The following is a 115,343-nucleotide window of genomic DNA, read 5'->3' as shown; positions in this document are numbered from 1 at the left end:
CAGCAGCCGGGCGGCCAGCGGGTCGCGCACCCGCTCGGCGGCCAGCCGTCGGGCCAGGTCCAGGGGCTCCTCGCCCCGCTCGACCAGCAGCCCCAGGAGCCGCCGGCGGGTGCGGCGGGTGACGTCCGGTGGCGTGGCACCCAGCAGCAGCTGGGCCACCAGCGGGACGACCGCGCCGCTGGGCAGCAGCAGGCCACTGGCCCGCGCGGCGGTGACCAGCTCCGCCGCGTGGCCGGGCAGCACGTCGAGCACCCCGCCGAGCACCTCGTCCTCCAGGGGCGCGCCGGCGGCCACGGCGTGCAGCAGCGCGCGGGTCTCCTCGTCGACCGTGGCGAGCTGGGCGCTGACCCGGTCGGCGACCTCCTCCGGGACGGCGGAGCCCGCCGCCCCGCCGCGGGGGATGCCGCGGCGGGCGAGGGCGCGCAGCACCGGGTGGACCAGGGCGGGCAGCCCGCCGGTATGACCCAGGACGGTGTCGACCAGGTCCGGCGTCGCCGCCTCGCCGAGCTGCTCGCGCGCCCAGCCCCGGACCACGGCGCGGTCGGCGTGACCGAGCACGACGGTGCGTCGTTCGGCCCCGAGCTCCGGGAGCAGGGCGGTCAGCGGCGCCGGGCGGGGCCACGGCCGGTAGGCGAGCGCGATCCGTGCGCCGGGAGCGCCCACCAGCGCGGCGAGCCCGGCCGCGGCGGGCCCGGACAGCCGGTGCGCGTCGTCGACGACCACGGCGAACTCCGCGGGCAGGGCGGTGGGATCCGCGGGGACGCCGTCGAGGACGACCAGCCCGGCCCGCCGCCAGGCCGTGGTCAGTTCACCCAGCAGGTGGGTCTTCCCCGTGCCGCCGGGTCCCTGCACGGTCACCGCGGCCGGGCACTCCCCGGGGGCACCGGCGAGCTCCCGCACGGTCGTGGTCGCGGCGGGCAGGGTGCCCGTCGCGCAGATGTCGGCGATCACAGCAGTTCCGTGGCGGACGCCGGCCCGGGGAGGGGCTCGGGCTCCGGCGCGGGGGCCGGCGGCGTCGTGGGGGGCGGTGCCGGGGTCGTCTGCTCGGGCTCCGCCGCCGGGGTCGTCGGGTCCGGGGAGGTGGTCGGGTCGGCCGGGGGAGTCGTCGGCTCCGACGGGGGGGTGGTTGGGTCCGGCGGAGTGGTGACCGGGGGGGTCGTGGGCTCCGGGGCGGGGGTGGTCGGCTGCGGCGCCGTCGTCCCGGGGGGCGTGCTGCCGGGCGCGGGGGTGCCCGGGGCCGTGGTGCCGGGACGTGTCGTGCCCGGGGCCGCGCTGCCGGAACTCGTCGTGCCGGAACTCGTCGTGCCGGGGTCCGTCGTGCCGGGGACCGTCCCCGGCGGGACGACGCCGCTCGCCGGCCGGGAACCGGTGGTCCCCGGGGCGGAGGAGGTGGCGCCGGCGGACACCCCGCCGCTGCGGGCCGCGGTGGTGATCGCCGCGGCCAGGCTGGTCCGGGGCTGGGTGCCTGCGGCACCCCCACCGGTGCCGCCTCCCGCTGTCCCGGCGCGGCTGCCGGGCGTGGTCGCCGGCTGTGCCGCGGTGCCGGCCGGGGCCGTGCCGCCGACTCCGGCGGTGCCGGTGGCGATCACCTGGCCGCCGTCGCGCCCGGCGGTCTGCTCGGCGCCCTGGGTGGCAGCGGGGTCGGAGGCCAGGACGGCGGCGAGGGTCGGCGGTACGACGAGCAGCCCGAGGAGGGCGCCGCCCACCACGGCTCCGCGGCGCGCCCGCGAGCTCCGGCGCGGCCGGGTGGTCCCGCCGGGCCGGCGGGACGACGAGCCCCGCTCGGCCGGTGGCCGGCGGTCGGCCCGGGGAGCCGGGACGTCCCCCGAGGGGGCGGTACCCGCGGGGACCACTCCGGTGGAGGCCGGCGCGGCCGGCGGGGGGACGGCGGCCAGCAACTCCTCGGCCACGAGCGCGTCGGCGGCGAGGGCGGCCGCGCCGAGCGCCGCGGTGAGCGCCGGCTCGGGGCAGACGACCAGCGGCCGGTCCAGCTCGCCGGAGAGGATCTCCGCGACCAGCGGGACCCGCACGCCACCCCCGGCCAGCACGACGGCGTCGAGGTCGGCCGGCTCGAGGCCCGCGGCGGCGACGGCGTCCGCGACGGCGGTCAGCGACTCCTGCACGGGACCGGTGAGGGCCTCGTCGAGCTCCTCGCGGGTGAGCCGGACCGGTCCGTCCGGCAGCCCCGCGGCCACGTCGACGGTGGTCCGCGCCGACAGCGCCTCCTTGGCCGCGGTGCAGGCGGCGCGCAGCGCGTGCCCGCCGGCGATCGGCGTCGCGCCGGAGGCGAGCACGTGGGCGAGGACCACGTCGTCGACGTCGCGCCCGCCCCAGGCCCGGGGCTCCGGGGGGAGGCCCCGGTGGCCCAGGGGCTCCTCGGCCGTGGGGCCGACGACGGCGGTGTCCAGGGTGCTCGCGCCGAGGTCGTACACGGCGACGGTGGGCTCCGGCGCGAGGTCGCCGGTGACCACGTGGTGGTGGACGGCGGCCACCGCGCTGGAGACGAGGGAGAAGCGGGGGACACCGGCTGCCTCCAGCGCGCGGGCGAACACCGCGCGGCGGTGCCGGCCCCAGGACGGCGGCACGGTGACGACCGTCCACGCGTCCGGCCGCCCCTCCTGCCGGGCGGCCGCCTCCCGGACCCGCTGCACGGCCCCGGCGGCGAGGTCGGCGGCGGCCACGGGCCGCTGACCGGCGTAGACGGGTTCCGGCGCGCCGACCCGGGCCATGACGTGGGACACGGTCACCGCCTCGGGGGTCGGCGTCAGCGTGACCCCGCCGTCCGGCCCGACGGCCACGCCGGCGGGCAGGGTCGGTCCCTGACCACCGAAGCGCACCGGCTCCGCCGCCGCCTGCCCCGTCCCGTCCTTGGCACACACCGCCGCCGAGATCGTCCCGTCGCCGATGTCGATGCCCAGCCCGTACTCGTCGTCGCGCACAGGTGCCCCCTGGTTCGCCATCACCTTCCCGGGTTCCCGCATCGGGGCCACCCGGTCAGCCGAACGTATGACCCGGTCACCCCATCTGTCCCACGCGAACCGCCTGTCGGACGGCTGCGGACGGTAAGTGGAGGGCGACACCCCGCAGCCCCTAACGCGGAGTCAGCACGCACCCCCCAATCGGGTGATGTGACCTGGGGGAGAACCCCCGATGCCGGGGGTGGCGGGCGGCGGTTGGACTGCGGTCGCCAGCCGGCCGAGAACGCGGACGGCTCGAGACCCAGGAGTGCCAGCCATGTCGACTCTCGCGAGCACGCTGCTCGACTTCATCCTCGACCTCTTCCGCGACCCGGAGAAGGCCGCCGCCTACGAGGCCGACCCGCAGTCCGCGCTCGACGAGGCCGGCCTCACCGACGTCTCCCCCGCCGACGTCGCGGACCTGATGCCGATGGTCGCCGACTACTCCACCGTGGGCGGCTGGAGCGGCGGGCGCGGCGACTCCTGCGACGACGACGACCGTTCCTCCCTGGTCGCCGGCGCATCCCACCGGCCGTCGCGGGACGGGGACGACGACGACCGCGGCTCCCACCGCCCGGTGCACGACCGGGACGACGACCGCGACGACGACCGGGACGACGACGGTCCGGGCCACGGCGGGCACCACGGCGGCCACCACGCGCCGGCCGCGGGTCAGGAGACGGTGGTCATCACCCACCTGCAGAGCATCCAGTACACCAACCACGAGACCCACGTGTCGGTCGATGCCTCGCACAGCATCTGGGTGAGCGGCGACGCGCAGGCCATCTTCGGCGACGTCGAGGGCGACGTCTCGCAGATCGACAACTCCGGCGGGGTCTACGTCGGCGACGACCTCGAGCTCGAGGACTCCGAGCTCGTGGTCGACCACAGCGACAACTCGGTGGAGGACTCCTACAACGAGAGCACCGACGTCTCCGGCAACGGCAACGCGGTGGGCACGGGCAACGACGTCGACACCGAGATCGAGACCGACATCGACGTCGAGAACTCGGGCAACACCCAGCACGGCGACGGCAACGTCTCCGGCAACGGCAGCCACGCCGACAACTCCACGAACACCGACGTGGACGTCGAGGACTCGTTCAACGAGGACAACTCGGACAACTCCACGAACACCGACGTGGCCGTCGAGGACTCGTTCAACGAGGACAACTCGGACAACTCGGACAACTCCACGAACACCGACGTGGACGTCGAGATCGAGGACTCCTTCCAGGACAACTCGGACAACTCGACCAACACCGACCTGGACGTCGAGATCGAGGACTCCTTCCAGGACAACTCCGACGACGACGGCTTCGACGTCGACGACTCGGGCAACGACAACTCCTCCACCGACAACTCGGTCTCGGTCGAGGACTCGTTCACCGTGGAGGACTCCTTCCAGGACAACTCCAGCTCCGAGGACGAGCTGGTCGTCGTCGACGACTCCTCCGTCGACGACGTGACGGTCTGAGCTCCACTCCCCGCAACCGGCCCGGGTGTCCCACGGGGGACACCCGGGCCGGGTCGCGCCCGCACACCGCCCCGGGTGGTAAGACCGGGACCCAGGAGGTGGCCGTGGTCACGTCAGCACACGTGGTCGACCGGGCGATGGCGCTCGCAGAGGTCTGCGAGCGGCCGGACCTGCACCGGCGGCTGATCCAGGCGCGGGCGCGCTCCGCGGCCCCGGGCGTGCGCGTCCTGGTCGTGGGCGAGCCCAAGCAGGGCAAGAGCTCGCTGGTCAACGCCCTGGTCGGGGCGCCGGTCTGCCCGGTGGCCGACGACGTCGCCACCGTCGTCCCCACCGTGGTGCGGGCGGGGGAGCAGCCGAGCGCGACGCTCGTCGTCACGACCGGGGGCGAGCCGGGCGGGCCGGCTGCCGACGACGTGCCCACCGAGCGGGTGCCGGTGCCGATCGAGCAGGTGGCGGCGCGGGTGACCGGAGCGGGCGCCGAGCGACTGGTGCAGGCCGAGGTCGAGCTGCCGCGGCAGCTGCTCGCCGGCGGCCTGGAGCTGGTCGACACCGCGGGGGTCGGCGGCGTGGGCGCGGCCCGCGCGCTGCGCACGGTCGACCTGCTGCCCAGCGCGGACGCCGTCGTGCTCGTCACCGACGCCAGCCAGGAGTTCACCGCCCCGGAGATGGCCTTCCTGGAGCAGGCGCGGGCGCTGTGCCCGACGGTCATCTGCGTCCTCACCAAGACCGACGCCTGCCCCGACTGGCGGACGATCGCCGACCTCGACCGCGCCCACCTCGCCGGCCGCGGCATCGAGGCGCCGCTGTTCTGCGTCTCCTCCGCGCTGGCCCAGCTCGCCGTGCAGCACCGCGACCGCGAGCTGCACGAGGAGTCGGGGATCGCCGAGCTGGTCACGCACCTGCGCCGCGAGGTGGTCGACCGCGCCGAGACGCTGGCCCGGCGGTCGCTGGTGCACGACCTGGCGGCGGTCACCGAGCACCTGTCCCTCGCCGTGCGCTCGGAGCTGGCCGGCCTGCAGGACCCGGCCGGCCGCGAGGAGCTGGTGCGGGGCCTGGAGGAGGCCAAGGCGGCCGCCGACGACCTGCGCCGGCGCTCCGCCCGGTGGCAGCAGGTGCTCGGCGACGGCGTCACCGACCTGCTCAGCGACATCGACTTCGACCTGCGCGACCGCTCCCGGGTGGTCACGCGGGAGGCCGAGGAGGCGATCGACGCCCGGGACCCCGGCCCGGTGTGGGGCGAGCTGGCCGAGTGGCTGGACCGCCGGATCGCCGCCGCGGTCGCCGACAGCTACGTCTGGGCCGAGCAGCGTTCGGAGTGGCTGGCCGAGCGGGTGATCGAGCAGTTCGCCCGGGACGGCGGCGCCGCCGTCCCGGCCCTCTCCGTCGGTGCCGCCGGTGACGCCCTGGAGAGCCTGGTCGACCTGCCGGAGATCGACGACGGCGCCATGACCCTGCGGGAGCGGACCCTCATCGGCCTGCGCGGCTCCTACACCGGCGTGCTGATGACCGGCCTGGTGACCAGCCTGGCCGGGATGGCGATCATCAACCCGGTGTCGCTCGCCGCCGGCGTCCTGCTGGGCCGCAAGGCCTACAACGACGACAAGAAGCAGCGCATCGCGCGCCGGCAGTCCGAGGCGAAGGCGGTGGTCCGCCGGCACCTCGACGAGGTGGTCTTCCAGGTGGGCAAGCAGCTCAAGGACCGACTGCGCACCGTCCAGCGCACGCTGCGCGACCTCATCACCGACACCGCGGAGGAGATGTCGCGCTCGCTGGCCGACGCCGTGGCCGCCGCCCAGCGGTCGACCAAGGAGGCCACCGCCGAGCGGGACGCCCGCATCCGGTCGCTGCGGCTGCGGCTGGAGCAGCTGGACCGCCTCGCCGCCGACGTCCGGCAGCTGAGCCGGGTCGCGGTGCCGTCGGCATGAGCCCGGTCGAGACGGCCGGCAGCGGCACCGTCCTGGACGACGTCCGCGGGCTGCTGGACGACGCGGTCGAGCGGTACCGCGACCTCCCGGCGGTGGCCGCGCGGCTGGCCGCCCAGCGCCGGCGGCTGGACGAGCCGCTGCGGCTGGCGCTGGTCGGGCGGGTCAAGTCGGGGAAGTCCACGCTGCTCAACGCCCTGGTGGGGGCACGGATCGCACCCACCGACGCCGGCGAGTGCACCCGGGTCGTCACCCTCTACCGGCACGGCGCCACACCCCGGGTGCAGCTGCACGGCACCGACGGCGGGGGGCGGGCCCTGCCGGTCCGACGGGCCGACGGCGGCCTGCACCTCGACCTCGGGGGCACCCCGCCGGAGGAGGTCGAGCACCTGGTCGTGGAGTGGCCGGCCACCGACCTGCTGCCGGCGACGGTGGTCGACACCCCGGGGATCTCCTCGCTGTCGACCGGCACCAGCGCGCGCACCCGCACCTTCCTGGAGGGGGAGGAGGGGCGCTCGGGCGCGGACGCCGTCGTCTTCCTCACCCGGCAGCTCCAGCCGGAGGACGTCGCCGTCCTCGCCGGCTTCCAGGCCGACTCCGGCGCCGGGGGCGCGCACACCACCACGATCACCGTGCTCTCCCGCGCCGACGAGGTGGGCTCGGGCCGGCTGGACGCCCTGCACGCCGCGGGCGCGGTGGCCCGGCGGATGTCGCAGGACCCCGCGGTGCAGGCGGTCAGCTCGGCCGTGGTGCCGGTCGCCGGGCTGCTGGCGCTGGCCGGGCGCACGCTGCGCCACGGGGACTTCGTCGCGCTGCGCACCCTGGCCGGCGCCGACCAGCAGCAGGTCGCGGGGATGCTGCTGACCGCCGACCGGTTCACCCGGCCCGAGGTACCGGTGCCGCTCGCGCGCGACGTCCGGGTCTCGCTGCTGGAGCGGCTCGGCCTGTTCGGGATCCGGCTCTCGCTGACCCTCATCCGGGCCGGTGTCGCCGACGCCTCCACCCTCGCCGACGAGCTGCTCCGCCGCAGCGGGCTCACCGAGCTGCAGCGGCTGCTGCGCGTGCACTTCACGGCCCGGGGCGACCAGCTCAAGGCCGGGACGGCGCTGCGCCTGCTGGCCGGGGTGCTGGCCGAGCACCCGGTCGAGGGGGCCGAGGAGCTGCGCGCCGGTGTCGAGCGGGCCCGGCTGGCCGCGCGGGAGCTGGACGAGCTGGAGCTGCTGGCCCGGTCCCGGGCGGCCGGCAGCCCCCTGCCGGAACCCCTGCGCCCCGACGCGGAGCGGCTGCTCGGTGCCGAGGGCACCACCCCGGCGGCGCGGCTGGGGCTGCCGGAGGACGCCGACGCCGCCGAACTGCGCGGTGCGGCCCGGGCGGCGCTGGACCGGTGGCGGGCGGCCGCCGACGCCCCCCTCGCGACCCGGGCGACCGCCGATGCGGCCGCGGTCGTCGTCCGCTCCTGCGAGGCGCTGCTCGCCGAGTCGGACGGCTGGCGCGCCGGGTCGCCGGCGGGCGGGGCAGGCGGGTGCTCGGGCGCCGGTGACCCGGCGGCCGGCGGCTCAGCGGCCGGCGGTGCCCACGGTCCCGGCGGTCCCGGCGCGGTCGCTGCGGGAGGAGGCGCGGGACGAGCGGGTGAGCAGCGGCAGCAGGGCGAGGACGAACAGGCCGCCGGCGGCCAGTAGGGCCATCCGGTCCACGTCGGCGTCCCCGGCGACCAGGCTCTGTGCCACGTCCAGGACGACCAGCGCCGGCAGGATCGTCGCCAGCAGCGCCCAGCGCGCCCAGGAGCGGCCCCGCAGCAGCAGGAGGACCCACACCAGGGACAGCAGGACCACGAGCGTCACGCCGCCGGTGACCACGGCGATCGTGGCGCTCACCCCGTCGGCGACGACCCCGGCCGGGGCCGCCGGGTCGTCGGCGGTCGCGGTGGCCACCAGCCGGTTCCGCAGAGCGGTGGAGTCCAGCAGCGCGGCCACCACGCCGGTGAGGGCCGCCAGGCAGCCGGCGCACCACAGCGCCACGGTGGCCTGCACGCCGGCGGGGCGGGGCGGGGTCCGGCGGCCGAGCGGCGGCGGCGCGATGTCGCTGGTGGTCGCGGGGCGCGGCGGCGGGGACTGCTGGACGACGTTGCCGGTCATCACCACGCGCCGTGGCGAGGGGAGGCGGGTCTCCGCCGTCCCGGCCGGGGCGGTCCACCGGCTGCCGACACCTCCTGCGGTGCCCTGCTCCCCGTGTGGCCGCGCCAGCTCCGTCACGTGTCCCCCTACCGACGACGATGTCTGGCGGAGCCTGTCATCGTCGTCGTCACGGACCGCAGCGTTCCGCGCCGCAGCGGTACGGACGCTCTCGTGTCGACACCTGGAGCAGCGTCGCCACTGCGGTCAGTGAGCAAGGACAGCGCTGCCCTCACGACTCGCGAGCTCGCGGGAGGACGCCTCAGCGGGCCCGCCGGCGCGCGAGCCGGGTCACCGCCCGGTGAAGTGGGGCGCGCGCTTCTCCAGGAACGCCTCGACCGCCTCGCGGTGGTCGGTGGTCTGCCCCAGCTCCTTCTGCAGCCGGGCCTCCAGCGCGAGGGTGTCCTCGAGGGAGTCGGTGGCCGCGGTGGCGAGCACGGTCTTCAGCGCCCGGTAGGCGGCGGTGGGGCCGGCGGCCAGCCGGGTGGCCAGCGCCTGCGCCTCGGGCAGCACCTGCTCCGGCGCGACGACGCGGTGCACGAGGCCCCACATCGCGGCGGTCTCGGCGGGGAAGGCGTCCGGGAGCAGCAGGATCTCCGCCGCCCGCGACCCGCCGACGCAGTGCACCAGCCGTGAGGCCAGAGCGGAGTCGCTGGACAGTCCGATGCCGGCGAAGGCGGTGGTGAACTTGGCGCCGGCGGCGGCGATCCGCAGGTCCCCGGCGAGCGCGATGCCCAGGCCTGCCCCGGCGCAGGCCCCGTTGACGGCGGCCACGACCGGCACCCGCAGCGCCGCCAGCGCCAGGATCAGCGGGTTGTACTCCTCCTCGACCACCGACAGCGACTCGGCGGCGTCCCCCCGGAGGGCCTCGACGTGCTGGGCGAGGTCCTGTCCGACGCAGAACGCCCGGCCGGTGCCGGTGAGCACGACCGCCCGCACCGTCTCGTCGGCGCCCACCTCGCGGACGACGTCGAGCAGCTCACGGCGGGACTGGTGCGTGAGCCCGGCCCGCAGCATGGTGATCGTGGCGACGCCGCCGGCGTCCTCGCGGGTCACGGTCTCGGGCATCGGCGCCCCACCTCGTCTCTGGTCGATGAGCCTGCACGGCGTGGCACGGCACGGCACGGCGAGATCGGCGATCTCGGCGGCTCCCGGGGTCGGAAGCGTACGAGATCGCCGATCTCGCCGAGGGTGGATCAGGTCGGCCGGGTGGTGGCCTCCCGGTCGCGCAGCTCGCGGCGGAGGATCTTCCCGGTGACCGTCTTGGGCAGCTCGTCGATGATCTCGACCTGCCTCGGGTACTTGTAGGCGGCCATGCGTTCCTTGCAGTGCGCGATGAGCTCCTCCGCCGTCACCGCGGAGCCCGCCTTGACGCTGACGAACGCCTTGACGGTCTCCCCGCGCTTCTCGTCGGCCACGCCGACGACCGCGGACTCGCGTACCGCCGGGTGCTCGGCCAGGACGTCCTCGACCTCCCGGGGCCAGACCTTGTACCCGGAGGCGTTGATCATGTCCTTCTTGCGGTCGACGATGAAGACCCAGCCCTCGGGGCTCATGAAGCCGACGTCGCCGCTCTTGAGCGCTCCTCCGGGCAGGTTGGCCGCCGTCTCCTCCGGTTTGCCCCAGTAGCCGGCGACGACCTGCGGCCCCTCGGCGACGATCTCGCCGACCTCGCCCAGCGGCACGTCCCGCCCGTCGTCGTCCTGGATGCGCACGATGGTGTTCGGCGCCGGCACCCCGACCGACAGCGCCCCGGACGTCGGGTCTACCGGCGACGGGGCGCCGAACGGGGTGACCGTCATCGGCGAGGTGGTCTCGGTCAGCCCGTAGGCGTTGTGCACCGGGGTGCCCGTGGCCGTCAGGAACGCCTTCGCGGCCGTCGGTGAGATCGCCGCGCCCCCGGAGTACACGGACGTGAACGAGGCGAAGTGGTCCCGGGTGAAGCCCGGCGCGTTGAGCAGCGCGTTCAGCGCGGTGATGGCGCCGATGGTGAACGTCGGCCGGTGCTCGAGGAGGGCGTCGAGGACCACCTGCGGCTCGAACCGGTAGGCGAGGACGAGGGGCGCCGGGACGAGCATGCTCACCGCGATGTGCCCGATGAGCCCCGTGATGTGGAACAGCGGGGCGATGCCGAAGATCGCGCCGTCCCGCCCGGCCCGCGTCCAGTCCCGGTACACCTGCGCGGTGAACACCACGTTCCGGTGGGTGTTCATCGCGCCCTTCGGCACGCCGGTCGTCCCGGAGGTGTAGGTCAGGAACGCGACGTCGTCCGGCCGGAGCCGGACCGGCGGCGGGGTCTGCCCGCGGTGCTGATCGACGAACTCCAGGAGGTCGGTCGTGCCCTCGTGGCGCTGCCGACGGGACCCGGCGAAGAGCCGCTGGTCGTCGCGGGTCTGGAAGTCCAGCTCGCTGGTGGTGAGGACCAGGCGCACGTCCGTGTCGGGGACCACCTCCCGCGCGACCTCGTCGTAGAGCCCCTCCAGCGAGACCAGCACCGTGGCCCCGGAGTCCGCCAGCAGGTAGGACAGCTCCCGCTTCCGGCTCATCGGGTTGATCGAGACCATGACGCCGCCGGCCTTCCAGGTCGCCACCATCGCGATGACGAACTGGGGCACGTTCTGCAGGTAGACGGCCAGGCGGTCGCCGGCGGCGAACCCGTTGGCCAGCAGCCCGGCGGCCAGCGCGTCGCTGAGCTCGTCGAGTTCCTGGCGGGAGACGGTCCCGTCGAAGTACTTCAGCGCGTCGCCGCCGGGGTCCCGGGCGAGCCCGGCGCGGAACATCTCGAGTGCGTTGTCGAACTCGATCTCGTAGTCGGCCGGCTGACCCTCCTCGTAGAGGGCCAGCCAGGGTCGGTCGGTGTAGCCGCTCATCGGGGGCTCACTTGATGGCGAGCGGGTTGACCGGGGAGCCGGTCGCCCGGTGCACCTTCAGGGGGGCGGCCGCGTACAGGAACGTGTACTGCCGGTCCGCCGCGCAGTCCTCACCCAGCTGCTCCAGGTCGCAGATCTCGGTGAGGGTGACCCCGAGGTTGCGCATGAGGGCGCAGTGCAGCGGCAGGGCGGTGCCGTTGTTGGGGTCGTAGGTGACCTCGTTGGCGATGGTGTCGGTGACCAGGTTGGGGATCTCCATGTCCTGGAACCACTGCACCAGCTCGCGGCTGTAGACCAGGCCGGGCTCGTTGAAGCCCTCGTAGAACGCGTCGCCCTGCTCGTGGAACAGCTGCAGGAAGTTCGTCCGGATGACGAGGATGTCGTGCTTCTCGATCCGGGTGCCCTGGGCCTCGGCGCAGGCCATGAGGTCCTCGTGGCTGAACGTCTCGCCCTTGTCCAGGGTCGGCTTCCCGCGGAAGCGGGCCATGTCGAGCAGGATGCCGCGGCCGACGACGCCACGCTGGGCGATCGCCTCGACGCTGGCCTTCTCCAGGCCGCCGACCGTCGTCCGGGCGTCATAGCCGTTCCAGATCTGTCCGCCGTACCAGACGTGGCCCAGGGCGTCGTACTGCGTGGAGCCCTGCAGGAAGGCGTTGATCTTGTCGTCGGCGTAGTGCAGGCCGCCGGGGAACTGCGGGGCGTCGGGGGAGTCCCACGAGGACTCGTCGAGGATCATCGTCCGCTCGGCCGGTGAGCGCCCCGGCCACACCGGGTCGCCCTTCGGGTCCCCGATCAGCCGCTGCAGGGGGAAGACCTTGCCCTGCTTGACGTGCCCGATGCCCCGCATGACCTCCTCGGCCGTGAGGTAGTTCAGCGAGCCGACCTCGTCGTCCGGGCCCCACTTGCCCCAGTTGGTGGGTGCGTCGGCCAGGACCTCGGTCATGTCCGGGGCGGTGGCGGGTGGGGTGGGGGCCTTCTCCTCGGCCTGTTCCGCGGCGTTGGTCATGGGGACCGTCCTCTCGTCGATGAGCGGTGTCCGGCGGCCCGGGGCGAGCGCCGGGGAGTGTCCACCGTCACAGTCGGCCGTTGCGTCTGGCAAGCACCCGGCGCACCGGAGTGGTCCGGGTGCAACGTCGGCGCAACGCGACGGCGGTCCCGGGGCGGGGGACCTCCGGGCCGCGACGCCGGGACCGATGCCCGATCCGGTCGCCGCACCCATGGGTAAGGTGAGCCTCACCTACGGCGCCGCCGGAGGGACGTCCGCTCAGCAGATGGGTCCCCGCATGGGCCAGGCATTCCTCGCCAGCTACCTGATCGGCCTCCGCGAGGGGCTGGAGGCCACCCTCGTGGTGAGCATCCTCGTCGCCTACCTCGTCCGGTCCGGACGCCGCCGCCAGCTGCTGCCGCTGTGGGCCGGCGTCGCCGTCGCCGTCGCGCTGTCGGTGCTCTTCGGTGCGCTGCTCACCTACACCGGGACCACGCTGCTGGCCGACTATCGCAGCCGGGAGCTGTTCGAGGCGATCACCTCCGTGCTGGCCGTCGCGCTGGTCACCTGGATGGTGTTCTGGATGCGGCGGACCGCCCGCCGGCTCGAGGGTGAGCTGACCGGCCAGCTGGAGCACGCCCTGGGCCTGGGCGCGCTGGCCGTCGCCGGCGTCGCGTTCCTGTCCGTCGTCCGCGAGGGCCTGGAGACGACGCTGCTCTTCTACGCCGCGGCCCAGGGCGCCACGACCACCGCGACGCCGCTGGTCGCGATCACCGCCGGCGTGCTCACCGCCGTCCTCGTCGGGGTCGGGCTGTACGCCGGCGCGATCCGGGTGGACCTGTCCCGGTTCTTCACCATCAGCGGCGTCCTGCTGGTCTTCGTGGCCGCCGGCATCCTCAAGTACGGCGTCCACGACTTCCAGGAAGCCGGCGTGCTGCCGGGGTTGGACGTGCTCACCTTCGACGTCTCCGGCGTGCTGGACCCGAACAGCTGGTACGGCGCCGCGCTGGCCGGGATGTTCAACATCACCGCGGCGCCCACCGTCCTGGAGACGGTCGCCTACGTCGCCTACCTCGTGCCGGTGCTGGTCGCCTTCCTGTGGCCGGCCCGCCGGCAGCACACCCCGTCGTCCACCGGCGCCGTGCCGGCGGAGGCCCGCCCGACCCCGTCGTCGAACCCGGAGGACGCCCAGCATGTCCGCGCGTAGCCGCCGCACCCCCGTCCTCGCCGCCGGCCTCCTCGCGGCCCTGACCACCGCCGCCTGTGGTGGTGACCCCGGCACGGGCGAGGGGGCCTCGGGCGGCGCGGCCGCCGACACGGTCACCGTCGCCGCCTCCGACGACGCCTGCCAGGTGGCCGAGTCCGAGCTGGCTGCGGGCACGCACTCGTTCGCCGTCACCAACGACGGGAGCCAGGTCACCGAGTTCTACGTCTACGCCGAGGGCGACCGCGTGATGGGCGAGGTGGAGAACATCGCGCCCGGGGTGACCCGCGAGCTGCTCGTCGAGCTGCCGGCCGGGGACTACGAGACCGCCTGCAAGCCCGGCATGGTCGGCGACGGCCTCCGCAACGCGCTCACCGTCACCGGTGAGGCCGCGCAGCTGTCGGAGGACGAGACCCTCGCCCAGGCGGCCACCGACTACCAGCGGTACGTGCGCAGCCAGACCGCCGCCCTCACCGAGCAGACCGCCGCGTTCGTCGACGCCGTCAAGGCCGGCGACGTCGAGGGGGCCAAGGCGCTGTTCCCCGTCGCCCGCACCTACTGGGAGCGCATCGAGCCGGTCGCGGAGGTCTTCGGGGACCTCGACCCGCGCATCGACGGCCGCGAGGGTGACCAGGCCGAGGGGGAGGACTTCACCGGCTACCACCGCATCGAGCAGGCGCTGTGGGTCGGCGGGACCACCGCGGACATGGCGCCCTACGCCGACCAGCTGCTGGCCGACGTCCAGGAGGTGGTGAGCCTGGCCGACCAGACCACCCTCGACCCGCTGCAGCTGGCCAACGGGGCCAAGGCGCTGCTCGACGAGATCGCCACCGGCAAGATCACCGGCGAGGAGGACCGCTACTCGCACACCGACCTGTGGGACTTCGCCGCCAACCTGGAGGGTTCCGAGGCCGCCGTCCAGGCCCTGCGCCCGTACCTGGAGGAGGCCGACCCGGAGCTGGTCGCCGAGATCGACGAGCGCTTCGCGGCCACCGAGGCGGAGCTGGAACAGTACCGATCGGGTGACGGTTGGCTCCTCTACGACCAGCTCACCCAGGAGCAGCTGCGCGGCCTCAGCGACAGCGTGACCGCGCTCACCGAGTCCGTCAGCCGGGTCGCCGCGGTCGTCGCCGACCGCTGACCGGCACCCGCGGTCGTGCCCGACCGCCCACCCGCAGTGAGAGGGACATGAGCGAACCGACCTCCCCCGCCGGGGGCCTGTCCCGGCGCCGCCTGTTCGGCCTGGTGGGGGCCGGCACGGCGGGGGTCCTCGCGGCCGGCGCCGCCGGCGGCGCGCTCGGCCGGGCGACGGTCGCGGGGGCACCCGCCTCCGACCCGGCGGACGACGTCGTCGAGTTCACCGGTCGGCACCAGGCCGGGATCGTCACGCCGGCGCAGGACCGCCTGCACTTCGTCGCGCTCGACGTCACCACCGACTCCCGGGAGGAGCTGGTCGCGATGCTCCAGGCGTGGACCGCGGCCGCCCGCCGGATGACCGCTGGGCAGGACGCCGGGCCGCTGGGTGCCGTGGGCGGGGAGCAGTTCGCCCCGCCGGACGACACGGGGGAGGCGCTGGGCCTGTCCGCCTCGCGGCTCACGCTCACGGTCGGGTTCGGTCCGACGCTGTTCACCGCCGACGGTCGCGACCGGTTCGGCCTGGCCGACCGCCGTCCCGAGCCGCTGGCCGAGCTGCCGTCCTTCGCCAACGAGACGATCGACCCGGCGATCAGCGGCGGCGACCTGTGCATCCAGGCCTGCGCCGACGACCCGCAGGTGGCCGTGCACGCGGTGCGCAACCTGGTCCGCATCGGCGCCGGGGTGGTGACCGTCCGCTGGTCGCAGCTCGGGTTCGGCCGGACGTCGTCCACCACGACCGCGCAGGCGACCCCGCGCAACCTGATGGGGTTCAAGGACGGCACCGACAACCTCAAGGCCGAGAACGCCGGCGCGCTCGACCGGTTCGTGTGGGTGGCCGACGGCGACAGCGGGTCCGACTGGCTGGCCGGGGGCTCGTACCTGGTCACCCGGCGGATCCGGATGCACATCGAGGTGTGGGACAGCTCGACGCTCGACGAGCAGGAGCAGACCATCGGTCGCACCAAGGGGGCCGGGGCCCCGCTGGGGCAGCGGGAGGAGTTCGACCCGGTCGGCTTCACCGCCCGGGTGGACGGCGGCTTCGCGATCCCCGAGACCTCGCACGTCTTCCTCGCCCATCCCACCAACTCCGGGACGGCGATCCTGCGTCGCGGCTACAGCTTCGTGGACGGCTCCGACGGCCTCGGCCGCCTCGACGCCGGGCTGTTCTTCATCGCCTTCCAGCGGGATCCCGAGACCGGGTTCGTGCAGATCCAGCGCAACCTGCGGCTGGACACCCTCAACGAGTACATCCGGCACACCTCCTCGGCGGTCTTCGCCTGCCCGCCGGGGGTCCGGGACGACGCCGACTGGTGGGGGCGCGCCCTGTTCGAGGTGTGACCACACCGTGACGAACCGTCCCCACCAGTTCCCCGCTGACCTGGGATGATGGACCCCGGACGGCTCGCGCCCAGACCGTTCGGCAGCCCCCGTCCTCGGCCGACAGCGACACGCCCGGGATGCGGTCGGCGGCCGGACGCATGTGTAGTCGCAGGCGGCGCGGGACATCCAGACCTGGGGGACGCCGGCGCCCCCGGGCCGAGGACCGGCAGTCGGGCAGGCGAGGGGTGAGCCACGGTGGTGGAGCCGGGTCGGCGGGCTCTCGGGGACCGCTACGAGCTCGCCCAGCTGATCGCGGCCGGTGGCATGGGCCAGGTGTGGCGGGGCGTGGACGCCCTGCTGGGTCGCCCGGTCGCGGTGAAGGTGCTGCGCAGCGAGTACACCGGCGACCCCACCTTCCGGGCCCGGTTCCGCGCCGAGGCCCAGCACGCCGCCGCGCTGAGCCACCCCCACATCGCCGCCGTCTTCGACTACGGCGAGGCTGAGGCCGCCGACGGCAGCGGCGAGACCCTGGCGTTCCTCGTCATGGAGCTGGTGGAGGGCGAGCCGCTGTCGGCGGTGCTGCGGCGGGAGGGCCGCCTCGACGCGGCGGTCACGCTGTCGGTGCTGCAGCAGACCGCCTCCGCGCTGGCCGAGGCGCACCGGGTCGGCCTCGTGCACCGCGACGTCAAGCCGGGCAACATCCTCGTCCGCGACGACGGCAGCGTGAAGATCACCGACTTCGGCATCGCCTGGTCGGCCGGGAGCGTGCCGCTCACCCGCACCGGCCAGGTCATCGGCACGCCCCAGTACCTCTCGCCCGAGGTCGCCGAGGGCCACCACGCCACCCCCGCCAGCGACGTCTACGCGCTCGGCCTGGTCGGCTACGAGTGCCTCACCGGCCATCCGGCCTTCGACGGCGACAACGCCGTCACCATCGCCCTCAAGCAGGTGCGGGAGGACCCCGCACCGCTGTCCGAGGACCTCCCCGGCGGGATCCGCACGCTCATCCGGCGCTCGCTGTGCAAGAACCCGTCCGCTCGCATCCCCGACGGCGCCGCGTTCGTCGCCGCCGTCGAAGACGTCCGCGCCGGCCGCCCGCAGCCCGAGCCTCCGCCCACGTGCGCCCTCCCCATCCCGCCGCCGCCCCCGTCCACCGGTGAGCGGCCGGCCGTGCCCGCCGGGCTGCCGTCCCCGCGCGACGGCAGCCCCGCGGTGCCCCGGACCAGCAGTCCGGCGGCGCCGCGGCGGCGCGGGGCGGCCGCCTTGCTCGTGCCGCTGCTGACCCTGCTGCTGGGGGCCGGCACCGCGGGCGCGGTCTTCGTCGCCGTCTCCGAGGACGACAGCCGGACGCCGGTCGTGGCCGCGCAGACCGACGACGCCGGGATCGTGCTCGACGCCGCGGACTACGTGGGCCGCCGCGTCGACGAGGTGGCGCTCAACCTCTCCGCGCTGGGGCTGCTCGTCTCGCGCCAGGAGGAGGTCACCGCCGACGCCGTCCCGGGCCTGGTCACCGCGCTGGACCCCGCCGGGGTGCCGCTGTCGGCGGGTGACGAGGTCGTCGTCGTCTTCGCCGTCGCGCCCCAGACCTCACGGGCGCCGGGCCGCGGGTCGGCGGTCGTCAACAGTGGTGGGGGCGAGCGCGCCGCCGCGCCGCCGGTCCAGCCGGAGCCGGCGGAGGTCCCGACGACGACCGCGCCCACCACGACCCCGGCGCCGGAGCCGACGAGCCCCTCGCAGTTGCCGGGGGGCACCCCGACGCCGACGCCCACCCCGACGACGACCGCACCCACCACCACCGCGCCGTCGACGGCCACCGGCTCACCGTCCACCTCCACCTCCACCTCCACCTCCACCTCCACCGTGTCCGCGTCGACGTCCCCCTCCTCCCCCCACCACGACGACGACTGACCGCCTGCGCCGCGGACCGGAGGTCGTGACCTGGGCCGGAGGTCCGAGGCCCGCCGGGATGTCCGCCTCCGCAGCCGGTGGCAGGCTGGCCCGGGGGCGCGGACGACAGGGGGTACGGGTGGTCGAGCCGGAGCGGCGCACGCTCGGCGGCCGCTACGTGCTCGAGGGCCTGCTGGCCACCGGTGGTATGGGCCAGGTCTGGCGGGCCCGCGACCTGCTGCTGGACCGCGCCGTGGCGGTCAAGGTGCTGCGCAGCGAGTACACCGGCGACCCCACCTTCCTCGCCCGCTTCCGGGCGGAGGCGCAGCTCACCGCCCGGCTCGTGCACCCGCACATCGCCGCGCTGCACGACTACGGCGAGGGCACGGCGACCGACGGCGAGCCGCTGGCCTACCTGGTCATGGAACTGGTCGAGGGTGAGTCGCTGGCGGCGCTGCTGGCCCGGGAGGGCCGGCTGACCGCGGAGCGCACGCTCGACGTCGTCGGCCGGACCGCCGACGCCCTCGCCGCGGCGCATGCCGCCGGGGTCGTGCACCGCGACGTCAAGCCGGGCAACGTGCTGCTGGGCGAGGACGGGGCGGTGAAGATCACCGACTTCGGCGTCGCGTGGTCGGCCTCCAGCGTCCCGCTCACCCGCACCGGCCAGGTGGTCGGCACCGCCCACTACCTCGCCCCGGAGCAGGCCGCCGGCGGCCGGGCCTGCCCCGCCAGCGACGTCTACGCGCTGGGCATGATCGCCTACGAGTGCCTCGCCGGCCGTCGCGCCTTCGACGGCGACAACCCGGTGCAGATCGCCGTGGCCCAGCTGCGCGACGAGCCCGACCCGCTGCCCGACGACGTCCCGGCGCCGGTGCGCACGCTCGTCGCCCACGCGCTGGTCAAGGAGCCGGAGCGGCGCTTCCCGGACGGCGCCGCGTTCCGGGCCGCGGTCGACGACGTCCTGGCCGGCCGGCCGCTGCCCCCCGCCCCGCCACCCAGCGCGACGCTCCCGCCCACCACGGCGTTCCGGGGGGCCGCCGGCGCGGCCTCCCGCCGGCGCCGGTTCCTGGTCCCGGTGGCCGCGCGGCGCCGGCGCCGGGGCCGCGGTCGGGTTGCTCGAGGTCACCGGCGGGAACGCCGGGGTGCCGGTCGCCGTCGTCGACGAGGGGACCGGTTCCAGCGCGCCGCCGGGCGACGACGTCGTCGTGGTGACCGCCGCGCCGTACCTGGGCCGGCCGGTGGACGAGGTGGAGCGGGAGCTCGCGGCGCTGGGGCTGCGCCTGCAGCGGGCGCCGCTCGAGCGGGCCGACGTCCCGGCCGGGCTGGTCACCGGGGTCGGGCCGGTGGGGGCGCTGGCGCGCGGCGACCTCGTGACGCTCACCGTGGCGACGGCCCCACCGGTGGTGGCCGTGCCCCCCTCCCCGGAGCCGGCCGCGCCCGCGGCGCCGGCCGAGGGCGGTGGTGCCGGGCCGGTCGAGGAGGCGCCGGCCGCGACGGCGGGTCCGGGATCCGGGGCTCCGTCCCGCGGGGACCCCGGTGCCCCGAGCGCCGGTGATGTCGCCGCGGGGGCCGCCGCGGACGGGGACGGCGGGGACGGCGGGGACGGCGGCAGCGGGGACGGCGGGGACTCCGGCGGTGGGGCCGCGGAGGACGACCCCGACGACGCCGACAGGGGCGGGACGGCCCCGGGCAAAGGCCACGGGCGCGGCGACGGCGGCGGCGGGAACGGCGACGGCGACAACGGGAAGGGCAACGGGAAGGGCAACGGGAACGGCAACGGCGGGAACGGGAACGGTCGCGGGAACCGCTGACGCCGCCGGCACCAGCGGGGACCGGCGGCGCCCGGGCGGACGGGCGGGAGGTGCCGTCAGTCGCGACGGGTGGGGGCGGCGGTCCAGAGCGCCGCGCCGAGGGCGGCCAGCGCGGCGGTGAGCAGGAACCCGCGGTCGCTGTCGGCCCGCGGGAGCACCACGAGCACCCAGAAGACCGCCAGCCCGGTCAGCCCGCCCGCGGCCGCCCGCCACGCGGTGCCAGGACGCAGCCGGGTGCCCAGCAGGCGGGCGGCCGACGGCAGCAGCCCGAGCAGGGTGGCGAGCGTCGCGAAGACCGACCAGAGCGGCACCGTCGTCCAGAAGGACTCCGCGCCGAACGGCAGGGCCAGGCCCAGCTCGAGCAGCAGCAGGCTCACGACGGTCAGGCCGGCGCCGGCGAGCGCGGCCCGCTGCGCGGCGGTGCGCGGCGTCCGCGGCGCCTTGGTCGGTGCGGGCGGCGGGGGTGTCCCCACGCCGGGCAGGCCGGGGACGAAGTCGACCGGGCCGGTCGGCTGCACGGGCGGCTCGCTCCCCGGTCCGGGCGCGGTGGGCTGGTCCTCGATCCGGGGCAGGTGCTGCGTGCCGGTCGCCGTGGCGCCGGCCACCGGGATCTCCTGCGTGCCGGGGACGTCCGGCGTGGCGACGGGCTGGGGGCTGGTCGTCGGGTGGCTCACGGTTCTCCTCGCTCGCGGGCCGGTCGCGCGGGGGCGGACCAGTTCGTCCTCGGACGGTAACGGCGGCCACGGCGCGTCCCGGGGAGCGACGCGGCGGTCCGGCGCACCGGGCGCGGCGGGTCGGGAGCGTCACTAGGGTCGGCCGGGTGGGTGTGCGCGCAGGGATCGTCGTGACCGGCACCGAGGTGCTCACCGGCCGGGTGACCGACCGCAACGGCCCCTGGCTGGCCGAGCAGTTGCGGCTCCTGGGCGTGGACGTCGGCGGTGTCCTCGTGGTGGGCGACCGCCCCGACGACCTGCGGGCCGCCCTGCGCTTCCTGTCCACCGAGGACGTCGTCATCACCACCGGCGGGCTCGGGCCCACGGCCGACGACCTGACCGCGGAGATCGTGGGCGACGTCCAGGGCCGGCCGGTCGAGCTCGATGCCGAGCTGGAGCGGCACGTCGCCGGCATCATCGAGCGCCTCATGCGCGGGCGCGGGTTGCGCGCCGACCCGGAGGCCACCGCCGCCGGCGTCCGGAAGCAGGCGATGGTCCCGGCCGGTGCGACGGTGCTGCCCCCGGTGGGGACGGCGCCCGGCCTCGTCGTCCCGCCGCCTGAAGGGGGCACCGGGCCGGTCGTCGTCGTCCTGCCCGGGCCGCCGTCCGAGCTGCAGGGCATGTGGCCGGCCGCCCTCGCCGACGAGCAGGTGCAGCGGGCGCTGGCCGGGCGCAGCGAGCTCCGGCAGGAGACGGTGCGGCTGTGGGGGACGCTGGAGTCGGAGCTGGCCGCCACGCTCCGCGGGTACGAGCTGCCCGGGCTGGAGGTCACCACCTGCCTGCGGGACGGCGAGCTGGAGATCGTCACGCGGTACGGGCCGGAGGCCCAGCCGGAGTACGACCGGCTGCTGGGCGTGCTCCGGGAGGCGCACGGAGAGCACCTGTTCTCGACCGGGCCGACGGTGGACGACCTGGTCGCAGGGGCGCTCGCCGACCACGGGCTGACCGTCGCCACCGCCGAGTCGTGCACCAGTGGGCTGCTCGTGGCGCGGCTGACCGAGCGGCCGGGGTCCTCGGCGTGGGTCCTCGGCGGGGTGGCGTCCTACGCGAACTCGGCGAAGGAGGCGCTGGTCGGCGTCCCGGGGGAGGTGCTCGCCGAGTTCGGCGCGGTCAGCACCCAGGTGGCGGCCGCGCTGGCCGAGGGGGCGCGGGAGCGCTTCGGTGCTGACGTCGGCATCGGCATCACCGGGATCGCCGGCCCGGGTGGCGGGACGCCGGACAAACCGGTCGGCACCGTGCACCTGTGCGTGGTCGGGCCGGACGGGCGGCAGCCGCGGTCGGTGGTGCTGCCCGGCTCCCGGTCGGCGGTGCGCCAGCGCTCGGTCACCCTCGCGATGCACATGCTCCGGCAGTTGCTGCTCGGGGGCCCGCCCGCGTGACCACGCTGACCCTGCACGCGACGGGGCCGGAGCCGCCCGGCGAGGTGTGGGAGCGCTACGCCGTGCCGGCGCGCTGGCCGGAGTGGGCACCGCAGATCACCGGCGTCGACCTGCCTGTCGGGCGGCTGGCGGCGGGCGTGCGGGGCCGGGTGCACGCGCCCCTGGGAGTGGCGCTGCCCTTCGTCGTCGACTCGGTCGACGAGGCGGCCCGCCGGTGGTCGTGGACGGTGGCGGCGGGTCCGGTGCGGCTACGGCTCCTGCACTGGGTGGCCGACGGTCCAGACGGCGGCAGCACCACCGGGCTGCGGGTCCGCGGTCCGGCGCCCCTGGTGCTGGGCTACGCGCCCCTGGCGCGGTGGGCGCTCGGCCGGCTGGTCCACCCGCTGCGCTGAGGCCTGCCGCGGTCCGGGCCGTGCGGCGGCATGTGCCCACCGGGGACGCGACGCTCGCCGCGCGGCCGGCCCCGGCTGTGTCTCGTGTCCCGTGATGACCGCGCGGCCCGACCCGGCCGGTTCAGTGGCTCGGTGCTCGACGGTCGCCAGAGCCCACGTCGGACGGTGCCCATCTGGAACGGCATCAACTGCGCTGTGTGCCGTCCTTGCCGTACCGCGGCCGGCCTCGCGGTGTACCGCGTGCCCGGCGACGGCGGAGCGGGTCCGGTCGGGGGGTGCCGGACCGAGACGTTCGGTGGCCGAGCGGGCGCAGGCGACCGTTCCGGAGCGCGTGGCGTCGACCGCGTTCCACGTGGAACCGAGCCGTCGTACGGTCCGCGCATGGGCGTCACGCACGAGGTCACGAACCAGGTCCCTCCACTGGCCGGGCACGACCCGATCGCCGGGGACGCAGCCCTGGCCGAGGCCTGCCGGCGGCACGCCGGCCAGGACGCGCTCGACTCGCTCAAGGCCATCGGTGCGCTGGCCGGCAGCGAGCAGGCCCAGGACTGGGGGCGGCTGGCCAACGAGAACCCACCCCGCCTCCGGTCCCACGACCGCTACGGCCACCGTGTCGACGAGGTCGAGTTCCACCCCGCCTGGCACGAGCTCATGCGCACCGCGTTCGAGCACGGCCTCGGCGGCGCTCCGTGGGCCGCTGCGCCGTCCGACCACCCCACCGCTGTGTCGTCCGCCCACCCCACCGCTGCGCCGTCCGCCCACCCCGCCGCTGCGCCGTCCGCCCACCCCACCGCCCCGGCGGCGGCGGGGGAGCACCCGCACGTCCGCCGTGCCGTCGGATACCTCGGCTGGACGCAGGTCGAGATGGGCCACGCCTGCCCGGTGACGATGACCTACGCCGTCGTCCCGGCCCTGCGGGCCGCCCCGGAGCTGGCCGCCCGATACGAGCCGGGCCTGACCGCACCGGCCTACGAGTTCGGCCTCGTCGACCCGGCCGGCAAGCGTGGCCTCGTCGCCGGCATGGGCATGACCGAGAAGCAGGGCGGCTCCGACGTCCGGACCAACACCACGCGCGCCGTCCCCCAGCCGGACGGGACGTACGCGCTGACCGGCCACAAGTGGTTCACCTCCGCCCCGATGAGCGACCTGTTCCTCGTGCTCGCCCAGCTCGACGAGGGCGTCTCCTGCTTCCTGGTCCCGCGGGTCCTGCCCGACGGCACCCGCAACGTCTTCCGGCTGCAGCGCCTCAAGGACAAGCTGGGCGACCGCTCCAACGCCTCGAGCGAGGTCGAGTTCGAGGGGACGACGGCGGAGCTGGTGGGGGAGCCCGGTCGCGGCGTCCCCACGATCATCGAGATGGTCAACATGACGCGGCTGGACTGCACCCTCGGGTCGGCCGCCACGGTGCGGGCCGCGCTCACCCAGGCGATCCACCACGCACGCCACCGGCGCGCGTTCGGCGCCCTCCTGGCCGACCAGCCGCTGATGCAGAACGTGCTCGCCGACCTCGCCGTGGAGAGTGAGGCCGCCACCGCGCTCGCCGTCCGGCTCGCCGCCGCCGTCGACGCGGGGGAGTCCGCGTTCCTCCGGCTGGCCGGCGCGGCCGCCAAGTACTGGGTCTGCAAGCGCACCCCGGCTGCGGTCGCCGAGGCGCTGGAGGTGCTCGGCGGCAACGGCTACGTCGAGGAGTCCGGGCTGCCCCGGCTCTACCGCCAGGCGCCGCTGAACTCCATCTGGGAGGGCTCCGGCAACGTCATCGCCCTCGACGTCCTCCGGGCCCTCGGCCGCTCCTCGGAGGCCCTCGCCGCGGTCCGCGCGGAGCTGGACCTCGCTCGCGGAGCCGACCGCCGGTACGACGCCGCGGTGGCCCGACTCTCGGCGGAGCTCGCCGATCCGGCGGACCTCCCGGTGCGCGCCCGCCGCGTCGCCGGCCTGCTGGCGCTGTGCCTGCAGGGCTCGCTGCTGCTCCGCTGGGCCCCGCCGGAGACCGCCGACGCCTTCTGCGCCACGCGCCTGGGCGGGAACTGGAGCCCGGTGCTCGGCACGCTGCCCGCCGGGACCCCGCTGGCCGCGATCGTGGATCGCGCCGCCGTCTCACCTGTCTGAATCCCAACCGTGTGGTTACCCTCGGTGTTGCGTCGGCCGACGCTGAGCTGTCGGGGATGGTGGGCGGCGTGGTCCTGGAGGAGAAGGGCCGACGTGTGCCCCAGGGGGAAGAGGAAGCGGGCAGGGTGCACCGACACGTCCACGCGGGGCCGGTGGCCGACCCCCTGTCCACCGTGCCCGACGCCGTCTACCGCCTCGACGCCGAGGGCCGCTTCACCTACGTGAACGCCGCCGCCGCGGCGCTGCTCGACCGGCCGGTGCACGACCTGGTCGGCCAGGACTCCCTCGAGTGCTTCCCCGAGGCGCGCGGCACCGTCCTCGAGGAGCGGTACCGGGCGGCGCTGGCCGACGGCGGAACCCGAACCGTGACGTTCTTCTACCGCCCGCGCGACCGCTGGTACGAAGCCCGGGTGTTCCCCGGGTCCGCCGGCCTCACCGTCTTCCTGCGGGACGTCGACGAGGAACACCGCGCGCAGGCGGCGCGCACCGAGGAGATCGCGCAGCTGACCGCCGTCCTCGACGGGCTGCCCTCGCCCACGGTGCTGCTCGACGCCAACGGGCGGATCGTGTCGGCCAACCGGCGGTGGCTGGCGGCGTCGGAGATCGTGCGGCGCGCCGGCTACCGGGCGGCCGCGGTCGGCGACGACTACCTCGAGGTCTTCGCGCTGAGCGTCGAGGGCGAGGACCGGGAGGCGATCGTCCGCGGCGTCGGCGAGCTGCTCGCCGGCGGTCCCGGCGTGGCCGACCGGGCGTTCACCCGCGACTACGCGCACGCCCTGGGGTCCGAGCACTCCTGGTTCCGGATCCAGGCGGCGCGGGTGGAGCCCTCCGGGCGCGTGGTCGTCACACACATCGACATCACCGAGCGGGTCCGGAACCAGCAGGCCCTGGCGTGGCAGGCCAACCACGACGACCTCACCGGGCTGCCGAACCGCTCGCGCCTGCTGGAGCTGATCGGCGATGCGCTGGCCGAGCCGGACGGCCGGGCCGCGCTGCTCTTCCTCGACCTCGACGGGTTCAAGACCGTCAACGACTCCCTCGGTCACGCGGTCGGCGACGAGCTGCTGCGGCAGGTCGGCGCCCGCCTGGCCGAGCAGGTGCGCCCGGGCGACAGCGTGGGCCGGCTCGGCGGCGACCAGTTCCTGGTGCTCGCCCGCGACTGCGACACCTCCGAGGCCGCCGCGTTGGCCTTCCGGCTCCAGACGTCGTTCACCCGGCCGTTCCAGGCCGCCGGCATCTCGGTGCCGCTGTCGGTCAGCATCGGCGTCGCCGCCGCCCAGCCCGGAGTCCGGCAGGCCCACCAGTTGCTCAGCGACGCCGACACGGCGGCCTACGCCGCGAAGGGCGCCGGCCGCGACCGCATCCACCTGTTCTCCCCCGGGCTGCGGGACGCCGCCCGGTGGCGGCTGGAGGTGGCCAACCGGCTCCGGGACGGCGCGGTGGACCAGTTCGTCGTCCACTACCAACCCGTGGTCCGGGTCGACACCGGCGAGGTCGACGGGGTGGAGGCGCTGCTGCGCTGGCAGCACCCCGACCGGGGCCTGCTGTCCCCGGACGCCTTCCTCTCCGTCGCCGAGGAGACCGGCCAGCTCATCCCGATCACCCGCTGGCTGCTGGGGGAGACCACCCGGCAGGCCGCGCAGTGGGCCGCCGACGGGCTGCCGCTGCGCATGTCGGTGAACATCAGCGCCCGGCACTTCTCCGCGGAGACGCTGGTCCGCGACGTCCGCGTGGCGCTGCACGACTCCGGGCTCCCGGCGGAGTGGCTCGTGCTCGAGCTCACCGAGACCAGCGTCGCGGAGGACCCGACCCGCGCCGAGGACCAGCTGTCGGTGCTGCGCAACTCCGGCGTCCGGGTGGCCATCGACGACTTCGGGACCGGCTGGTCGTCCCTCGCCCAGCTGCTGGCCCTGCCGATCGGCACGCTCAAGATCGACCGTTCGCTGCTCACCGCCGCCGCGCGGCTGGCCGCCGGCGGCTCGGGACCCGTGCTCGCCGCGATCGTCTCCCTCGCCCGCACCCTCGGCATCCGGTCGGTGGCCGAGGGCGTGGAGACCGCCGAGCACCTGCAGATGGTCCGCGACGCAGGCTGCGACCTCGCCCAGGGCTACCTCCTGGGCCGCCCGATGCCGGCCGGTGAGGTCCCGCGCTGGGCGTCCCGGGTGCGGGCCGCCGGCGGTGACTCGTGCGCCCTGGCCCTGCAGGGCCAGAGCTGCTGAGCCGCCCCGTGCCAGCACCGAGGGGAGCCGGGGACGGCCGGCCGGGGACCGGTCCCCGGCTGCGTCGCCGCGGACGCCGGGCCACCGCCCCGGCCGGACCCCCGCGCCCGGTGGCACCCCCGCCGGAGACGCCGCCCCGCCCGGGAACCGGGCCGCTGACCGACGTCCCGCCGCCGGACGCGGTCTCCCCCGATGGGGCACCGCCGTCGGACGCCCCGTCGCCGGTGCCGTCCGTGACCCGGCAGACTGCCCCCGTGACCGACCTGGACCTCGCGGACGACCCGGCAGCCGACGCCGCCCCGTCGCAGGGGCGCTCCCGCCCGGCGCTGGACCTGCTCATCTGGGACGCGCCCAACATCGACATGACCCTGTCGACGGTGATCGGCGCCCGTCCCACCGCGGCGTCCCGGCCCCGGTTCGACGCCATCGCGGCGTGGTTCGTCGAGGGCGCCGGTGATCCGGGTGCGCCCGACGCCCCCGAGGTCGAGGCCTGCGTCTTCGCCAACATCCCGCCGGTCGTGGGCTCGCTGCAGCGCTGGGTGGAGGCGCTGCGCAACTTCGGGTTCGCCGTCTTCGCCCGGCCCAAGACCCAGCCCGACGACGACATCGACCAGGACATGCTCGACCACATCGCGGTCCGGCAGCACAGCCACCGGCTGCGCCGGCTCGTGGTCTTCTCCGGCGACGGCCGCAACTTCGCCGAGCCGCTGGAGGAGCTGGCGCGGACCGGCACCCAGGTCGTCGTGGTCGCGTTCAGCGAGGTCGCCGGCTACGCCATCGGGTCGGACCTGCTGGAGTTCATCGACATCGAGGACGTGCCGGGGGCGTTCACCGAGCCGCTGGACCGCGTGCGCCTCGACGCGCTGCCGCCCGACGGCGCCTGGCTGCGGCCCACCCGCAGCCTGCGCGAGTTCGTCGCCGGCTTCCTGCGCCGCAACGGCTGACCGGTGCAGGACGAGGAGTCCGGGCCGGTCCTCGCCGAGGAGCTGCTCGTCCCCGGCGAGACCTGCTGGCGGGTCGAGCGTGCCGACCGGTACGCGGTGTTCGTCGACGCCGCCGACTACTTCGCCGCGCTCAAGGGTGCGGTGTTGCGCGCCGAGCGGCGGGTGCTGTTCATCGGCTGGGACTTCGACCCGCGGATCCGCCTGGACCCCCGCCGCACCGGCCGCCGGAGCCGCGACCGGCTGGACCAGGTGCTGGCCGACGCCGTGCGGGGCAACCCGGAGCTGGAGATCGGCGTCCTGCAGTGGGACCTGGGCATGTTCGTGGCCCTCGCCCGGGGTCTGGCGCCCATCGTGCTGCTCAACCGGCGCACCCCCGATCGGCTGACGATGACCGTCGACACCCACCACCCGGTCGGCGGCGCCCACCACCAGAAGATCGTCGTCATCGACGACTGTCTGGCCTTCGCCGGCGGCATCGACGTCACCGCCGACCGGTGGGACACCCCTGAGCACCGCGACCGGCACCGGCACCGGCGCCGTCCCCGCACGCACCAGGACCGCGGCCCCTGGCACGACGTGACGAGCCTGGTGTCCGGTCCGGCGGCGCAGGCCATCGGCGACCTCGCCCGCGAGCGGTGGGAGAGCGGCACGGGACGAGCCCTGGAGCCGGTGACCGACGCCCAGCTGTGCTGGCCGCCGGAGGTGGAGCCGTTCCTGACCGACGTCGACATCGCCATCTCCCGGACCCGCCCCGAGCACGGCGGGAAGTCCCTGGTGCACGAGATCGAGCTGCTGTGGCTGGCGGCTGTCGCGGCGGCCCGGCGGACGGTCTACATCGAGAGCCAGTACTTCGCCAACCGCCGTATCGCCGAGGCGATCGCCGACCGGCTGCGGGAGGACGACGGCCCGGAGGTCGTCGTCGTCAACCCGCAGTCGGCCTGGGGGTGGCTGGAGACCAAGGCTATGGACACCGCCCGCGCCAAGCTGCTCGCCCTCGTCCAGGACGCCGACGTCCACGGCCGGTTCCGGATCTACTTCCCCGTCACCGCGGGTCGGCGTCCGATCTACGTGCACGCGAAGGTGCTCGTCGTCGACGACCGGCTGCTGCGGATCGGTTCCGCGAACCTGAACAACCGCTCGATGGGCCTGGACACCGAGTGCGACCTGTCGATCGAGGCCCCCGCCGGGGACCCGCGGCGCGAGGAGCTGGCCGCGGCCGTGACCAGCCTCCGCGACCGCCTGCTCGGCGAGCACCTGGACGTGCCCCCGGAGGCCGTGGCGGCGGAGGTGGCCCGGTGCGGCGGCTCGCTGTTGCAGGCGGTGGAACGGCTGCGCCGGCCGCAGGGACGCTCGCTGGCGCCGGTGGTGCCACCGGAGCTGAGCCCGCTGGACCGGGTGCTCGCCGACACCGAGCTGCTGGACGCCGAGCGGACGCCGAACCGGTGGCGCCGGGTCCGCCGCAGCGCCCGGGCGACCCGGCGCCGCTGAGGCGCCCACGGGCCTCCCCCCGAGGGGGTGCGACCCCGCCGGCCGCGGCATGGTCCCGTGTCGGGGCGGTTACCGTCTGTCGGCGGGTCCGTGGGACGGGACCGCCGCGAAACGGCAGTGGAAGGGAACCATGAGCACCCCCGGTGTGGACCACCCGATGCAGGACGGCGAGGCCGAGATCAGCACGGCCGCGCGGAGCCTGTCGGTCAGCGCCCGGGTCGAGGTCGCCGGCTCCACCCTCGTGGTGGTCCGCCCGTCCGCGAGCGAGTTCGTCGAGCAGTGCGTGGTCCGGGTCGGCGAGCAGGTGTCCCTGTTCTGGATGGGCCCCGAGGGCGGCCGGTCCTTCCTGGCCGACGTCACGACCGTCGAGCGCGGCGCGGTCCCGCGCTGGCACCTGCAGGTCACCACGCCGGCCGAGGAGTCCCAGCGCCGGGCGGCGGTGCGCGCCCGCGTCCCGATCCCGGTCCTCGCCGCCGTCAACGGGGTGGACCTCGAGGGCGAGACGCTGGACCTCAGCGAGGCCGGGTGTCGCGTCGTGCTGGACGTCTACGGCAACCCGCCCCTGCCCGGCAGCCGCATCCGCGTGTCGCTGGAGCTGGAGGACGGGGCGCTCGTCACCACGGCCGAGGTCGCGCGCCAGCAGACCCGGGCCTCCTGCTGGCAGCTCTCGCTGCGCTTCCTCGACCTCCCCGAGAAGGAGCAGGACCGGCTGCGCCGGCGGGTGTTCCGGGCGCTGCGCGAGGAACGCGCCCGCCAGTCGCAGGCGCTCTTCGACTAACAACCGCCCCGCCGGGATAGACCCGGGGGGTGACCCTCCCCGCGCGGCTGCCCGAGGCCCTCGCCGCCCTGCGGGACGCCGTTGCCGCCGCTCCCCTCGGGCTGGCCACCCCCGCCGCCGGACCCGCGCGCCGCGCCGCGCGCAGCGTGGTCGAGCAGGTCGACGACTACCTGCTCCCGCGGCTGCGCGACCTCGACGCCCCGCTGCTGACCGTGGTCGGCGGCTCCACCGGCGCCGGCAAGTCCACCCTGGTCAACAGCCTGGTCGGCGCCCCGGTCACCACCGCCGGCGTCCTGCGACCCACCACGCGGGCTCCCGTGCTCGTCTGCGCCCGTGCCGACACCGCCGCGTTCTCCGGCGACCGGGTGCTGCCCGGCCTGGCCCGGGTGACCGGCGGTGCCGGCGGTCCCGGCACCCTGCAGCTCGTGCCGAGCGACGACGTCCCGCCCGGCCTGGCCGTGCTCGACGCCCCGGACGTCGACTCGGTGGTGGAGTCCAACCGGGAGCTCGCCGCGCAGCTGCTGGCCGCCGCGGACCTGTGGGTCTTCGTGACCACCGCCGCCCGCTACGCCGACGCGGTCCCCTGGGACCTGCTGCGGACGGCGCAGGAACGCGGCACCGCGCTGGCCGTCGTGCTCGACCGGGTGCCGCCGGAGGCGGCCCGGGAGGTCGCCGACGACCTCGCCGGGATGCTGCAGCGAGCCGGCCTCGCGAGCGCCCGGCTGTTCGTCGTGGAGGAGCGTCCGCTGACCGCCGGCCTCCTGCCCGAGGACCAGGTGGCGCCGCTGCGGCAGTGGCTGCACACCCTCGCCGCCGACCAGGAGGAGCGGGCCGCCGTCGTCCGGCAGACCCTCACCGGCGCGCTGGCCAGCCTGGCCGACCGGGTGGCCGGCGTCGCGGCCGCGATCGAGGAGCAGGCAACCACGGCGGCCGCCCTGCGCGGCGCCGCGGCGGCCGCCTACACCGCCGCCTACGACGGCATCGACGAGGGGGTGCGCAGCGGCAGCCTGCTGCGCGGCGAGGTCCTGGCCCGCTGGCAGGAGTTCATCGGCACCGGGGAGTGGATGCGCTCCCTGCAGAGCTCCATCGGCCGGCTCCGTGACCGGGTGACCGCCGCGCTGACCGGGCGGCCCACGCCGGCCGACGACCTCGCCGGCGCCCTGGAGTCCAGCGTGGAGACGTTGCTGCGCACGGAAGCCGACCGCGCCGCCGAGCGCACGGTCACCGCCTGGCGCGCGCTCCCGGGCGGGCCGGCCCTGCTGGCGGCCACCGACGAGGACCTCGAGCGGGCGTCGGCGGACTTCACGGAGGCCGCCGCGGCGCAGGTCCGGGACTGGCAGGGCCACGTCCTGGACCTGGTACGCGACGAGGGCGCCGACAAGCGCACGCGGGCCCGGGTGCTCTCGTGGGGTGTCAACGGCGCCGGCGCCGTCGTCATGGTCGCGGTGTTCGCGCAGACCGGCGGGCTCACCGGCGGCGAGGTCGCTGTCGCCGGGGGGACGACGGCCCTCGGGCAGCGGTTGTTGGAGGCCGTCTTCGGCGACGCCGCCGTCCGCTCGCTGGCCGCTCGGGCCCGCGAGGACCTCCAGGGCCGCGCCGACGCGCTCCTCCGCTACGAGCAGGGCCGCTTCGACGAGCTGGTGGACGCCGTGGCCCCGGGGCCGGACGACGCCGAGCGGTTGCGGGCGGCGGCCGCCGCCCTCCCCGCGGCGCGGGCGCAGGCATGAGAGCGAGCGTGCGAGCTCTCCAGGGGCACAGCCCGGTGCGGCGGATGCGCCCGGCGAGCATCAGCGAGGCGGGGGCATGAGCCGACGGACGCCGCCGCTGGCCGACCGGCTGGCGGCCCTCCGGGAGGCGGTCGAGGTGGCCGAGGACCGGCTCGACGTGCTCGAGGTGGGGGAGGCCCGGACGCTGCTGGCCAAGGCCGGGGCCCGCGAGGCGCTCGGGGACGCCACCGTCGTCGCGTTGGCCGGGGCCACCGGCAGCGGCAAGTCCACGCTGTTCAACGCGCTGTCGGGCAGCGAGGTGAGCAAGCCGGGGGTCCGGCGGCCCACGACGGGGGTCGCGCACGCCACGGTGTGGGGGGCGGACGACTCCCCCGCCCACTCGGCCGACCGGCTGCTCGACTGGCTGGAGGTGCCCCGCCGGCACCGGCACCCCCCCGAGCCGGCGCTGGACGGCCTCGTGCTGCTCGACCTGCCCGACCACGACAGCATCAAGCTGGAGCACCGGCTGGAGGTCGACCGGCTGGTGCAGCTGGTGGACGTCCTGGTGTGGGTGCTCGATCCCGAGAAGTACGCCGACGCCGCCGTCCACGAGCGGTACCTGGTGCCGCTGGCCGGTCACGCCGGCGTCCTGCTGGTCGTGCTGAACCAGGTCGACCGACTCGACCCGGCGTCCGCCCGGGCCTGCCTGGCCGACCTGCGGGCCCTGCTCGACCGGGAGGGCCTGGCCGCGACGCCGCTGCTCGCCGTCTCCGCCCGCACCGGCACCGGCCTGGGGGAGCTGCGCGCCGACCTGGCCGACCGGGTGGCGGCGCGCCGGGCGGCGACCGACCGGCTCACCGCGGACGTCCGCGCCACGGCGGCCGCGCTGTCGGCGCACTGCGCTCCCGGCTCCGCCGACCCCGCGGGCGGGTCGGGGGTCGGCCGGCAGGACCGGGAGCAGGTCACCGCGGCGCTGGCCGAGGCGGCCGGGGTGCCGGCCGTGGCCGCCGCCGTGGAGCGGTCGGTCCGGCGCAGCGGGACGGCGGCCACCGGCTGGTCCCTGGTGCGCTGGACCCGGAAGCTGCGCGCCGACCCGCTCGACCGGCTGCACCTCGGCGGCGCGAAGGACTCCGAGCAGGGCGACACAGTCGTGGCCCGCACGTCGCTGCCGGCCGCGGGCGCGGTGCAGCGGGCGGCGGTCACCGGGGCGGTGCGGCAGGCCCGTGCGGCCGCCGGCGAGGGGCTGCCGCAGGCGTGGCGGGACGAGCTGCGGCGCACGGTGGAGGTCTCCGAGGAGCGGCTGGCCGACGAGTTGGACCGCGCCGTCGCCGGCACCGACCTCGGTCCGCAGCGCACGCCGCTGTGGCAGCGGGGCGTCGGCGGCCTGCAGTGGCTGCTCATGCTGGTGGCTCTGGCCGGGGCGCTGTGGCTGCTGGCGCTGGTGGCCCTGGGGTTGCTCCAGCTCGACGACGTCGTCCCGCTGCCCCGGGTCGAGGGGCTGCCGCTGCCCACCCTGCTGCTGGTCGGTGGGCTGCTGGCGGGGGCGTTGCTGGCGCTGGTGGCCCGGCCGTTCGTGCGGGCCCGTGCCCGCCACCGGGCGCGGCGGGCGCGGCTGCGGCTGGAGGCCGCGGTCGACGTGGTGGCCCAGCAGGAGGTGCTGGCCCCGATGGCGGAGGTGCGGGAGGACCACGCCCGTTTCTGCGCCGCCGTCACCCGTGCGGGCAGGTGAGGCCGGGTTCACGGGGTGGGCTCAGCGGTCCTGGGGGACGGCACCTGGCCGCGGGTGGGCCGGTCGCGGAGGCCCGGAGGGTCTCCCGATCGGGACACGGGGTGGGCTCAGCGGTCCTGGGGGACGGCACCTGGCCGCGGGTGGGCCGGTCGCGGAGGCCCGGAGGGTCTCCCGATCGGGACACGGGGTGGGCTCAGCGGTCCTGGGGGACGGCACCTGGCCGCGGTGTCGGCCGGTAGGCCGACGATGTCATCAGTCGCGGGGGAACTCCGGGGCGCGCGGCTCGGGCACCCGGTCCTGCGCCGCCTCGACGGGCTGGCGGCCGTTGGGCAGCCGGGCCCAGACGTGCTTGCGCCCCGGGCGGCCCTCCCAGCCGTAGTCGCTGGACAGCTGGGCCACCAGGTGCAGTCCCATGCCGCCGAGGGCGGGGTCCCGGTCGATCGCGGGCACGGGCGGCCGGTCCGGCGCCTCGTCGCTGAGGTCGAGCAGCCAGCCCTCGGGGCCGGCGACCACCAGGGCGCGGACCGCGCCGCCGCCGTGGCGTAGCGCGTTGGAGGCCAGTTCCTCGAAGACGAGCAGCAGACCGTCGCGGGCGTCCTCGGTGGAGGAGGAGCACACCGACGGGTGCGCGATGCGGGCGCGCAGGTCCGACCGGACGCGGGAGACGACGTGCATCGCCTCCAGCTGCCAGTGCCAGACGTCGCCGGGCACGGAGGGGACCGGTGCGTGCGGCCACGTCTCCTGCCCCATCCCGCCCCCTCCGCCGGTGCTGAGCGTCCGCTGGCCGTCGACACGCGGCCGCCCCCATCCTGGCCGAAGCGACGCCGTCCCGCAGCGGCGGGGCCCGGAGAGCCGGTCGGGCGTTCCGCGGTGCAGCGCCGGGGCGGCAGACTGACCCCATGGAGCAGCTCTGGCGCGACCTCAGCCAGGTGGTGCTGGCCGACCGCACGCTCGCCGACGTCCTCGCCGAGGTGACCACCCTGGCGGCCCGCAGCATCCCCGGCGCCGAGTCGACGTCGATCACCCTGATCCGCGATGACAAGGCCTTCACCGCCGCCCACCACGGCGAGATGGCGCTGGCGGCCGACGAGATGCAGTACGAGCAGGGCTACGGCCCGTGCATGGACGCCGGCCGGGGCGGCGTGGTGCTGCGCGTCGACGACATGGAGACCGAGCAGCGCTGGCCGGACTACACGGCCCGGGTGCAGGGCATCGGGGTCCGCAGCTCGCTCTCCATCCCGCTGCCGTACCAGGGCAACGCCATCGGGGCGCTGAACAACTACTCCTCCGAGCCGGCCGCGTTCGCCACCCCGGAGTCGCTCGCGGTGGCCCTGGAGGTGGCCGAGGCCGTGGCGGTCGCAGTGGCCAACGCCGACGCGCACGACCGGCTCGGCGAGCAGGCCATGAACATGCGCCGGGCGATGGAGTCGCGGGCGGTGATCGAGCAGGCCAAGGGCGTGCTCATGGCGCAGCGCCACATCGACGCGGAGCAGGCCTTCGACGTCCTGCGGGAGGCCTCGCAGCGCTACAACCGCAAGCTGCGCGACATCGCCACCGGCATCGTGCAGTCGACGTCCGGCGGCGGGGCGGCTACCCGGCCGCGCGGCTGAGCGCCTCCAGCCGGCTGACGAGGAACTCCACCGCGGCCGGGCCGTCCACGGTCTCGGCGACGTCGACGGCGGTGGGGGAGTCCGACACGCGGCGGCGGTCGACCAGCGTCTGACCGCGCCCGGCGCCGAGGGTCGTGTCGACGACGACGTCCCGCCGCACCGTGCCGAGCGTGCCCGGTGCGATCGCCTCGGTGAGCGCCAGCGCGTCGTGGACGACGACGCCGGTGGTCCCGTAGGCGGACCGGGCGTGGTCGAGGTACTGCTGCAGGACCGCCGCCGCGGTGGCGCCCACCGGGCCGGCGGCGGCGAAGCGCGCGATCCCGTCGGCGTCGAGGACCGTCGGCAGGGTGACGTCCAGCCCGACGAGGACGGTGGGGACGCCGGAGCCGAGCACCCGCTGGGCGGCCTCCGGGTCGGCCCACACGTTGAACTCGGCGGCGGCGGTGACGTTCCCGCCGCGTGCCGCCGAGCCGCCCATGAGCACCAGCCGGCCGATCCGCTCGGCGACCTCGGGGTGGACGGCCAGCAGCAGCGCGATGTTGGTCCACGGCCCGATGGCGGCCACGGTGACCGGTTCCTCCGCCGCCAGCAGCAGCTCGGCGAGCGCGGTGACGGCCGGCCGCGGGTCCGCGGCGGCCGGTGAGGGCGGCAGCTGCACCCCGCCCAGCCCGGCCTCGCCGTGCACGTGGCCGGCCCGCTCCGGCTGGCGGTACACGAGGGAGTCCCGCGCGCCGGCCGCCACCGGGACGTCGGAGCGGCCGGCCAGGTGCAGCACGCGCAGCGCGTTCTCGGTGGTCCGTCCCAGGTCGACGTTGCCGTGCACTGTGGTGACCAGCCGCAGGTCCACCTCCGGGCTGGCCAGCGCCAGCAGGATGGCCAGCGCGTCGTCGATGCCGGGGTCGGTGTCGATCACCAGGGGGGTGCGGTCGGCCACCGCGCCATCCTGTCAGCCGGGAACGGCGGTCTCGTCGGCGTGCACGAGGTCCTGGCGGCGACGGGTGGCCTGGGTGCCGACGTGCAGCAGCACGCCGACGGCCAGCAGGACGCCGGCCCGCAGCCAGGTGCCGCCTCCTGCTGCGAGAGCAGCAGCAGACACGAGGCGATGGCGAGCACCGGCAGCACCACCGGCGCGCGGAAGTGCGGTGCGTCCACCCGGTCCCGGCGCAGCACCAGCACCGCGGTGTTCGTGCTCAGGAAGACCAGCAGCAGCAGCAAGACGACGGTGTTGGCCAGCGCGGCCAGCGTGCCGGTCGCGGTCAGCACCATCGCCACCGCCGTCGTCACCACGATCGCCACCCACGGCGTGCGCCGGTGCGGCAGGACCCGGTCCAGGGCGCGCGGCAGCAGGCCCTGGTCGGCCATCCCGAACGCCATCCGGCTGGCCATGATCATCGTCAGCAGGGCACCGTTGGCGACGGCGACCAGGGCGATCGCGCTGAACAGCCGGTCGGGGATGCCGGCGTCGGCGGCCCGGACGACCTCGAGCAGCGGGCCGCTGGAACCGGCCAGCACGTCGGGCGGGACCACCGCCGTCGCCGCCAGGCCGACCAGCACGTAGACCACGCCGGCGGTGAGCAGCGCGCCGAACAGCGCCCGCGGGTAGACGCGGCGCACGTCGCGGACCTCCTCGGCGATGTTCGCCGACGTCTCGAAGCCGACGAAGGAGTAGTAGGCCAGCAGCGCCGCGGCCAGGACGGCGGACCCGGCCGACACCCCGGGCGGGAACTCCACGGTGCGCCCGAGGTCGCCGTCGCCCCGCCCCAGGACGACGGCGCCGAGGACCACCACCAGGACCAGGCCGGAGGCCTCCACGAGCGTCATCACCGTGTTGGCGCGCAGCGACTCCTGGATCCCGCGCGCGTTGAGCAGCGCCACCAGCGCGAGGAACACCAGGGCCGCCGGGGTGGCGGGCACGTCGAGGAAGACGCCCAGGTAGTCACCTGCGAAGGCCAGCGCGAGGCCGGCGGCGCTGGTGACCCCGGCGGCGAGCATGCAGAACCCGACGAGGAACGCGATCACCGGGCGCCGGAACGCCCGTTCGGCGAACACCGCCGAGCCGCCGGCCTGCGGGTACTTGGTGACCAGCTCGGCGTAGGAGGCGGCGGTCAGCAGCGCCAGCACCAGCGCCAGGGCCAGCGGCACCCACACCGCGCCACCGACCTCGGCGGCCACCTCGCCCACCAGCGCGTAGACGCCGGCGCCGAGGACGTCCCCGAGGACGAAGAGGTAGAGGAGCCTGCCGCTGACGGCTCGGCGGAGCTTCGTGGCGGGGTCGGCCCGGTCGGTCACCGGTCGAGTCTGGGCAGGGCGGAGGTGCCCGGCAAGCCGAGCCGCGGGCCGCCGCGACACGCGGGGCGCCGGGCGTGTCCCGGGACGACCGACGCGCTGACCAGCGGGTTCCACGCTCAGGACGGCACGGCTTGTCGACAAGTGATCGCCGCGGGCGGGGGGTCACCAGCCGCCGCGGGGCGGCCCCGCAACGGTTGGGTCACGCGCGCTCCGGAACGTGTCCCGGAACGCCGTCCGCGAGCCCCGCCGTCCCTACCTTTCTGCTTGTCCGCGACACCTTCCCCGGTCGCGGCGACTACCTGCAGGAGGCGGCATGGCGATCGATCGGGCACCGGTGCTCCGCTCGTCGCGCGCCGCCGACGACCTGACCCTGCTCGACCTGCTCGACGTGCTGGACCGGGCCGACGACCGGCCGCTGCGCGCCCGACCCCGCCCGGCGCGGTCCACGGGGCAGCGCCACGGACAGGCCCGCTCGGTCCGCCCGCTCCCGCTCGCCCGCCCCGTGCCCGTCCCCCGGCCCCGCCCGGCTGCCGCGCCGGTGCCGGCGGTCGCCCTGGAGCGCGTCGCCCCGGCCGGGACCCGCCCGGCGCTGCGGGCAGGGGTGCGCCGGGTGGTCCGTCGCCTGGCGTCGTGGGACGCCGGTCCCGACGGCGCGTACCTCGCCTGGGGCCGCCCGGTGGCTCCGTCCGCTGCACCGGGGCCGTCGGCCCGCTCCGCGGTCCGGGTGCCGGCGACGTGGCCGGAGCGGGTCGCCCCCGCGGAGCGGCGCCCGGCGCTGCTGGCCCGGGTGCGCGGGGTCGTCCGCCGCCTGGCGCTGTGGGGCGCCGGCCCCGACGGCGCCCACCTCGCCTGGGGCCACCCGGTCGCCCCGGCTCCGCGTGCCGACGGCCCGGTGCTCCTCACCGAGCTGCCCAGCACGCCCACCTACCAGCCCGCGGCGCCTTCCCCCGCCGCGGCGCTCGTTCCGGCCCGGACTGCCCGGCCGGTCGCCCCGCCCCGCGTCCCGGTGGTCCCCCCGCTCGCCCGGCAGGTGCCGGCACCGCGGCCCACCCCCTCCCCGGGAACCGCGTCGGCCGGGCACCGCCCGCGGAGCGCACGGGCCACCGGCCCGGCCCGGGCGCGCGGTGACCCGCGGCCACCCCCGGCCCGGGGACAGCCACCCGGCTGATCCCAGCGCGACCACGGCCCCCGCCGCGGACGCCGTCCTCCGCACCGCCTGCCAGCCGCCGGCTGCCGTTCCCGTTCCCCCGGGAACCGCATCCCGTCGCCCCGGCACCGGTCCTCCGTACTCCTGGCCGACCTCGTACCGCCCCGGTCGTCCCCCTCCGACGCAGCACCCGCGCCGGCCCCGCCGTCCCGCACCACCGGTACCCGCCTCGCCCTCCCGCCGACTGCGCCCCGACGCAGCGCGCGGACCCTCCTGGGAGGCGCGGACCGCTGGTCGGCCGGCCGCCGGCACCCGGGTCCTCCGCCGGACCGGGACGCCCCGTCCCGCCGCACCCGCGCCCCCGGGTCCGCCGGCCGGACGGAGGCGCTGTGAGGGACCGAGCCGCCGGGACCGCCCCGGCGACCGGGAGTCGACGGAGGAGCGGTCCGGTCGCACGGAGCCCGGCCGGTCAGGCACCGCGACGCTGGACGCCCGCGACCGCAGGACGTGTCCCTCGTGCCGGTGGACGATGCCTCGTCCGCCTCCCGCCGAACGGCGGGCGCCCCTCCTGGACCGAGGGCGCCCGCCGTTTCGTCGTCCCGGGGGCGTATCCATGTGGTCACCGGCTCGTTGCCCACGGTGGAGATCACCTCCACGGACGCGGCGGTCCTCCGCCCGCCCGCCCTCCCTGACCCCGGGGGCGGGGCCGCGGGGTGTCGGTCACGACACAGCGGGTGGCGGTGACGCCGACGCCATGAGAGAAAGGGGGGCCGGCCCGTGCGTCCGGAGAACCCCCGGGTGGTGCAGACGACGCCGCTTCGCGTCGGTCCCCCCGTCGTCCGGCCCAGGAATGCGAGTGAGGCGACCGTGAGCCCGGACCGGCTGGACGACGGCCTCCCCGACCGGGAGTCCGCGGCTGTCCGGCTGCGGCAGGAGCTCGCCATCGAGGCCGCCGGGATCGGCAGCTTCGACTGGGACCTCGTCACCGGCCGGCTGGTCTGGGACGACCGCCTCCTGGAGATCTTCGGCTACGACCGGGCCGCGTTCGGCGACAGCCTGGAGGCCTTCGCCGCCCGCCTGCACCCCGACGACGCCGCGCGGACGCTCGAGGCGCTGCAGCGGGCCATCGAGACCTGTGGCGAGTACGAGGCGGAGTTCCGGATCGTCCTGCCCTCCGGCGAGACCCGCTGGGTACAGGGCCGCGGCCGGGCCCTGGCCGACGAGCGCGGGACCGCCGTCCGCCTGCTGGGCGCGGGGTACGACACCACCGCCCAGCGGCACGCCGACGTCCGGGTCGCGCGGGTGCTGGAGGCGATGAACGCCGCCTTCTTCGCCCTCGACCGCGAGTGGCGGTTCACCTACGTCAACGCCGAGGCCGAGCGGGTGCTCGGCCGGCCGCGCGAGGAGCTGCTCGGCGGGGTCATGTGGGAGCTGTACCCCGCGGCGCCCGGCAGCGACTTCGAGGAGAACTACCGGAGCGCGGCGGCCACCGGTGAGGAGCGGGTCTTCGAGGCGCACTACCCGGCACCGCTGGACGCCTGGTACGAGGTGCGGGCATGGCCTGGCCCCGACGGCCTCTCGGTCTACTTCCTCGACGTCACCGCGCGCCGGGCCGCCCAGGACCGGGCGCAGAGCAGTGCCGAGCGCCTGGCCGTCATCGCCGAGGTGAGCGCGATGACCAGCGAGACGCTCACCGCCGGGCAGGGTGAGGAGGCCGCCCTCCAGCGGCTGGCCGAGGCGGTCGTGCCGGTCCTGGGGGACTGGGTCATCGTCAGCCTCGCGGGCGAGGACGGCCGCATGCGGGACGTGGCGGCCTGGCACCGGGAGCCGGCCGCGCGTCCGCTGGTCGCCCGCTACGCCGACCTGCGGCTGGCCTCCATCCAGGCCGACGCGCCCGTGCTGCGCGCCCTGGCCTCCGGCCGCACCCTCACCGTCGACGACGTCGGCGCCACCGTCGGCCGCACCCTCCCGCCCGGCGAGGTCAGCGACGTGTTCTGGGCGCTGGACCCGCGGTCGGCGGTGACCCTGCCGCTGTCGGCGCGCGGCCGCACGCTGGGCGCGCTGAGCATCTACCGCGGAGCCGAGCGGCCGATGGCCGACGCCGACGACGTGGCCGCCGCCCAGGAGGTGGCCTCCCGGGTCGCCCTGGCGATGGACAACGCCCGCCTCTACGAGCAGCAGCGCGGGCTGGCCGAGGGGTTGCAGCGGAGCCTGCTGACCGATCCGCCCGCGCCGGACTCCGCCGAGATCGTGGTGCGCTACCGGCCCGCGGTGGAGGTCGCCGAGGTGGGCGGCGACTGGTACGACGCCTTCCTGCAGCCCGGCGGCGCGGCGGTGCTGGTCATCGGGGACGTCGTCGGCCACGACACCGCGGCCGCGGCCGCCATGGGGCAGCTGCGGGGACTGCTGCGCGGCATCGCCTACCGGGCCGGGATCGGGCCGGCGCAGGTGCTCAGCGACCTCGACGCCGCCGTGGAGGGCCTGGGCATCCCCACGATGGCCACCGCGGCGGTGGCCCGGGTCGAGCAGACCCCGGAGCAGCGCGCGGCCGGCCTGACCAGCCTGCGCTGGTCCAACGCCGGGCACCCGCCGCCGCTGCTGCTGCACCCCGACGGGCGGGTGGAGGAGCTCCTGGCCGACCGCCCCGAGCTCATGCTCGGCGTCGACCCCACCGCCCGGCGCACCGAGAGCGTGGTGACCTTCCGGCGGGGAGCCACCGTGCTCCTGTACACCGACGGGCTCGTCGAGGGCCGCGACCTGCCCCTGGACGACGGCATCGCCCGCCTGCGGTCGGCGCTGGCGGAGCTGGGGAGCCTGCCGCTCGAGGAGTTCTGCGACGCGGTGATCGGGCGGCTGCGCCCCTCGGGACCGCAGGACGACATCGCCCTGGTGGCGATCCGCCTCCACCCGCAGGGGCAGCGGCTCCGGGCGAGCGGGGGACGGCACCGGGCCGCGGGTGGACCGGTCGCGGGGCCCGGAGGGTCCCCGACCGGGACACGGGCGGCGGCTCAGCGCGAGCGGGGGACGGCACCTGGCCGGGGTGTCGGCCGGTAGGCCGACGACGTCACTCCGCGAGCACGGCCCAGACGTGCTTGGCGTCGCCGGCGGTGTACCACCCGTGCGCCGTCGCCAGCTCGGCGATGAGGTAGAGGCCCAGCCCGCCCTCGCTCGGGTCCCGCCCGACCGCGGGCGCGGGGGGCGTACCGGCCGCGCTGTCGGAGACCTCGATGAGCCAGCCGTCGCCGGTGGTGCGCACCGCCGCCCGGACCCGGCCGCCCCCGTGCCGCAGCGCGTTGGACGCCATCTCGTCGAGGGCGAGGACCAGCCGGTCGCGGAGGTCGGCCAGCCGGGGGCCGGCCGCGGCGAGGTGACTCCGCAGGTCGGCGCGGACGCCGGGCAGCTCGGCGACGGTGAGGAGTTCCCAGCTCAGGGCCTCGCGGGCGGGCGGTGGGGGAGCGGACGGCCAGAGCGGCCCGGCCGTCTCCCACGTCACGCCGATGGTCCCCTCACGTGCTCGACATCGCCCGGAGGGCGCCGCGGTGCCGGCCAGCGCGCCGGACGAACACCTGCGTATGCGCCCGCCGGAGCGGCGCTAAACCTGCCTGTCACCGATGTCACAGACCCGCCATCCCGGCCAACGTCGAGACGGTGTTCCAGTTCCGCGCGGTCCCCGGGACACCGAGCAGCGTGTCCCACTTCCAGGCGCCCAGCGGGGTGCTGCTGACGCCGTCGGGCAGCCACAGGTACAGCTCCCGGCCGGCCACGCGGTACTCGCCGCCGTCGGCCGGCGGCAGGGCGGCGACCCGCTCGGGGTCCGGGGCCCGCGGCAGGAAGGTCACCAGGTACCGGGCCGGGTCGGTGGCGACGGCGCCGAGCGGGTCGGCGGCCACGACGGCGGCCATCTCCTCCCCAGTCCGGACGACGACGGGTACCTGCGCGCCGAACCGCTCGCGCACCGCCGTCTCGACGTCCTCCACCAGCTCGGCCTCGCCCAGGGGGCTGTCCAGGACGACGTTGCCGCTGCGCAGGTGGGTGCGCACGGCACCGTGACCGCGGGCGGTGAGGGTCTCGCGGAGCTCGGCCATCCCGATCTGCCGTGCCCGGCCGACGTTGATGCCGCGCAGCAGGACGACGTAGCGGGTGCTCACGACCGGCACCGTAGCGACCCGGGGCCGGCCCGGCCGGGCTCAGCCGAGGAGCGGGTCCCAGGCGCCCAGCGCGACGCTCGTGCCCACCGCTGCGGCGCAGACCGCGACCGCACCGGCGACGAACCAGCCGTCCCGCCGGCGGAACACCGAGCCTCGGGCGTTGGTGCGTGGCACCCCCGAGTCGAAGCCGCGGGCGTCCATGGCGGTGGCCAGCCGGGTGCCCCGCCGGATCGCGGCCACCAGCAGGGCGAAGGCCGTGCCGGCCACCAGCCGGGCCGCGGCGACCGGGTTGGCTCCGGCGTCCACCCCGCGGGCGCGACGGGCCGAGCGGATCGTCTCCCACTCGGCGGCCAGCAGCGGCACCAGCCGCAGTGCGGCCAGGGCGCCGTAGGCGAACCGCGTGGACACCCGCCAGTGCACGGTGAGGGCGTCGGCCAGCCGCACCGGGTCGGTGGCGGCCACCAGCAGGACGCCCGGCAGCGCCAGCGCCACCACCCGCAGCCCCCAGGTGGCGCCGCTGAGCCACGCGGCCGTGCCGTCCAGGGCGCCGAACGCGACGTTGACCCACGCCACGCCGGCCGCGCTCAGCAGCAGCGGCCAGGTGCGTCGCAGCACCTCGCGCGGGCGGGTGAGCCCGGCGGCGGGGAAGAGCGCCAGCTCCGCGGCGAGCACCACCGCGGGGGTCACCAGGTCGCCGCTGACCAGCAGCACGACGGTCAGGACGGCGATCGCGGACAGCTGGGCGACCGGGTTCACCGCCGACAGCGGGACCGCCCGGGCCGGACCGAGGGCGAGCGGCGCGGTCACGGCACGGCCACCGGTGCGCCGAGGGTCAGGACGTCGTCGGCGAGCGCGGCCACCACCGCGGCGTCGTGGGTGACCAGGCACAGCGCGCGGTCGCCGTCCTGTTGCTCGGCCAGCAGCGCCACCAGCTCGGCCCAGGTGTCGCGGTCCTGCCCGAAGGTCGGCTCGTCCAGGACGAGCACCCGCGGGCGGGTGGCCAGCGCGGTCGCCACCGACAACCGCCGCTGCTGGCCGCCGGAGAGGGTGAACGGGTTGGCCTCCGCGAGCGGGGCCAGCCCGAGCCGCTCGAGCAGCTCCTCGGCGGTGGCGCGGGCCTGCGCGGCGCCCGCCCCCGACCGCAGCGGGCCGAGGGAGAGCTCGTCACGGACCCGGCCGGTGAGGAACTGGTGCTCGGGCTGCTGGAACACCGTGCCGATCCGGTCCACCAGCTCGGCGGCCCGCCACCGCGCCGGCGGCCGGTCGGGCCGGCGCAACCCGGCGGTGAGCGGCGGCGCGGCGGTGACCCGGCCGGTGGTGGGCGCCCGCAGTCCGGCCAGCAGCAGGGCCAGCGTGGACTTGCCGGTGCCGTTGGGACCGGTCACCGCCAGCGTCCGCCCGGCCCGCAGGACGACGTCGGTGGGCGGCAGCGCGGGGACGGCGGAGCCGCGGTGGGTGTACCCGACGGCGTCCGCGGTGAGCAGCGGCTCCCCGGGCGGGTGCGGGTGCCGGCCGGGGAACCGCAGCGGCGGCGGCGTCCACCCGGGCCCGTGCTCGACGGCGCCCCCGCCCGGTAGCAGCTCCACGACGCGGTCGACCAGCGGCAGCCAAGCCGGGGCGTCGTGGTCGACGACGACCAGCGTGGCCCCGCGCCCGGCGACGGCGCGGCCGACCGCGTCGCGGACCAGGGCGGCGCCCGCGGGGTCGAGCTGGGCGGTGGGCTCGTCGAGCAGCAGCAGGCCCGGGCGCGGCGCGAGGGCGCCGGCCAGCACCAGCCGCTGCTTCTGCCCGCCGGACAGCGCCCCGGTCGGCCGGTCGCGGCCGAGGTCGAAGCCGACGGCGTCCAGGGCGGCGTCGACGGCGGGCCAGATGCGCTCCGGTGGCGTGCCGACGTTCTCCAGCCCGAACGCGACGTCGTCCCCGGCGCGGGTCATGACCAGCTGGGAGTCGGGGTCCTGGAAGACCGTGCCGACGCGCTGACGGCACCGGTCCGGCGCGACGCCGTCGACGGTCAGCTCCCCGGTGGCGTCGCCGCCCTCCGGGTCCAGCAGCCCGCCCAGCGCCCGCAGCAGCGTGGACTTGCCCGATCCGGAGGCGCCGGTGAGCAGCACCCGCTCACCCGGGGCGATCCGCAGGTCGACGTCGCGCACGGCCCAGCCCTGCCGGGTGGCGTGCCGGAACCCCCACCCGGCCAGCGCGACGGCGGCCGGGGCGGCACCGGTCAGTGCCGGGTGCGGCCGGAGGCGAACGACGACAGGGCGCCGCTGGCCGCCAGGGCCCGGGTGAGCAGCACGCTGCCGACGCCGGCGACGACAGCGGTGCTGGCCACGACCAGCGCGATGTAGGTCGTCTTCCAGCCCGCCGTCCAGTCCGGGTAGTAGTAGAGGAGGTCGAGGACGGCGGCCATGGCCCCGGCCAGCACCGCGGCCAGTGCCGCGGGCACCCAGCCGAACCAGCGGTACCGGAACGCGGCGAACCCGGCCTCGCCGGCCAGGCCCTGCAGGATGCCGTAGACGATCGTCGTCGTCCCCCAGGCGGAGCCGAGCAGCGCCGAGACGGTCGCCGCGACGAGCTCGGCGAACAGGCCGGCGCCCGGCTTGCGCACCACCAGTGGAGCGAGCACCGCCGGGATCAGCCAGACGCCGTACATGAACGCCTGCGCGGGCGGGAAGGCGGCGAAGGCCGTCCCCGTCCCGGCCCAGAGCAGGCCCCAGGCCCAGAAGACGACGCCGAAGGCGACGCCGAGGACGGCGGTGACGACGATGTCGACGGTGCGCCAGCGGGCGCGCCGCTGGGTGGGCGCAGCCGACGACGGACGGACGGCCTGGTTGGCCATGGTGTTCCTCCAGACTCCCTGCGCCGGCATGACCCGGATCAGGTTCGAGGGTCTGCGGTCTCCCGCACTCTCAGCGCCGAAGCGCTCCCCTGCTGTGTGTTCGGTTGTGCCGCCCAGCGTAGTCCGTCGCGCGCTCGCACGATCAGCCTGGCTCACGGTGCGGCGTCCCGGCTCACCGCCGTGGGTGAGCCAGGACGCCGCACGATCAGCCTCCCTGATCGTGGGGGCAGCGCCCTCTCAGCTGAGGACGAAGCCCAGGAGCAGGTGGCCGTTGAGCCCGATGATCAGGGCGGCGACCACCGCGCCGGCGACCGTGGTGGCCGGCCGGTTCACCCAGCTGTCCATCACCGTGCGACGGGAGGTGAGCCACAGCAGCGGCACGAGGGCGAACGGGATGCCGAAGGAGAGCACGACCTGTGACCAGACCAGCGCGGTCGTGGGGTCCCCGCCCAGCACGAGCACCGCGAGCGCGGGGGCGAGGGTGATCAGCCGGCGGGTCAGCACCGGGATGGAGCGGCGCAGGAAGCCGGCCATGACCACCTGGCCGGCGTGGGTGCCGACCGAGGACGAGGCGAAACCGGAGGCCAGCAGCGCGACCGCGAAGGCGAGCGCGGCACCGGTGCCCAGCTGGTCGCCGAGCCCGGCGTGCACGCTCTCCAGCGACTCGATGCCGTCGTCGGCGGTGAACAGCTGCGCGGCGATCACCAGCATCGCGGCGTTCACCAGCCCGGCCAGCCCCATCGCGACCAGGACGTCGATCCGCTGGGCCTTGAGCAGCCGGCGGCGGCCGCCCTCGGTGCGCCCGGCGGTGACGACGTCGCCGTAGCGGCCGGGCGTGAGGGCGGAGTGCACGTAGATGACGTGCGGCATGACGGTGGCGCCCAGGATGCCGGTGGCCAGCAGCAGGCTCTCCGAGCCGGAGAACGACGGCACCATCCCCGACGCCACGCCGCCGGCGTCGACGCCGGAGCTGACCAGCGTGTAGCCGAAGCCCAGGCCGATGACCAGCAGCAGCCCGGCGATGACCCGCTCGAACGGCCGGTGGCCCCGCGACTGCGCGGCCAGCAGCACGAAGGCGACGACGGCGGTGATGATGCCGCCGATCGGCAGCGGCACCCCGAAGAGCAGGTTCAGCGCCACGGCGCCGCCGACGATCTCGGCCAGGTCGGTGGCGATGGCGACCGCCTCGGCCTGCAGCCACAGCCCCCGCGTGACCGGCCGGGGGAGGTTCTCCCGGCAGAGGGTGGCGAGATCGCGGCCGGTGGCCAGCCCGAGCTTCGCGGTCAGCGACTGGATGAGCATCGCCATGAGGTTGGCCGCGACGATGACCCACAGCAGCGTGTAGCCGAAGGAGGCCCCGCCGGAGAAGTTGGTCGCGAAGTTGCCCGGGTCGACGTAGGCCACCGCGGCCACGAACGCCGGCCCCAGCATGGGCCAGATCCGGCGGCGGCTGCCCGGGGCCGGCCTCCGTTCGGGCGAGCCGACCAGGGTGGTCGGCAGGACGGCGGCCTCGGTCTTCGACAGGTACACGGCGGCCTCACAGCGGTGGAGCGGGTGGGTAGGCGCTCCTCCCTGTGCCCGGACCGTCTGACACGCCGGGGCCAACGTGTGGCCCCCGGGGGCCGAGGTGAGGCTTCCCTACCCGCCGCCGCCGCCGCCGCCGCCGCCGCTGCCGCTGCCGTGCCGCTCGGCCGCCGCGACCACCGCGTCGATCCGGCGGGCGTGCGCGCCGCGCCAGTAGAGCCGGTCGCAGGCCGGGCAGCGGGAGAACTCGTCGTGGGTCCGCCGGGTGCCGGCCGGCAGGCGGTCGGCGACCTCGGCCTTGGGCACCGGCGTCAGCCGCGCGCCGCAGGCGGTGCACCGGGTCAGCGGCGCCAGCGGGGGAGCGAACCGGTCGAGGACGTCGGCCAGCTGGTCGTCGGGCCGGCTGCCGCGGACCAGCGCGCCCCGGGCCAGGGCCCGGCGCATGAGCAGCCCGCGGTCCTGGGTGAGCAGGGTGCGGTCCTCGGCGTTGGCCCGCTCGACCAGCTCGGGGTCGTCGGCGTCGTTGGACCACGCGGCGTCCAGTCCGAGCAGCCGGAGCCGGCGGGCCAGGGTGCCCAGGCCGACGTCGAGCAGGAAACCGCCCGGCGGCGCCGGCTGCGGCCGGCTCACCGGGAGGACGTCGACCAGGCCGCCCGGGTCGGCGCGGGCGGCGAGTCCGGCCGGGACGCCGTCCAGCAGCAGCCCGCCCACCTCGGTCGGGGGTACTCCCGCCGCGCGCAGCACGTGGCCGAGCGTCGCGTCCGGGTGGAAGGGCAGCCGCCGCTGCCGGGCCGCGCGGTCCCGGCCGGGCAGCAGGAAGGCCAGCTCCACCGGCACCCGGACGACGACGCTCACGCCGGCCCCTCCGTCACGCGACGACGCGGAGGGTCTCCATCGACGGGTCGGCGGCGTCCGGGACGAGCATCCCGGCCCGCACCCCGGTGACCAGGTAGTCGACCGCGTCCTGGCTGATCCGCTCGCCCGGCGCCAGCACCGGCACCCCGGGCGGGTAGGGGCTGACCAGCTCCGCGGCGACCCGGCCGACCGCCGCGGCGGCGGGGACGTGCTCGGCCCGGGCGAAGAAGGCCTCCCGCGGGGTCATCGCCTGCTCCAGCTCCAGCGCGCGCGGCTCCGGCAGGTCCACCCGGGGTGAGCGCTCCATCGACGAGGCGCCGTCCACCAGGGCAGCCAGCGCGTCGACCAGCACCGCCTCCGTCTCGTCGTCGTCGGCGTGGGTGAGCCGGACGTTGACGCGGAGGGTGTCGGCGGAGCCGACGTCCACGTGGCGCGCGGTGCGCAGCCAGTCCCCGGCCTGGAAGCCGGTGATGCCCAGCCCCCGGACGTCGACGGTGATCGCCAGCGGGTCGAGGTCGAAGGCGCCCCCGGTGCCGATCACCTCCCGGCCCATGACGTCGAGACCGGGCACCGCGGCGATCGCGGCGCGGACCCGCTCTGCCCGCGCGATCGCCGTCCCCAGCAGGTCGTGGCCCTGCTCGACCATGTGCCGTCGCCAGCCGTCGAGGGTGAGGTAGACCAGGGCGGAGGAGCTGGTGGTGCCGAGCAGGTCCTCCCGCTGCCTGAGCACCTCGGGGCTCACCCGGTCGCCCTTCAGGTGGAAGACCGAGCTCTGCTCGATCGCCCCGCCCATCTTGTGCACGCTGGTCACGACGACGTCCGCCCCGGCGTCCATGCCCCAGGCCGGCAGGTCGGGGTGGAACGGCAGGTGCGCGCCCCACGCCTCGTCGACGATCAGCGGCAGGTCCCGCTCGTGGACGACGTCCGCGACCCCGGCGATGTCGGCGCAGGTGCCCCAGTCGGTCGGGGTGATCAGCAGCATCCCCGTGGCGCCGGGGTGCGCGTCCAGCGCGCGGCGGACGTCCTCGGGCTCCGGCGGGTGGGCCAGGTGCCGGTCGGCGTCGAAGTGCGGGTGCACCCACACCGGGCGGATGCCGCTGATGATCAGCCCGGCCACCACGGACTTGTGCGCGTTGCGGCTGACCAGCAGCTCCTCGTCCGGGCCGGCGACGGAGATCATCGCGCTCTTCACCGACAGCGAGCTGCCGCAGGTCGAGAAGAACGCCTCGTCGGCGTCGACGGCGTCGGCCATGAGGTCCTCGGCCTGGCTGGTGACGCCCTGGGACTCGCGCCGGTCGTCGAGGCCGTTGAGCGAGAGGACGTCGGAGGCGAACACGCCCTCCCCGACGACCTCGACCACCCGGGGGTCCGCGCCCCTGCCCTGCTTGTGGCCGGGCGGGCCGAAGACGACGTCGCCGCGGCGGCGGAACTCCTGGAGGGCCTCGAGGACTGGGGCACGGGAGTGGTCCATGGAGCCCCCTCTACCCGCGAGCGCCCGCTCGATACTTGAACCATCAACAAAATGGGGGCACACTGGAGGCAGTCGTCCGAAGGAGTGCAGCCATGCCGGTCCAGCGCCTCAACCACGCCGTCCTGTACGTCCGGGACGTCGACCGCAGCCATGCCTTCTACCGCGACGTGCTCGGCTTCCGCGCCAAGATGGAGATCCCCGGCGCGGCCGTGTTCCTGCAGGCGGAGGGGTCGAGCAACGACCACGACCTCGGCCTGTTCCAGATCGGTGCGGGCGCCGGGGCCTCGGAGGCAGGCCGGCGCACCGTCGGGCTCTACCACCTGGCCTGGGAGGTGGACACCCTCGCCGAGCTGGCCCGCATCCGCGACGCGTTGCTGCAGGCCGGGGCGCTGGTCGGCATGTCCGACCACGTGACCACCAAGGCCCTCTACGCGCACGACCCGGACGGCCTGGAGTTCGAGGTGTCCTGGCTGCTGCCGGCGGAGTTCGTCACGCCGCAGCTCCTGGAGGGCGCGGCGATGACCTCGCCGCTGGACCTGGACCGGGAGATCGCCCGCTACGGCGCCCACACACGCGGCGGCGTCGGGGTCTCCGTCCCGGCCTGACGGGTCTCCGCCGCTGCCGGACGGCAGCCGCCGACGCCGGACCGGTAGGAGGCGCCTCGACGCCGATGAGTCCGCGACCGCGGTGGGGTCGTACTGGGTGAGCGCACTCCGGTCGACGCGGTGGAGCACCGGTCGACCGTCCGGGACCCGGCCCGTCCCCTCCCGCCCACCGGCTCGACGCGGAGGACCACGACCATGACCACCACGACCCACCGCACCGCGCTCGCCCCGCACGGCACGCTCGCCCTGGCCGCCCGCGACGTCGTCCTGCTCGTCGCCCGGATCGGCCTCGGCGTGCTCATGCTGGCGCACGCGAAGCTGGAGTACGACTTCGGCGGCAGCCTCGCCGGGGTCGGGCGGATGTTCGAGCAGGCGGGCGTCCCCCTGGGCGCCCTCACCGGTCCGGCCAACGTGCTGTTCGAGCTGGTCGGCGGGGTGGCGATGATCCTCGGCGCCGCGGTCCCGCTCGTCGGGGTGCTGATGGCGCTGAACATGGTCGGCGCCTGGGTCTTCGTGCACACCAGCGGGCTGTTCGCCATGGACCACAACGGCCCCGAGCTGGTCATCGCGCTCGGGCTGCTCGGACTCGTCCTCGCCGTGACCGGCTCGGGCCGGCTCGGGCTCGACCACCTGGTCCTCCGGCGTCTCCGCCGATCGCGCCCCGCACCCTGACGACCCGCCCCCCGGCGTCCCCGTCGCCCCCGCCGGGCGGCGGGGTTGACAGGGACACAACTGACATCTGAGATGTCAGTTGTGTCCCTCGCTCCGGTCGGTCGCGTGCTGCTGCGGGACGTCGCCCTGGCCCGCATCCGGGAGGCGATCATCTCCGGTGACCTCGAGCCCGGCTCCGTCGTGAAGGACGCCGAGCTGGCCACGCGCCTGGGGTTGTCCGTCGCGCCGGTGCGGGCGGCGCTGGCGCGGCTGGCCGACGAGGGGCTGGTCGAGGCCAAGCCGCAGAGCCACACCCGGGTGACCCCGCTGCGGGTGCGCGAGGTCCGCGACGCCGCCGTCGTCGTCCGGGCCATGCACGAGCTGGCCACCCGCGAGGCGGTGCCACTGACCACCGCGGACGACGTCGCCGCCATGCGCGCGGCCAACGAGCGGTTCGCCGCCGCGCTCGCCGCGGGCGACGCCGATGCGGCCCTCGCCGCGGACGACGACCTGCACGCCGTCCTGCTCGCCCGCTGTGGCAACGGCGCGCTCACCGCGACCGTCGCGCGGCTCACCCCCGCCGTCCGCCGGCTGGAGCGGCAGCGCTTCGCCACCGCGCACGGCCGGGAGTCCATCGTCCTCCACGACCGCCTGATCGACGCCTGCACGCGTTCCGACGTCGGCGCCGCCGTCGCCGCCACCACCGAGATCTGGACGGCGCTGCTGTCCGAGCTGGAAGGGCACTCCGATGAGCCTGACTGACCTGCCCCGCTACCCCCTGCTGTTCGGCCCCTCGCCGGTGCACCGGCTGGACCGGCTGACCGAGCACCTCGGCGGCGCCGCCGTCTGGGCGAAGCGGGAGGACGTGAACTCCGGCATCGCCTTCGGCGGCAACAAGACCCGTAAGCTGGAGTACCTCGTCGCCGACGCGCTGGCCCAGGGCTGCGACACGCTGGTGAGCATCGGTGGCGTGCAGAGCAACCACACCCGCCAGGTCGCCGCCGTCGCCGCGCGGGTGGGCCTGCGGTGCGTGCTCGTGCAGGAGAGCTGGGTCGACTGGCCCGACGCCGTCTACGACAAGGTCGGCAACATCCTCATCAGCCGGCTGGCCGGGGCCGACGTCCGGCTGGTGAAGGCCGGCTTCGGCATCGGGTTCAAGGAGAGCTGGGAGGCGGCGCTGGCCGAGATCGAGGCCCGCGGCGGCAAGCCCTACGCCATCCCGGCCGGGGCGAGCGACCACCCGCTGGGCGGGCTCGGCTTCGCCGGCTGGGCGGAGGAGGTCGCGGCGCAGGAGGCCGAGCTCGGCGTCTTCTTCGACACCGTCGTCGTCTGCTCGGTGACCGGCTCCACCCAGGCGGGCATGGTCGCCGGCTTCGCCAAGCTGGAGGAGGACGGCGCCCGGCCGCGGCGGGTGCTGGGCGTCGACGCGAGCGCCAAGCCGGCCGAGACCCGCGACCAGGTGCTGCGGATCGCCCAGCGCACCGGGCGCCTCGTCGACCTGCGGCGCGAGCTCACCCTGGACGACGTCGAGCTCGACGAGCGTTACCACGCCGGCGTCTACGGCATCCCCGACGAGACGACGATCCGCGCCATGGAGCTGGCCGCCCGCACCGAGGGCATGGTCACCGACCCCGTGTACGAGGGGAAGTCGATGGCGGCGCTGGTCGACCTCGTGGGGCGCCGCGAGATCGACCCGTCGTCCACGGTGCTCTACGCCCACCTCGGCGGGCAGCCCGCGCTCAACGGCTACAGCGCACTCTTCTCCTGAGCAGCGGAGGCTGGGGCGCGAGGGACTCTCACCCCTCAGCCTCCGCTCAGGCGCCGAGGAGATCGGCCGCCGAGCCGCCGAGGGCGTCGAGCGCCGCGCGGATCCGGCGCTCCTCGAACGAGAAGTGCGACTCCATGATCGCGGCGAGGCCGTCCAGCTCCCCGGCCAGCCGGAGCCCGTCGCCGCCGACGGCCAGCTCGCCGGCGATCTGCTCGACCCGCAGCGCGATGCCGGAGATCATCGCGTGGTCCTCGGCCATCTTCCCCAGTACCGGCCGCAGCTCGGGGAACGCCGCGACCAGCGCGGGGAAGGCGCCGGCGTCCTCCCCGGTGTGGTGCCGGGTGAGGGCCGCGCAGAACGCGAGGCAGTGCACCGGCAGCGGACGCCGGGCGTCCGGCGCGGCTCCCGCGGCGGCCGCGGCCTGCAGCCGGCGCAACTGCGCGCGCAGGCCGTCGTGGATGCGGACCAGCTCCGCCCCGAGCGCTGCGGCGCGGGACCGGTCGAGGACGTGCTCGTCGAAGGGGTTCGGCATGGGGCCCTGTCCGGGAGAGGGGCTCTCGGCGGCGGTCGCCGCCGGAGGGCGGGGACAGGACGGCAGGTGGGCCGCGGGCCCGCCCGGCGCTCAGCCGTCTGCCGGGAACCCGTCTCGTGCACGGCGCGAGGCCGACCCGGCAGTCACGGGCGGCACGCTAGCGCCCCGGGCGCGACGTCGTCACGAGCCGCCCAGCGGGGCGGCGAGCTCCCGGCGGTCCAGGGCCGCCCGGAGATCGGGCCGCCACGGTGCCAGCCCGGCCCCGGACAGGACGACGTCCCGGACGAAGGCGTGCCACACCGGCGCGCTGCGCACCATGCTGTGCCCGCCGGCGATGGTGAACCGGGCGATGCGGGCCCCCGCATCCGACGCCCGTTCGGCGAAGTCGGCCGACAGCGCGGCCGGCACCCAGCGGTCGCCCCGGCCGTGCAGGACCACCACCGTGCGGTCGCGCAGGTGCTCCACCGGCTCGCCCGGCGGCGTCCAGGGGGCCAGGGCACAGACGGCGCGCACCGAGGCGTCCCCGCCGGCCCGCAGCACCGCCCGCCCACCCATGGAGTGGCCCACCAGCACGATGGGGACGTCGGCGCCGTGGCGGGCCCGCAGCTCGGCCAGCGTCCACCGGACGTCGGCGTACGCGTCGGCCGCGGGGCCGTTCCACCCGGCGACCCGGTAGCGCACCAGATAGGTGCCGAGCCCCCGCCCGGCGCCCGCGGCACGGACGAACTGCTCGATCGCCCGCATCCGCAGCAGCGACAGGGCCCGCTCGCGCGGCGGCTCCACGCTGGCCACCGTGCCCCCGTGGCAGAAGACCGCCAGCGCCCGCAGCGAGCCGGACGACGGGACGTGCTCCAGTCGCGGGTCGGTCACCGCCGCCGGCGCCCGCCGCGGAGGGTCGCGCGGGCCCGGTCGCCGAGGTCCCCGGCCCGGCCCAGGCCGCGGGTGAGCGCCGTCGGCCCGGTGCGGCGCTCCAGCGACCTGCCGATCCGGCGGAGCAGGCCCGTGGCCAGCGGGACGACGACGGTGAGCACCAGCCACGTGCGCAGGCGACGGGTCAGGAAGAGCCACATGGGCACAGACTGCCCCGGACGGGGCGCGCTCAGTCGGGATCGGAGGTGAGACGGACCACCATCTTCCCGGTGTTGACGCCGCGCATCAGGTCGAGGAAGGCCGGCACCGCGTTCTCGATGCCCTGGTACTCCGTCTCCCGGACGACCAGGTCGCCGGAGCGCAGCCAGCCGCTGACCGTGTCGGTGAACTCCGCGCGCAGGTCGGTGTGGTCCCCGACGAGGAAGCCGCGGAGGGTGAGTCGCTTGCCCACCATCAGCGACATGTTGCGTGGGCCGGGTGGCGGCTCGACCGCGTTGTAGCCGGAGATCGACCCGCAGAGTGCCGCCCGCCCGTGCACCCGCAGCGCCCCGATCGCCGCCTCCAGGTGTGCTCCGCCGACGTTGTCGAAGAAGACGTCGACGCCGTCCGGTGCGGCGGCGGCCACGCCCTCCGCCACCCCGGAGTGGTAGTCGAAGGCGGTGGTGAAGCCGAGCTCGCCGGTGAGCCAGGCGACCTTCTCCGGGCTGCCGGCGCTGCCGACCACCGACCCCGCGCCGCGCAGCCGGGCGAACTGCCCGGCCAGGCTGCCGACGGCGCCCGCGGCCCCGGAGACGAGGACGTCGTCGCCCGGGGTGAACGCGGCGACCCGGAACAGCCCGGCGTAGGCGGTCAGCCCGGGCATCCCGAGCACGCCCAGGAACCACGACGGCGGGACGTCGGTCGGCGACGGCAGCCGGCGTACGGCACCGGCGTCCAGCACCGCGATCTCCCGCCAGGCCGCGTCGGTGAGGACCAGCGTCCCCTCGGGCAGGTCCGGCGCCCGCGAGGCGACCACCCGGCCGACGGCGCCGCCCGACATCACCGCGCCGACCTCCCACGGTGGGGCGTAGGAGGGGCCGGACCGCATCCGGCCGCGCATGTACGGATCCACCGACATCGCCACCATGCGGACGACGACCTGCCCCTCGCCCGGCTCGGGGACCGGCACCTCGACCAGCCGGAAGTCCTCCGGCGTCGGCTCGCCGTGCGGGCGGGCCGCCAGGTGCCACTCCCGGGTCGTCGTGCTCACGGGTCCTCCTGCGGTCGACGGCGTCGTCCGCCCGATCCTGCTCCTGCCGCCCCGGACCCGCCGGTCGATGGCGCACAACCGACCGTTGATCCGCGGGCCTACGCTCGGGGCATGCTGTTCTCCCGGGCCAAGACCCAGCCGGTCTCCCCTGACGACGCCCTCCCCGGGCGTCCGGACCCCCTGCCGCACGTGCCGGAGGTGCACGCGGTCAACGGCAACCGCATCCAGCCGCCGTTCCCCGAGGGCATGCAGACCGCCGTCTTCGGCGCGGGCTGCTTCTGGGGCGTGGAGAAGGTCTTCTGGCAGACGCCGGGGGTCTACTCGACCGCGGCCGGGTACGCCGGCGGCTACACGCCGAACCCGACCTACGAGGAGGTCTGCTCGGCGCGGACCGGCCACACCGAGGTCGTCCTGGTCGTCTTCGACCCCGCCGTCATCTCCTACGACCAGCTGCTCAAGGTGTTCTGGGAGGACCACGACCCGACCCAGGGGATGCGCCAGGGCAACGACATCGGGACGCAGTACCGCTCGGCGGTCTACACCGCCACCCCCGAGCAGGAGGCCGCCGCCCTGGCCAGCCGGGCGGCGTTCCAGGAGCGCCTGACCGCGGCCGGCTACGGCGAGATCACCACCGAGATCGCGCCGCTGGGGGAGTTCTTCTACGCCGAGGACTACCACCAGCAGTACCTGCACAAGGTGCCCAACGGGTACTGCCCGATCCACTCGACCGGCGTCTCCTGCCCCGTCGGCCTCCCCGGCGTCTGAGCCGTGCCGGCAGAAATGGCCATTTCTGCCGCTCGGGAGGAGCTGTTCGCGCACTTGCGGCGGGAGCCGGACGTCGAGGCGGCGGACCTGGTCGCCGTCGACGCCACCGACCGGCTGCTGCTCGACGAGGCGGCCGCGGCGATCGCGGTGGCCGGGCCCGGCGAGGTGGTCGTCGTCGACGACTCCTACGGGGCGCTCACCCTGGGCGTCGTGGTGGCCGGCGCCCGCGACGTCCGGGTCTGCCAAGACCTGCTGGTCGGGGAGCTGGCGCTGGCCCGCAATGCCGAGCGCACCGGCCTGACCGGCTCGCACCGTTCCCTGCCGCTGACGCCGGAGCTGTTCGCCGGCGCCCGCCTCGTGCTGGCCAAGGCGCCGCGGTCGCTGGACGCGCTGCGCGAGATCGCCGAACTCGCGGCCACCGCCGCCCCGGACGTCACCGTCCTCGTCGGCGGGCGGGTCAAGCACATGACGCTCGCGATGAACGACGTCCTGCGGGCCTCGTTCACCGACGTGTCGGCCACGCTGGCGCGGCAGAAGTCCCGCGTGCTGGTCGCGCGCGGGCCCCGGGCCGGTGTGCAGCCGTCCTTCCCGCGCCGTCAGGTGCACCCCGACCTCGGCCTCACCGTCTGCGCGCACGGCGCGGCGTTCGCCGGCACGCGGGTCGACGTCGGGACGCGCGCGCTGCTGGCCACCCTCGACCGGATGGCGCCGGACGCCGCGACCGCGCTGGACCTCGGCTGCGGCACCGGCGTCCTCGCCACCGCCCTGGCCCTCGCCCGGCCGGCGGTCCGCGTCACCGCCGGCGACCAGTCCGCGGCCGCGGTCGCCTCCGCACGGGCCACCGCCGAGGCCAACGGGGTGGCCGGCCGGGTGCGGGTGACCCGGGACGACGCGGCGGCCGGCGTCGCCGACGCGAGCACGGACCTCGTCGTCTGCAACCCGCCGTTCCACGTGGGTGCGGCGGTCGTGACCGGCGCCGCGGACCGGCTGTTCGCCGCCGCCGGCCGGGTGCTGCGCCCCGGCGGCGAGCTGTGGACGGTCTACAACAACCAGCTGCCGCACCGGGCGGCGCTACGACGGCTGGTCGGGCCGACGCGCGTGGCGGCGGCCGACCGCCGGTTCACCGTCACCGTCTCCACCCGCCGCTGAGGCAGGGGCGGAGGGCCCTGGCCACGGCCCCGTGGTCCGGGCCACGGTGCGGGAGCATGACGACGACCGAGACCCAGGCGGGCACCGCCGACGCACTCGCCGGACGCATCCTCGCGGGGGTGACCGCCACCCTCGAGCTCGCCGCCGTCGACCTGGGCGCACAGCTGGGCTGGTACCGCGCCCTGGCCGACGCCCCGGCCACGGCACCCGAGCTCGCCGACCGCACGGGGACCGCCCCGCGCTACGCCCGCGAGTGGCTCGAGCAGCAGGCGGTGGCCGGGATCCTGACCGTCGACGACGTCCGGGCCGAGTCGGACGCGCGGCGCTACACGCTGCCGGCGGAGTACCGCGGCGTGCTGGTCGACGAGCTGGACCCCGCCCACATGGCGCCGTTCGCCCGCGTGGCCATGGCGTTCGTGCGCAACCTGCCCCGGCTGCGCGAGGCGTACCGCACCGGCGACGGGCTGGGCTGGGCGGAGATGGGCCCCGACGCCCGTGAGGCGCAGGGGGACGCCAACCGCCCCTACTTCCTCGGGGCGATGGCGACCGAGGACCTCCCGCGGGTGCCCGGTGTGGACACCGTCCTGCGGGGCGGCGGCCGGGTCGCCGACGTCGGCTGCGGCATGGGCTGGTCGGCGATCGGGATGGCGCGGGCGTACCCGCGGGCCCGGATCGACGGCTTCGACGTCGACGCGCCCTCCGTCGAGCAGGCACGGCGCAACGCCGAGCAGGCCGGCGTGGCCGACCGGGTCCGGTTCACCCTCGTGGACGCGGCGTCGGCGGACGGCGAGCCGGGCGGCTACGACCTGGTGACGGCGTTCGAGTGCGTCCACGACATGGCCGACCCGGTGGCCGTGCTGGCGGCGATGCGGGGGATGGCCCGCCCGGACGGCACGGTGCTGGTGGTCGACGAGAAGGTGGCCGAGCAGTTCACCGCGCCCGGCGACGAGGTCGAGCGGCTGATGTACGGCTACAGCCTCACCTGCTGCCTGCCCGACGGGCTGTCCACGCGGCCCTCGGTGGCCACCGGCACCGTCATGCGCCCGGCCACCCTGGAGCGGTACGCCCGCGAGGCCGGCTTCACCGGGGTGGAGACCCTGCCGATCGACAACGACTTCTTCCGCTTCTACCGGCTGGTCCGCTGAGGCCGGTCCGGCACACCGGAACGAGGAGGTCCACGAGGATCGGAGCAGTTCCGCTGTAGTCACTCCACCGTCGTGCCGATCGAGGTGCCAACGGTGCGCACCTCCGCGCCGACCACCCGCGACGCAGGAGTGCCCCATGGCGCGCAACCTCTGGTCGGACCGTCCGCTCGGCGTCAAGCTCGCCGCCCTCGTCGCCGCGGGAGCCGTGGTCCTCGCGGTCTTCGCCGTCCTGACCGTGCAGGCCCTGCACGGGACGGGCGAGCGCACCGACGAGCTGCTCGCCACCACCCGCGCGACCGCCGCCGCGCTGGAGGCGGACATGATGCACGACGCCGTCCGGGGCGACGTCCTCCAGGCGCTGCTGGACGGCTCCGGCGGCGGGACGACGGCAGACCTCGCCGCGCACGACGCGACCTTCCGCGAGGTGCTCGCGGCGGTGGCCGACGCCGGGCTGGACCCCGAGGTGGGCGCGGCCGTCGCCGAGGTCACCCCCGAGGTCGAGGCCTACCTCGCCGCGGCCGACCGCATCGTCGCCCGAACCGCGACCGACCCCGCCGCCGCCCGGGCCGGCTACCCGGCGTTCGCCGAGGCCTTCGCCGTCCTCGAGGACGAGCTGCCCGCCGTCGGTGCCGCCGTCGACGGGGCGGCCGTGGCCGCGGCCGCCGCCAGCACCGACCAGCGGGGGACGGCGATCACCCTGGCGGTGCTCGTGGCCGCCGGTGGGGTGCTGGTGCTGGCCGGGATCGGCTGGGTCGTGACGCGGTCAGTGGTCGGGCCGCTGCGCCGGGTGGGCGCGGTGCTGGCCGGTCTCGCCGAGGGCGACCTGCGTGGGGTCACCGGCGTCACCAGCCGGGACGAGATCGGCCGGATGGCGGCGGCGCTGGAGACCTCACTGGGCAGCCTCCGCGGGGTGGTGACCACCATCGGCGACACCACGACGACGCTCGCCTCGGCGACCGAGGAGCTCACCGTGACCGCGCGGGACATGACCCGGCTGGCCGACGAGTCCGCGGAGCAGAGCGGGGTGGTCGCCGCGGCGGCCGGCCAGGTGTCGCGCAACGTGCAGACGGTCGCCGCGGGCTCGGAGGAGATGGGGGCCTCCATCGGTGAGATCGCGCGCAACGCCGGCGAGGTGGCCCGGGTGGCCGCCCAGGCGGTCACCGTCGCCGACGCCACCACCGCGACCGTCGCCAAGCTGGGCGACTCCTCGCGCGAGATCGCCGGCGTGGTCCAGGTGATCACCGCCATCGCCGAGCAGACCAACCTGCTGGCGCTCAACGCGACCATCGAGGCGGCCCGCGCCGGAGAGGCGGGCAAGGGGTTCGCCGTCGTCGCCAACGAGGTCAAGGAGCTGGCCCAGGAGACGGCGAAGGCCACCCACACCATCACCGCCCGGGTCGAGGCGATCCAGGCCGACACCGGCGGCGCGGTGCGGGCCATCGGCGAGATCGGCCGGATCATCGGGCTGATCAACGACTCGCAGGGCACGATCGCCGCCGCCGTCGAGGAGCAGACGGCGACCACCACGGAGATGAACCGCAACGTCGCCGAGGCCGCGGTGTCGGCCGGCCGGATCGCGGAGAACATCACCGCCGTCGCTGGTGCGGCCGGGGCCACGACCCGCGCGATGACCGACGCCCGGACGGCGATGGACGAGGTCGCCCGGATGGCGTCGGCGCTCAGCTCGGCAGTGGGCCGCTTCCGGTACTGAACGCGCTGACCGGATGCCGCTCGACGGTGCCGGGAGCACCCCCCTGGGCCTGGGGCGGGACGGCGGGCAGGCTGGGCCCATGACGACGTCGCGACCACTGCCTCCCGCCGTCCGGAGGGTCCTGCCCTGGCTGCTGGGCTGGTGGGCCCTGCAGGGGGCGGTCGCGCTGACCGGCCGGCTGGTCGCCCGCCGCAAGAACGAGGGCGACGAGAGCACCGCCGGCATCCGACGGGTGGTCGCGGTCGGTGGCGTCCAGCTGCGGCCGACGAACCCGGAGCTGGCGCGGGTGCGCGTGGACCTGGTCATGGGCGGCGCGGAACTCGACCTCACCGCGCTGCCGCGGGTGCCCGGCGGCGTCGATCTCACCGTGCGGGCGCTGATGGGGGGCATGGGCGTCCGGGTGCCGGCCGGCTGGCGGGTGTGGTGGGCCTTCCGCGGCGTGGGCGGCATCGGCATCGAGAAGGGCGCCGACGTCATGCGGACCGAGGACGAGCGCGGCGCCGACCTCCGCGTCCACGCCGACGTCCTGTTCGGCGGGATCGGCGTGGAGGGCCCGCGGTAGGACCGGCCGGCGGGCTGGTCCCGCCGGGCGGCGTCCCAGGCGGTGTTGCACGTGGAACGTCGCCGCGGCGGCGCCCGGCACCGTGGCGGCGTCCGCCCCCGTGGCGGCGGAGCGGACGTGCAGCGCCCTACCATCCCCTCGTGAGCTCACGGTGACCGAGCACGCGCCCGGGCGCTCGATCTTCTCCGGTGGCGGCGAGGTGGGCCGCGCGATGGCCGACCGCGACTGGACGCAGACCCCGCTCGGCCCGCCCCGGGGGTGGCCGTCCGAGCTGCGCAACGTCGTCCGGATCATGCTGACGTCGCGGTTCCCCATGTGGGCGGCCTGGGGGTCGGAGCTCACCTTCTTCTACAACGACGCCTACCGGCGGGACACCCTCCGGGCCAAGCACCCCTGGGCGCTGGGCCGGCCCGCGTCGGAGGTGTGGGCCGAGATCTGGCACGACATCGGCCCGCGGGTGCGGTCCGTCCTCGACACCGGGGTGGCCACCTGGGACGAGGACCTGCTGCTCTTCCTCGAGCGCAGCGACTACCAGGAGGAGACCTACCACACCTTCTCCTACAGCCCGCTGGGCGACGACGACGGCCGCGCCCCGGGCATGCTCTGCGTGGTCACCGAGAACACCGAGCGTGTCGTCGGCGAGCGCCGGGTGGCCGTCCTCCGGGACCTCGCCGCCGCTGTCGCGACGACCCGCACCCGGGCCGACGTCCTGACCGCCGTCGACGAGCAGCTCGGCCGCGACCTCGCCGACCTGCCGTTCAGCCTCACCTACCTGTTCGACGCGACCGGCACCGCGCGGCTGAGCGTCGCATCCGGGATCGAGCCCGGCTCGGCCGCCGCCCCCGCCGTCCTCACCCCGGCCGACGACGTCTGGCCGCTGGACCGCGTGCTGGCCGGCGAGCAGGTGCTGGTCGATCGCCTCGACGACCGCTTCCCCGACCTGCCCACCGGGGCCTGGCAGCTGCCCCCGACGGAGGCGGTCGTCGTGCCGATCGCCTCCTCCGCGCAGGAGGGGGAGCCGGTCTCGGGCTTCCTCGTGGCCGGGCTCAACCCGCACCGCCGTTACGACGACCGCTACCGCGGGTTCATCGAGCTGATCGGCAACCAGATCGCCTCGGGGCTGCTCAACGCCGGCAGCTACGAGGCCGAGCGCAGCCGGGCGGAGGCGCTGGCCGAGCTCGACCGGGCGAAGACCGACTTCTTCAGCAACGTCAGCCACGAGTTCCGCACCCCGCTGACGCTCATCGCCGGGCCGGTCGCCGAGCTGCGCGGCAACCCGACCGTGCAGGCCGACCCCCGGGTCCGCGAGGAGCTGGAGGTCATCGAGCGCAACGCGCTGCGGCTGGGGAAGCTGGTCAACACCCTCCTGGACTTCTCCCGCATCCAGGCCGGCCGCATCGACGCCCGCTTCGAGCCGGTCGACCTCGCGGCCACGACCGCCGAGCTGGCCAGCGTCTTCCGCTCGGCGGTCACCCGCGCCGGGCTGGAGTTCACCGTCGACTGCCCGCCCCTGGACGAGCCGGTGCACGTCGACCGGGACATGTGGGAGAAGGTCGTCCTCAACCTGCTCTCCAACGCGCTGAAGTTCACCTTCTCCGGCGGCATCAGCGTGCGGCTCCGGCGGGACGGCGGAGCCGCACAGCTCACCGTGAGCGACACCGGCACCGGCATCCCGCCCGGGGAGCTGCCGCGCCTGTTCGAGCGCTTCCACCGGGTCGCCGACGCGCGCGGCCGCTCGGGCGAGGGCAGCGGCATCGGCCTGGCCATGGTCCGCGAGCTGGTCGGGCTGCACGGCGGGAGCGTCGACGTCGACAGCACCGTCGGCGTCGGGACGACGTTCACCGTCACCGTGCCGTTCGGCGCCGCGCACCTGCCCACCGAGCGGCTGGCCGAGCCGTCCGTCGAGTCGTCCGCCGAGGCCGCCGAGCCGACCGCCGAGGTGCCCGCCGTGTCACCGGCCGCGGCGCCGTTCGTCACCGAGGCCCTGCGCTGGCTGCCCGACCGGGACGGCGCACCCGTCGAGGGCGCCGGGTCCCCCGGCACCCAGGCCGGCCGGGTGCTGGTCGCCGACGACAACGCGGACATGCGCGCCTACCTGGTGCGGTTGCTGGCCCCGCGCTACGCCGTCCGGGCGGTCGCCGACGGCCGCCAGGCCCTGGAGGCCGCCCTCGCCGACCCGCCGGACCTCGTGGTCAGCGACGTGATGATGCCCGAGCTGGACGGGATGGAGCTGCTGGCCGCCCTGCGCGCCGACGCCCGGACCGCGCGGACGCCGGTGGTGCTGCTGTCCGCGCGCGCCGGGGAGGAGGCCGCGGTCGAGGGCATGGCCGCGGGCGCCGATGACTACCTCGTCAAGCCGTTCTCCGCGCAGGAGCTGGTGGCCCGCGTCGACGCCCACCTCCACCTGGGCCGGGTCCGGCGGGCCGCTGAGGAGCGCTTCACCGCGATGGCCGACCTCGCGCCCGCGCTCATCTGGGTGGCCGACCCCGACGGCCGGCGGGTGTTCGTCAACCGGGGCTGGACGCAGTTCACCGGCCGCCCGGCCGGGGAGGAGCTCGGCGAGGGCTGGGCCGACCTGCTGCACCCGGAGGACCGCGACCGGTACGCGGCCGTGGTCGCCGCCGCGCGCGGGCGGCGGGAGGGCTGGGAGGTCGAGTTCCGGCTGCGGCGCGACGACGGCGCCTACCACTGGTTGCTGGAGCGGGCGGTACCGATCGGCGCGGGCGACACTCCCGCCGGCCACGTCGGCAGCTGCACCGACGTCAACGCGCGCATCCGGGAGACCGAGCGGCAGACGCTGCTGGCCGAGGTCGGTGCACTCCTGGACCACGAGAGCACCATCGACGGGCAGCTGGCCGCGCTCGCGCGGCTCCTGGTGAGCCGCCGGCTGGCCGAGTTGTGCACCGTGCGCCTGGTCCGGGACGACGGCACGCTGCGCTGGGCCGGCATCGCCGGCGTGGACGGCCCCACCGAGGCGGCGCTCGCCGAGCTGGACCCGGACGTCGGGGTGGGGCCGGAGGTGGTGCGGACCGGGCGGGTGGTCGTGCACGCGACGCTGGCCGAGGCGAGCGCCCTCGGCACCGACCACCCGGCCCTCGCCGCGCCGCTCGCCGTCGCCTCCGTGCTCGCGCTCCCGCTGACCGTGCGCGGGCGGGTGCTGGCCGTCCTCGTGCTGGGCCGGCGGGGGGACGCGCCGCCCTACACCCAGGACGACCGGGCGCTGGCCGAGGAGATCGCCGTCCGCGCCGCCCTGGCCGTCGACAACGCGCTGCTGCTGGCCGACGAGCGCGCCGCCGCGCACCGGCTGGCGCTGCTGCAACGGGCCACGGCGGAGCTGTCGGCCGCGACGACCCCGGTGGAGGTCGCCACCGCGGCCGCCGGACACCTCCGGTCGCTGACCGGGCCCGAGAGCCGGGTCGCCGTCTACGAGATCGACGCCTCCCACCGCGCGCTGTCCGCCCTGGCCATCAGCGGGGGCAGCGACGCCGGCCGCCGCCTGTGGAGCAGCCTGCCGCTGTCGGCACCGCTGGTCGCCACGACCGCGGTCACGCAGCGCCGCCCGATCTGGGTCGAGGACGTCTCCGCGGACCCCGTGGCCGGCCGCCCGCTGCCCGCCGAGTTCGCCGAGGCGCTGCGGGCGTACGGGCTGGCCGCGAACGTGGCCGTCCCGCTCGTGGTCGCCGGCCGGGTCGTCGGAGTCCTGGCCGTCGGCTGGCCCACGGTGCAGCGGTTCTCCGAGGTGGACCGCGCGATGCTGCTCGCCGTCGCCGAGCAGTGCGCCCAGGCGCTCGACCGCGCCCGGCTCTTCCGGGCCGAGCAGGGCATCGCCGAGACGCTGCAGCTGAGCCTCCTGCCGGCCCAGCTCCCGCGGTTGGACCGGCTGGCGCTGGCCGCGCACTACCTGCCCGGCGCCGAGGGGGCCCAGGCCGGCGGTGACTGGTACGACGTCGTCGAGCTCCCGGACGGCCGGGTGGCGATCGCCGTCGGCGACGTCGTCGGCCAGGGGCCGTCCGCGGCCGCGGTGATGGGGCAGCTGCGCAGCGCGCTGTCGGCGGCCCTGCTGCAGGGCTGCGAGCCGGCCGAGGCGCTGGAGCTGCTGGACCGCTTCGCCGCGCGCCTGCCCGGCGCGCTGGGCTCGACCGCCGCCTGCCTCGTCGTCGACGGGGTCGCCGGCACCGTGCGCTGGGCGCGGGCCGGCCACCCGCCGCCACTGGTGGTCGGCCCCGGCGGCAGCCGCTTCCTGGACGGTGCCGGCTCCGGCGCGGTGCTCGGCGCCCCCGACCGCCCGCCCTACCGGGAGGGGGTCACCGAGGTCGCGCCGGGCACGACGCTGCTGCTCTACACCGACGGCCTCGTGGAGCGGCGCGGTGAGGTGCTCGACGAGGGGCTGGCCCGGGTGTGCGACGCCGCCACCCTGCACGTGGCGGCCGATCCCGCACGGCTCACCGCCCGGTTGCTGGCCGACGTGCTCGCCGACACCGACCAGCCCGACGACGTCGCGGTGATCGCGGCCCGGGTGCTGCCCGGTCCGCTGGCCGTGCGGTTGCCGGCCGATCCGGCGCGGCTGTCGGCCGCCCGCCGGGCCGTGGCCGCGTGGCTGGCGACCGTCGGGGTGCCCGAGGAGACCGCCGAGGACCTCCACCTGGCCCTGGGTGAGGCGCTGGCCAACGCCGTCGAGCACGCCTACGCCGCGGCGCCCGGCGCGGGGGAGTGCTCGTACCGGCTGGACCGGGATCTCGACGGCGGCATCCGGGTGGAGGTCCGCGACACCGGCGTCTGGCGGCCGCCGCCCGCGGACAGGGGCTTTCGGGGGCGCGGGCTGGACCTCATCCACGCCCTCGGCTCCGACGTCGAGATCGGCCGGGGGGCGGACGGCGTCGGCACCACCGTCCGGTTCCGGGTGGCCGCGGACGGGGTCGCCGGTGGGCGCGGGACCGTGCCCCCGCGGACCCGCCCGGCAGTGCACAGCGGGATCCCGGCCCGCCTGCGGGTCTCCGACGGACCGGACGAGGTCCGCCTGGAGGTGGTGGGCGAGCTCGACATCGCCACCGCCGGTCCCGTGCGGGACGAGCTGCTGCGGTACCTGGACCGGCTGCCGCCCGGCTCGGTGGCGGTGCTCGACCTGCGGCCGACGAGCTATCTCGCCAGCGCGGGCGTGGGCCTGGTGCTGGAGGCCCTCGCCCGTGCAGGTGATGTCGGCGTCGCCCTCCACCTGCGGACGGAGCGGGGATCGCCACCGGCGCGCATACTCGCTCTGGCCGGTGTGGTGGCCGACGACGCCACGGTCCCGTCCGCGTGACGGCGCGCCCGGTCTCGTCGGACCGCGGCGACCGGCGCGGGCTGTACCAGGATGTTGTCGGCCGGGGCGACCCGGTCACGAAGGGGACGGGGACCGTGGACGAGGAGGCGGACGGGCGGACTGCCGGCGGCGTCGGTCTCGACGCGGGCTTCCGGCACGGCACCGCCGTCGTGGGCAGTGACGACGACCTGCTCCTCGACGCCCTGCCCTTCGTCGAGGACGGTCTGCGCGCCGGTGACCTGGTCGCGATGGCCTGCCCGCCGGAGACCGCCACGCTGGTGTGCGACGCGCTGGGCGAGGTCGGCGTGGGGCTGGAGAACGACCCCGGGCTCACCCTCCTGGGCGCTCGCGCCCCCGACGCGATCGGCCGCGCCCGCGGCTACGTGGAACGGGCGGCGGAGCACCCGTCGGGCCGGCTGCGGATCCTCTCCGAGGTGGACTTCGGGGACCACCCCACCGGCTGGCGGGAGGGGCAGCGGTTCGAGTCGGCGTGCAGCCGGTTGATGGCCGGCACCGCCATCTCGGCCCTGTGCGTCTACGACCGGCGACGGCTGCCCGCCGAGGTGCTCGCCACCGCCACCGCCACCCACCCCCACGTGGTCCGCGGGGGGGCGTGGGCGACCAACCCGGCCTTCCAGGACCCGGCGCGGTACATCCGGAGCCTGCCGGCGCCGCACGAGCCGGTCGAGGACACCGTGCCCGTGCTCACCGTGGACGACGCCCCCACCCTCGCCGGGCTCCGCCACCAGATCGGCGCGGTCCTCACCGCCCACGTGCCCGACGCCGAGCAGCGGGCGGACCTCCACCTGGCCACCAGCGAGGTCGCCGCGAACGCGTTCCGGCACGGCCGGCGGCCGATCTCGGCCCGGGTCTGGACCGACGGCGACCGCATGGTCTGCGCGATCACCGACAGCGGGCACCGGTTCGACGACCCGCTGGCCGGCTTCCGGCCCGCGCACGGGGACGACCTCAGCCGCGGCGGCATGGGGCTGTGGCTGGCCCGCAAGCTCTGGGACAGCGTGGACCTGCTGCGGGGGCCGGCGGGCCTCACCGTCCGGCTCAGCACCTGGCTGCACTGAGGGTGGCCGGGGCTTGACGGGGGGATACCTCACTGCTGAGGTACCTGTGTGATCGTGGTGACGGCAGCGGGCGGACAGACCGGCACCGCGATCGTGCGGGCCCTGCGCGAGCGGGGCGAGCAGGTGCGCGCGGTCGTGTCCCGGCCGCGCCCGCGCCCCGAGCTCGACGCCCTGGGGGCCGAGGTGGTCGTCGCCGAGCTGACCCAGCCGCAGCCGTGGTCCGACGTCCTCGCCGGGGCCGACGCGTTCTACCTCATCTGGCCCAACTTCGACCCCGACGAGGACGAGGGCGCCACGGCGCTGTTCGGCGAGGCGCGGCGGGCCGGCGTCCCGCGGGTCGTCTACCACTCGGTGCTGCGACCGCAGGCGCGGACGATGCCGCACCACGCCGCGAAGGACCGCGCAGAGCAGGCCCTCGACACCTCCGGCCTGGCCTGGCGGGTCCTCCAGCCGTGCGCCTACGCGCAGAACCTCGACGAGCAGGTGGCCGAGGCGGTCCGCACCGGTCGGCTGCGCAGCACCTGGGGCCTGCGAACCGGGCAGTCGCTGGTCGACCTGGCCGACGTCGCCCAGGCCGCCGCCGTGCTGCTCACCGAGGACGGCCTGGACGGCGGCACCTTCGAGGCGGTCGGGCCCGAGGCGCTGACCGCCCCCCGGATCGCCGAGCTCATCGGCGAGCGGCTCGGGCGCGAGGTGGTCGCCGAGGACGTCGTCCCCCGCGGCGACGGGGTGGGTGGGCGGGACATGGCCTACGCCGGGCGCTGCCGCCGGCTGATGTTCGACCACTACCGGGCCCACGGCTTCGTGGGCAGCCCGCGGGTGCTGACCGCGCTGCTCGGCCGTCCGCCGCGCAGCTACGCCGACCACCTGGCTGACGTGGCCCTCGCGGCATGAGCACGACCGAGCGGCGTGCCGAGGACGCCGTCGACCTGATCCTCACGCAGTGGGCGCGGGAGCGCCCCGACCTCGACTGCACACCGATGGGCGTGATCGGCCGGATCAGCCAGCTGCAGCGGGAGGTCTTCCTCGCCCAGCGGGCCACCTTCGCCCGGTACGGCCTCGACGCGCCGTCGTTCGACGTGCTGGCCGCGTTGCGCCGCGCCGGCGCGCCCTACCAGCTGACCCCCACCGCGCTCATGCGCACCGCGCTGGTCACCTCCGGGGCGATCACGCAACGGCTGGACCGGCTGGAGGAGAAGGGGCTGATCACCCGGGAGCGCAGCGAGGCCGACGGGCGGGCCGTCGTCGTCACGCTCACCGACGCCGGCCGCGCCGCGCTGGACGCCGCCCTGCCCGACCACCTGGAGACCGAGCGCCGGTTGCTCGCGGGGCTCTCCGACGCCGACCGGGACCAGCTCGCCGACCTGCTGCGCCGTCTCCTGGTCGCCCTGGGCCGGACGCCGCAGAACCCCTAGACGCCGGTTTCCGCGGAAACCGACGTCAGATGCCGGGCACGTCCTCCGGGTGGAGGTCGGCCCGCACCCGGACGAAGCGCAGCGGGTGGCGGAAGACGCCGGCCTGCAGCGCGGCGTCGGCGCTCACCTCGACGACGACGTCGGGGTGCACCCGGGTGAGGGGCACCGACAGCCGGCCGCCGCCGAACCGTCCGGTGCCGATCCGCTCCGGCCAGGGGTGGTCGTCGCCGGCCGGGCGCAGGACGGCGGCCAGCTCGGCGGCGGAGGTCGGCGAGAGCGGGCTGGTGCGCCCCACCACGACCAGCTCGCCGTCGCGGTAGCGGCCGGCCACGAGCTGGCTGGGCCGCTCGAGGGGGCCGATGACGCCGCCGGCGAGCACCTCGGTGGTCTCCCAGGACTTGACCTTGAGCCACTCGCGGCGGCCCGGCGCGTACCGGGTCCCGGCGCCCTTGGCGACCAGGCCCTCGACGCCGGCGGCGCGCCAGTCGCTCGACCACTGGCGCGCCTCCGCGGGGTCGGTGGTGACCGGTGAGAGCTGCATCGGCGGCGCCCAGCGCGCGGCCAGCTCCTCCAGGGCGGCCCGCCGCTCGCGCAGCCGGCGCACCCGCAGGTCGGCCCCGCCGAGGGCGAGCAGGTCGAAGGCGACGTAGGAGGCCGGGGCGGACGCGACCAGGGCGCCGATCCGGCCCGGTGGCGTGACCATCCGGCGCTGCAGCAGGCCGAAGTCCAGGCGGGTGCCGTTCCAGACGACGACCTCGCCGTCGACCACCGTGCCGGGCGGCACCTGGGCGACGGCGGCGGCCGCGACGTCCGGGAAGCGGTCGGTGAGGTCGCGGCCCTGCTTGGACCAGACCCTGGTGGAGCCGCCGGTGCGGACGACGACCAGCCGGTAGCCGTCCCACTTGGGCTCGTAGAGGACGCCGCCGGGCAGCGCGTCGGCGTGCGGGAGGTCCCGGACCGGCTTGGCCAGCTGCACCGCGACCGGCCCGGCCAGCTCGGGGGGCACGTCGGGCAACCCGGGCACGGACAGCGGCACGACGGCCAGCGTGGGGGGTCCGGGGCCGGTGCGCAGCGCGCTGAGCTGCTCTCTCACCCGTTCGTGGCGGGTCGCCACGCTCCGCGAGGAACCCCGGAACGGGGTGGGTCATCTCGAGGCAGCCGGGTGCGGGAGTTCCTCAGTGCGCCCCGCTCAGCCGACCGGTGTGCCGCTCGAAGCGGGTGGCCGAGTGGGGGTCGAGGCCGACGATCGTCGCCGTCTTCCCGCGGGTCCCGTACTTGTGGGTGATCGCGTCGAGCGCGGCCACGGTCGAGGCGTCCCAGATCTGGGCGTCCGACAGGTCGATGACGACCTCCGCCGGGTCTCCGGCGTAGTCGAACTGGTGGACGAGGTCGTTGCTGGAGGCGAAGAACATCGCGCCGTGCACGGCGTAGTGCCGCCGGCCCTGCTCATCGGTCCTGGCGGTGACCTCGACGAGGTGGGCGACGCGGCGGGCGAACAGCACGCAGGCCACGAGGACGCCGACCCCGACCCCGATGGCCAGGTTCGAGGTGGCGACGACGACGGCGACGGTCGAGACCATGACGGCGGTCTCGCTCAGCGGCATCGACCGCAGGGTGCGCAGGCTGTGCCAGTCGAAGGTCGCGATGGACACGAAGACCATCACGGCGACCAGCGCCGCCATGGGGATGGTCGCGACGACGTCGCCGAGCGCGACCACCAGGACCAGCAGGAAGACGCCGGCCAGGAAGGTGGACAACCGCGTGCGGGCGCCGGCCGACTTCACGTTGATCATCGTCTGGCCGATCATGGCGCAGCCGCCCATGCCGCCGAAGAAGCCGGTGACGACGTTGGCGACGCCCTGGCCCCACGACTCGCGGGTCTTGTCCGAGCGGATGTCGGTGATGTCGTCGACGAGCTTCGCCGTCATCAGCGACTCCATGAGCCCGACGAAGGCGATGCCGAGGGCGTAGGGGGCGATGACCCGGAGCGTCTCCCAGGTCAGCGGGACGTCGGGGACCACCAGCGACGGCAGGCTGTCGGGCAGCCGGCCCTCGTCGCCGACGTCGGGCAGGTCCAGGCCCGCGGCCACGGTGAGCACCGTGAGCACGACGATCGCCACCAGCGGCGCCGGGACGGCAGTGGTGAGCCGCGGGAACAGGAAGATGATCGCCAGCCCGGCGGCGACCATCGGGTAGACCAGCCACGGCACGTCGACCAGGTGCGTGATCTGCGCGCCGAAGATCAGGATGGCCAGGGCGTTGACGAAGCCGACCATCACGCTGCGCGGGATGAACCGCATCAGCCGGGCGACGCCGGCCGCGGCCAGCAGGATCTGCAGGAGCCCGCCCAGGATCACCGCGGCGACCAGGTACTGCAGGCCGTGCGACGCGACCAGCGGCGCGATCACCAGGGCGATCGCGCCGGTGGCGGCGCTGATCATCGCCGGGCGGCCGCCGGTGAACGCGATGACGACGGCCATCGTGAAGGAGGCGAACAGGCCCACCCGCGGGTCGACGCCGGCGAGGATCGAGAAGCTGATCGCCTCGGGGATCAGCGCCAACGCGACGACCAGGCCGGCCAGCACCTCGGTGCGGGCGACGGCCGGTGACAGCCAGGACGGGCGGGTGCGCGCAGCAGTGAGGGAGGGCATGCCACCGGTTCTCGGGAGGACGCCCCGTCCCGGGACGAGCGGAACGGGGCGGGGGAGCGGGCGCGCCGCGGGCAGCGGTGCCCGGTGCGGAGTCGCCGCCCAGTCTGCCGCGGACCCGACACCTCACGTGAGGGGAGGGTCTGCGTCCTCCGTCACGCCGGCGCGGCGCCGGAGCCGGCCCGCTCACCCCGGTGGACGGTTCTCACCCCAGGTGGGGGAGACGGCCAGGGCTGCGGCGGTGAGCCGGGCCGCGCCGGTGTGACCATGGAGGAGATGACCGAGCGCAAGCCGACCGGGATGTCGTTCGAGACCTGGGTGGAGTCGCAGATCAGCCGCGGTCTGGCCCGGGGGGACTTCGACGGCCTGCGGGGCGCCGGGAAGCCGCTGCCCCGCCGGGCCGCCGAGGAGACCGCCTACGACTGGGCGGTGGACAAGGCGCGCCGCGAGGGCGTGGACACCGCGGCGATGCTGCCGCCCGGGCTGGCGCTGCGCAGGGAGCGCGACGGGCTGCCGGCGCGGGCGGACCGCCTGGAGTCGGAGGACGCCGTCCGCGCGCTGGCCGAGGACTACAACACCCAGGTCGAGGCGTTCTGGCGCCGCCCGCAGGAGAGCCGCTGGGCCCCCGTCCCCGGCCTGGCCGACGTCGACGCGCTCGTGGACCACTGGCGGGCGACCCGTCCGCCGCCGGCGCCGCCCGCACCGCCGCCGCCCCCGGTCCGCCGCCGGCGGTGGTGGCAGCGGCGGGGCGTCGACCGGTCATGATCTGCGGCATGCGATTCGTCCTCGAGGTGGACCTGGACGCCGGTGCCCTGGCCGGGGAGCGCCGGGGCGACGAACTGGGCCGGATCCTGCGCTACTGGGGCGGGAGCATGAAGCAGGTGGAGCTGGCGCCCGGAGCCCGGCAGGACCTCTACGACAGCGACTACACCGCCGTGGGGTCCTGGCGGGTCGAGCCCGACTGAGACGCCGAGATCGGCGACCTCGTCGGCTCCCGGGCGGGAACGGGACGAGATCGCCGATCTCGGTGGCGGTCAGACCGCGGCGGGCACCCGGTCGAGGAAGCCGAGCACGGTACGGATCCGCCCGTCGCCGTCGGTCATCGCGACGTCGAACCCGGCGATCGGCGCCTCCTGCCCCTCGGGGCCGAGGATCCACGTGAAACGCAACTGGTCGTGGTGGGCGTCGACCGGCCCGGCCAGCCGGAACACGAAGCCGGGGAACTGCCCCTGGACGGCGGCGATGGTCGCCTCGAGCGCCGCGCGACCGGTCACGTCGGCCAGCGGGTCGGTGTAGCGGACGTCCTCGGCGAACACGTCGATGACCGCGGCGCGGCGGGCGGCGGGGTCGGTGGCGTTCCAGGCGGCGAGGTAGCGCTCGGCGAGCTGCGGGGTGGCGGTCATGTCGGTCTCCTCCTCGGATCGGGCGGTCAGGAACGGCGCAGGCCGGCGGCCTGCAGCACGGCGAAGGCGGCGACTACGGCGGCCTGCAGGACCAGCCAGACGGCACCGGGCGTGGTGGGCGTGCCGATGCCGGCGAGCACGACGGCGATCGAGCCGGCAGCCCACAGGGCGTTGGCCGCGACGACCGCCCGGACGGCGGACGGCACCGGGCGGGCCGCGACGGACCCCACGGCGGCGGTGAACACCAGCAGGAAGACGCCGGTGCCGCGCAGCCAGGCGGCGGGCAGGCCGAGCAGGTCGGCGAGCGGGCCGGCGGCCAGCAGGTACGCCGCGCCGTTGACCCCGGTCACGGCGGCGTCGAGGGCCAGGGCGCGGTGGAGCAGTGTCGGGGGAGCGGTGGTGGTCGTGGTCATGGCGACCACGCTGGCCCCTGGTCGGGCGGCCCGTCGATTACCTGCGAGGTAAGCGACGCGGCGGCCGTCCGTCGCTAGCGTCGCCGTCATGACCGCCGCCATGACCGCCGTCGAGACGCGACCGTCCGTGGGGGAGCTGCTGCGGAACTGGCGGCAGCGACGCCGGCTGTCCCAGCTGGACCTGGCCAGCGACGCGGGCGTCTCGACCCGGCACCTGAGCTTCGTGGAGACGGGGCGGGCACGGCCGAGCCGGGAGATGGTGCTGCACCTCGCCGAACAGCTGGAGGTGCCGCTGCGCGAGCGCAACGAGCTGCTACTGGCCGCCGGCTACGCGCCGGTCTACGGGCGCCGCCGGCTGGAGGACCCCGACATGTCCGCCGTCCGCAGCGCGCTGGACCTCGTGCTGACCGCCTACGAGCCGTCTCCCGCGGTCGTCGTGGACCGGTTCTGGGAGCTGGTGGCCGGCAACCGGAGCATCGCGCTGCTCACCGAGGGCGTGGACCCGGCGCTGCTCGAGCCGCCGGTGAACGTGCTGCGGCTGGGCCTGCACCCCCGCGGCCTGGCCCCGCGGATCCTCGACCTGCCGCAGTGGCGCACCGCGCTGCTCACCCGGCTGGCCCGCGAGGCGCACCTGACCGCCGATCCCGGGCTGGCCGCACTGCACCGGGAGCTGGCGGCGCTGCCCGGCGGGTTCGACCGGCGCCCGCCGGACGGGATCGCCGTCCCGCTGCGGATCCGGCACGGGGACGACGTCCTGTCCTTCCTCAGCACCGTGACGACGTTCGGCACCGCGGTCGACCTCACCGCGGCGGAGCTGTCCGTCGAGGCGTTCCTGCCCGCCGACGCGCACACCGCCGAGGTGCTGCGCCGCTCCCGGCTCCCCGCCCCCGCCCCTGCCCCTGTCCCGCGATCATGAAGTTGCGGAAGGGGCACGCCCGTGCGGTGCGGCGTGCCCCTTCCCAGACTTCATGATCGCGGAGGAGTCGGGATCAGAGGACGTCGAACTCGTTGAACGCCGCGCCGCCGGAGAGGGTGGCGTAGCCGGGGCCGCGGTCGAAGAACGGCTCCTCGCCGCTGCGGGCCGCCCGCAGCTCGTCCCGCAGCGCCGTCGTCGCCGCCTCGTCGGCGGTGCCGTCCTCGCGGACGACCACGCCGTAGTCCTCGCGGGCGCCGGTCACCGACACCTTGCGCCAGGCGATGTCCCGCAGGACCTCCGCCACCGGGCGCTCCAGCGGGTCGCCCCAGCCGCCGCCGCCGGTCGTCCGGATGCGGACGACGGTGCCGGCCTTCAGCGGCTCGGCGTCGGCCAGCGCGTCGACCTCGTGCTCGTCCGGGCCGCCCGGGTCGACGGTGATCTGGAACGGCCGGCCGGCCTTGCCGCCCTTCACGCCCCAGCAGGCGAGGATCGAGCGGTCGGCGATCGACATGAAGTGCGCGTCGCGCAGCACCCGGATGTGCTTCTCGTAGCCGCAGCCGCCTCGGTAGCGGCCGGGCCCGCCGGAGTCCATCGCCAGCCCGAGCCGCTCCACCCGGAGCGGGAAGCGGCCCTCGGTGAACTCCGTGGGCAGGTTCCGGGAGTCCGGGACGACGTGGATGGTGTCCTCGCCGTCGGCGTAGTACCGACCGCCCGAGCCGCCGCCGAGCACCTCGCGCATGAGGTAGGGCTGGCCCTCGAAGTCGGTGCCGTAGACGCCGGTGTAGCGGATCGTCTCCTGGTCGGCGGGCATCCGGCCGCCGGTGGCCTTGGCCAGCACGCCGGCGAGGACGCCGAGCAGCCGCAGGATGACGAAGGTCCGGGCGTTGGTCGGCGCCGGGAAGATCGGCGTGAGCAGCGTGCCCTTCTCCGGGAACCGCATCTCGATCAGCGGGACGACGCCCTCGTTGACGTCGAGCTCGGCCATGCGCTCCGGCGTCTCGGCCAGGTTGCGCAGGATCGGCGCGAGCCACTTCTTGAGGAAGTTGCCGTCGGCGTAGTCACCGCAGTGGTTGATCGGGCCCTTGGCCTGCGGACCTGTGCCGGTGAAGTCGATGACCAGCGGCGTCTCCCGGGTGGAGTCCATGATCAGCGTGATCCGCTGGCGGTGCAGCTGGGGCTGCTCCACGCCGTCGTGCTCGGCGTAGTCCTCCCACACGTAGGTGCCGTCAGGGATCTGCGACAGGATCTCCCGCCGGTAGACCTCGGTGGAGTTGGCCAGGATCGCGTCGAAGCACGCCTCGACCGCCTCGACCCCGTACCGGTCGAACAGCTCACCCAGTCGGCGGGCGCCGGCCAGGCAGGCCGAGCACTCGGCGTCGAGGTCGGCGGCCAGCGAGTCGGGCATCCGCGAGTTGCGGGTCATGATCTTCAGTGCGGACTCGTTGGGCACGCCGCGGTCCCACAGCTTGATCGGGGGGACCATCAGGCCCTCCTCGTACACGCTGGTCGCCGCCGACGGCATGGAGCCGGGCACCGCGCCGCCGATGTCGTCGTGGTGGCCGAACGCCTGGATGAACGCGACCACCCGCTCCGCGCCGTCCACGTGCGCGAACACCGGCACGGTGACGCACAGGTCCGGCAGGTGGCCGATGCCGCCTTCGGACAGGTAGACGTCGTTGTGGAAGAAGACGTCGCCGACGTTCATCTCCTCGATCGGGTAGTCGCGCACCACGGGGTGCACGAGCGCCGAGTAGGAGCGGCCGGTGAGCTTGCGCAGCTGGCGGTCGTGGATGCCGGCGCGGAAGTCGTGGGCGTCGCGGATCATCGGCGAGCGCGAGGTGCGGCCGATGGAGGTCTCGACCTCCTTCTCGATCGCCGCCAGCGTGCCGGCGACGATCTCCACGAGCACCGGGTCGGCGGCGACCTTCGGCTGGGTGGGGGACGACTCCGTCAGGGTCACTTGTCCGACTCCTTCGTCAGCAGCAGGTTCCCGTGGGCGTCCACGGTGGCGAGGAAGCCGGGGTGCACCGGCACCGTCGAGCCGAACTCCTCGATGATCGCCGGGCCCGCGACGACGTCGCCGGGGCCGAGGTCGGGGCGGTTGTAGGTCGGGGTGTCCACCCAGTCGTCGAAGAACACCCGGCGCGAGCCGGTGACGGCCCGCTCGGGCCCGCCGTTCTCCGGTGCCAGCTCGACCATGTCGGGACGGCGGATCGGGCCGATCCCGCTGACCCGCAGGTTGACCCACTCCACGGCCTGGCGCGGGTCGTCGGCGAAGTCGTAGCCGTAGAGCTGCCGGTGCGCGGCGTGGAAGGCCTGCGCGACGGCCTCGGCCGCCGCGGCGTCCAGCACGCCCTCGGCGACCGGCACCCGCACCTCGAACGCCTGGCCCACGTAGCGCAGGTCGGCGGTGCGCTGCATGCGCTGCTGGTCGCGGCCGAAGCCCTCGCCGTCCAGGGCCACCTGGGCCTGGGCCTCGAGGTCGGCGTAGACCGCCTGCACGCGCGCCAGGTCCAGGTCGGTGTGCTTGGACACCACCGTCTGCACGTAGTCGTTGCGGACGTCGACGGTGAGCAGACCGAACGCGCTGACGTTGCCCGGGTTCGGCGGCACCAGCGTGCGCGGCAGGTTGAGGATGTCCATGAGCCGGCAGGCCAGCAGCGAGCCGGAGCCGCCGAACGTGGTGAGCGTGAAGTCCCGGACGTCGAGGCCGCGGGCGACGGTCACCTGGCGCAGCGCGTTGGCCTGGTTCCAGGCGGAGATCTCGAGGATGCCGGTGGCCGTCTTCTCCAGTGACAGGTCCAGCTTGCCGCCGAGCTGCTCGAGGCCGCCGCCCGCCGCCTCGACCGACAGCGGGATCTCCCCGCCCAGCAGGTGCGGGGGGATCCGGCCGAGGACGACGTGCGCGTCGGTGACGGTCGGCTGGTCGCCGCCGTTCGGGTAGCACATGGGGCCCGGGTCGGCGCCGGCCGACTTGGGGCCGACCTTGAGCGTGCCCTCCGGGGACAGCCAGGCGATGGAGCCGCCGCCCGCGCCGACGGTGACGACGTCGATCATCGGGATCTTGGAGGGGTACTCACCGACCGAGCCCTCGGTGGTGAGGGTCGGCTCGCCGTCGATGACGACGGTGACGTCGGTCGAGGTACCGCCGCCGTCGCAGGTGAGCACCCGGTCGAAGCCGGCGGTGCCCGCGATGAGGGCGGCGCCCAGCGCGCCGGCCGCGGGGCCGGACAGCATGGTGGTGATCGGCTGGTGCACGACCTCGCCGGCGCTGAGCACGCCGCCGTTGCTCTTCATCACGTAGAACGGCACGCCCGGGGCGATCTCGTCCAGGCGGGTGCGGATGTTGGTGACGTACGCGCCGACCTTGGGCTTCACCGCGGCGTCGACCAGCGTGGTGACCGAGCGCTCGTACTCGCGGTACTCGCGCAGCACCTCGCTGGACAGCGAGACGACGGCGCCGGGGTGCTCCTCACGGATGACCTCGAGCATGCGGCGCTCGTGCGCGTCGTTGGCGTAGGCGTGCAGGAAGCAGACGCCGAGGGTGGTGATGCCGGCGTCCTTGAAGAACCGGGCCGCCGCGCGGGCGTCGTCCTCGTCGAAGGGCCGGACCTCCTCGCCCTTGTGGTCCAGGCGCCCGCGCACGGTCTGCACCAGGTCGGCGGGGACGATGCGCGGCGGCTTGACCCAGAAGTAGCTGTTGCCGTAGCCGTCGGGCACCGACTGGCGGGCGATCTCCAGGACCGACTCGTAGCCCTCGGTGGTGATGAACCCGATCCGGTCGAGCTTGCCCTCGAGCAGCTGGTTGGTCGCGACCGTCGTCCCGTGGCTGACGGCGGTGACCGCCTCACCGGACAGGTCCATCAGGTCCAGCACCTTGCGGACGCCGGTGAGGAAGCCCTCGGCGGGGTCGGCGGGCGTGGACGGCGTCTTGGTCGTGGTGGTCTGACCGGTCTCCTCGTCCACCGCGACGACGTCGGTGAACGTCCCCCCGGTGTCGATGCCGATGCGGACCCGGCGAGGCGGGGCACTCATGGCAGATACCTTAGCGTTGAGATACCGCCGGGCGGAAGGTGCGCCGGCGACCTCACCCGGCGGTCGCCCGCATGCCGGTGGCCGCCGTCACCCGCGCTCGGGCCCGCTCCCGGTCTCGTGCTCCACCGAGCCGCTCGCGCGGTCGGCGTCCTCGATCCCGTCCTCGCGGGGAGCGACGGTCTCCGGCGGCCGTTCGACGTCGTCCGCGCCGGGTCGGGTGTCCTCGTCGCCGTCGTACAACGCGTCGTCCGGAGCCAGGAAGGCGTCGTCGGGGCCGGTCATGGCTGCTCCCTCGGTCGGGGTCGGCGTGCGTGTACCCAGTCCCATCGCGATCCGTGCACGGATCTGCCGCACGGGGGCCGAGTCGACGTCGTGCGTGCGGACGGTGGAGGGGCGCTGCTCACCCGGCGATCTCCACCGCCTTCAGCGTCACCTGGCGGAAGGCGGCCAGCCGCTCGGCCCCGGCGGTCACCGCCGCCCGCTCGGCCCCGGCCAGCTCCCGCCACGGCTCCACGGCGACGGTGAGCGACCGCCCGGCCTTCCGCGGTCGCCAGACGCCGGCCACCTCGCCGTCGACGAGCACCGCGCCGGGCCGGCCGAGCACCGGCCACAGGGCCTTGGCGTGCGCGCGGTCCGGCGCCAGCAGGTCACGGTCGCGGGCCTGCAGGAACAGGTCGAACGGGCCGAGCAGCGCCGTGCCCGACGCCGGTGGGACCCCGTCGAGCCGGTCGGCGTCCGCGGCGAGCAGCCAGCGCCGCTCGCCGTCCACGTCGACGTCGACGGCGTCCTCCGGCCAGTGCGCCTGCACGTCCTTGACCGGTGCGTCCAGGTAGCCGGCGACCAGCTGGGGTGTCGCCGGACCGAGCAGCCGCAGGTACCCGCGGACGACGTCGAACCGCGGCGCGACGTCCGCGCTGGGCACCAGCCCCGGTACCGGGCGCAGCACCGGTGGTGAGGTGCCCGGCTCCAGCTCCAGACCGGCGCGCAGGGCGGCCAGCCGGAACGGCTGCTCCCAGGGGTGGACGGCGTCGCACGGGCGGCAGTACCGCAGGTGTGGGTCGTCGAGCAGCTGGGTCAGCCGGGCGGAGACCTCGCCCTTGACCATCGGGGCCGTGACCACCGAGCGCATGGTCGCGGCGATGCTGTCGAGCCCGGCCAGCACCGGGATGCCGGCGGCCCGCAGCGGCCGGGCGGCGTCGTAGACCCGCTTGCCCGCGTCGGCCTCGGAGAACGGGGCGGTGGCCGCCGCGACCTCGGGCAGGTCGGCCCGGCGGTACAGGTGCGGCGCGCCGCGGATCGTCCACACCGTGCTCAGCGCGCCGTCGGGCAGTGCCGCCACGTCGACGCCGCGCAGCGCCAGTGCCCACAGCCCGCCGTCCGGACCGGTGTCCTGGACGCCGAGGTCGAGCACGGCGGTGTCGTCGAGCCCGCCGGAGGTCCGGTCGAGCTGCTGGGCGTGCACCCGCAGGTCGAGCACCTGACGGCGGGTCAGGGAGCCGGTCACGCCCGCAGGCTAGCGGCGATCGCGGCCGTGCTGGCGTGCCGAGTGTGACCGTGGTCTCATGCCGGGGCGGCGTGCCGGAGGGCGCGCCACGAGGAGGCGGTCGGGTGGAGTCCTCCCTCCCCGAGGCGTTCATCGCCGCGACGGGCGCGCTGCTGGCCGTGATCGCCGCCGACGGCCGGATCCTGCTCGCCAACCCGGCGGTCCAGCGGTTCACCGGCCGGTCGCCCGAGGAGCTGCTGGGCCGCTTCTTCTGGGAGGTGTGGGTCCTGCCCGAGCACGTCGAGCTGGCCAAGGACGCCGTCGCCCGGGCGATCGCCACCGGCACGGCCCACCCCCAGGAGGCCGACTGGATCACCGGGGACGGCGGTCGGCGGCGGGTGGCCATGCACAACGACGTGCTCTGCGACTGCTCCGGCCGCCCCTACGCGGTCGCCACCCTCGGCATCGACGTCACCGACCAGCGGCAGCGGGAGGCCCGGCTGCACCAGCGGGCCGAGACCGACCGGCTGACCGGCATCCCGCACCGCGGCACCCTCTTCGACGCCCTGCGCCGGCACCTGGACCCGGTCGACGGCGCCGGCTGCGCGGTGCTCTTCTGCGACCTGGACAGGTTCAAGCTGGTCAACGACGACCACGGGCACGGGGTCGGCGACCACCTCCTCAGCGAGGTCGCCGTCCGGCTCGGCGCGCTCGCCCGCCCCGGCGAGATCGTGGCCCGCTTCGGCGGCGACGAGTTCGTGCTGCTCGTCCCGGGCGATGACGCCGGACGGGTGTCGACCCTGTCCGTGCTCGTCACGGCGGCGCTGGCCACGCCGTTCGAGACCTCGTGCGGCGCGCTGTCGATCGGGGTGAGCGTCGGTGCGGCGGTGGGCCGGCCCGGTGAGACGCCCGACGACCTCATCGCGCGCGCCGACCGCGCCATGTACGGCAGCAAGACCCACCGTCGCCGGCGCACGGCCGGCGACCGCGGCGATCGGCGCTGAGAGCGGCCGATCCCCACCATGGAGGCGCGCTCCACCCGTGTTGATCATGGGCTTGGTGTAGGCGACACGCGCCGACGTGCCGAGGGAGCCCGCCACAACCCCCATGATCGACATCAGGACCCGGTCGCTCGCGCGCAGCCGCACCGATGAGTCGGCAGCGCTGCGCCGGTCTGTTCGTCGTGATCATCGTGGCGGGGACCCTGACCGTGCGGCCCGACGACCGGGACGCCTATGTCGAGGGGTGCCGGATCGTCGTCGAGCAGGCGCGGGCCGCCGCTGGCTGCCTGGACTTCGCGATCACCGCCGACCCGCTCGAGCCGGGGCGGATCCGGGTGTTCGAGCGGTGGGGAACCCGGGCCGAGCTGGAGGCCTTCCGTGGCTCCGGTCCCGCCGCTGAGCAGGCCGCCGTCCTGCTCGCCGTGGACGTGGCCGAGTACGACGCCGTCCGCACCCACGAGGGGACGCCGCTGCCGCTACCGGCGTCCATCGGCGCACCCGCCAGCAGCGCGCTCCTGGGACGCGGCATCCGGGACCTGCGTGACCTCACGCAGGTCACCGAGCGGGAGCTGCGCTCCTGGCACGGTGTCGGCCCGAAGGCGACCTCGCGCCTCCGCGACGCGCTGGCCGAGCACGACCTCGCCTTCGCCCCGACCCAGCCCTGACCGGGCAGCGGTTCAGTGGCGGTCGGGGACGGCACCTGGCGGCGGGTAGTCCGGTCGCGGGGCCCGGAGGGTCCCCGGCCGGGACGCGGGCAGCGGCTCAGCGGCGGTCGGGGACGGCACCTGGCCGTGGGTGGTCCGGTCGCGGGGCCCGGAGGGTCCCCGGCCGGGACGCGGGCAGCGGCTCAGCGGCGGCCGGGGACGGCACCTGGCCGCGGTGTCGGCCGGTAGGCCGACAGATCAATCAGCGTCGGCCTGCCACAGGTCGGGGCCGAAGACCTCGTACTGGATGTCGCGGGTGGGGACGCCGCGGTCGATGAGCGCGCTGCGCACCGCCTTCATGAACGGCAGCGGGCCGCAGAGGTAGTAGACGGCGTCATCGGGGAGGTCGACCTCGGTGAGGTCCATGATCCCCTCGTGGACGCCGTCCACCGGGAGGCTGCACTGCGCGCCCCGCTCGAACCAGACGTGCAGCTTGCCGTCGGCCAGGGCCTTGACGTCGTCGGCAACCTGCTGGCGCAGCGCCCACGAGGACTCGTCGAGGTCGGCGTGCAGCAGGGTGACGTCGAGGTGGGAGCCGGCCGTGACCAGGTGGGAGAGCATCCCGGCCATCGGGGTGATGCCGATGCCCGCGCTGGCGAACACCGCCGGGCGGGAGTCGTCGAGGACGACGTCGCCGAACGGCAGCGACATGGTGACCGTGTCGCCGATGTCGACCCGCTCGTGCAGCAGGTTGGAGACCTCGCCGTCGGGCTTGCCGTTGCCGTGGACCCGCTTCACCGCGAACGAGCGGTGCTCGCCGTCGTCGGCGCGGGTGAGGCTGTACTGGCGGGGCTGCCGGATGCCGTCGGGCATCGGCATCCGCACGGTGACGTACTGACCGGGCAGCGAGGTCTTCACCAGCCGGTCGTCGATACGCTTGCAGGTGAAGACGACGACGTCGTCGGTCTCCCGCCGCTTCTCGATGACCTCCCAGTCGCGCCACACGATCTCTGGCCGCACGCCACGCGCGCTGTACAGGCCGCGCTCCTGGTTGATCAAGGCCCGGGCCATCAGCCAGTAGACCTCCTCCCAGGCCTCGGCGACCTCGGGGGTGACGGCGTCGCCGAGGACGTCGGCAATCGCCCAGAAGAGGTTGTCGTGCACGACCTGGTACTGGTCGGGGCGGATGCCGAGCGACGCGTGCTTGTGGGCGACGCGGTTGAGCAGGTGCTCCGGCAGCTGGTCGGGGTGGTTGACCAGTGCGCTGGCGAACATGGCGACCGAGCCGGCCAGTGCCTGCTGCTGGGTGCCCTCGGCCTGGTTGCCGCGGTTGAAGACGCCGTCCATCAGCTCGGGGTGCTCGCCGAACATGTGCTGGTAGAAGCGTTCGGCGATCTTCCCGATGTTCTCGCCGACCACGGGCAGGGTGGCCTCGATGACGGGCCGGGACTTCTCGGACAGCACGACGGCTACCTCCCCCTCTGCTGGCGTGTGACGGTGCTCGCCACCTCTGCCACCCCGTAACCCCCCGTGGCAGGTCCTACCCATCGATTCGCCCGGGGATGCCCTCAGTCGTCGGTCAGGGTGCGCAGGATCCGGGCCAGGGCGGCCCGGTCGGCGGGGTCGATCCGGGCGAACAGGTCGCGGGTGTCGGCCGCCCGCGCGGCGGCGACCTCGCCCTGCACCTGCCGGCCGGCGGGGGTGGGCGTCAGGACGACGGCCCGCCGGTCGGTGGGATCGGGGCTGCGCTCGACCAGGCCGCGGGCCTGCAGGGCGTCGGCGACCTCGGTGGCCGAGCGGGGTGCGATGTGCAGGGCCTCGGCCAGGTCGGAGAGTCGCACGCCGTCCCGCTCGCAGACGACGCGGAGTGCGCGGGCGTGGTGGGGGAGCAGCTCCCACGGCGCCAGGACCTCGCGCCAGCGCCGCCGCTGGGTGCGGGCGGCCCGCATGAGCAGCTCGCCCAGCGAGGCGTCGTCGTCCGGCACGCGGGAATCGTACCCAATGCCGTACGGTTACCTCATCGTGAGGCAACCTCAGTAATCATCGAGGGCCTGGGACGCCATGGAGGTGGTCGTCGTCGACGACGTGACGAGAGGGCCGGGCGGCGGGGGTGGGCGCTCGGGGCGCACCGTCGACCCCGCCGACCGGGCCCAGCTGGAGCGCTCCCCGGTGCCACTGCGCCGGGTGACCGCGCTGTTCGCGCCGTACCGCTGGCCGGTGGCCACGGTGGTGGTGCTGATCGTGGCCGCATCGGCCGTGGCACTGGCCTCGCCGTTCCTGGTCCGCCTGGTGATCGACGAGGCGTTGCCCCGCCAGGACGTGCGCCTGCTGGCCTGGGCGGTGGCCGCGATGGTCGCGGTCGCCGCCACCACCGCCGTCCTCGGGGTGGTGCAGACGTGGCTGTCGACGACCGTCGGGCAGCGGGTCATGCACGGTCTGCGGACGGCGGTCTTCACCCACCTGCAGCGGCAGTCGCTGGGCTTCTTCACGCGCACCCGGGGCGGGGAGGTGCAGTCCCGGCTGACCAACGACATCGCCGGCATGCAGTCCGTCGTCACCTCGACCGCCACCTCGCTGGCCTCCAGCGCGACCACCGTCGTCGGGACGGTCGTGGCGATGGTGGCGCTGTCGTGGCGGCTGTCGCTGCTGTCCCTCGTCGTCCTCCCGCCGGCGGTGCTGCTCACCCGCCGGGTGGCGCGGATGCGCCGGAGGGTCACCGCGCAGCGGCAGCGGCGCCTGGCCGATCTGCACGCGCAGGTGGAGGAGGGGCTGTCGATCAGCGGCGTGCTGCTGGGCAAGACCCTCGGCGCCGGCCCGGCCCAGTCGCGGCGGTTCGCCGACACCTCGGAGGACCTCGTCGGTCTCGAGGTGCGCTCGCAGCTGGCCGGCCGGTGGCGGATGGCCACGATGAGCATCGTCTTCGCCGGCATCCCGGCGCTGATCTACCTGGCGGCGGGCCTGCCGGCCACCTCCGGCGGGATGACGATCGGCACGCTGGTCGCCTTCACCACCCTGCAGGGGGCGCTGTTCCGGCCGCTCATGCAGCTGCTCGACGTCGGCGTCACGGTGACCAGCTCGATGGCGCTGTTCAGCCGGGTCTTCGAGTACCTGGACCTGCCGGTGGAGATCGACGACCCGGCCGACCCCGTGCCGCTGGACCCGGCGACGGTGCGCGGCGAGGTGCGCTTCGAGGGCGTCTCGTTCACCTACCCCGACGGGCACCGGCCGGCCCTGGACGGCATCGACCTCGCCGTCCCCGCCGGGTCGACGCTGGCGCTGGTGGGGGAGACCGGCTCGGGCAAGAGCACGCTGGCCTCGCTGGTCGCGCGGCTGGCCGACCCGACCAGCGGCCGGGTGACGATCGACGGCGTCGACCTGCGCGACCTGAGCCTGGCCACGCTGGCGCGGGTCGTCGGCGTCGTCGCGCAGGAGACCTACCTGCTGCACACGACGGTGCGGGAGAACCTGCGGCACGCTCGGCCCGGCGCCACCGACCGCGAGATCGAGGACGCCGCCCGCCGCGCCCAGGTGCATGACGTCATCGCCGCCCTGCCCGACGGCTACGACACCGTCGTCGGTGCGCGCGGGCACCGGTTCTCCGGCGGGGAGAAGCAGCGCCTCGCGATCGCCCGGACGCTGCTGCGCGACCCCTGGGTGCTGGTGCTCGACGAGGCGACCAGCGCGCTGGACACCGCGACCGAGCGGGCCGTCCAGGCCGCCCTCGACGAGGCCAGCCGCGGCCGGACGACGATCACCATCGCCCACCGGCTGTCCACGATCCGCGATGCCGACCGGATCGCCGTGCTCGCCGCGGGCCGCCTCGAGGAGTCCGGCAGCCACGCGGAGCTGCTCGCCGCCGGCGGGCGCTACGCCGGGCTGGTCGCGGCCGCCGACCGGGACGTCGCCCTGGCCGCCTGAGCCCGGCCGCCTGAGCCCGGCCGGCCTGAGCCCGACCGCCTGGGCCCGACCGCCTGGGCCCGACCGCCCGGACCCCTGGCCGCCCGACCGGGTCACACGTCGGTGATCGCGTAGCTCCGGATCTTCCGGTAGAGCGAGCTGCGGGCCATCCCGAGCGCGGCCGCCGCGTGCACCCGGTTGCCGCCGCACCGCTGCAGGGCCCGCACGATCGTGTCGCGCTCGACCGCCTCCAGCGGGGTCAGCGTGCGGCCGCCCGTGGTGCGGCAGTAGGCCGGCAGGTCCTCCGGCTGGACCTCCCCGACCGGGCGGGCGGCCAGTGCGGCCCGCAGCGCCTCGCGTAGCTGCGGGAGGTTGCCCGGCCACGCGTAGCGGGCGATCAGCCGGCTCGCCTCGGGATGCAGCCGGACCCTCCGGTGAGGGGCGAGCTCGGCGAGCAGGCGCGCGACGACCAGGGGGAGGTCCTCGCCGCGGAAGCGCAGCGGCGGCACGGTCACCGCCTGGTCGAAGTGCCCGAGCAGTGCCTGGAACGGCAGACCGGCGCCGACGTGCTCCTCGGCCAGCGTGGCCGCGACGAGGACCCGGCCGCGGTCGACGGAGGCGAGGAGCCCGCGCAGGCGCTCGACCGCGTCGGCGTCCAGCCGGTCGACGTCCCCGAGGACGACGAGGGTGGCGGTCCCCGCGCCGTCGAGCGGTGGTCCTGGCGTCCGCGCGGCCCCGTCGGCGACCACCTGCCCCGACGGGTGGGCCCGGCGGAACAGCTCGGTGACGAGGGTGCGCCGACCGGTGCCCGGCTCGCCCATCACCAGCACGGAGTCGCCCCGGTCGATGGCGGCGGCGGCCTGCTCGCACGCCGTCACCCACCCCGGTGAGCGGCCGCCCAGCGGGTGCGGGTCCTGCGGGCGTCCCCCGCTGCCCGCGTGCGGGGCGCTCCGAGGGACCGGGACGGGAGGAGGCCGTCGGCCGGGGTCCTCGTCCAGCAGCAGCACCATGCCGGCCACCTCGTCGCCGACGACGACGCGCCGCGCCCGCATCCGCACCCGGCGGCCGGTGTCGAGGGGAATCGTCTCGGCGACCCGATCTCGGCGGCTCATCAGGAACAGCGCGTGCTGGTGGATCGTGGCCTGCTCGGCGACGGTGAACAGCTGCTGGGCCCGCTGGTTGACCATGAGCGACGCACCCACCGCCATGACCGCCTGCCGGGGCCGGGCGTCGGCCCGGGCGAAGACCTCGTACAGCGCCCGCTGGGCGTGCCCGCGGTCCAGCAGCAGGTTCTGGCCGATGTCGGCGGCGGCCCGCCGGACCAGCGTGTGCATCAGGGGCGTCCAGCTCTCGGCCAGCGAGCTGACGTCGAGCACGCCCGCCACCCGCCCGGTGAGCGGGTCGAGGACCGGTGCGCCGGTGCAGGCGAACGCCACCAGGGCCTCGGTGAAGTGCTCCGCGCCCACCACAGCCACCGACGACCCGGCCTCGAAGACCGTGCCGATGCCGTTGGTGCCCACGCCGCCCTCGGCGAAGCTGAACCCGGCGGTGAAGTCCACCCGGTCCAGCAGTCGGCCCACCGACGTCGAGCAGTCCAGCCGGTGCACGATGCGCGCCTCGGCGTCGGAGAGCGCGATCGCGACCGGGACGTCGACCATCTCCTCCGCCAGCCGCTCGATGACCGGCCGGGCGCACCGCACCAGCCGGGAGTCCAGGTCGACGTCCTCGTGGAAGGTGATCCGGTACTCGTCGGCGTCCACACCGGCCGACCGGCTGCGCCGCCACGACGCCGCCACCAGGTCCCGGACGCCGGCAGCCGCCGCCGGACCGCGCTCGAGGAACTCCGCACGGGCCGCCGCCACGCGCCGCCGGTCCTCCTGACCCTGGTGCATCGCCACCTCCACGCCAGGCGCCCACCCGCCGCGCCACCGGCGGGTGCAGCGGCAGGGACGCCGGGCCGGCGCCCCTCGTCACCGGTCCGCGGTGCTCCGTCCGGCCGTCGCACCGCGCCGGACTGTCCCAACCTGGGACGGCTCGACCGGGCGGGACGCCGCTGGACTGTGCAGCGCGGCAGTGATCCAGACCACAGGCAGGAAGGTAGTTCACAGATGAGCGTCGATACAGCGACGACTGCGCAGGTCGACGGGGCGTCGGGGGCCCGCGAGCTCGATGCGGTGGTCATCGGCGCCGGGGTGGCCGGCCTCTACCAGCTGCACCAGCTCCGCGAGCAGGGCCTGCGGGTGCGGGCCTACGACGCGGCCGGCGACGTGGGCGGGACCTGGTACTGGAACCGCTACCCCGGGGCGCGGTTCGACTCCGAGGCCTACATCTACCAGTACCTGTTCGACGAGGACCTCTACAAGGACTGGAGCTGGAGTCAGCGGTTCCCCGACCAGCCCGAGATCGAGCGGTGGATGCACTACGTCACCGACCGGCTCGACCTGCGCCGGGACATCCAGTTCTCCACCACGGTCACCGGCGCACGCTTCGACGAGGACCGGGGCCGCTGGACCGTCGAGACCGACCGCGGCGAGACGATCGACACCCAGTTCCTCGTCACCTGCGCCGGCATGTTGTCCGCGCCCATGGCCGACCTCTTCCCCGGGCAGGCCGACTTCCGGGGCACGATCGTGCACACCTCGCGCTACCCGGCCGAGGGCCTGGAGCTGGAGGGCAAGCGGGTCGGTGTCGTCGGCATCGGTGCGACCGGCATCCAGGTCATCCAGACCATCGCCGGCCAGGTCGGGCACCTGACCGTCTTCGCCCGGACGCCGCAGTACGCCCTGCCGATGAAGAACCCGCACTTCGGGCCCGAGGACGTCGCCGCGTACAAGGCGCGCTTCCCCGAGCTGCGCACGACCCTCCCGCGCACCTTCACCGGCTTCGAGTACGACTTCGAGCACTCCTACGCCGACCTCACCCCCGAGCAGCGCCGCGAGATCCTCGAGGAGATCTACGAGAACGGCTCGCTGAAGCTGTGGCTCGCCTCGTTCCCCGAGATCTTCTTCGACGAGGCGGCCAGCGAGGAGGTCTCGGAGTTCGTCCGGGAGAAGATGCGGGCGCGCCTGCGCCACGACCCCCACCTGTGCGACGTGCTGATCCCCACCGACTACGGCTTCGGCACCCACCGGGTCCCGCTGGAGACGAACTACCTGGAGGTCTACCTCCGGCCGGACGTGGAACTGGTCGGCGTCCGCGACAACCCGATCGTCCGCGTCGTCCCCCAGGGGCTGCAGCTGGAGGACGGCACCGTCCACGAGCTCGACGTCATCATCCTGGCGACCGGGTTCGACGCCGGCACCGGTGCGCTCACCCGGATCGACATCCGCGGCCGCGGGGGGCGGGCCCTCACCGAGGACTGGGGCCGCGACATCCGCACCACGATGGGCCTGATGGTGCACGGCTACCCCAACCTGCTCACCACGGCCGTGCCACTGGCGCCGTCGGCCGCCCTGTGCAACATGACGACCTGCCTGCAGCAGCAGACCGAGTGGATCAGTGACCTCGTCCGCTCGATGCGGTCCCAGGGCAAGAGCGTCATCGAGCCGACGCAGGAGGGCGAGGACGCGTGGGTGGCCCACCACGACGAGACGGCGTCGGCCAACCTCATCTCGAGGACGACGTCCTGGTACGTCGGCTCGAACGTCCCGGGCAAGCCCCGGCGGGTGCTGTCCTACACCGGCGGCGTCGGCACCTACCGGGAGAAGTGCGACGAGGTGGCCGCCGCCGGCTACCCGGGCTTCGACATCCGCTGACACCCCCGGTGCGCCGGGCCCCCCGGCGCACCGCCCCGTCAACCCCCCGGAGGACTGCCATGACGCAGACGACGCAGACAGAGAGCTTCACCTCGGAGGCCGACGCGATCCTCGACCGCGCCGTACGGGCCGCCGCCCCGGTCGCGGGGGTGGTCGCCATGGCCACCGACCGGGACGGGAACGTCTACGAGGGGGCGGCCGGCGCCCGCCGCCTCGGCGGCGACGTCGCCATGACCACCGACACCGTGTTCGCCCTGTTCTCGACCACCAAGGCCATCACGGCGACGGCGGCCCTGCAGCTGGTCGAGGAGGGTCGGCTGGACCTGGACGCGCCTGCCCGCACGTACGCCACCGGGATCGGCGAGCTGCAGGTGCTGGACGGCTTCGACGACGACGGCTCGCCGCGGACCCGACCGCCGAAGCGGGAGATCACCACGAAGCACCTGCTGACCCACACGGCCGGTTTCGGCTACGACTTCTTCAACGAGCACTACAACCGGCTGGCCACCGAGCACGGGCAGCCCAGCATCATCACCGCGACCAGGGCCTGCCTGCAGACCCCGCTGCTGTTCGACCCGGGCGAGCGCTGGGAGTACGGCAGCAACCTGGACTGGGCCGGCCAGGTGGTGGAGGGCATCACCGGGGAGCGGCTCGGCGACGTGTTCGCCGCGCGCGTCTTCGCGCCGCTCGGCATGACCGACACGACCTTCGAGCCGGACGATCGGCTACGGCAGCGGACGGCGACGATGCACGCCCGCGGCGAGGACGGGTCGCTCACGCCGATGGACGACTTCGCGCTGCCCCAGCCGCCCGAGGCGCACATGGGCGGCCACGGGCTCTACGGCACGGTCGGGGACTACATGCGCTTCATCCGCATGTGGCTCAACGACGGCCGGGGCGAGGGCAGCGCCGTCCTGTCGCCGGAGACGGTGCGCATGGCCGTGCAGAACCACCTCGGCGACCTCAAGGTCACCGCGCTCCCCGGCGTCATCCCGTCGCTGTCCAACGACGCGGAGTTCTTCCCCGGGCTGTCGAAGTCCTGGTCCCTGCCGTTCATGGTCAACGACGAGACGGCGCCGACCGGCCGTCCCGCCGGCGCCCTGGGCTGGGCCGGGCTGGCCAACCTCTTCTACTGGGTGGACCGGGAGAACGGCGTCGGCGGCTTCTGGGCCACCCAGGTGCTGCCGTTCGGGGACGCCACCTCCTTCGGCGGCTACCTGGAGTTCGAGACGGCCCTCTACTCGTCGCTGCAGCGCTGATCCGATCCGACGGAGCGGGGCCGGGCCCTCCCGGTCCCGCCCCGTCGTCGGGTGCGCTGCTCAGAGCGCTGGCGTCCAGAGCTCCACGCGCGCGGACACCTCCGGGAAGACGACGAACAGCAGCAGCACGGCCGCGGCCAGCACGAGGAGCGCGGCCTGGACGGCCCGCGCGCCGGTGCCGCCGGGCAGGTGGCGCCAGATCCACGTGTACACGGCTCAGACCTCCTCGAGTGCCGCCGGCCCGTCCGGCGAGTCCGCCTTGGCCACCGAGCCCTCCAGCGTCGCGTGCACGACCAGGCGCTCGCGGGTGGAGAACTTGGGGTGGCAGGTGGTCATGGTGAGGACCGCGCCGGTCGCCTCCCCGTTCATGGGGCCGCCCGGTGTGGGGGCGACGACGCTGCTCTCGCTCGGGTCCACGACCCGCGTCGCGGTGACCCGGTAGACGTGCCAGGTGTCCACCGTCTCCACGACGACGGGGTCACCGGGCTGCAGGACGTCGAGGGCGATGAACGGGCTGCCCCGGCCGACGCGGTGGCCGGCCATGGCGAAGTTCCCCAGCTCCCCGGGCATCGCCGAGCCGACGTAGTGGCCGGGGCCGTCCTCGAGCTCGTCGGGGTCGGTGCCCTCGACGATCGCCCGCTCCCAGTCGGCGCCGAAGCGCGGGATGTGCAGGAAGGCGAAGGCCTCACCGAAGTCGGGCTCCGGCTCGGGTGCCGGCGTCGACCACTCCTCACGGAGCTCCTCGGACACCTGGTCCTGGGCCTGGTCGCTGAAGAGGTCGGTGATCCAGATCTCGTACGCGACGTAGAGCAGCATCACCGCGCCGGCGGTGATCGCGAGCTGCGAGAGCCCGCGGAAGAGCGTGCGGATCATCGGTCCCCCTGTCCCGATGGGTGCGTCCCGCCCGCCGGGTGCCGGCGGGCGGGACGCGGGTGGTGTCGGTCAGGAGGCCGAGCCGGCCTTGCGGCGACGGCTGGCGACCAGGCCGGCGCCACCGCCGGCGAGGACCAGGCCGCCGATCGCGGCCATGCCGAGGACGTTCGCGCCGGTGTTGGGCAGCGGCGTGCCGTACTCGGTCGGCTCCGGGTCGGTCGGGTCGGTCGGGTCGCCCCCGCCGCCCAGGACGACGGTGATGGGCAGCTCGGTGGTGAACGCGGCGCCGTCGTCGTCGACGACGGTCAGCGTCACGGTGTAGTCGCCCGCCGTGGTGTAGGTGTGCTGCGCCTCGGTGCCGCCGACGAACGGCGCGGTGCCGTCACCGAAGTCCCAGGTGTGGGTGACGATCTCGCCGTCGGGGTCCGAGGCCGTGGCGGAGAAGGTGTAGGCCCCGCCCTCGTTGGTGCTGGTGAACGACGCGGTCGGCGCCTGGTTCTCCGGGTCCGTGGTCCCCTCACCGGCGAACACGAAGTCGTTGCAGCCGAAGGTCATGCCGTGCACGACGGCGTCCGCGTCGGGCGAGTAGACGAGCTGGAAGCCCATCGTGTGGATGACGGCGTTGGGGTAGGCGGCGCTGATCTCGACGAGCGTCGCCTCCTCGATGGCCTCGGAGGCCTGCGGGTCGACCTCGGTCAGCGGCACCTCGCTCCACCAGGTGTCGGCCGGGTCACCCGTGGCGGGCTGGAAGTACACCAGCCAGGAGGGCAGCGCGCCCGTCCCGTCGAGGTCGACCCACATCTCGTAGGTCGGGTGGTTCGACAGGGGCTGGCCGGCAGCCTGGGTGACGTCGAGGGCGTAGTTCGACGGCGCGGTGGCCTGCGCCAGCGGGATGCCGAGCCCGTCCATGAAGTAGCCGGCGTAGGCGGAGTCCGACGCGTCGGTCGTCATGTGCAGGCCCTCGGGCAGCAGCTCGGCGTTGCCGCCGTCGCCGAAGCCGGAGAGGGCGCCGTCGAAGACCGTGGTCAGCTGCTCCATGCTGCTGATCTCCGTGACGCCGCAGCCGTTGGCCGAGGCGATGCTCGGTGCGACCGCGCTGACGAGTGCGAACGTGCCGAGGCCCATGGCCCCTGCGGTGACCAAGCTGGTGGTGCGCTTCATCGTGACCCCCGTGATCGGATGGTTGGGTTCCCCGGGAGCGGACCCCTCCGCTCCTCCTGCACCCCGACTCTCACGGCCACGCCGACGTGGGGACACCCCCCGTTTCCCCCGCGGCCGCTCCCCATCCTGTGGGGGCGTTCGGCCGTGTCATCACCGTCCGTGAGGGCCTGCCGGACCGGCTGCGACGGCCGTTCCCCCGTTCGTGTCCGGGCGATGAGTGGGGGCTCCTCCGGCCGTCCGACCTGCAGGAGGTCGCCTCCCGGGCGACCGACGACCCCCTGGAGGCCCCGTGCGACCGCTCGTCGTCATCGCGTTCCTGACCATGGACGGTGTCGTGCAGGCCCCAGGCGGGCCGGGCGAGGACCGCTCCGGCGGGTTCACCCACGAGGGCTGGCTGGTGCCCCACTTCGACGACGACCTGGGCGCCCAGATGGTGCGGTGGATCTCCCCCGCCCAGGACTTCCTCATCGGTCGCGGGACCTACGAGATCTTCGCCGCCTCCTGGCCGCTGATCCCGACCGACGACCCGATCTCGGCCGCGCTCAACGGCAGGCCCAAGCACGTCGCCTCCCGCACCCTGGGGTCGGTCGAGTGGAGCGGCGCACGGCTGATCGAGGGCGACGTGCCGGAGGCGGTGCGGGCGCTCCGGGCCGAGGACGGCGGAGAGCTGCAGGTGCACGGCTCGCCCGGGCTGGTGCAGACGCTGCTGCGGGAGGACCTCGTCGACGAGCTGCGGCTGGTCGTCGCCCCGGTGACGCTGGGCTCGGGGAAGCGGCTGTTCGAGGAGGGCACCGTCCCGCGGACCTGGCGGCTGACGTCGTCGACGGCCACCGGCAGCGGCGTGCTGATCACCACCTACCAGCGGGCCGGCGAGGTCGAGACCGGCTCGATGGGGCCCGAGTACGAGGAGTGAGGGGCACGGGAAGGTCAGCGCGGCCCGGTTGGTTGCTCGGGGCAACACCGAGTGAGAGGCCGTGCCATGAGCATCCCCCTGTCCATCCTCGACCTGGCGCCGATCGCCAGGGGCGCGACCGCGTCCGACAGCATCGCGGCCAGCGTCGCGCTCGCCCAGCGCGCGGAGGAGGCCGGTTACCGGCGGGTCTGGTACGCCGAGCACCACAACATGCCGACGATCGCCTCCTCGGCGACCAGCGTCCTCATCGCGCACGTCGGCGCGCAGACGTCGTCCATCCGGCTCGGCGCCGGCGGGGTCATGCTGCCGAACCACTCGCCCCTGACCATCGCCGAGCAGTTCGGCACCCTTGACGCGATGTACCCGGGCCGGATCGACCTCGGCCTGGGCCGCGCCCCCGGGTCGGACCAGAACACGATGTACGCCCTGCGCCGCGACCCGCGCTCTGCCGACCGGTTCCCGCAGGACGTGCTGGAGCTCCAGGCCTACCTGGCCGGGGAGACCCGCGTGCCCGGCGTCGACGCGATCCCGGGCAAGGGGTCGAACGTGCCGCTGTACGTCCTGGGCTCGTCGATGTTCGGCGCCACCCTGGCCGCGGCGCTCGGGCTGCCCTACGCGTTCGCCTCGCACTTCGCGCCCGCCATGCTCGCGCCGGCGGTGGAGGCCTACCGGCGGGAGTTCAAGCCCTCGGCCCAGCTCGACGCCCCGTACGTGATCGCCGGGGTCAACGCCGTCGCCGCCGACACCCGTGAGGCCGCCGAGGCCGCCTACGCCGCCGTCCGCCGGACGCTGGCCGTCGGTCTGTTCGGCCGCGGCCGGTCGCTGTCGGAGGAGGAGGCCCAGCTGCTGCTCGACGGCGGCGCGGGCCTGCACGTCGACACGATGCTCACGCACACCGCCGTCGGCACCCCGGCCGAGGTGCGCGGGTACCTCACCGGCTTCGCGCGCGAGGCCGACGCCGACGAGCTGATCGTCGCCCACCAGTTCCCGGGCACCGAGGGCCGGCTGCGCTCCGTCGAGCTGACCGCCGAGGCGATGGCCACCGTCCCCGCCTGACCCCGCCTCCTGTCGGTTTCCGCGGAACCGACGCCGCTCTGCCGGAGGGCTCTCTCCCGTCGCGGAAGGGGACGCCGGCCATGACTCTCGGCGTGATGACCGTCGCGTTCCGGAATGGCCGGCCGGAGCGGCTCCCTTGCACCCCGTGTGGATCTGTTCTCACCTGTCACCCTGGGCGACCTCGAGCTCGCCAACCGTGTCGTGATGGCCCCGCTGACGCGCCTGCGCTCCGGTGCGTCCGGCGTCCCCGGGTACCTCGTCGTCGAGCACTACCGCCAGCGCGCCGGCGTCGGCCTGATCATCGCCGAGGGCACGTACCCCAGCCCCGAGTCGCAGGCGTACGTCGGCCAGCCCGGCATCGTCACCGACGAGCAGGTCGAGGGCTGGCGCCGCGTCGCGGAGGCCGTGCACGCCCGCGGCGGCCGGATCGTCCTGCAGGTCATGCACGGCGGCCGGGTCACCCACCCCGACGTCAACGGCGGACGCCGCGTCGTCGCCCCCAGCGCCATCGCCATCAACGGCCAGGTGCACACGGAGAAGGGCAAGCAGCCCTACCCGGTGCCCCACGCGCTGACCGTCGAGGAGGCCCGCGCGACGGTGCAGGACATCGTCACCGCCTCCCGCCGGGCGATCGAGGCCGGTCTGGACGGCGTGGAGGTCCACGGCGCCAACGGCTACCTGCTGCACGAGTTCCTCTCGCCGGCGTCGAACGAGCGCACCGACGAGTACGGCGGCTCGCCCGCGAACCGGGCGCGCTTCGTCGTCCAGGTGGTGACGGCGGTGGCCGCGGCGATCGGCGCCGGCAGGGTCGGGCTGCGCATCTCGCCGGAGCACGACATCCAGGACGCCTTCGAGACCGACCGGGCCGACGTCCTCGCCACCTACGGCGCGCTGGTCGACCAGCTGGCCCCGCTCGGCCTGGCCTACCTGTCGGTGCTGCACCGCGAACCCGCCGGTGACCTGGTGCAGGAGCTGCGCCGGCGCTTCGGCGGCCCCCTGATCGCCAACAGCGGCTTCGGGACGGTCACCACCCGCGACGAGGCGGTGCAGCTGATCGAGGCCGCGCACGCCGACGCCGTCGCCGTGGGCCGCCCGGTCCTCGCCAACCCCGACCTCGTCGAGCGCTGGGCCGGCGAGCACCCCGAGAACGAGCCGAAGCCGCACCTCTTCTATGCCAGCGGCGCCGAGGGCTACACCGACTACCCGGCCCTCAAGGCCGGCTGACCCACCCCACCGCAAACGCGCGGGAGCCGGGGCACCGTCCCCACGACGCGCCGAGGGCCCTCTCGATCGGATCGAGAGGGCCCTCGGCGTGTACGCGCGGGGGCTCAGCTCCTGCGGCGGCCCAGGAGCCAGCCGACGAGGACGCCGAGCAGGGTGAGCCCCGCGCCGCCGAGCGCGCCGGTCACCAGCGTCCGGACGTCGGACGGCGCGCCGACGGCGGGCGCGGCCGCGGCCCGGCCGGCGAACACCTGCGGCTGGGCAGCGGGGGCACCGGCGGCCGGAGCCGGCGCGGGCACCGCCGTCTCGCTCACCGCGGCGGCCGACGGGCGCGCCTCGGTGGCCACCGGCACGGCGGCACCGGTCAGCTCGTCGTCGATCGCCTTGAAGAACTGCCCGGCCATCCGCTTGGCGACGCCGGTGATCATCCGCTGGCCCACACCGGCGACCGGCCCGCCGATGACGGCGTCGGCCGAGTAGGTCAGGGTCGTCGTCCCGGAGTCGGCGGGCGAGAGGTTGATCGTCACCGTCGCCCGCGCGTTGCCGGGCGCGCCGGCACCGGAGGCGTGCATCACGTAGGACGACGGCCGCTGCTGGTCGGTCAGCCGCACCTCACCGGCGTAGGTGCCCTTGATCGCGCCGACCCCGACCGAGACGTTCATCCTGTACTCGTCCTGACCGACGAGCTCGAGCGACTCGCAGCCCGGGATCGTGCGGGCCAGCACCGCGGGGTCGGTGATGACCGACCACACCTTCTCCGGGTCGGCGTGCAGCACCGCAGAGCCGTCGAGGTTCACGCACTCACTCCTGTCCTCGCCCGGCGTGCGGCCGCGGCGGTCTGTTCGGAATCGGGGGATCGCATCAGGTCGTACAGCTCGGTGGGGGAGATGGGCATCGAGGCGATGCGCCGCCCGGTGGCGTCCTCGATGGCCGAGGCGATCGCCGCCGTCCCCGGGATGACCCCGGCCTCGCCGGCACCCTTGAGGCCCAGCGGGTTCAGCGGCGAGGGCGTCTGCTGGTGGTCGATCACCACGTCCGGGATCTCCGACGCGTACGGCATCAGGAAGTCCATGAACGAGGCGTTCTGCAGCTGCCCGGAGTCGTCGTAGGCCATCCGCTCGTACAGCGCGCCGCCGATGCCCTGCGCGACGCCGCCGTGGACCTGGCCCTCGACGATCATCGGGTTCACGACGTTGCCGCAGTCGTGGACGACCGCGTACTTCACGACGTCGATCTCCCACGTCGTCGGGTCGATCTCCACGATCGCCGCATGCGCGCCCGAGGCGAAGGTCGACCGGATCGGCGAGTAGTAGTCGCGGTGCTCCAGGCCCGGGGCGTCGCCCTCGGCCACGGGCGGCTTGGAGTCGTCGCCCGGCCCGGCGAACTGGGTGGCCTGCTTCGCCGCCTCGTCGAAGGCGTACCGCAGCGGGTTGGACAGGACGGCGACCGTCCGCAGCGGGATCGAGGCGCCCGGCGTCCCCTTCACCTGGACGACGCCCTCCTCGATCTCCAGGTCGCCGGGGTCGGCCTCCAGGACGTCGGCGGCGATCCGCAGCGCCTTCTCCCGCACGCCGCGCGCGGCCAGGGCGATCGCGTTGCCGCTCATCACCGCCGCGCGCGAGGCGAACGTGCCCACGGCATAGCCGAACCGCCGGGTGTCGCCGGTGGTCACCTCGACGTCCTCGATCGGCACCCCGAGCTCCGAGGCGACGATCTGCGCGAACGCCGTCTCGTGGCCCTGGCCCTGCGACGTCAGCCCGGTCGACACCAGCACCTTGCCGCTGCCGAGGACCTGCACGTGCCCGCCCTCGTAGGGGCCGGGCCCGGTGCCCTCCACGTACAGCGCCATCCCGACGCCGAGCAGCCGGCCCCGCGCCTCGGCGTCGGCCCGCAGGGTCTCGGCCTGTTCCCAGCCGACCAGGGTGCGCAGCTTGTCGAGCAGGCCCGGGTAGTCGCCGGAGTCGTAGATGACCGGCCGGCCGTCCTGGAAGGTCAGCCGGTGGTCGTAGGGGAACTGGTCGGGCTGGATGAGGTTCCGCTCCCGGACGAGGGCCCGGTCCAGGCCGAGCGCGTCGGCGATGCGGTCCATCGTCCGCTCCATCGCATAGCAGCCCTGCGGCCGCCCGGCGCCGCGGTACGGCGTCACGATGACGGTGTTGGTGTAGACGCTCTCCACGACCACCCGGTACACCGGGATCGCGTACGGACCGACCAGCTGGGTCGCGGTGATGATCGGCACGATGATCCCGTAGGGCGTGTACGCGCCGTTGTCGTGCCAGATGTGGACGTCGAGCGCGGTGATCCGGCCGTCGTCGTCGTACCCGACGGTGACCTCCTGGCGCTGCTGGCGCTCGTGGGCGCTGGAGATGAAGTGCTCGCGGCGGTCCTCGGCCCACTTCACCTCCTGGCCCAGCGCGATCGCGGCCATCGGCACCAGCAGCTCCTCCGGCCACGGGTGCACGATCTTCACGCCGAACCCGCCGCCGACGTCCGGCGCGATGACCTCGACCGCGTCCAGCGACAGCTCCAGCTTCGCGGCGATCGCCGCGCGCACCGACGTCGAGGCCTGGGTGCTGGTGTAGACCCGCAGCGAGGAGTCGTCGGCGTCCCACCGGGCGTGCACGCCCTTGCCCTCCATCGGCGTGCAGGCGCTGCGCTCGATGTACTGGGTGAACGACAGCGTGTGCGGCGCGGATGCCAGGGCCGGCTCGACGTCGCCGGTCTCCTGGTGGTGCCGGGCGGCGACGTTGTCCGGGATCTCCTCGTGCACGGTGTGCTCGGCGGCGCGGGCCGCGTCGACGCCGACGACGACCGGGAGCTCCTCGTAGGTGACGACGATCCGCTCGGCGGCGTCCTCGGCCAGGTACCGGTCGGTCGCCACCACCATGACGATCGGCTCGCCGACGTGGTTGACCTCGCCGTTGGCCAGCGGGTAGCCGGTGCGCGGCGCGGTCAGCTGCGGGTGCGGGATGAGGACGGGCAGCGGCTCGGCCAGCGGGCCGGTGAGGTCCTCGTAGGTGTAGATCGCGACCAGGCCCTCGACGTCCAGGGCCGGCTCGACGTCGATGTCGACGATCCGGGCGTGCGCGTGCGGGCTGCGCACGAAGGCGGCGGCCAGGGCGCGGTGCCCGATGTCGTCGAGGTAGCGGCCCTTGCCGGTGATCAGGCGGGCGTCCTCGCGCCGGCGGACCGGCTCACCGAACAGCTTGGTCGTCATCGCGGTCCCCCTCTCCGTCGGTTTCCGCGGAAACCGACGGCCGGTCCGTGTCGGTTTCCGCGGAGACCGACATCACTGGGCGTCCTTCATGGCCGCGGCGGCGTGGTGGACGGCCTTCTTGATGTTGGCGTAGCCGGTGCACCGGCAGAGGTTGCCGCCGACCATCTCGTCGACCTCCTCCTCGGTGAGGTCGGCCGACGCGTCGCGGTTCTCCAGGCCGGCCTTGATGGTCATGAGGAAGCCCGGGGTGCAGAAGCCGCACTGCAGCGCGTGGCACTCGCGGAAGGCCTCCTGCACCGGGTGCAGCACCTGCCCGCCCTGGTGGTCCACGCGGGCCAGGCCCTCGACGGTCTCCACCGACGCACCGTCGACCTGGACGGCGAGCACCAGGCAGGAGCGCATCGGGGCGCCGTCCACCAGCACCGTGCAGGCGCCACAGACGCCGTGCTCGCAGCCGACGTGGGTGCCGGTCAGCCCTAGGTCGTGGCGCAGCGCGTCCGACAGCAGCCGGCGCACCGGCACGGTGGTCTCACGAGGAACACCGTTCACGGTGACGGTGATGGTCCGCTCGGTGTCGACCGAGGTCATGCGATCCCCCCAGCGGCTTCGGCCAGCGTTCGTTCGGTCAGGACGCCGACCAGCAGGCGGCGGTAGTCGGCGCTGGCGTGGATGTCGCCGTCCGGGTCGACCAGCGTGCGGGCCAGCTCGCCGGCGGCGGCCCAGTCGGCCTCCTCCACCGGCTGGCCGGCGACGGCGTCGCTGAGGTCGTGCACCTCGGGCACCAGGCCGACGGAGATGTAGGCGGCGCGCGCGGCCGACACGCGACGGGACTCGTCGAGCGTGACGACGACGCCGGCGCCGCAGACCGCGTAGTCGCCCTTGCGGCGGGCGACCTCGGCGAAGGCGGTGCCCGAGCGCGCGGGCAGGGCCGGGAAGAAGGCGGAGGTGACGAGGGCCGGCCCGGACAGCGAGGTCTCGAGCGGGCCGACGAACAACTCGTCCCAGGGGACGGTCTCGACGCCGCCGGGCGTGGCCACGGTGACCGAGCCGCCGGTGAGGGCGAGGACGGAGGTCATCTCACCCGAGGGGTCGGCGTGCGCGATCGAGCCGACCGTGGTCCCGCGGTTGCGGATGGCCGGGTGGGCGACGTTCGCCGTCGCCCGGGTCAGCAGCGGCTGGACCCGCGCCGCGGCGGCGTCGTGCAGCAGGGTGGCGTGCCGGACGAGGGCCCCGACACGCACGCCGTCGCCGGTGACGTCGACGGCGTCGAGGCCGGGCACCTTGTTGATGTCGACGAGCGTGGCCGGGGCCGCGAGCCGCATCGACAGCAGCGGGAGCAGGGACTGCCCGCCGGCGAGGACCTTGGCGCCCTCCTCCGTGGCGAGGAGCTCCAGGGCCTCCTCCAGCGAACGGGGGTCGGCGTAACGGAACGGGGCGGGCTTCACCGGGCGCCGGCTCCCTGGCCGCCACCGGGGTGCGAGTTCTGGCGCAACGCCACGAGTGCCTCCTTGTCGCGCGGATCCGGGCGGGACCTCGGGGAGCGCGTCCCGGACCGGAGTTGCGAGAGTTTCACGTGCTCAGCCGGGACGGAAGTACCTCAGCGCTAAATTGTCTGGCCCGTCGGGGCCGTGTCGGCGCGCGCCCGGAGGGGCTCCGACGCGCGCCCGCGGAGGGGCGGATCGGGTGGCGGCGCGCGGGGTGCGGACGTCCCGGCCGGACCGCAGAGGGGACCCCGCCACGAGCCGGCGGGGTCCCCTCTGTCGGATGCTGGCGGCGGGCCCTGGGGTCAGGGCCGGACGCCGTCGGTCACCGCCGGATCGGGCCCTCGCCCGGCGAGCCGGGGACCCCGGGCCGGCCGACCTCGTCGACCGAGGAGGGGTCCGGGGTGACCTCGTCGCCGTGCACGTGCCCGAACGTCGAGGCGGCAGCCGGGACGGCGCCCTCCCGGAGCAGCGCCTCCTTCATCTCGACCGGCGCGATGGCGCGGGCGACGTGCCAGCCGACGACGGCGACGATGGTGCCGAGCGCGATCCCGCCCAGCGAGAAGTTCTCGCTGAACACCAGCGTGACGTTGCCGATCGCGATGATGATGCCCGCGGCCAGCGGCACGAGGTTGATCGGGTTGGCGAAGTCGACCCGGTTCTCCTTCCAGATCTTCGCGCCGAGCAGGCCGATCATCCCGTAGAGGACGACGGTGATGCCGCCGAGCACGCCACCGGGGATGGCGTTGATCAGGGCGCCGAACTTCGGGCAGAGGCCGAGCAGGATCGCCACGATCGCGGCCACGTAGTACGCCGCGGTGGAGTAGACGCGGGTGGCGGCCATGACGCCGATGTTCTCGGCGTACGTGGTCGTCGGCGAACCGCCCACGGCCGAGGCGATGACGGTGCCGACACCGTCCGCGGCGATGGCGCGGCCCATGACCGGGTCGAGGTCGCGCTTGGTCATCGCGGCGACCGCCTTGACGTGACCGGTGTTCTCGGCGACCAGGGCGATGACGGCGGGCAGCACCAGCAGGCTGAAGTTCAGTGAGAAGCTCGGTGCGGTGAAGTCCGGCAGCCCGATCCACGGTGCGTCGCCGACCCCGGTGATGTTGACGAGGCGGTCGTGCTCGGTCGCCTCGGTCGCGCCGCCGAGCACCGAGGTGATCGGGCCGGTGGTGGCGTCGAGCAGCCAGGAGAGCAGGTAGCCGAAGATCAGCCCCAGCAGGATGGAGATGCGGGCCCAGAAGCCGCGCAGCGCCAGCGAGGCGACGATGACGAAGGCCATCGTGGCCAGGGCGACCCACTGGTCCTGCGGCCAGTAGATGCCGGCGACGACCGGCGCCAGGTTGAAGCCGATCAGCAGCACCACGGCGCCGGTGACGGCGGGCGGCAGGATGGCGTGGAGGAACCGCACGCCGGCGAAGTGGATGAGCACACCCACCAGCGCCAGGACGACGCCGGACACCAGGATCGCGCCCACGACGTCCGACGAGTCGCCGCCGGCCGCACGGACGGCGACGACGCCGCCGACGAACGAGGCACTGGTGCCGAGGTAACTCGGCACCTTCCCGCTGACCATGAGCAGGAAGACGATCGTCGCGACGCCGCTCATCATGATGGCGAGGTTCGCGTCCAGACCCATGACGAGCGGGAAGACGAAGGTCGCGCCGAACATCGCGACGACGTGCTGGGCGCCGATGCCGATGGTGAGCGGCCAGGACAACCGCTCGTCCGGGGCGACGGCCTCGCCCAGCGGCGGGGTCCTGCCGTCCCCGTAGAGCTTCCAACTGAACGCCATGAGTGCCTCCTCGACGTGCACCACAGACCAGGCCGGCAACCGGATGATGGCGTGTCCCGGCACCAGATGAGGCGCCAATCTGTCACCGCGACGAGGTGAGCGGAAGTACCTCAGTGCTAAATCGTTATGGCGGGAGATGTCTTAACGCTGAGGCAACATGCGAGTACGGTTCCCGGCGTGACCGCCCCATCCGACGCCGGAGCCCGGCACGTCTCCCTCCGCAGCGGCGTCTACGCCGACTCGGTCAAGTTGATGCAGGTCAGCCGTGACATCGGCGCCCGCGACGGCGTCACCGCCGTCCTGGTCGCGATGGCCACGCCGCTGAACCTGGAACTGGCCCGGAACATGGGCCTCGCGCCCGACGGCGACGTCTCGCCCGACCAGCTGCTCATCGCCGTCAAGGCGGCCGACGACGACGTCCTCGCCGCCGCGGTGGCCGCCGTCGACGCCGCTCTCTCCGCGCGGGAGCGCTCGAGCACGACGGCCGACGCCATCCCGGCGCGCACCATCGGCGCCGGCCTCGACGCGCTGCCCACCGATGGCTCGGCCCTGGCCATCGTCAGCGTCCCCGGGCAGTACGCCGTCGCCGAGGCCGCCGACGCGATCGCCGCGGGCCGCAGCGTGCTGGTCTTCTCCGACGGCGTCCCCGTCGAGCACGAGGTCGCCCTCAAGCGCGCTGCGCACGACGCCGGCGTCCTCGTGATGGGCCCCGACTGCGGAACGGCGATCGTCTCCGGGGTCGCCCTGGGCTTCGCCAACGTCGTCCGGCCCGGGCCCGTCGGGCTCGTGGCGGCCAGCGGCACCGGCGCCCAGCAGGTCTCCTGCCTGCTCGACATGGCCGGCGTCGGCGTCAGCCACGTGCTCGGCGTCGGCGGCCGTGACCTGTCCGAGGCCGTCGGTGGCCTGGCCACGCTCGACGCGCTCGCCGCCCTGGACGCCGACGCGGCCACCGAGCGGGTGCTGCTGGTCTCCAAGCCGCCGGCGCCGTCGGTGGCCGCCGCGGTGTCGGAGGCGGCCGCGCAGCTGTCGGTCCCCGTCCGCTCCGCCGCCCTCTCGCCGCAGACCCCCGACCTCACCGCCGCGGTCGAGGCGCTGCTCGACGACATGGGCGTCGCGGTGCCGGAGTGGCCGTCCCGCCCCGGGGACGGCGTCGCCGCGGCGCCGGGCGCGGTGCTCAAGGGCCTCTACTCCGGCGGCACCCTCGCCGACGAGACGATGCTGCTCGCGGCTCCCGCGCTCGGGGACATCCGCTCCAACACCCCGCTGCGGCCGGAGCTCCACCTCGGGACGGACCTGTCCGCCGCGGGCCACGTCGTCATCGACTTCGGCGACGACGCGCTGACCGTCGGCCGCGCGCATCCGATGATCGACCCGACCCTGCGGCTCGAGGCCCTCGAGGGGGTCGCCGCCGGGAACGAGCCGGCGGTGCTGCTCATGGACGTCGTCCTCGGGTACGGGGCCGACGCCGACCCCGCCGCCTCCCTGGTGCCCGCGCTGGCCGCCGCCCGGGCGGCCTCGGCCACCCCGCTGCCGGTCGTGGTCGCGCTCGTCGGTACCGAGAACGACCCGCAGGGCTGGTCCCGGCAGGCCGACGCCCTCGCCGCCGCCGGTGCCGCCGTCTTCTCCTCCAACGCCGCGGCCACGCGGTACGCCCTCGACCTGCTGGGAGCCGTCCGATGACCCTCGCTGACCTGCTCTCCGCCCCGCCGGCCATCGTCGCCGCCGGCGTCGACGTCTTCTCCGACGCGCTGCGCGCCCAGGGCGCCGAGGTGTACGACGTCGACTGGCGTCCCCCGGGCTTCGGTGATCCGGCCGAGCTGGCCGCCCTCGCCCTGGATCCCCGCCGGGCCGCGGCCAACCGGACCGCGGTGGAGCGGATCATGGCCGCCGGCTCGCAGCTGGTCGACGTCCGCCCGGCCCGCGAGGTGCTCGGCCTGCCCGACCGCATGCTGCTGCACGCCGGCCCGCCGATCGCCTGGGCCGACGCCAGCGGCCCGTTGCGCGGCGCGCTGATCGGCGCCTGTCTGTTCGAGGGGTGGGCCGACACCGCCGAGGAGGCGGAGCGGATCCTCGCCGCCGGCGAGATCACCCTCGACCCGTGTCACCACCACCGCGCCGTCGGGCCCATGGCCGGGGTGACCAGCCCGTCGATGTGGATGTGGTGCCTGCAGGACCCGGTGCACGGCGGGCAGGCGTTCTCCAACCTCAACGAGGGCCTCGGCAAGGTGCTGCGGATGGGCGCCTACAACGACGAGGTGATCACCCGGCTGCGCTGGATGCGCGACGTGCTGGGCCCGGTGCTGGCCAAGGCCGTGCGCGGCCCCGTCGACGCCGGCGCCGACCCGGTCGACGTGAAGTCGATCCTCGCGCAGATGCTGCAGATGGGCGACGAGGGGCACAACCGCAACCGCGCCGGGTCCCTGATGGCGTTGCGCGAGCTCTCCCCGGCCATCGTCGCGGTGGAGGGCGTGCCGTCGTCCGACATCGCCGCGGTGCTCGAGTTCGCCGGTGGCAACGAGCACTTCTTCCTCAACCTCGGCATGCCGACGGCGAAGCTGGCCATGGACTCCGCCCGGGGCATCCCCGGCTCGTCGATGGTCACCGTGATGGCCCGCAACGGCACGGAGTTCGGCATCCAGACCGCCGGCACCGGCGACCGCTGGTTCACCGGTCCGGCCAACACCCCCGTCGGCCTGTTCCTCGGCGACTACGGCCCCGAGGACGCCAACCCCGACATCGGTGACTCCGCGATCATGGAGACCTACGGCGTCGGCGGGTTCACCATGGCCGCCGCGCCCGCGATCGTCCGGTTCGTCGGCGGCTCCGTGCCCGACGCGCTGGCCACGACCGAGCGGATGTACCAGCTCACCCTCGCGGAGAACCCCGCGATGCAGGTGCCGATCCTCGGCTTCCGCGGCTCGCCGACCGGGATCGATGTCCTGAAGGTGGCGCGCTCGGGGTGGCTGCCGCAGATCAACACCGGGATGGCCGGCCGTGTCGCCGGCACCGGTCAGGTCGGCGCCGGCCTGGTCCAGCCGCCGCAGCAGTGCTTCGAGCAGGCCCTGCGGGCCCTGGCCGAGGAGACCCGCGCCGCCTGAGCGGGGACCCCGTCCTCCGCGGCTCAGCGCGGGGCCCGGGACGGGGCCCACTCCCAGGCGCCGCGGCGCGCCCGGCCGACCTCGTCCGACCGGGCGCGCCGCCTCGGCGGTTGCCCCGGTGTCGTCGTCGCGCGCACGCTCGGGCCATGCACCAGACCAACTGGCCTCCGGACGTGTCGGACGACGAGATCCGGCGGATGGGACCGCCGGAGAACGAGATCCCGGTCGCGCTGCAGCGCAACGTGGTGATGGCCCGGACGGACGACGTCGGGCTCGCCCTGCTCGGGTTGCGGGTGCACTCCACCGGGGTCCTGTTCGACCTCATCGTCAGGGTGCGCCCCTCCTCGTCCCTCGTCCGCGGTCGCGGGCTGGGCGAGCTGACGTGGGAGTACGGCCCCGGTGGCGCGCGCTTCCTGGTCGGGGTCGAGCTGGCCGACGGTCGGCGGGCGAGCAGCGTCCCCGGTGTCGGCAGCGAGGACGTGTCCTTCGACCTCGTCGCCGGCTCGAGCGCGGACCTGACGATCGACCAGTCGTGGTGGCTCCATCCGCTCCCGCCCGAGGGGTCGTTGCACCTCGTCGTCCGCTGCCCCGACCTGGGCATCCCCGAGACGGTCACCGAGGTCGACGCGACGGCGATCCGGCAGGCCGCCGGACGGGTCGTCGAGCTGTGGCCCTGGGAGCGGCCCGGGTGGGAGGAGCCGGAGGCGGCGGCGCCGGCGGACCTCCCTGGCGACAGCTGGTTCGCCCGTCGCTGACGGTCAGCCGCGGGAGCAGGCCAGCAGGCCGTCGACGGCGGCGGCGAACTCGGCGGGACCGGCCAGCGGCGTGGGGAACGGCGTCCGCAGGTCGTAGCAGCCGCGCCGGTGCTCGACGCGGAAGACGACGCCGAAGCGGTCGACGCCGAGCAGGTGGACGTCGTCGTCGCCGGTCCGCGCCCGCACCCGCGCGCACAGCTCGGCGAGCGGGCCGGCGCAGTCGGCGAGCAGGTCGGTCTCCGCCGTCCACAGCGGGTCGGGCCGCGCCGCGGCGTACTCCTCCGGCGTGAGCTCGGTGCAGCCGCCACCCTCGTGCAGGAGGACCTCGGCGAGGTCCAGGCGCAGCAGGATCGCGGTGAGCCCGACGTCGAGCAGCACGTCGGCGGCGTGCGCGGCGGCGAAGGCCAGCACCCGCTCGGGTTCGTCGCGGGCCGGCACGGGCGTCAGCCAGCCGGCCAGCTCCAGCCGCGCCCGCAGCGGGTTGCGCAGGGGGAGCGGGGACCGGGAGGTGACCGTCACGCGCGCGGGCAGGTCGCCCTCGGGGGCGGCCGCGACCGCGGCGGCCAGTCCGCCCGAGCGCGGGACGACGACGAGCACGTCGCCGTCCTCGGTGGTCGTGGCGGCCAGCAGGTGACTGGTGCCGAGCCCGAGGGCGGTGACGGAGGCGGCCTGCCGGGTGGCGACGGTGCGGGCCCGCTCGGCGGCGGAGGCCACGGACGAGCGATCGTCGTCGGCGGCGGGCGTCCGGGGTGCGGGGCGGGGACCAGCGGTCATGACTTCCCTCGGGGTAGACGTCGGGGTGTCGAGCGAGAGTAAGGTGAGCCTAACCAAACCAGGAGGTCCCGTGAACACCCCGCGCCCCAAGGTCCGGATCAGTCGCGCGCTCGGCATCCCGCTCACGCCGAAGGCCGTGCAGTACTTCGAGCGCCGTCCCTACCCGCCGGGCGAGCACGGCCGCAAGCGCCGCAAGGACAGCGACTACTCCACCCGTCTCAAGGAGAAGCAGCGGCTGCGGGCGCAGTACGACATCAGCGAGAGCCAGCTGCGGGCGGCCTTCGACCGGGCCAAGCGGACCGGCGGCAAGACGGGCGAGGCGCTCATCCAGGACCTCGAGTCGCGGCTGGACGCCACCGTGCTGCGGGCCGGCTTCGCGCGGACCATCTACCAGGCCCGTCAGTTCGTCACCCACCAGCACGTGCTGGTCAACGGCAAGCGGGTGGACCGCCCCTCCTACCGGCTGCGGCCGGGTGACTTCGTGCAGATCGCCGAGCGGTCGCGGCGCAAGGACCCGTTCGTCGTGGCCGCCTCCGGTGCGCACGCCACCGCCCCGGCCTACCTCGAGGTGCGGCTGGCCGACCTGCTCGCCCGCTACGAGCGGACGCCGGACCGCGACGAGGTGCCGGTGATCTGCGAGGAGCAGCTGGTCGTGGAGTACTACTCCCGCTGACCCGGACGCCCGTGAACCGCCGAGATCGGCGATCTCGGCGCCATCAGCTGCTGATGCTGCCCAGATCGCCGATCTCGGCGGCGGACCGGCTCAGGCCAGGTGGCCGCGCAGCGCGGCGTTGACCGTCTCCGGGTCGGTCGTGTTGGGCAGGTGCCCCGCCCCGGTGACCACGAGGAACTGCGCACCCGGGATGCCGTCGGCGATCAGCCGCACCATGTCCGGCGGCGTCGCCGGGTCCTCCGCGCCGGCCACGACCAGCGTCGGCATGGTGATCTGACCCAACCGGTCGCGGACGTCGAAGTCGCCGATGGCCTCGCAGCAGGCGGCGTAGCCCTCGTCGGGGGTGTCCCGCAGCATCTGCAGCAGCCGCAGCGCCTCATCGGGGTGCTGCTCGGCCCAGGCCGCGGTGAACCACGTGCCGGTGCGGGAGCCGACCAGCGTCTCGGTGCCCTGCTCGCGCACCTGCTGGGCCCGCGCCGTCCACGACGGCGGGTCGGCGAACTGCGCGGCCGAGGCGATGATCGCCAGCTTCTCCAGCCGCTCCGGCACGGTCAGCGCCAGCTGCTGCCCGATCGCCCCGCCGATGGAGACCCCGGCGTAGGAGAACCGGTCCACGCCGAGCCGGTCGAGCAGGGCCACCACGTCGGCGGCGAGGTCGGCCATCGTGCACGGGCCCGGGACGACCTCCGAGCCGCCGTGCCCGCGCAGGTCGTAGCGCACCACGCGGAAGTCGCCGGCGAACTCCGCGGCCTGGGCATCGAACAGCCCGGTGTCGGTGCCCAGCGACGGGCCGAGCACGAGGACGGGGGCGTCGTCCGGGCCGTCGACGACGGCGGACAGGCGTGCGGTCATGGGTGGACTCCCCTGGGTACGGCGGCGGCGCGAGCCGCCTCGAGGCTGAACCGGTGCTGGTCCCATCCAACCGTCAGGGGTGCCCAGTAGGAGAACCGGACCCGCTTGACGCGGTACCGCCACCCCGCCGCGGTGCGGACGAGCTCGTCGGCGTACCGCCCGGCCGCGACGTGCGGCACGCCCTCGACGACGCACGGCTGCCACAGCAGGGAGCGCACTGTCGCCGCGTCTCCGGACACCTCCACCTCCAGGTTGGAGACGTGGTGCCAGAAGGCGGTCAGCCCGCCGGTGGCCAGGCCGGAGAAGAAGGTCAGCAGGTCGGCCCGGCCCGCCACCCGGGACAGTCCGTCGAAGACGCCGTCCGCGGTGAACAGGTCGACCAGGGCCGGCCAGTCCCCGTCGTCGAGCAGCCGGCAGTAGACGGCGTCGAGACGGCGGATCTCCTCGACGTCCTCCAGTCGCCGCAGCCGCTCCTCGACCGGGCCCGCACCGGTCGCGGGGGTCACGGGTTCGCCGAGAGGGCCGACGGGTGCTCGGTCAGCGGGGTCACCGTGATCGTCATGAACGGGAACAGCGGCAGGTTCCACAGGATGTCGTGCAGCTCGTCGGTACCGTCGACGTCGAAGACACTGACGTTGCTGTAGGCGCCGACCACCCGCCACAGGTGCACCCACTTGCCGCTGCGCTGCAGGTCCAGTGCGCGGGCCTTCTCGGTGGTCACCAGCCGGGTGCGCTCCTCGGGGTCGAGGTCGCGGGGGATGGCGACGTCCATGCGCACGTGGAAGAGCATGTCCGGGAACTCCTTGCTGGTGGTGGTCGGTGGGCGGTGTCCACCCTGCCGGACGGGGACGATCCCGTCCGCCCCGGGGCGCGTCAGGCGGCCGCCGTCTCCTCCGGCTCCAGGGCGAAGTCGTAGGTGACCGCCCGGGTGCCGTCGTCCTGCTCCTGGGGGTCGAGGACGAGTTCGGGCTTGGTGGCCTCGGCGACGTCGCTGTCGAGCCACTCGCCACCGGCGAAGTACAGCTGCGTGGTGATGGTGCGGTGGCCGGGGGCGCGGACGAGCAGGTGCAGGTGGACGGAGTAGTAGCCCTCGGATTCGGCCTGCCAGAGGTCGACCTCGGCGCCGGCCAGCGGGGTGCCGTCGACGTCGCGCACCTGGCCGGCGAGGACCAGCGGCGTGCCCTGCTCGTCGTGCTCGACGAAGACGTCGAGGAACGGCGGCCACTCCCCGCCCTCGCCGACCTCGATCATCCAGGCCTTGGCGGCCTGGAACTCCGGATGGGTGACGTCCTGGTCGCGGATGGCCTGGTGGACGCCGGCCAGGGCGGCGCTGACGACGGCGCTGACCCGCTCGGGGGAGACGGCTGAGGCGCCCCGGTACTGCTCGTTGCTGCGGAAGGACTCGGTGGCGTTCGCGCCCGAGCCGGCGGCGGTGGGGCCGACGTGTCCAGTGGTGGTCACGGTGCGGCTCCTCGTGCTGGGTGCGCCGGTCACCCGGCGCCGGGTGCACGGGGTCAGCGGGTGCGGGAACGCGACGTCGTGGCCGCTGGGATACCCCGGGCCGACCCACGCCGAACTCGCGCACCGTGACGGGCCCGTCCCGCCGGAGCGGCTCAGGGTGCCGGGACGAGCAGGTCCTCGACGGCCGGGCGGAGGGTGTCGGCGGCGGTGTCGAGGACTTCGTGTACTCGCACGACGAGATCGGCGATCTCGTATGCCACAGGTCGTGCAGGCGTACGAGATCGCCGATCTCGTCGAGGTGGTGCTGTCGTCAGGCCCTGACGATGGCGGCCACCGGGCCACCACCCGAGGGGCCCTGGTGCACCGCGGCGACCGAGACGAACACGGCCGGGTCGCCGGTCACCGACGCCGTCACGCCGCCGACGCAGGCCTTGATCTGGCGGTGCCAGGAGACGTCGGAGTCGTCGAGCATGGCGTTGCGACGGCCGCGCACCTTGCCGTCGGGGGAGGCCTCGCACTTGAGGAACACGTTGACCAGGCGGTCGCCGAGGTCGGTGTGGTGGGGGCGCTCGGGCAGGTCGATGCCGGCGTCGCGGATCGCGGCCCAGATGCCGTCCTGGTCCAGGGCGTCCTCCATCACCGAGTGGCCGACGCGGTAGGTGCCGCCGTGCCCACGGGCGTTGCCGACGACGACGATCTGCGCACGGTCCAGCTCCACGCCCGAGGAGCAGGAGGCGACCGCGCTGTAGAGGGAGAGGTCGCGCATGATCTGCTCCTGCGTCGGCATCTCGATCTCGCCGAGCGCCACCGCGATGCCCAGCGCCGTCGTCCCGTTGGAGATGTCCATCGAGCCGTGCGGCTCTTCCAGGATCGTGGTCTGTCCACGCTCGTGGGCGTCGCGGATCGTGTCGATGGTCAGCAGCGGCGTCTTGGTCTGCACGTAGTGCACGTCGGCCGGGTCGGTGATGCCCGCAGCCTCCATCGCCTTCTTCACGCCCTCGGCGACCTTCGCCACCATCGCGACGCGGCCGATGTCCTCGGGCAGCAGGACGTCGCTCATCGCGTAGCCGACGGTCAGGCGCGGCTCGTCGGTCTTCTCGACGGAGTCCTCCGGCAGCGTGGCGAAGACCGTGGCGTGCGGGCTGATGACGCCGTCGGTGCCACCGGACCACACGATCGGGATCTGCTTGACCTCCTCCAGCGGCCGGCTGCCCTTCTCCAGCAGCACCTCGCGGAAGGCACGGTCGGCGATGATGCGGGTGTAGTCGTTGATCCCGCCGTTGCCCTCCGTCTTGCCGATGACGGCGATGACCCGGTCGGCCTCCATCACGCCGTCATCGATGAGCTTGGCCAGCTCGGAGGCGTCACTGACGTTGTGCAGCGGGACCTTGCGGACCTCGATCGGTGCGGGCACGGCGTTCCTCTCGGTCGGTGGGACGGATCAGGCGGTGAGGACGGTGCCGACGGCGTCCTCGCGGACGGCGTCGGAGATGTGCTCGAGGCTGGTGATGACGGCGCGGCGGCCCGGGGTGTCGCCCCCGACGAACCGCAGCGCGGCGTCGACCTTGGGCCCCATGCTGCCGCGGGCGAACTGACCGGCGGCGGCGTGTGCGCGCAGCTCCGCGGCGGTCACCCGCTCCAGCGGCCGGGCGGACGGCGTGCCGAAGTCGACCATCACGTTCGGGACGTCGGTGGCGATCACCAGCGTGTCGGCGCCCAGCTCGGCGGCCAGCAGCGCGGCGGTGAGGTCCTTGTCGATGACCGCCTCGACACCACGCAGCGCGCTGCCGGTGCCGTCGTCCACCACCGGGATGCCGCCACCGCCGGCGCAGGCGACGACGAAGCCGGCGCCGGCCAGCGCCGAGATCGCCGGGACGTCGACCACCGAGCGCGGCTCCGGCGAGGCGACGACGCGACGCCAGCCGCGCGGACCGCGGTCCTCCCAGATCTGGCCGTGCCCGATGAAGGTCTCCGCCTTCTCGCGCGGCAGGAACCGGCCGACGGGCTTCGACGGCTCGCGGAAGTTCGGGTCGTCGGCGTCGACGAGGGTGCGGGTGATCAGGCTGGCGGTGCGCTGGGGGAGTCCGCGCGCCGCGAGGGCGGCGTCCAGCTCGTCGGCGAGCGTGAAACCGATCGTCGCCTGGGTCTGGGCCACACACCAGTCCAGCGGGACCGGGGGCACCTCGTGCGCCGCGAGCTCGTTCTTGACCAGCAGGTTCCCGACCTGGGGACCGTTTCCGTGGGTGAGGACGACCTCCACCCCGGTGGAGACGACCTCCGCCACGTGCGCGCAGGCTCCGGCGATCGCGGCCTGCTGTGCGCCCGGGGTGGCCGAGCCGTCGGGGCCGGTCATCGCGTTGCCGCCGAGGGCGATCACGACGCGGCGGGAGGAGGTCACCAGGAGACCCTAGCCGCAAAGTGCCTTAGCGGTGAAGTACTTCTTCCGGCGGGGACGGGTCAGCGGCGCCAGAAGTCGAAGGCGTCGCGGCCGGGGCGGAAGCCGGCGGACTCGACGACGTCCACGGCCAGGTCGAAGTACTGGCCGACGGCGGCCGGCTGGTGGGCGTCACTGCCGAAGCTGATCGCCTCGCCGCCCTCCTCGAAGAACCACCGCACCTGGTCCACCGAGGCCAGCGGGCTGGAGGTGTTGACCTCCAGCGCCCGCCCCGTGTCGGCCAGCGCGCGGAACACCGCCCGGTACTCCTCCTCGTAGTCCTTCTCCGCGTACCGGTCGCTGCCGCCGGGCCAGTAGCGCCGGGGGAAGTCGACGTGCGCCAGCACCTGGAAGACGTCGCTGTTCTCCACCATGTCCACGACCTCGGCGAGGTAGCGCCGCATCGTCGAGTCGGGGTCCGGGTAGAGCAGCCGGCCGACGCCGTAGAGCCGGCCGTCCTGGCTCAGCGAGTGCAGCGAGCCGAGCACCCGGTCCACCGGAGCGTCGCTCAGGTGCCGGGCCACGCTCGCGGCGAACAGGTGCGGCTCGCCGGTCTCGACCCCCGACCAGATCCGCAGCTCGGGGAAGCGCTCCCGGCACTCCTCCAGCTCGGCGGAGTAGCCCTCGATGTCGATGGGCAGGTGCCGGGAGGCGTGCCGGTCGACCAGCCCGTCGGCGGTCGCGCGGTCCTCCGGGGACCACGTGGTGAAGTCGAGGTGCTCGGTGAAGGCGATGGCCGGCAGGCCGCGGGCGACCGCCCGCTCGCAGGCGCGCACCATCGTCGAGGTCTCGGAGGTGTCCCAGGACCACCTGGTGTGCACGTGGTTGTCCGGCGGTCGCATCGTCTGTGGATTGTCCCCCTCCGTCCCCAGGCTGCGCGCGGCGGCCGGTTCCGTCGCCCGCGCTGCCTACTGTCGGGACCCATGAGCACCGCCGCGCCGCCCTCTCCGCTGACGTCGGAGGCCCTCGAGGTCCTCCGCGAGCTGACCGGCCGTCCCGACGCCGAGTTCCGCGAGGGGCAGGACGCCGCCGTCGCCGCGCTGGTCGAGCGCTCCGAACGGGCCCTGGTGGTGCAGCGCACCGGCTGGGGGAAGTCGGCGGTCTACTTCGTCTCCACCGCCCTGCTGCGCCGCCGCGGCGCCGGCCCGACCCTGCTGGTCAGCCCGCTGCTCGCGCTGATGCGCGACCAGGTCGCCGCCGCGTCCCGCGCCGGCATCCGCGCGGTGGAGATCTCCAGCGCCAACGCCACCGAGTGGGACGACGTCGCGGCCCGCCTCGCCGCCGACGACGTCGACGTCCTGTTGGTCTCGCCCGAGCGGCTCACCAACCCGAGGTTCCGCGAGGAGCAGCTGCCGGGGCTGGTCGCCCGGTGCGGCCTGCTCGTGGTCGACGAGGCCCACTGCGTCTCCGACTGGGGCCACGACTTCCGCCCCGACTACCGCCGCATCCGCGACCTGCTCGGCACGCTGCCCGCCGGTACCCCGGTGCTGGCCACCACCGCGACGGCGAACGAGCGCGTGGTCGCCGACGTCGCCGAGCAGTTGGGCGCCGGCGGTGTCTCGGTGACCACGGTCCGCGGCCCCCTGGCCCGCGACTCGCTGCGCCTCGGGGTGCTGCGGCTGCCCACCGACCGCGCCCGGCTGGCCTGGCTCGCCGCCCACCTCGGGGACCTGCCGGGCAGCGGCATCGTCTACACGCTCACCGTCGCCGCGGCGGAGGAGACCGCCGCGCTGCTGCGCGACGCCGGCCACGAGGTGCGCGCGTACACCGGCCGGCTGGACGACGCTGACCGCAAGGACGCCGAGGAGGCGCTGCGGGCCAACGAGGTGAAGGCGCTGGTCGCCACCTCCGCCCTCGGGATGGGCTTCGACAAGCCGGACCTCGGCTTCGTCGTCCACCTGGGCGCCCCGTCCTCGCCGGTCAGCTACTACCAGCAGGTGGGCCGCGCCGGTCGCGCCGTGGAGCACGCCGACGTGCTGCTCCTCCCCGGCCCGGAGGACCTCGCGATCTGGCAGTGGTTCGCCACCTCGTCCATGCCCCGGGAGGACCACGCCGCGGCCGTGCTCGGCGCGATGGCCGACGGCAAGGCGTGGTCGGTGGCCCGGCTCGAGACGGTGGCCGACGTGCGCCGCTCCCGCCTGGAGCTGCTGCTCAAGGTGCTGGCCGTCGACGGTGCCGTCGAGCGGGTCCAGGGCGGCTGGCGGTCCACCGGCCGCCCCTGGATCTACGACGCCGACCGCTACGCCCGGGTCTCCCGGACCCGCGAGGCCGAGCAGCGAGCGATGCTCGCCTACGCCAAGCCGGTCGACGCGGCCGAGTGCCGGATGGCGTTCCTCCAGGAGGCGCTCGACGATCCGACCGCCGCACCGTGCGGGCGTTGCGACGTGTGCGCCGGACCCTGGTACTCGACGGACGTGCCCGCCGCGGCCGCCGAGGCGGCGTCGGCCGCCCTCGACCGCCCCGGCGTCGAGTTGGCCCCCCGCGCCCAGTGGCCGACCGGTGCCGACCGCCTGGGGGTGGAGGTCAAGGGGAAGATCGCGGCCGGGGAGCAGCTGGACCCGGGCCGGGCGGTCGCCCGGCTGACCGACCTCGGCTGGGGGCAGCGGCTGCGCACCCTGCTCGGTGACGACGGCGTCGGCGGCACCGTGACCCTCGACCTGGAGGCCCCCGGCCTCGAGGAGGACCCCGACGCCGCGTTCGACGTCCCCGTGCAGCGCTCGGTGTCCGACGTCCCGCCGGACGACGAGCTCCTCCGCGCGTGCGCGCGCGTGCTCGGCGCCTGGGACTGGGCCGAGCGGCCGGCGGCCGTGGTGGCGGTGCCGTCGCGGCGCCGCCCCCGCCTGGTCACCGGCCTGGCGCAGGGGTTGGCCACCCTCGGGCGGCTGCCCTACCTCGGTGAACTGTCGCTGGCGCACGGCGGCCCGACCGGGCAGCCTGGGGGGAACAGCGCCTTCCGGCTGGCCGGGGTGTGGCAGCGCGTCGTCGTGGGCCCGGAGCTGCGGGAGCGGTTGTCCTCACTGGGCGCCGTCCCGGTCCTGCTCGTCGACGACCTCGCCGACTCGCGGTGGACCATGACCGTCGCCGGCCGGGAGCTGCGACTGGCCGGCGCCTCCCGGGTGCTGCCGTTCGCGCTCGCCCTGACGGCCTGAGGAGCCCCCGGCGTGACCCTGCCGGAGGCGCCGGGGGAGTACGCGGGTGATCCCTCGCCCCGTCCAGTACTCGTACACCTGTTCGATTCGACGTAGCCTGCGCCCATGTCGCTCGCGCACCAGCCGTCGATGTGGGACCTCGCCGAGGAGGCGACGCTCGGTCCGCTCGCCGTCACCCGGCACCCCCTGAGCCGTGGCGCCTGGGTCGACCACCTCCCGGGCTGGGTGGCCGGATCCGATGCGGTGCTCGAGGTGCTGCTCGGGGACATCGGCTGGCGGGCGGACCGGCGCCAGATGTACGAGCGGGAGGTCGCCGTCCCGCGCTTGCTGCGGTGGTACGGCGGCGAGGAGACGCTGCCGCACCCGCTGCTCACCGAGGCGCGCACAGCACTGAACGCCCACTACGGGCCCGAACTCGGCGAGCCGTTCGTGAGTGCCGGCATGTGCCTGTACCGGGACGGGCGGGACAGCGTCGCCTGGCACGGCGACCGCATCGGGCGCGGGCGCAGCGCGGAGACGATGGTCGCCATCGTCTCCTTCGGTTCACCACGGCCGCTGCTGCTCCGTCCGGTGGGTGGCGGCAAGGCCCTGCGGTTCCCGCTGGGGCACGGCGACCTCGTGGTGATGGGCGGCAGCTGTCAGCGCACCTGGGAGCACTGCATCCCCAAGACGGCGAAGGCGGTCGGCCCGAGGGTCAGCGTCCAGTTCCGTCCGCGCGGCGTGGCCTGACCTGCAGGTGTCGGCACGTTCCGCGGCACTCCCGTCGGACGCCGTCCGGGTGCTGCACGGGCCCGCGAAAGCGGGGCCAACGGCTGTGAGGGCCCCCACCCGAACCCCCCGTGCACGACCCCTCCGAGGGCGTGTACTGTCCTCTCTGCACCGAGCGAGAACGGACCGGGCCGCCAGCCTGGTCAACCGCCAGCCGAACCCCTGCGGTTTGACTGATGCGGAGCCCGGGGTACAGTGGACATACCGCCTCGAACACCAGCCCACAAAGGCTCGAGTTCTTGTGCGTCCGTTCCTTGAGAACTCAACAGCGTGCCGAAAGTCAGTGCCAAGTTTTATACCCCCGGCGCTGCACACGGTTTGTGTGTG

At 75.2% G+C, this 115,343-nt stretch carries 98 protein-coding genes and 1 riboswitch (1 of these 99 running past the window's edge); of the genes, 50 read left to right on the top strand and 48 right to left on the bottom strand.

The window, feature by feature from the left end; genetic code table 11:
- On the bottom strand, positions 1-951 hold the beginning of the coding sequence (locus tag CRP39_RS28100; RefSeq protein ID WP_097207433.1) for a helix-turn-helix transcriptional regulator. Its footprint begins 1,728 nt before the window's first position; 951 of the gene's 2,679 nt are visible here — the first part of the coding sequence; the start codon lies at positions 949-951; its stop codon lies beyond the left edge, outside the window.
- Complete coding sequence (locus CRP39_RS28095) at positions 948-2,981, bottom strand: Hsp70 family protein (protein WP_143426676.1); 2,034 nt, start codon at positions 2,979-2,981, stop codon at positions 948-950. The genes CRP39_RS28100 and CRP39_RS28095 overlap by 4 nt, the downstream gene beginning before the upstream one ends.
- 253 nt (positions 2,982-3,234) lie before the next feature.
- On the opposite strand from CRP39_RS28095, the gene CRP39_RS16260 reads away from it, so the two are divergent.
- From CRP39_RS16260 to CRP39_RS16250, 3 genes are all read left to right on the top strand, one after another.
- On the top strand, positions 3,235-4,434 hold the full coding sequence (locus CRP39_RS16260; RefSeq protein WP_097207431.1) for an IniB N-terminal domain-containing protein: 1,200 nt from the start codon (positions 3,235-3,237) through the stop codon (positions 4,432-4,434).
- Between the two features lie 104 nt (positions 4,435-4,538).
- Complete coding sequence (locus CRP39_RS16255; RefSeq protein WP_245853914.1) at positions 4,539-6,359, top strand: dynamin family protein; 1,821 nt, start codon at positions 4,539-4,541, stop codon at positions 6,357-6,359.
- A complete protein-coding gene (locus CRP39_RS16250; protein WP_097207430.1) occupies positions 6,356-8,035 on the top strand; it encodes a dynamin family protein in 1,680 nt (559 codons plus the stop codon). Before CRP39_RS16255 ends, CRP39_RS16250 begins: the two co-directional genes overlap by 4 nt.
- Positions 8,036-8,818: 783 nt before the next feature.
- Here the strand turns inward: CRP39_RS16250 and CRP39_RS16245 are convergent.
- The 3 genes from CRP39_RS16245 to CRP39_RS16235 form a co-directional block, all read right to left on the bottom strand.
- On the bottom strand, positions 8,819-9,595 hold the full coding sequence (locus CRP39_RS16245; protein ID WP_097207429.1) for an enoyl-CoA hydratase-related protein: 777 nt from the start codon (positions 9,593-9,595) through the stop codon (positions 8,819-8,821).
- 128 nt (positions 9,596-9,723) lie between these two features.
- Positions 9,724-11,397: an AMP-binding protein gene (locus CRP39_RS16240; protein WP_097207428.1), complete on the bottom strand. Its 1,674-nt coding sequence runs from the start codon at positions 11,395-11,397 to the stop codon at positions 9,724-9,726.
- Positions 11,398-11,404: 7 nt separating this feature from the next.
- Entirely contained in the window at positions 11,405-12,403 is a 999-nt protein-coding gene (locus CRP39_RS16235; RefSeq protein WP_097207427.1) for a cyclase family protein, read from the bottom strand.
- Positions 12,404-12,614: 211 nt separating this feature from the next.
- Between CRP39_RS16235 and efeU the strand changes: the two genes are divergently transcribed.
- From efeU to CRP39_RS16210, 5 genes are all read left to right on the top strand, one after another.
- Complete coding sequence (efeU, locus tag CRP39_RS16230) at positions 12,615-13,589, top strand: iron uptake transporter permease EfeU (RefSeq protein WP_245853913.1); 975 nt, start codon at positions 12,615-12,617, stop codon at positions 13,587-13,589.
- Entirely contained in the window at positions 13,576-14,727 is a 1,152-nt protein-coding gene (efeO, locus tag CRP39_RS16225) for an iron uptake system protein EfeO (protein ID WP_097207425.1), read from the top strand. Before efeU ends, efeO begins: the two co-directional genes overlap by 14 nt.
- Before the next feature lie 47 nt (positions 14,728-14,774).
- On the top strand, positions 14,775-16,061 hold the full coding sequence (gene efeB / locus CRP39_RS16220; protein WP_097207424.1) for an iron uptake transporter deferrochelatase/peroxidase subunit: 1,287 nt from the start codon (positions 14,775-14,777) through the stop codon (positions 16,059-16,061).
- A gap of 237 nt (positions 16,062-16,298) precedes the next feature.
- Positions 16,299-17,951 (top strand): serine/threonine-protein kinase, encoded by a 1,653-nt coding sequence (locus CRP39_RS16215; protein ID WP_097207423.1) that lies wholly within the window; start codon positions 16,299-16,301, stop codon positions 17,949-17,951.
- Between the two features lie 118 nt (positions 17,952-18,069).
- On the top strand, positions 18,070-19,485 hold the full coding sequence (locus CRP39_RS16210; RefSeq protein WP_245853912.1) for a serine/threonine-protein kinase: 1,416 nt from the start codon (positions 18,070-18,072) through the stop codon (positions 19,483-19,485).
- A gap of 312 nt (positions 19,486-19,797) precedes the next feature.
- On the opposite strand, the gene CRP39_RS16205 is transcribed toward CRP39_RS16210, so the two are convergent.
- Positions 19,798-20,415 (bottom strand): hypothetical protein, encoded by a 618-nt coding sequence (locus CRP39_RS16205; RefSeq protein WP_097207422.1) that lies wholly within the window; start codon positions 20,413-20,415, stop codon positions 19,798-19,800.
- A gap of 146 nt (positions 20,416-20,561) precedes the next feature.
- Here CRP39_RS16205 and CRP39_RS16200 point away from each other — a divergent pair, with 146 nt between their 5' ends.
- The 9 genes from CRP39_RS16200 to CRP39_RS16160 all read left to right on the top strand — a co-directional run bounded on the left by CRP39_RS16200 (position 20,562) and on the right by CRP39_RS16160 (position 33,195).
- Positions 20,562-21,833, top strand: coding sequence for a competence/damage-inducible protein A (locus CRP39_RS16200; RefSeq protein WP_097207421.1), 1,272 nt, complete (start codon positions 20,562-20,564; stop codon positions 21,831-21,833).
- Positions 21,830-22,225: an SRPBCC family protein gene (locus tag CRP39_RS16195; protein WP_172442475.1), complete on the top strand. Its 396-nt coding sequence runs from the start codon at positions 21,830-21,832 to the stop codon at positions 22,223-22,225. Before CRP39_RS16200 ends, CRP39_RS16195 begins: the two co-directional genes overlap by 4 nt.
- A gap of 381 nt (positions 22,226-22,606) precedes the next feature.
- A complete protein-coding gene (locus CRP39_RS16190) occupies positions 22,607-24,331 on the top strand; it encodes an acyl-CoA dehydrogenase family protein (RefSeq protein ID WP_097207420.1) in 1,725 nt (574 codons plus the stop codon).
- 125 nt (positions 24,332-24,456) lie between these two features.
- Positions 24,457-26,550, top strand: a complete 2,094-nt coding sequence (locus CRP39_RS16185) for a putative bifunctional diguanylate cyclase/phosphodiesterase (protein ID WP_097207419.1) — start codon at positions 24,457-24,459, stop codon at positions 26,548-26,550.
- A gap of 254 nt (positions 26,551-26,804) precedes the next feature.
- Entirely contained in the window at positions 26,805-27,494 is a 690-nt protein-coding gene (locus tag CRP39_RS16180; RefSeq protein ID WP_245853911.1) for an NYN domain-containing protein, read from the top strand.
- A gap of 3 nt (positions 27,495-27,497) precedes the next feature.
- A complete protein-coding gene (locus CRP39_RS16175) occupies positions 27,498-28,982 on the top strand; it encodes a phospholipase D-like domain-containing protein (RefSeq protein ID WP_097207417.1) in 1,485 nt (494 codons plus the stop codon).
- A 130-nt stretch (positions 28,983-29,112) separates the two neighbouring features.
- Positions 29,113-29,760 carry a flagellar brake protein gene (locus CRP39_RS16170; protein ID WP_172442474.1) on the top strand — a complete coding sequence of 216 codons (648 nt, stop codon included), beginning with the start codon at positions 29,113-29,115 and terminating at the stop codon, positions 29,758-29,760.
- A 29-nt stretch (positions 29,761-29,789) separates the two neighbouring features.
- Complete coding sequence (locus tag CRP39_RS16165) at positions 29,790-31,487, top strand: GTPase domain-containing protein (protein ID WP_097207415.1); 1,698 nt, start codon at positions 29,790-29,792, stop codon at positions 31,485-31,487.
- A gap of 76 nt (positions 31,488-31,563) precedes the next feature.
- The gene (locus CRP39_RS16160) at positions 31,564-33,195 is read left to right on the top strand and encodes a GTPase (protein WP_097207414.1); all 1,632 of its coding nucleotides are present in this window, start codon (positions 31,564-31,566) and stop codon (positions 33,193-33,195) included.
- A 252-nt stretch (positions 33,196-33,447) separates the two neighbouring features.
- Here the strand turns inward: CRP39_RS16160 and CRP39_RS16155 are convergent, their stop codons facing one another.
- Positions 33,448-33,945, bottom strand: a complete 498-nt coding sequence (locus CRP39_RS16155) for an ATP-binding protein (protein WP_097207413.1) — start codon at positions 33,943-33,945, stop codon at positions 33,448-33,450.
- 149 nt (positions 33,946-34,094) lie between these two features.
- Here CRP39_RS16155 and CRP39_RS16150 point away from each other — a divergent pair, with 149 nt between their 5' ends.
- On the top strand, positions 34,095-34,805 hold the full coding sequence (locus tag CRP39_RS16150; RefSeq protein WP_097207412.1) for a GAF and ANTAR domain-containing protein: 711 nt from the start codon (positions 34,095-34,097) through the stop codon (positions 34,803-34,805).
- Here CRP39_RS16150 and CRP39_RS16145 read toward each other — a convergent pair.
- Together CRP39_RS16145 and CRP39_RS16140 are read right to left on the bottom strand one after the other, a co-directional pair.
- Positions 34,786-35,739 carry a nucleoside hydrolase gene (locus CRP39_RS16145; protein WP_097207411.1) on the bottom strand — a complete coding sequence of 318 codons (954 nt, stop codon included), beginning with the start codon at positions 35,737-35,739 and terminating at the stop codon, positions 34,786-34,788. The two genes, CRP39_RS16150 and CRP39_RS16145, sit on opposite strands and share 20 nt — an antisense overlap.
- Positions 35,715-37,094 (bottom strand): APC family permease, encoded by a 1,380-nt coding sequence (locus CRP39_RS16140; RefSeq protein WP_245853910.1) that lies wholly within the window; start codon positions 37,092-37,094, stop codon positions 35,715-35,717. The genes CRP39_RS16145 and CRP39_RS16140 overlap by 25 nt, the downstream gene beginning before the upstream one ends.
- 313 nt (positions 37,095-37,407) lie before the next feature.
- Between CRP39_RS16140 and CRP39_RS16135 the strand changes: the two genes are divergently transcribed.
- The gene (locus CRP39_RS16135; RefSeq protein WP_097207410.1) at positions 37,408-38,262 is read left to right on the top strand and encodes a hypothetical protein; all 855 of its coding nucleotides are present in this window, start codon (positions 37,408-37,410) and stop codon (positions 38,260-38,262) included.
- Between the two features lie 846 nt (positions 38,263-39,108).
- On the top strand, positions 39,109-41,295 hold the full coding sequence (locus tag CRP39_RS16130; RefSeq protein WP_097207409.1) for a SpoIIE family protein phosphatase: 2,187 nt from the start codon (positions 39,109-39,111) through the stop codon (positions 41,293-41,295).
- Positions 41,296-41,305: 10 nt separating this feature from the next.
- Here the strand turns inward: CRP39_RS16130 and CRP39_RS16125 are convergent, their stop codons facing one another.
- From CRP39_RS16125 to CRP39_RS16090, 8 genes are all read right to left on the bottom strand, one after another.
- Positions 41,306-41,734 carry an ATP-binding protein gene (locus tag CRP39_RS16125; protein WP_097207408.1) on the bottom strand — a complete coding sequence of 143 codons (429 nt, stop codon included), beginning with the start codon at positions 41,732-41,734 and terminating at the stop codon, positions 41,306-41,308.
- Positions 41,735-41,855: 121 nt separating this feature from the next.
- Positions 41,856-42,389 (bottom strand): DUF1697 domain-containing protein, encoded by a 534-nt coding sequence (locus CRP39_RS16120; RefSeq protein ID WP_097207578.1) that lies wholly within the window; start codon positions 42,387-42,389, stop codon positions 41,856-41,858.
- Between the two features lie 39 nt (positions 42,390-42,428).
- Complete coding sequence (locus CRP39_RS16115; protein WP_097207407.1) at positions 42,429-43,196, bottom strand: energy-coupling factor transporter transmembrane component T family protein; 768 nt, start codon at positions 43,194-43,196, stop codon at positions 42,429-42,431.
- The gene (locus tag CRP39_RS16110; protein ID WP_097207406.1) at positions 43,193-44,539 is read right to left on the bottom strand and encodes an ABC transporter ATP-binding protein; all 1,347 of its coding nucleotides are present in this window, start codon (positions 44,537-44,539) and stop codon (positions 43,193-43,195) included. Before CRP39_RS16110 ends, CRP39_RS16115 begins: the two co-directional genes overlap by 4 nt.
- Before the next feature lie 71 nt (positions 44,540-44,610).
- Positions 44,611-45,225, bottom strand: coding sequence for an ECF transporter S component (locus tag CRP39_RS16105; RefSeq protein WP_097207405.1), 615 nt, complete (start codon positions 45,223-45,225; stop codon positions 44,611-44,613).
- Positions 45,223-45,326: riboswitch (TPP riboswitch) on the bottom strand. (Overlaps the previous gene by 3 nt.)
- A 136-nt stretch (positions 45,327-45,462) precedes the next feature.
- Positions 45,463-46,755, bottom strand: coding sequence for an Nramp family divalent metal transporter (locus tag CRP39_RS16100; RefSeq protein ID WP_097207404.1), 1,293 nt, complete (start codon positions 46,753-46,755; stop codon positions 45,463-45,465).
- A gap of 108 nt (positions 46,756-46,863) precedes the next feature.
- Positions 46,864-47,604, bottom strand: coding sequence for a Mut7-C RNAse domain-containing protein (locus CRP39_RS16095; RefSeq protein ID WP_097207403.1), 741 nt, complete (start codon positions 47,602-47,604; stop codon positions 46,864-46,866).
- A 13-nt stretch (positions 47,605-47,617) separates the two neighbouring features.
- Positions 47,618-49,075 (bottom strand): aminotransferase class I/II-fold pyridoxal phosphate-dependent enzyme, encoded by a 1,458-nt coding sequence (locus CRP39_RS16090; RefSeq protein WP_097207402.1) that lies wholly within the window; start codon positions 49,073-49,075, stop codon positions 47,618-47,620.
- Positions 49,076-49,167: 92 nt separating this feature from the next.
- Between CRP39_RS16090 and CRP39_RS16085 the strand changes: the two genes are divergently transcribed.
- The 4 genes from CRP39_RS16085 to CRP39_RS16070 all read left to right on the top strand — a co-directional run bounded on the left by CRP39_RS16085 (position 49,168) and on the right by CRP39_RS16070 (position 52,099).
- Positions 49,168-49,680 (top strand): VOC family protein, encoded by a 513-nt coding sequence (locus CRP39_RS16085; RefSeq protein WP_097207401.1) that lies wholly within the window; start codon positions 49,168-49,170, stop codon positions 49,678-49,680.
- A 195-nt stretch (positions 49,681-49,875) separates the two neighbouring features.
- Positions 49,876-50,352 (top strand): DoxX family protein, encoded by a 477-nt coding sequence (locus CRP39_RS16080; protein ID WP_097207400.1) that lies wholly within the window; start codon positions 49,876-49,878, stop codon positions 50,350-50,352.
- Positions 50,353-50,457: 105 nt separating this feature from the next.
- Positions 50,458-51,093 carry a GntR family transcriptional regulator gene (locus tag CRP39_RS16075; protein ID WP_245853909.1) on the top strand — a complete coding sequence of 212 codons (636 nt, stop codon included), beginning with the start codon at positions 50,458-50,460 and terminating at the stop codon, positions 51,091-51,093.
- Positions 51,080-52,099, top strand: a complete 1,020-nt coding sequence (locus CRP39_RS16070; protein WP_097207398.1) for a 1-aminocyclopropane-1-carboxylate deaminase — start codon at positions 51,080-51,082, stop codon at positions 52,097-52,099. The genes CRP39_RS16075 and CRP39_RS16070 overlap by 14 nt, the downstream gene beginning before the upstream one ends.
- Positions 52,100-52,145: 46 nt before the next feature.
- Here the strand turns inward: CRP39_RS16070 and CRP39_RS16065 are convergent, their stop codons facing one another.
- From CRP39_RS16065 to CRP39_RS16050, 4 genes are all read right to left on the bottom strand, one after another.
- Positions 52,146-52,631 carry a hemerythrin domain-containing protein gene (locus CRP39_RS16065; RefSeq protein ID WP_097207397.1) on the bottom strand — a complete coding sequence of 162 codons (486 nt, stop codon included), beginning with the start codon at positions 52,629-52,631 and terminating at the stop codon, positions 52,146-52,148.
- 180 nt (positions 52,632-52,811) lie between these two features.
- A complete protein-coding gene (locus CRP39_RS16060) occupies positions 52,812-53,501 on the bottom strand; it encodes an alpha/beta fold hydrolase (protein ID WP_097207396.1) in 690 nt (229 codons plus the stop codon).
- A complete protein-coding gene (locus CRP39_RS16055) occupies positions 53,498-53,701 on the bottom strand; it encodes a hypothetical protein (RefSeq protein ID WP_097207395.1) in 204 nt (67 codons plus the stop codon). Before CRP39_RS16055 ends, CRP39_RS16060 begins: the two co-directional genes overlap by 4 nt.
- A gap of 29 nt (positions 53,702-53,730) precedes the next feature.
- A complete protein-coding gene (locus CRP39_RS16050; protein ID WP_097207394.1) occupies positions 53,731-54,750 on the bottom strand; it encodes an NADP-dependent oxidoreductase in 1,020 nt (339 codons plus the stop codon).
- 111 nt (positions 54,751-54,861) lie between these two features.
- On the opposite strand from CRP39_RS16050, the gene msrA reads away from it, so the two are divergent.
- The 9 genes from msrA (at position 54,862) to CRP39_RS16005 (ending at position 67,875) form a co-directional block, all read left to right on the top strand.
- Positions 54,862-55,515, top strand: a complete 654-nt coding sequence (gene msrA, locus CRP39_RS16045) for a peptide-methionine (S)-S-oxide reductase MsrA (RefSeq protein WP_097207393.1) — start codon at positions 54,862-54,864, stop codon at positions 55,513-55,515.
- Positions 55,516-55,530: 15 nt separating this feature from the next.
- The gene (locus CRP39_RS16040) at positions 55,531-56,664 is read left to right on the top strand and encodes a class I SAM-dependent methyltransferase (RefSeq protein WP_097207392.1); all 1,134 of its coding nucleotides are present in this window, start codon (positions 55,531-55,533) and stop codon (positions 56,662-56,664) included.
- A 56-nt stretch (positions 56,665-56,720) separates the two neighbouring features.
- Positions 56,721-57,809 carry a class I SAM-dependent methyltransferase gene (locus tag CRP39_RS16035; RefSeq protein ID WP_097207391.1) on the top strand — a complete coding sequence of 363 codons (1,089 nt, stop codon included), beginning with the start codon at positions 56,721-56,723 and terminating at the stop codon, positions 57,807-57,809.
- A 136-nt stretch (positions 57,810-57,945) separates the two neighbouring features.
- Complete coding sequence (locus tag CRP39_RS16030) at positions 57,946-59,520, top strand: methyl-accepting chemotaxis protein (protein ID WP_097207390.1); 1,575 nt, start codon at positions 57,946-57,948, stop codon at positions 59,518-59,520.
- A gap of 79 nt (positions 59,521-59,599) precedes the next feature.
- A complete protein-coding gene (locus CRP39_RS16025) occupies positions 59,600-60,082 on the top strand; it encodes a hypothetical protein (protein WP_143426673.1) in 483 nt (160 codons plus the stop codon).
- A 151-nt stretch (positions 60,083-60,233) separates the two neighbouring features.
- Positions 60,234-65,381 carry a SpoIIE family protein phosphatase gene (locus CRP39_RS16020; RefSeq protein ID WP_097207388.1) on the top strand — a complete coding sequence of 1,716 codons (5,148 nt, stop codon included), beginning with the start codon at positions 60,234-60,236 and terminating at the stop codon, positions 65,379-65,381.
- Positions 65,382-65,476: 95 nt separating this feature from the next.
- Positions 65,477-66,460 (top strand): sensor histidine kinase, encoded by a 984-nt coding sequence (locus CRP39_RS16015; protein ID WP_143426672.1) that lies wholly within the window; start codon positions 65,477-65,479, stop codon positions 66,458-66,460.
- Positions 66,461-66,514: 54 nt separating this feature from the next.
- On the top strand, positions 66,515-67,354 hold the full coding sequence (locus tag CRP39_RS16010; protein ID WP_245853908.1) for an SDR family oxidoreductase: 840 nt from the start codon (positions 66,515-66,517) through the stop codon (positions 67,352-67,354).
- A complete protein-coding gene (locus CRP39_RS16005; protein ID WP_097207385.1) occupies positions 67,351-67,875 on the top strand; it encodes a MarR family winged helix-turn-helix transcriptional regulator in 525 nt (174 codons plus the stop codon). The genes CRP39_RS16010 and CRP39_RS16005 overlap by 4 nt, the downstream gene beginning before the upstream one ends.
- 25 nt (positions 67,876-67,900) lie before the next feature.
- On the opposite strand, the gene CRP39_RS16000 is transcribed toward CRP39_RS16005, so the two are convergent.
- Both CRP39_RS16000 and CRP39_RS15995 read right to left on the bottom strand, forming a co-directional pair.
- A complete protein-coding gene (locus tag CRP39_RS16000; RefSeq protein ID WP_245853907.1) occupies positions 67,901-68,989 on the bottom strand; it encodes an ATP-dependent DNA ligase in 1,089 nt (362 codons plus the stop codon).
- A gap of 61 nt (positions 68,990-69,050) precedes the next feature.
- The gene (locus CRP39_RS15995; protein WP_097207384.1) at positions 69,051-70,526 is read right to left on the bottom strand and encodes a SulP family inorganic anion transporter; all 1,476 of its coding nucleotides are present in this window, start codon (positions 70,524-70,526) and stop codon (positions 69,051-69,053) included.
- A gap of 273 nt (positions 70,527-70,799) precedes the next feature.
- Between CRP39_RS15995 and CRP39_RS15990 the strand changes: the two genes are divergently transcribed.
- A complete protein-coding gene (locus CRP39_RS15990; protein WP_172442473.1) occupies positions 70,800-71,288 on the top strand; it encodes a DnaJ family domain-containing protein in 489 nt (162 codons plus the stop codon).
- A gap of 8 nt (positions 71,289-71,296) precedes the next feature.
- The gene (locus tag CRP39_RS15985; RefSeq protein ID WP_097207576.1) at positions 71,297-71,488 is read left to right on the top strand and encodes a hypothetical protein; all 192 of its coding nucleotides are present in this window, start codon (positions 71,297-71,299) and stop codon (positions 71,486-71,488) included.
- 69 nt (positions 71,489-71,557) lie between these two features.
- On the opposite strand, the gene CRP39_RS15980 is transcribed toward CRP39_RS15985, so the two are convergent.
- A complete protein-coding gene (locus CRP39_RS15980; RefSeq protein WP_097207382.1) occupies positions 71,558-71,926 on the bottom strand; it encodes a nuclear transport factor 2 family protein in 369 nt (122 codons plus the stop codon).
- 26 nt (positions 71,927-71,952) lie between these two features.
- A complete protein-coding gene (locus CRP39_RS15975; RefSeq protein ID WP_097207575.1) occupies positions 71,953-72,339 on the bottom strand; it encodes a hypothetical protein in 387 nt (128 codons plus the stop codon).
- Between the two features lie 88 nt (positions 72,340-72,427).
- Between CRP39_RS15975 and CRP39_RS15970 the strand changes: the two genes are divergently transcribed.
- Positions 72,428-73,255, top strand: a complete 828-nt coding sequence (locus tag CRP39_RS15970; protein ID WP_216359769.1) for a helix-turn-helix domain-containing protein — start codon at positions 72,428-72,430, stop codon at positions 73,253-73,255.
- Between the two features lie 73 nt (positions 73,256-73,328).
- Here CRP39_RS15970 and CRP39_RS15965 read toward each other — a convergent pair whose 3' ends face one another.
- The 4 genes from CRP39_RS15965 to CRP39_RS15950 all read right to left on the bottom strand — a co-directional run bounded on the left by CRP39_RS15965 (position 73,329) and on the right by CRP39_RS15950 (position 78,794).
- On the bottom strand, positions 73,329-75,215 hold the full coding sequence (locus CRP39_RS15965) for a hydantoinase B/oxoprolinase family protein (protein ID WP_097207380.1): 1,887 nt from the start codon (positions 75,213-75,215) through the stop codon (positions 73,329-73,331).
- Positions 75,212-77,290 (bottom strand): hydantoinase/oxoprolinase family protein, encoded by a 2,079-nt coding sequence (locus tag CRP39_RS15960; protein ID WP_097207379.1) that lies wholly within the window; start codon positions 77,288-77,290, stop codon positions 75,212-75,214. The genes CRP39_RS15965 and CRP39_RS15960 overlap by 4 nt, the downstream gene beginning before the upstream one ends.
- Positions 77,291-77,377: 87 nt before the next feature.
- Positions 77,378-77,572 carry a hypothetical protein gene (locus tag CRP39_RS15955; RefSeq protein ID WP_097207378.1) on the bottom strand — a complete coding sequence of 65 codons (195 nt, stop codon included), beginning with the start codon at positions 77,570-77,572 and terminating at the stop codon, positions 77,378-77,380.
- Between the two features lie 118 nt (positions 77,573-77,690).
- The gene (locus CRP39_RS15950) at positions 77,691-78,794 is read right to left on the bottom strand and encodes a winged helix DNA-binding domain-containing protein (protein WP_097207377.1); all 1,104 of its coding nucleotides are present in this window, start codon (positions 78,792-78,794) and stop codon (positions 77,691-77,693) included.
- A 104-nt stretch (positions 78,795-78,898) separates the two neighbouring features.
- On the opposite strand from CRP39_RS15950, the gene CRP39_RS15945 reads away from it, so the two are divergent.
- Positions 78,899-79,777: a diguanylate cyclase domain-containing protein gene (locus tag CRP39_RS15945; protein WP_097207376.1), complete on the top strand. Its 879-nt coding sequence runs from the start codon at positions 78,899-78,901 to the stop codon at positions 79,775-79,777.
- Between the two features lie 146 nt (positions 79,778-79,923).
- On the top strand, positions 79,924-80,439 hold the full coding sequence (locus CRP39_RS27250) for an antibiotic biosynthesis monooxygenase (protein WP_216359768.1): 516 nt from the start codon (positions 79,924-79,926) through the stop codon (positions 80,437-80,439).
- Between the two features lie 237 nt (positions 80,440-80,676).
- Here the strand turns inward: CRP39_RS27250 and CRP39_RS15935 are convergent, their stop codons facing one another.
- Complete coding sequence (locus CRP39_RS15935; protein ID WP_097207375.1) at positions 80,677-81,882, bottom strand: globin domain-containing protein; 1,206 nt, start codon at positions 81,880-81,882, stop codon at positions 80,677-80,679.
- A 104-nt stretch (positions 81,883-81,986) separates the two neighbouring features.
- A complete protein-coding gene (locus tag CRP39_RS15930) occupies positions 81,987-82,403 on the bottom strand; it encodes a MarR family winged helix-turn-helix transcriptional regulator (RefSeq protein WP_245853906.1) in 417 nt (138 codons plus the stop codon).
- A gap of 76 nt (positions 82,404-82,479) precedes the next feature.
- Between CRP39_RS15930 and CRP39_RS15925 the strand changes: the two genes are divergently transcribed.
- Entirely contained in the window at positions 82,480-84,336 is a 1,857-nt protein-coding gene (locus tag CRP39_RS15925) for an ABC transporter ATP-binding protein (RefSeq protein WP_097207374.1), read from the top strand.
- A 92-nt stretch (positions 84,337-84,428) separates the two neighbouring features.
- On the opposite strand, the gene CRP39_RS15920 is transcribed toward CRP39_RS15925, so the two are convergent.
- Positions 84,429-86,207, bottom strand: coding sequence for a sigma-54-dependent Fis family transcriptional regulator (locus CRP39_RS15920; protein ID WP_097207373.1), 1,779 nt, complete (start codon positions 86,205-86,207; stop codon positions 84,429-84,431).
- A gap of 216 nt (positions 86,208-86,423) precedes the next feature.
- Between CRP39_RS15920 and CRP39_RS15915 the strand changes: the two genes are divergently transcribed.
- Complete coding sequence (locus CRP39_RS15915; RefSeq protein ID WP_097207372.1) at positions 86,424-88,070, top strand: flavin-containing monooxygenase; 1,647 nt, start codon at positions 86,424-86,426, stop codon at positions 88,068-88,070.
- A 59-nt stretch (positions 88,071-88,129) separates the two neighbouring features.
- Positions 88,130-89,329, top strand: a complete 1,200-nt coding sequence (gene acmB / locus CRP39_RS15910; protein ID WP_097207371.1) for a methyl acetate hydrolase AcmB — start codon at positions 88,130-88,132, stop codon at positions 89,327-89,329.
- A gap of 60 nt (positions 89,330-89,389) precedes the next feature.
- Here acmB and CRP39_RS26905 read toward each other — a convergent pair whose 3' ends face one another.
- The 3 genes from CRP39_RS26905 to CRP39_RS15895 form a co-directional block, all read right to left on the bottom strand.
- Positions 89,390-89,542, bottom strand: coding sequence for a hypothetical protein (locus CRP39_RS26905; RefSeq protein WP_097207370.1), 153 nt, complete (start codon positions 89,540-89,542; stop codon positions 89,390-89,392).
- 3 nt (positions 89,543-89,545) lie between these two features.
- Positions 89,546-90,202 carry a class E sortase gene (locus tag CRP39_RS15900; RefSeq protein WP_097207369.1) on the bottom strand — a complete coding sequence of 219 codons (657 nt, stop codon included), beginning with the start codon at positions 90,200-90,202 and terminating at the stop codon, positions 89,546-89,548.
- Positions 90,203-90,271: 69 nt separating this feature from the next.
- The gene (locus CRP39_RS15895) at positions 90,272-91,363 is read right to left on the bottom strand and encodes a PKD domain-containing protein (RefSeq protein ID WP_097207368.1); all 1,092 of its coding nucleotides are present in this window, start codon (positions 91,361-91,363) and stop codon (positions 90,272-90,274) included.
- Positions 91,364-91,652: 289 nt separating this feature from the next.
- On the opposite strand from CRP39_RS15895, the gene CRP39_RS15885 reads away from it, so the two are divergent.
- From CRP39_RS15885 to CRP39_RS15875, 3 genes are all read left to right on the top strand, one after another.
- Positions 91,653-92,276: a dihydrofolate reductase family protein gene (locus CRP39_RS15885; protein WP_097207366.1), complete on the top strand. Its 624-nt coding sequence runs from the start codon at positions 91,653-91,655 to the stop codon at positions 92,274-92,276.
- Positions 92,277-92,342: 66 nt separating this feature from the next.
- Positions 92,343-93,332, top strand: coding sequence for an LLM class flavin-dependent oxidoreductase (locus tag CRP39_RS15880; protein ID WP_097207365.1), 990 nt, complete (start codon positions 92,343-92,345; stop codon positions 93,330-93,332).
- A gap of 114 nt (positions 93,333-93,446) precedes the next feature.
- A complete protein-coding gene (locus CRP39_RS15875; protein WP_221201622.1) occupies positions 93,447-94,556 on the top strand; it encodes an alkene reductase in 1,110 nt (369 codons plus the stop codon).
- A 104-nt stretch (positions 94,557-94,660) separates the two neighbouring features.
- Here CRP39_RS15875 and CRP39_RS15870 read toward each other — a convergent pair whose 3' ends face one another.
- The 5 genes from CRP39_RS15870 to CRP39_RS15850 form a co-directional block, all read right to left on the bottom strand.
- Positions 94,661-95,350 carry an SRPBCC family protein gene (locus CRP39_RS15870; protein WP_097207363.1) on the bottom strand — a complete coding sequence of 230 codons (690 nt, stop codon included), beginning with the start codon at positions 95,348-95,350 and terminating at the stop codon, positions 94,661-94,663.
- Positions 95,347-97,770 (bottom strand): aerobic carbon-monoxide dehydrogenase large subunit, encoded by a 2,424-nt coding sequence (cutA, locus tag CRP39_RS15865; protein WP_097207362.1) that lies wholly within the window; start codon positions 97,768-97,770, stop codon positions 95,347-95,349. Before cutA ends, CRP39_RS15870 begins: the two co-directional genes overlap by 4 nt.
- Before the next feature lie 72 nt (positions 97,771-97,842).
- Complete coding sequence (locus CRP39_RS15860; protein WP_097207361.1) at positions 97,843-98,358, bottom strand: (2Fe-2S)-binding protein; 516 nt, start codon at positions 98,356-98,358, stop codon at positions 97,843-97,845.
- Complete coding sequence (locus CRP39_RS15855; RefSeq protein WP_097207360.1) at positions 98,355-99,215, bottom strand: FAD binding domain-containing protein; 861 nt, start codon at positions 99,213-99,215, stop codon at positions 98,355-98,357. The genes CRP39_RS15860 and CRP39_RS15855 overlap by 4 nt, the downstream gene beginning before the upstream one ends.
- Before the next feature lie 361 nt (positions 99,216-99,576).
- On the bottom strand, positions 99,577-101,052 hold the full coding sequence (locus CRP39_RS15850) for a uracil-xanthine permease family protein (RefSeq protein ID WP_097207359.1): 1,476 nt from the start codon (positions 101,050-101,052) through the stop codon (positions 99,577-99,579).
- Positions 101,053-101,229: 177 nt separating this feature from the next.
- Between CRP39_RS15850 and CRP39_RS15845 the strand changes: the two genes are divergently transcribed.
- The 3 genes from CRP39_RS15845 to CRP39_RS15835 all read left to right on the top strand — a co-directional run bounded on the left by CRP39_RS15845 (position 101,230) and on the right by CRP39_RS15835 (position 104,905).
- A complete protein-coding gene (locus tag CRP39_RS15845; RefSeq protein WP_245853904.1) occupies positions 101,230-102,732 on the top strand; it encodes an AllF/FdrA family protein in 1,503 nt (500 codons plus the stop codon).
- Positions 102,729-104,150: a YlbE family protein gene (locus CRP39_RS15840; RefSeq protein ID WP_097207357.1), complete on the top strand. Its 1,422-nt coding sequence runs from the start codon at positions 102,729-102,731 to the stop codon at positions 104,148-104,150. Before CRP39_RS15845 ends, CRP39_RS15840 begins: the two co-directional genes overlap by 4 nt.
- A 146-nt stretch (positions 104,151-104,296) precedes the next feature.
- A complete protein-coding gene (locus CRP39_RS15835) occupies positions 104,297-104,905 on the top strand; it encodes a hypothetical protein (protein WP_097207356.1) in 609 nt (202 codons plus the stop codon).
- Between the two features lie 3 nt (positions 104,906-104,908).
- Here CRP39_RS15835 and CRP39_RS15830 read toward each other — a convergent pair whose 3' ends face one another.
- On the bottom strand, positions 104,909-105,679 hold the full coding sequence (locus CRP39_RS15830; RefSeq protein ID WP_143426671.1) for a DUF2470 domain-containing protein: 771 nt from the start codon (positions 105,677-105,679) through the stop codon (positions 104,909-104,911).
- A gap of 70 nt (positions 105,680-105,749) precedes the next feature.
- Here CRP39_RS15830 and rpsD point away from each other — a divergent pair, with 70 nt between their 5' ends.
- On the top strand, positions 105,750-106,352 hold the full coding sequence (gene rpsD / locus CRP39_RS15820) for a 30S ribosomal protein S4 (RefSeq protein WP_097207353.1): 603 nt from the start codon (positions 105,750-105,752) through the stop codon (positions 106,350-106,352).
- A 90-nt stretch (positions 106,353-106,442) separates the two neighbouring features.
- Here the strand turns inward: rpsD and pcaD are convergent, their stop codons facing one another.
- From pcaD to CRP39_RS15785, 7 genes are all read right to left on the bottom strand, one after another.
- A complete protein-coding gene (gene pcaD / locus CRP39_RS15815; RefSeq protein ID WP_216359767.1) occupies positions 106,443-107,204 on the bottom strand; it encodes a 3-oxoadipate enol-lactonase in 762 nt (253 codons plus the stop codon).
- Entirely contained in the window at positions 107,201-107,710 is a 510-nt protein-coding gene (locus tag CRP39_RS15810; RefSeq protein ID WP_097207351.1) for a nuclear transport factor 2 family protein, read from the bottom strand. Before CRP39_RS15810 ends, pcaD begins: the two co-directional genes overlap by 4 nt.
- Positions 107,707-107,994, bottom strand: coding sequence for a muconolactone Delta-isomerase (gene catC / locus CRP39_RS15805; RefSeq protein WP_097207350.1), 288 nt, complete (start codon positions 107,992-107,994; stop codon positions 107,707-107,709). The genes CRP39_RS15810 and catC overlap by 4 nt, the downstream gene beginning before the upstream one ends.
- Positions 107,995-108,077: 83 nt before the next feature.
- On the bottom strand, positions 108,078-108,665 hold the full coding sequence (locus CRP39_RS15800) for a dioxygenase family protein (protein ID WP_097207349.1): 588 nt from the start codon (positions 108,663-108,665) through the stop codon (positions 108,078-108,080).
- Between the two features lie 310 nt (positions 108,666-108,975).
- On the bottom strand, positions 108,976-110,079 hold the full coding sequence (gene bar, locus CRP39_RS15795; protein WP_097207348.1) for a barbiturase: 1,104 nt from the start codon (positions 110,077-110,079) through the stop codon (positions 108,976-108,978).
- Positions 110,080-110,106: 27 nt separating this feature from the next.
- A complete protein-coding gene (locus tag CRP39_RS15790) occupies positions 110,107-111,063 on the bottom strand; it encodes a carbamate kinase (RefSeq protein WP_097207347.1) in 957 nt (318 codons plus the stop codon).
- Positions 111,064-111,122: 59 nt separating this feature from the next.
- Positions 111,123-111,941 (bottom strand): PHP domain-containing protein, encoded by an 819-nt coding sequence (locus tag CRP39_RS15785; RefSeq protein ID WP_097207346.1) that lies wholly within the window; start codon positions 111,939-111,941, stop codon positions 111,123-111,125.
- 81 nt (positions 111,942-112,022) lie between these two features.
- Between CRP39_RS15785 and CRP39_RS15780 the strand changes: the two genes are divergently transcribed.
- Positions 112,023-114,248, top strand: a complete 2,226-nt coding sequence (locus CRP39_RS15780; protein WP_097207345.1) for a RecQ family ATP-dependent DNA helicase — start codon at positions 112,023-112,025, stop codon at positions 114,246-114,248.
- Positions 114,249-114,353: 105 nt separating this feature from the next.
- A complete protein-coding gene (locus CRP39_RS15775; RefSeq protein WP_097207344.1) occupies positions 114,354-114,977 on the top strand; it encodes an alpha-ketoglutarate-dependent dioxygenase AlkB in 624 nt (207 codons plus the stop codon).
- Positions 114,978-115,343 lie beyond the last annotated feature (366 nt).

Origin of the sequence: Geodermatophilus sabuli, from assembly GCF_900215145.1 — a bacterium.
GTDB classification, from domain to species: Bacteria; Actinomycetota; Actinomycetes; order Mycobacteriales; family Geodermatophilaceae; genus Geodermatophilus; species Geodermatophilus sabuli.
This window is presented reverse-complemented; position numbering and strand designations above follow the sequence as displayed.

Excerpts from the sequence above, each read along its gene's own strand:
- CRP39_RS28095 (WP_143426676.1), bottom strand. The coding sequence starts at position 2,981 with ATGCGGGAACCCGGGAAGGTGATGGCGAACCAGGGGGCACCTGTGCGC.
- CRP39_RS16260 (WP_097207431.1), top strand. The coding sequence starts at position 3,235 with ATGTCGACTCTCGCGAGCACGCTGCTCGACTTCATCCTCGACCTCTTC.
- CRP39_RS16250 (WP_097207430.1), top strand. The coding sequence starts at position 6,356 with ATGAGCCCGGTCGAGACGGCCGGCAGCGGCACCGTCCTGGACGACGTC.
- CRP39_RS16245 (WP_097207429.1), bottom strand. The coding sequence starts at position 9,595 with ATGCCCGAGACCGTGACCCGCGAGGACGCCGGCGGCGTCGCCACGATC.
- CRP39_RS16240 (WP_097207428.1), bottom strand. The coding sequence starts at position 11,397 with ATGAGCGGCTACACCGACCGACCCTGGCTGGCCCTCTACGAGGAGGGT.
- CRP39_RS16235 (WP_097207427.1), bottom strand. The coding sequence starts at position 12,403 with ATGACCAACGCCGCGGAACAGGCCGAGGAGAAGGCCCCCACCCCACCC.
- efeU (WP_245853913.1), top strand. The coding sequence starts at position 12,615 with ATGGGTAAGGTGAGCCTCACCTACGGCGCCGCCGGAGGGACGTCCGCT.
- efeO (WP_097207425.1), top strand. The coding sequence starts at position 13,576 with ATGTCCGCGCGTAGCCGCCGCACCCCCGTCCTCGCCGCCGGCCTCCTC.
- efeB (WP_097207424.1), top strand. The coding sequence starts at position 14,775 with ATGAGCGAACCGACCTCCCCCGCCGGGGGCCTGTCCCGGCGCCGCCTG.
- CRP39_RS16190 (WP_097207420.1), top strand. The coding sequence starts at position 22,607 with ATGGGCGTCACGCACGAGGTCACGAACCAGGTCCCTCCACTGGCCGGG.
- CRP39_RS16170 (WP_172442474.1), top strand. The coding sequence starts at position 29,113 with ATGAGCACCCCCGGTGTGGACCACCCGATGCAGGACGGCGAGGCCGAG.
- CRP39_RS16160 (WP_097207414.1), top strand. The coding sequence starts at position 31,564 with ATGAGCCGACGGACGCCGCCGCTGGCCGACCGGCTGGCGGCCCTCCGG.
- CRP39_RS16155 (WP_097207413.1), bottom strand. The coding sequence starts at position 33,945 with ATGGGGCAGGAGACGTGGCCGCACGCACCGGTCCCCTCCGTGCCCGGC.
- CRP39_RS16150 (WP_097207412.1), top strand. The coding sequence starts at position 34,095 with ATGGAGCAGCTCTGGCGCGACCTCAGCCAGGTGGTGCTGGCCGACCGC.
- CRP39_RS16135 (WP_097207410.1), top strand. The coding sequence starts at position 37,408 with ATGGCGATCGATCGGGCACCGGTGCTCCGCTCGTCGCGCGCCGCCGAC.
- CRP39_RS16105 (WP_097207405.1), bottom strand. The coding sequence starts at position 45,225 with ATGGCCAACCAGGCCGTCCGTCCGTCGTCGGCTGCGCCCACCCAGCGG.
- CRP39_RS16090 (WP_097207402.1), bottom strand. The coding sequence starts at position 49,075 with ATGGACCACTCCCGTGCCCCAGTCCTCGAGGCCCTCCAGGAGTTCCGC.
- CRP39_RS16085 (WP_097207401.1), top strand. The coding sequence starts at position 49,168 with ATGCCGGTCCAGCGCCTCAACCACGCCGTCCTGTACGTCCGGGACGTC.
- CRP39_RS16080 (WP_097207400.1), top strand. The coding sequence starts at position 49,876 with ATGACCACCACGACCCACCGCACCGCGCTCGCCCCGCACGGCACGCTC.
- CRP39_RS16070 (WP_097207398.1), top strand. The coding sequence starts at position 51,080 with ATGAGCCTGACTGACCTGCCCCGCTACCCCCTGCTGTTCGGCCCCTCG.
- CRP39_RS16065 (WP_097207397.1), bottom strand. The coding sequence starts at position 52,631 with ATGCCGAACCCCTTCGACGAGCACGTCCTCGACCGGTCCCGCGCCGCA.
- CRP39_RS16055 (WP_097207395.1), bottom strand. The coding sequence starts at position 53,701 with ATGTGGCTCTTCCTGACCCGTCGCCTGCGCACGTGGCTGGTGCTCACC.
- msrA (WP_097207393.1), top strand. The coding sequence starts at position 54,862 with ATGCTGTTCTCCCGGGCCAAGACCCAGCCGGTCTCCCCTGACGACGCC.
- CRP39_RS16040 (WP_097207392.1), top strand. The coding sequence starts at position 55,531 with ATGGCCATTTCTGCCGCTCGGGAGGAGCTGTTCGCGCACTTGCGGCGG.
- CRP39_RS16035 (WP_097207391.1), top strand. The coding sequence starts at position 56,721 with ATGACGACGACCGAGACCCAGGCGGGCACCGCCGACGCACTCGCCGGA.
- CRP39_RS16030 (WP_097207390.1), top strand. The coding sequence starts at position 57,946 with ATGGCGCGCAACCTCTGGTCGGACCGTCCGCTCGGCGTCAAGCTCGCC.
- CRP39_RS16025 (WP_143426673.1), top strand. The coding sequence starts at position 59,600 with ATGACGACGTCGCGACCACTGCCTCCCGCCGTCCGGAGGGTCCTGCCC.
- CRP39_RS16005 (WP_097207385.1), top strand. The coding sequence starts at position 67,351 with ATGAGCACGACCGAGCGGCGTGCCGAGGACGCCGTCGACCTGATCCTC.
- CRP39_RS15995 (WP_097207384.1), bottom strand. The coding sequence starts at position 70,526 with ATGCCCTCCCTCACTGCTGCGCGCACCCGCCCGTCCTGGCTGTCACCG.
- CRP39_RS15990 (WP_172442473.1), top strand. The coding sequence starts at position 70,800 with ATGACCGAGCGCAAGCCGACCGGGATGTCGTTCGAGACCTGGGTGGAG.
- CRP39_RS15985 (WP_097207576.1), top strand. The coding sequence starts at position 71,297 with ATGCGATTCGTCCTCGAGGTGGACCTGGACGCCGGTGCCCTGGCCGGG.
- CRP39_RS15980 (WP_097207382.1), bottom strand. The coding sequence starts at position 71,926 with ATGACCGCCACCCCGCAGCTCGCCGAGCGCTACCTCGCCGCCTGGAAC.
- CRP39_RS15975 (WP_097207575.1), bottom strand. The coding sequence starts at position 72,339 with ATGACCACGACCACCACCGCTCCCCCGACACTGCTCCACCGCGCCCTG.
- CRP39_RS15970 (WP_216359769.1), top strand. The coding sequence starts at position 72,428 with ATGACCGCCGCCATGACCGCCGTCGAGACGCGACCGTCCGTGGGGGAG.
- CRP39_RS15960 (WP_097207379.1), bottom strand. The coding sequence starts at position 77,290 with ATGAGTGCCCCGCCTCGCCGGGTCCGCATCGGCATCGACACCGGGGGG.
- CRP39_RS15955 (WP_097207378.1), bottom strand. The coding sequence starts at position 77,572 with ATGACCGGCCCCGACGACGCCTTCCTGGCTCCGGACGACGCGTTGTAC.
- CRP39_RS27250 (WP_216359768.1), top strand. The coding sequence starts at position 79,924 with ATGAGTCGGCAGCGCTGCGCCGGTCTGTTCGTCGTGATCATCGTGGCG.
- CRP39_RS15925 (WP_097207374.1), top strand. The coding sequence starts at position 82,480 with ATGGAGGTGGTCGTCGTCGACGACGTGACGAGAGGGCCGGGCGGCGGG.
- CRP39_RS15920 (WP_097207373.1), bottom strand. The coding sequence starts at position 86,207 with ATGCACCAGGGTCAGGAGGACCGGCGGCGCGTGGCGGCGGCCCGTGCG.
- CRP39_RS15915 (WP_097207372.1), top strand. The coding sequence starts at position 86,424 with ATGAGCGTCGATACAGCGACGACTGCGCAGGTCGACGGGGCGTCGGGG.
- acmB (WP_097207371.1), top strand. The coding sequence starts at position 88,130 with ATGACGCAGACGACGCAGACAGAGAGCTTCACCTCGGAGGCCGACGCG.
- CRP39_RS15900 (WP_097207369.1), bottom strand. The coding sequence starts at position 90,202 with ATGATCCGCACGCTCTTCCGCGGGCTCTCGCAGCTCGCGATCACCGCC.
- CRP39_RS15895 (WP_097207368.1), bottom strand. The coding sequence starts at position 91,363 with ATGAAGCGCACCACCAGCTTGGTCACCGCAGGGGCCATGGGCCTCGGC.
- CRP39_RS15880 (WP_097207365.1), top strand. The coding sequence starts at position 92,343 with ATGAGCATCCCCCTGTCCATCCTCGACCTGGCGCCGATCGCCAGGGGC.
- CRP39_RS15875 (WP_221201622.1), top strand. The coding sequence starts at position 93,447 with ATGGCCGGCCGGAGCGGCTCCCTTGCACCCCGTGTGGATCTGTTCTCA.
- cutA (WP_097207362.1), bottom strand. The coding sequence starts at position 97,770 with ATGACGACCAAGCTGTTCGGTGAGCCGGTCCGCCGGCGCGAGGACGCC.
- CRP39_RS15860 (WP_097207361.1), bottom strand. The coding sequence starts at position 98,358 with ATGACCTCGGTCGACACCGAGCGGACCATCACCGTCACCGTGAACGGT.
- CRP39_RS15850 (WP_097207359.1), bottom strand. The coding sequence starts at position 101,052 with ATGGCGTTCAGTTGGAAGCTCTACGGGGACGGCAGGACCCCGCCGCTG.
- CRP39_RS15840 (WP_097207357.1), top strand. The coding sequence starts at position 102,729 with ATGACCCTCGCTGACCTGCTCTCCGCCCCGCCGGCCATCGTCGCCGCC.
- CRP39_RS15835 (WP_097207356.1), top strand. The coding sequence starts at position 104,297 with ATGCACCAGACCAACTGGCCTCCGGACGTGTCGGACGACGAGATCCGG.
- CRP39_RS15830 (WP_143426671.1), bottom strand. The coding sequence starts at position 105,679 with ATGACCGCTGGTCCCCGCCCCGCACCCCGGACGCCCGCCGCCGACGAC.
- pcaD (WP_216359767.1), bottom strand. The coding sequence starts at position 107,204 with ATGACCGCACGCCTGTCCGCCGTCGTCGACGGCCCGGACGACGCCCCC.
- catC (WP_097207350.1), bottom strand. The coding sequence starts at position 107,994 with ATGCTCTTCCACGTGCGCATGGACGTCGCCATCCCCCGCGACCTCGAC.
- CRP39_RS15785 (WP_097207346.1), bottom strand. The coding sequence starts at position 111,941 with ATGCGACCGCCGGACAACCACGTGCACACCAGGTGGTCCTGGGACACC.
- CRP39_RS15780 (WP_097207345.1), top strand. The coding sequence starts at position 112,023 with ATGAGCACCGCCGCGCCGCCCTCTCCGCTGACGTCGGAGGCCCTCGAG.
- CRP39_RS15775 (WP_097207344.1), top strand. The coding sequence starts at position 114,354 with ATGTCGCTCGCGCACCAGCCGTCGATGTGGGACCTCGCCGAGGAGGCG.